Raw genomic sequence first — 112556 nt, 5'->3', positions numbered from 1 at the left:
GTTGCCGACACGGTTCCGCAAGATGGCGACCTGTGTGCCGACATCGACATCAGCCGCAATTATCTGCAGGCCCTGCAGGACCTGCATTACGGTCGTCTGCTGCAATCGCATTTCGAACCGTTGTGGCATTCCGACGATACGCCCCGCGACCGTCAGGCGGAGTTGCTCGCCATCGCCGTGCCGGGCATGCATGACGTTGCCGCTGCCTTTGATCTGGCCCGCCCGCGCCTGGCGCAATACCAGAACCTGCGCCATCTCTACGCCGCGCAACGCCTGCAGGCCTTGCCGCACTGGCAGTCGGTGGGCAACGGGCCGCTGCTGCGCCCGGATATGGAAGACAAACGTGTGCCGGAGCTGGCGCGGCGGCTGTACAGCGAAGGTTATTTGAGCAGTGTGGTCGGCACGCCGGACAACGCTTATCACGGTGTTTTGGTCGAAGCCGTGAAAAGCTTCCAGGCCAACCATTCGTTGCAGGCTGACGGTGTGGTCGGGCCGGGGACGATTGCCGAAATGAACATCAGCCCGCTGACCCGTCGTGAACAGCTGCGGGTCAACCTTGAGCGTTTCCGCTGGCTGGCCCAGGACATGGAGCCCGATGGTTTGCTGGTCAACGTCGCCGCCGCCGAACTGACCCTGTACCAGGGCGGTCAGCCGGTGTGGCAGACCCGTACTCAGGTCGGTCGCGCCGAGCGTCAGACACCGCTGCTCAAATCCCGGGTCACGCGCCTGACGCTGAACCCGACCTGGACCGTGCCGCCGACCATCTGGAAAGAAGACAAGCTGCCGGAAATCCGCAAGGACCAGACTTTCCTCAGCCGTCAGAACCTGCAAGTACTCGACGCCAACGGCCAGCCGCTGGCCGCTGCCGATATCGACTGGGACAACCCTGGCAATATCCTCCTGCGCCAGGACGCCGGGCCGCGCAATCCGCTGGGGCAGATGGTCATCCGCTTCCCCAACCCGTTCTCGGTGTACCTGCATGACACACCGAGCAAGGCGCTGTTCGACAAGGGACCACGAGCGTTCAGTTCCGGTTGTGTACGGGTCGAGCACCCGATGAAACTGCGCGACTTCCTGCTCAGCCCGGCGGAAAGAGCCCGCACCGATACCTTGCTTGCCACCGGCACCACCCATGAGTTTCGCCTGAGCAATCCGGTGCCGATCCTCATGACGTACTGGACGGCACAGGTCGACGGGCAGGGCCGCGTGCTCTACGCGCCGGACATCTACAGCCGCGACAGCGCGTTGCTCGCGGGACTTGATCGGGCGCATTGATCCTCAACGGCTGGCGCGTTTCCAGAAAAACCGCGCCAGCCACGCATCCACGCTCAACTTGCCGGCCCCGGCGAACACCAGCGGCACCAGCGCGGCCAGGTAGATCGCCGGCAGCTTGAAGTTGCCGAAGCCCTTGTTGGTGATCGCATAACCCTGGGCCAGTTCGCTCAACGACGACCAGTCTGCCGGCCAGTGCACCGCGGCGGTGGCGACCACTGTCACCACGATCAGCGAAATCGCCGAGATCCGCGTGCCAAATCCGATCAGGATCGCCAGGGCGCAGATCAGCTCGGCCCACATCGACAGCTCCCAGTTCAGCGTCGCCGGCAAGTGATCGAAGGGAAACGGGAAGCGGTCCTGAATGTCTTCGAACCAGTTCTGGCCGTTGAATTTTTCCAGGCCCGATTCGAAGAACTCCCAGGCGATGAACAGGCGCAGGGTCAGCGGCGCCAGCCATTGGCCGGCGCGGTCGAGGTTCAGGTGCAGGCCTTTGACGGCGGTCGAAAGAGCAGTGGTCATGGTACGACTCCATTCAATTCAGTGGAAAACGGGGCACCGGCGTGCCCCGTGCAGAGGGTTATTCGCCGGCACCGCACTTGCCTTCGCCGCATTTGCCTTCCGAGGTTTTTTCCGGGGTGTCGGCCTGCGCTTGAGTCTGGCTGTAGCCGTGATCCAGTTGCTTGACGCTGAACGCCTCGGAAGCCGAAGCGGCGTTGGACAGGGCCAGGCCACCGGCCAGCAGCAGGCCGAGGGTCAGGGAGGTTTTCGCGAGCTTGGTCATGGTGAATCTCCGATAAGAAATGTGAGTTCAAAGGCTTGATCGGGGTTGCCGATCGACAGGTTCATTTGAACGTCGGGCTGTATCGGGGATGTGTCGTCAGCGGGGGGATTTGTGCTCGTGGTGTGTCCGGGCCTGCGCCGTATACAGTGCGATACACGAACGCGGTGTGATTCGGCCGGCGGGCGCAGCGTCTAGCCACCGTGTCCCCGCAATCCCATGGGGCGAGACTTCGAGACCCGGCATGCAAGCGCTGTTGAACGAGATCCTTGACGCTGTCCGGCCCCTGATCGGGCAGGGCAAGGTGGCTGACTACATTCCCGCCCTCGGCACCGTGCCGCCCGATCAACTGGGCATCGCCGTGTACGGCAACGACGGCGAAATGTATTGCGCCGGCGATGCCGAGACGCTGTTCTCGGTGCAGAGTATTTCCAAGGTGTTCAGCCTGGTGCAGGCCATCGAACACTCCGGCGAGGCGATCTGGGAACGCCTGGGCCACGAGCCGTCCGGCCAGCCGTTCAACTCGCTGGTGCAACTGGAATTCGAACGCGGCCGCCCACGCAATCCGTTCATCAACGCCGGGGCACTGGTGATCTGCGACATCAACCAGTCGCGCTTCGCGGCGCCGGCCTTGTCGATGCGCGACTTCGTACGACGGTTGTCGGGCAATCCCCAGGTGATGGTCGACGGCAAGGTCGCCGATTCCGAATACCAGCACCGCGCACGCAACGCGGCGATGGCCTACCTGATGCAATCCTTCGGCAATTTCCACAACGACGTCGAAGCGGTGCTGCGCAGCTATTTCAGCCACTGCGCGTTGCGCATGAGCTGCATCGACCTGGCCCGGGCGTTCTGCTTCCTGGCCAACGACGGTTATTGCAAACACAGCGGCGAACAGATCCTCACCCGCCGCCAGACCCAGCAAGTCAACTCGATCATGGCCACCAGCGGTCTGTACGACGAAGCCGGCAACTTTGCCTACCGCGTCGGTCTGCCGGGCAAGAGCGGTGTCGGTGGCGGCATCGTCGCGGTGGTGCCGGGGCAATTCACGGTGTGCGTGTGGTCGCCGGAACTCAACGCGGCGGGCAACTCGCTGGCGGGCATGGCGGCGCTGGAAATGCTCAGCTCGCGGATCGGCTGGTCGGTGTTCTGAGCCTGTGTTGCTTTGAGGGTGGGCAAGCTATACATTTTCCGGCCGCCCTCTATATGGTGAATCCGCTCCATGTCTCTCGCGCTCGAACGTCTCGTCGCTGGCACGCCCATCCCTTTCGCCGGTAACCGCGTCACCGTGGTCAGCCCCGAACTGGCCGAGCGTTTCCGACCCGGCGACCACCTGTTGGTAGAGCAGGTGAGCGGTGAGCTGTTGCTGATTCCGGTGGTGGATCAGCAGGCAGCTTCGGTGGCGATCGAGCGTGCAGCGTCGGCGTTTACCGCGATGTCTGCCGTGTCGGATGAAGCGATCAGCCGCTTCTTCGATCTGTTCGCTCAACGGCTGGAAAACCCGGACGCCTGGGCACTCATTGAAACCGCCAACCTCGCCGACATCGAACGGGCCAAGGCACGCGGTCGTTCGACCACCCGTTTGCTCGCTGACGAGCGCATGCGCCGCGACATGATCGCCGGCCTGCGCGCCTGGCGTGATGCGCCGGCCACTCGCGGCAAGGTGATCAGCAGCGTCGAACACGACGGCTGGAAGGTCGAGCAGGTGGTGTCGCCGCTGGGCATCGTCGCGTTCGTGTTCGAAGGCCGGCCGAACGTTTTCGCCGATGCCGCTGGCGTACTGCGCACCGGCAACACTGCCGTGCTACGCATAGGCAGCGATGCATTGGGCACCGCGCAAGCCATTGTCACCCACGCCCTGAACCCGGCGCTGGCCGATGCCGGTCTGCCGGCCGGTGCGGTGTCGCTGGTGGAGAGCGTCAACCACGCCGCCGGTTGGGCGATGTTCGCCGACCGGCGTCTGTCGCTGGCGGTGGCCCGTGGTTCGGGCCGTGCGGTCAGCCAGTTGGGCAGCATCGCCCAGCAGGCCGGCACCGCCGTCAGCCTGCACGGCACTGGTGGCGCGTGGTTGATCGCTGATCGTGATGCCGACGCCAAACGCTTTGCCGCCGTGGTGCGTAATTCGCTGGATCGCAAGGTCTGCAACACCTTGAACGTCTGCCTGATCCAGCGCGACCGTGCCGCCGAACTGATGCCGTTGTTCCTCGATGCCTTGCAGCAGGCCGGCACCGCGCGCGGTCAGGGCTGCAAGTTGCACATCGTCGAAGGCAGCGAAAGCTACCTGCCGGGCGACTGGCAGAACGCGACGGTCGAGGTCTATCGCGCCGAGGGTTATCAGACCGAAGCCCTGGCCGAGCCGCTGCCCGAAGCCCAACTGGGCCACGAGTGGGAGTGGGAAGAAACCCCGGAAACCAGCCTGATGATCGTCGACGATCTGGATCAGGCCATTGCGCTGTTCAACCGCTACAGCCCGCAGTTCACCGTGTCGCTGATCAGCGAGGACGCTGCCGTTCAGGAGCGTTTCTACAGCGCGGTCAACGCGCCGTTCGTGGGCAACGGGATTACCCGTTGGGTCGATGGCCAGTACGCGCTGAACAAGCCGGAACTGGGGCTTTCGAACTGGGAAAGCGGTCGCCTGTTTGCCCGTAGCGCGATTCTTTCGGGTGACGGTGTGTTCACCGTCCGCAGCCGCATGACCCAGGTCGATCTGGGCGTAAAACGCTAAAACCAGAACGCCGCGCCTGTCGCAATGACAGGCGCGGCGTTTTTGTATCACTTGGCGGTGGCGGCGGCCTCGATCAGGCTGGCCACGGCTTTCGGATTCGACACCATCACCACATGGGACGCGCCTTTGACCACCACGGTCTTTTTGGCGTGCGCCCGTTCGGCCATGAACGCCATGGCTTGCGGCGGAATGTTCTTGTCCTTGTCGCCGTACACGAACCACGACGGAATCGATTTCCACGCCGGCTCGCTGGCCGCTTCGTTCAGCGCGGCCTCGGTGACCGGGCGCTGGGTGGCGGCCATCAGTTTCGCGTCGGCGTTCGGTACATCGGCGGCGAACTGGTCGTGGAACTTGTCCTGCTGGATATACAGATCCTTGCCACCGTCCTTCAGGGCAACGGGCGGCGCGAGGGTCGGGCCGAGGGTGCTTCCGGGGAATTTGCCGGCCAGCCCGGCCACGGTTTCACCCGCTTCGGGCGCCAGCGCCGCCACATACACCAGCGCCTTGACGTTGGTATTGCCATAAGCGGCTTCACTGATCACCGGCCCGCCATAGGAATGACCGACCAGCACCACCGGCGATTTGATCCCGGCCAACACGTCGGCGACCGATTGCGCATCACCCTTGAGCGTGCGTAGCGGGTTGGCCGCCGCGATCACCGGATAACCGTCCTTTTCCAGAATCTTCACCACGCCGTTCCAACTGCTGGAATCAGCAAAGGCACCGTGCACCAGCACCACGGTGGGTTTCTCGGCAGCCATCGCCGAAGTGGCGCCGGCCATGGCGGTGGCGAGGGCCAAGCCTGCAAACAACTTGTTCATCGGGTGTTCCTTGTGTCGGGAGGAAGGATGCGGCGTTCGGGCTTATTCAAGGCGTTCGCTGTATCAGGGATGTGTCTGCCTCCCGGCGCGGGTGCATGGAACTGTGTCTGGCAGGGCGCTGGCTACACGCTGATACAAAGCAAACGCCCCGGCAGGTGCGGGGCGTTCGGTTCAGGCGGCATTGACCGTTTGGCCATGCACTGCGCAGGTCGACGGTTGCTCGGCCAGCGAGACGAAGGTGCGACGGTCGGCGGTGAGGGCATCGATGGAGCCGGTCTCGATGTCGTAGACCCAGCCGTGCAAGTTCAGCAAGCCTTTTTCCTGGGCCAGACGCACGCTCGGATGAGTCTGAATGTTCGCCAGTTGCGCGATCACGTTCTCGCGCACCATCGAACTCAACTTGGCGGCGTCATTGGCGTGTGGCCGTGATTCGTTGACCACTTTCGCCGACTCGGCATGTTGCAGCCAGCCGCTGACGGCGGGCAGGTGATCCATGCATTTGCACTGGGCGATGGCGGTCATGGCGCCGCAATCGGAGTGGCCGCAGATCACGATGTCGGTGACGCCGAGCACGGCGACCGCGTATTCCACCGTCGCCGAAACCCCGCCCGGGTGCGGACTGTAGGACGGCACGATGTTGCCGGCATTGCGGATCACGAACAGTTCGCCGGGTTCTTGTTGGGTCAACAGTTCGGGCACTACACGGCTGTCGGAGCAAGTGATGAACAAGGTGCCCGGGGTCTGGGTCGTGGCGAGGTATTTGAACAGTTCGGTGCGTTGCGGAAACGCTTCGCTCTGGAACTTCAGGAAGCCTTCGATCAGGTTTTTCATGGTGTTGTCCTCTCAGTTCGAACAGCCGGTACCGAATTCGCTGTATTGAAGAATGTGTTTTGCGCCGTGGCTGTCGAGGTAGGTCATCTCGACCGGCACTACGCCGCAGATGTCGGCCACCGGGGTGATGCTCACGACTTGCGCGATGTCCAGTTGCATGCCGTAGCGATAGGCGACGGCCTCTTCATCAGCCTGGGCCTGGACGGCGAGGCCGGCGAGCAGGGCCAGGGATAGCAGGATTTTTTGCATGGGGCAGCCTCCAGACAGATGGGGTGACGACTTGGCAATTCAGGTTTGGATGGGCCCGCACGCGGGGTGCGGGCCCGGAGGGATCAGAACGGACGCAGCGGGAGGAACTTGCCGTCGAGGGTGACCACGGCGCGGGAACCGCCTTCAGGGTCTTCGACTTTCTTGATGTCGAGCTTGAAGTTGATCGCGCTGATGATGCCGTCGCCGAACTGCTCGTGAACCAGTGCCTTCAGGGTGGTGCCGTAGATCTGGATCATCTCGTGGAAGCGGTAGATGGTCGGGTCGGTCGGCACACCGTCGAGGCTGCCGCGCAGCGGGATGATTTGCAGGGCGGCGACGTCTTCGGTGCTCAGCTCAAGCTTGTCGCCGACCACTTCGGCAGCGGCTTTTGGCAGCGGGTGCTGGCCGAGGAGGGCGGCGGTGACGTAGGCCAGGCTCAGGCCGGTGCCGTCGGCCAGGTCCTGCCACGACAGGTTTTTCTGTGCCTTGGCATCCAGGGCACGAGTGGTCAGGGCGATGCGGCTGTCGTTGTAGGCTTGGGATTGCATGGTGCTTCTCCTTTCGGGGTTGGCTTGCTGTGTGGGGTTCATCTTCTGCCGATTGATCCATAGCGTCCAAGACCGATATACAATGCAAGGCATAAGCACTGCCTATAGATGGAGAGCCCCATGCTGCTGCGACATTTGCGATACCTGCTGGCCGTTGCCGATCACGGCGGCTTCACCCGGGCGGCCGAGGCGCTGCACGTGTCGCAGCCGACCCTGTCGCAACAGATCCGGCAACTGGAGGAAAGCCTGGGTGTGGATCTGTTCGATCGCACCTCACGCTCGGTCAAACCCACCGATGCCGGGCAGGCGTACATCGAATGTGCGCGGCGGGTGCTGGTGGAGCTGGAGGCGGGCAAGCGCGCGCTGCATGACGTGAAGGATCTGTCCCGAGGCTCGCTGCGCCTGGCCATGACCCCGACGTTCATGGCGTATCTGGTGGGGCCGTTGGTGCGTGACTTCGTGGCGCGGTATCCGGGGATTCATCTGGAGATTTTCGAGCTGTCGATGGATGACATCGAGGCGGGGCTGGCGGATGACTCGCTGGATATCGCGATTGCCTTCACCCCGGTGCGCAATCCGGACATTGAATGCATTCCGGCGTTTGTCGAGACGCTGGGGGTGATGGTCGGGCGGGAGCATCCGTTGTATGACAGCTCATGGGTTTTGAGCCCGAATGACATCGCGCAGCTTGATTTCGCACTGTTGGCGCCGGGTTACATCACCCGGGTGTCCGTCGATGAATACTTTCGCCAACACGGCATCACGCCCAAGGTGCAGATCGAGGTGAATTCGGTGAGTACCTTGCTCGAAGTGATCCGGCATGCGCCGTTAGCGACCATGTTGCCGGAGGCGATCGCCACCGAGGATCGGGCATTGCGCCGGTTGCGTGTGGAGAGTGAGGCGCCGCAGCGGGGGGCAGCGTTGTTGCGGCGCAAGAATAACTATCACAGTGCGGCGGCGGTGGCGTTCATGAATCTCGCGCTAGGCCTGGGAAGCCCCTCACCCTAACCCTCTCCCAGGGGAGAGGGGACTGACCGAGGTGAATGTTCGAGATTCATCGACCTGAAATATTGAGTCGGACACAAAAAAGGGCCTGCTCCTTATCGGAAGCAGGCCCTTTTGTTTATTGAAGTTTCAACTTAGCAGAACCGATCAATCACCCGGACTTCGTTCTTGTTCTGCATCGAGTCCCACGCCTGTTTCAGCGTTTGCAGAACATTACCGATGAAGTCCTTGTCGGCCGCGGCTTTCTTGCCGACATAGCCGTGGCCGCGGCGGTACATCTTCAGGCGGGCCAGCAGGTTCTGGTTGTTCCGGTCGAACTCTTCTTCACCAGCATGGGGCGACAGGCAGTCGATATGGACCTGACCCGACTTGCTGATCCACAGAATATGGCTGTCGTGGCTGTCTTTTTGCGCAGCGAACATACGAGCCAGTTCTTCGATAGTAGGTTGATTGTTCAGATTCATGATATTGCCCCTTGACCAGTCTGGTGATCTTTCAAAGTTGATTCGCTAATACAGGTAGCCCATCGGTTAGTTGATCCCTGGCACCGAAACCAGGACGTCAGCGGTCGCCCGTGTGAAGTACGGGGTCATGCGTCTGTTGCATGTAGTCGTGTTGAATAACTGCTACGCAATAGCGTCACAACGAGGAGAAGCAGCGAAAACCGGGAGGCTCCTTGACGACGTTTTCAGGGTCGACCACAAGCGTCTTGAGAATTTTCGCCAGCGCTTCTCGTCCTTGTACTGGACGTTCAGGCCAGGTCAGCTTCTTCAATCTGCCTTGTGGGCAGCGTGTATCCGGAAAAAACAGCTCGGCGGTCAGACGAGCTTGCTCAAGCGTGTTGCCAGTGCTCCCGATCGGGGAGACGTCTGCATCATGCAAAAGCCAAACGACGCCGTCAACGGTTTTGTAGTGATTATTTTTGGTCACTACATATTGTCGGACAAAGTCATTCTGGAATGAGAAAAGGGCTGTTCAGGCAGCGTGAGAAGGGCTGCGCAGGCTGTAGAAGGTGCAGGGGTAACCGTCTACGTTTTTCTGCTGGCGAGTGAAGTCGCCGCCGCTCACCTCGGGGATCACCCTGGCCCAGAACCGCTGCGCAGGCAGGTTGGCGTCGACATGGAAAATCTGCCATTGACCGGGCAAATGGCTCAAGAGGGCAGAGGCGACAAACTGCGCGACGCCTTGGCCACGCCAGCGTCGGCTGACGAAGAAATAGCCGATGTTGTAGTCGGCGCCTTCGATGAGGAGGTGGTCATCCACGGTCACGAACCCCGCCAGCTCGCCGTCGACGTGAATCAGGAACGGCCGCGTTGCCGGTTGGCGCCAGTAATCGTCCTTCAACTGGATCGGGAAGAAACCATGACCGCCCAGCTTCAGCGGTAGCCACTCACTGAAGTCATAGGTGTAGAACTGCATCAGGTTTTCGATGGTGTCCAGTTCGTCGCGCCGGGCGACGCGCAGTTCGATGACAGACATGCCGCAGGCTCCTGACAATCACTGCAGAAACAGTAGCGCGCAGCGGGCTATTTGGCAGCCGGTTTTGCCGAACGTTTGCTGGTACCCGTGGTTTTGCGCCGGGTGGTCTTGCGCTTGTTCTTCCACGGTGCTGCGGCTTTGCCGGCGGGTGGCGAGCCGCTGATGGTCAGGCTCAGCCCGGCACAACGGGTCACTTGCTTGCTCATCCACGCGGCCTGCTTGGTGACGAATTCTTCCAGACTCATCTCGCCGCTCTGCACCATGTCCAGCGCCTGTTCCCAGATCGCGGTGGTTCCGGGGTCGGCAATCGCCCTGGGTACCGCGTCGATCAGGCTGAACGCGGCGGGCGTGGCGGACAATGCCTTACCGTTCTTCACCAGATAACCGCGATCCAGCAGGCCCTGGATGATCGAGGCGCGGGTGGCCTCGGTGCCGATGCCGGTGGTGTCCTTGAGTTTCTGCTTGAGCAGCGGATCCTCCACCAGTTTGGCGACGTTTTTCATCGCCTTGATCAGATCGCCTTCGGTGTAGGGCTTGGGTGGTTGCGTCCACAGGTCCTTGAGCTTTACGTCTGCGATAGCACATTCGGCGCCCTGGCTCAGCGTCGGCAGGGTTTGTGGCGCGGGAGCTTCACGGCCCTTGGCCGGGGTCAGTGCTTCCGGCAGCGCGCGTTTCCAGCCCGGTTCGATGATCTGCTTGCCAACGGCGCGCAGGGCTTCACCGGCGCAGTCGAAATCGGCCTGGGTGCGGTCGTATTCATGATTGGGCAGGAACTGCGCCAGATACCGGGCGCGAATCAGCGTGTAGACCGCGCGGTGTTTGCCGGTCAGGCGTTCGAGACTCTTCGCGGCGGCGGTGGGAATGATGCCGTGGTGGGCGCTGACCTTGGCGTCGTTCCAGGCGCGGGAGCGGCGCTGCGGCTCCAGATGATCGCGCAACGCTTCGAGGCCCGGATCGGCCTGACGCAACGCCGCAAGAATCCCCGGCGCCTCGCTGTGCTGGCTAAGGGGCAGGTAACCGCAATCGCTGCGTGGGTAGGTGATGACTTTGTAGGTTTCGTAGAGGGCCTGGGCGATGTCGAGGGTTTCCTGGGCACCGAGGCCGAGCTTCTTCGAGCAGACTTCCTGCAAGGTGCCGAGATCGAAGGGCAGGGGCGCCACTTCGCGCATGCGCTCGGTGCGCAGCTTGACCACCCGGGCGCTGGCAGCGCTGTTGAGCGCCGCAGCCGCTTGTTGGGTGAGAACCTGATTGAGGCAACGATCCTGATCGTCACAGGCATCGTTCGGCGCACGCCATTGCGCCGTAAAGGCCGTGCCGTCATGCAAAAGTTGCACATCGATCGCCCAGTACGCGACGGGTATGAAATCGGCAATGCTGCGATCGCGATCCACTACCAGCCTCAACGTCGGCGTCTGCACCCGGCCCACCGGCAACACGCCTTGATAGCCCGATTGCCGGCCGAGCAGGGTGAACAGGCGACTCATGTTCATCCCGATCAGCCAGTCCGCCCGGGAGCGCCCCAGTGCCGAGTGATACAGGCTGAAGGTTTCGGCGCCCGGCTTGAGCGCCGCCAATGCCTTGCGGATCGATGCTTCGTCCAGCGCCGACAGCCACAAGCGGCGGATCGGCCCGCGATAGCGGCAATGTTCCACCAGTTCCCGGGCGATCATCTCGCCTTCACGGTCGGCGTCGGTGGCGATGATCAGCTCGCTGGCCTCGCCGAGCAGGCGCTTGACCGCTTTGTACTGGCTGGCGGTGCGCGGCTTGACGGTCATTTTCCATTTGTCGGGGATGATCGGCAGATCCGCCAGCACCCAGCGCTTGTATTTGGCGTCGTAGGCGTCCGGGGGAGCGGTTTCCAGCAGGTGGCCGATGCACCAGGTCACCGTGACGTCCGTTCCCAGCCAGCAGCCGTCGCCGCGACGCTTTGCGCCGAGCACGGCCGCAATATCCTTGGCCTGGGAAGGTTTTTCACAGAGGTACAGCCGCATAACCACCGTCGTCGATCATTGCCCGAAGAGGCGCACAGAATGGCCTGACTTGGGCGTCGGGGCAACTTTTATCTGTATGGATATACAGATAAAAGGATTGCCGGTCATGACAGCCCGCGTCGGGGCAATCGGGGACGCTATCGAGAAATTGAATGGCGCTCACGACCGGCACTGTGTCAGGTTCGAATCGCCTCAACAGGGCGAGTGACAGGACGATCTCGCCAGAAGATCGCCGTTTTACTGTCTGACACTGACTCTTCAGCAACAAGGACGTACACCATGTCTCAACCTTCCTCCCAGGCCAGCAGCGCCTTCACCGCGGTCGACACCTTCAGCCACCTGTATGACCGTGGTACCGGGACCGTCAACGGCAAACCGTCGTTCACCGCCGACCAGGCCGCCGACGAAATCCTGCGCAAGGGCATGTCGTGGCAGGACAAGAATGCCGACGGCAAGATTGATCTGACTTACACCTTCCTGACTGACAAACCTTCGAACTACAACCCGAAACTCGGCAACTTCAGCGAGTTCAGCGCCCAGCAGAAAGCCCAGGCCGTGCTGTCGATGCAATCGTGGTCGGACGTGGCCAAAGTCACTTTCACCGAAGGCAAGGGCGGCGACGGTCACATGACCTTCGGCAACTACGACGTCAGCACCGGCGGCGCGGCGTTTGCCTACCTGCCACAGGGCAGCAGTTATGACGGCCAGTCGTGGTACCTGATCAACGATCAATACCAGGTCAACAAGACCCCGGACACCAACAACTACGGACGTCAGACCCTGACCCACGAAATCGGTCACACCCTCGGCCTGTCGCACCCGGGCGCCTACAACGCCGGCAACGGCAACCCGACCTACAACGACGCCAAGTACGCCGAAGACACCCGTGGCTACAGCCTGATGAGCTACTGGAGCGAAGCCAACACCGACCAGAACTTCAGCAAGGGCGGCAGCGGCGCCTACGCTTCGGCTCCATTGCTGGACGATATCGTCGCCGTGCAGAAACTCTACGGTGCCAACCTCGAAACCCGCGCCGATGACACCGTGTACGGCTTCAACTCCAACGCTGACCGCGACTACTACAGCGCTACTTCGAACACCTCCAAAGTGGTGTTCTCGGTATGGGACGGCGGCGGCAACGACACCCTGGATTTCTCCGGTTTCAGCCAGAACCAGAAGATCAACCTCAATGAGGGTTCGTTCTCCGACGTCGGTGGTCTGGTGGGCAACGTTTCCATCGCTTATGGCGTGACCTTGGAAAACGCCATTGGCGGCTCGGGCAATGACCTGTTGATCGGCAACAGTGCAGCCAACGAACTCATCGGCGGTGCCGGTAACGACATCATCTACGGCGGTGGCGGCGGTGACACGCTGTGGGGCGGTGAAGGCGCGGACACCTTCGTGTTCGGCGCCGCCAGCGACTCGACCATGACCGCACCGGACTGGATCATGGATTTCACCAGCGGCCTGGACAAGATCGACCTGTCGGGCATCGCCGGGTTCGCCACCGGCGCGGCCACGCTGAACTTCGTCAGCGGCTTCACCGGCCACGCGGGCGACGCGATCCTCACTTACTTCGCAGAGACCAACCAGACCAGCCTGATGATCGACCTGACCGGCCAGGGTTCGGTGGACTTCGCCGTGGGCGTGGTGGGGCAGGCTGTGGCGGCCGATATCGTCGCCTGATCTGATAACTGAAAGTCTGAAACCGGAAACCGCAGCCTTCGCCGGCTGCGGTTTTTTTTATGAACGGAAAAAACCGTTCGGCTGTGAACCCGGCGTGATCCGGCCGCATGGGTTATACCTGAAGCGCTCTCTTCGCCGCAGTCAGGAGAATCCGATGAAAACCTCCGGTCCCAGCCCCGTCATCACCATTGCCGAGCAGCCAGGTTGTGTGTTGGTGAAGTTCCATGGCATCCAGGTCGCCGCCTCGGCCCGAGCACTGGTACTGCTCGAAGCCAATTACCCGCCGGTCTACTACATCCCCCGCGAAGACATCGACGAAAAATACTTCGCCCGCACCGACCACACGAGTTATTGCCCGTACAAGGGCGACGCCAATTACTTCAGTCTGCAAGTGCCCGGACATGAAGGGGCGAACGCGGTGTGGACGTACGAACATCCGAAGATTTCGGTCAGCCAGATCAAGGATTACGTTGCGTTCTATCCCGATCAGGTGAAGTTTGAATTGCTGGGTCCGGAGCTCTGACAGGCCGGTTGTGGCGAGGGCCTGAAACCCCCGCCACAGGCTTCAGGATCAGTTCTTGTCGAGGTCGATATTCTTCGTCTCACGCAGACAGATCATCCCCACCACCAGACTCACCCCGGTAATCAGCACCGGGTACCACAGGCCATAGAAAATATCCCCGGTGTACACCACCAGCGCAAACGACACGGTCGGCAGGAAACCGCCGAACCAGCCGTTGCCGATGTGGTACGGCAGGGACATCGAGGTGTAGCGGATGCGGGTCGGGAACAGTTCGACCATCAGTGCCGCAAGCGGGCCGTAGCACATGGCGGAGATGATGATCAACGCGACGATCAGGGCCACGATCATCGGCTTGTTGATCTGCTGCATGTCCGCCTGTTGCGGGTAGCCGGCGAGGGTGATTGCGCCGCGCAGGGCGGCCTCGTCGAAGCCGTCGAGTTTCACATCGCCGACGCTCACCTGTACCGCGCTGCCGGCCGGCGCTGCGACGCTGGAGTAGGGCAGGCCCTGCTTGACCAGGAAGGTCTTGACCTTGTCGCACGGGCTGTCGAATTTGGCCTTGCCCACCGGATCGAACTGGAAGGTGCAGGTGGCCGGGTCGGCCACTACGGTGATCGGCGCCTGTTGGCTGGCGTGGTCGATGGTCGGGTTGGCGTAATGGGCCAGGGATTTGAAGATCGGGAAGTACAGCGCAGTAGCAAGCAGCAGGCCGAGCATCAGCACCGGTTTGCGCCCGACCTTGTCCGACAGCCAGCCGAAAATGATGAAGAACGGCGCGCCGATCACTACGCTGATGATCAGCAGACTGTTGGCCACCGCCGGGTCCATTTTCAGGAATTGGGTGAGGAAGAACAGCACGTAGAACTGCGCAGCGTAGAAGGTCACCGCTTGCCCGGCGTTGATGCTGAACAGGGCGATCAGCACGACTTTCAGGTTTTCCCATTTGCCGAAGGATTCGCGGATCGGCGCCGTGCTGGCCTTGCCTTCCTCTTTCATCTTCAGGTACGCGGGCGATTCGTGCAGGCTCAGGCGAATCCAGGTGGAAATGCCCAGCAGCACGATCGACAGCAGGAACGGAATGCGCCAGCCCCAGACTTCGAACTGATCGCCGGTGAAATAACGGCAACCGAGCACCACCAGCAGCGACAGCAGCAGACCAAGGGTGGCGGTGGATTGAATCCAGCTCGTATGGAAACCCCGTTTGCCGATCGGCGCGTGCTCCGCCACGTAAGTCGCGGCGCCGCCGTACTCGCCGCCGAGGGCCAGGCCCTGAAGCATGCGCAGCACCACCAGAATGATCGGCGCTGCGATGCCGATGCTGGCGTAGGTCGGCAGCAGGCCCACGGCGAACGTCGCCACGCCCATCAGGATGATGGTTGCAAGGAATGTGTATTTGCGCCCGATCATGTCCCCCAACCGACCGAACACCAGCGCCCCGAACGGCCGCACGATGAAGCCCGCGGCAAATGCCATCAGCGCGAAGATGAACGCCGTGGTGTCGTTGACCCCGGCGAAGAACTGCTTGCTGATCACCGCCGCCAGGGCGCCGTAGAGAAAGAAGTCATACCACTCGAACACCGTCCCCAGGGACGAGGCGAAGATGACCTTTCGGGTATCGGGGCTGGCGTCCGTGCTGCGCACGGCATCCAGCGGCTGAGCGTGTTCTGACATATCGGTATCCCTCACAGTGATTGTTTTTGTTGTTTCCACTGGTGTTGCGTGTCCGGGTGATGCGCGATGTCTACAGGGTGTGGGCCATTTCCGTTTTCGGTGTGATGTTCCTGGTCTCGGGGTTGAGCATCAGCTGTGCCGCTTTTTCAGCAATCATCAGCGTAGGCGAACACGTGTTGCCGGAGGTAATGCGCGGCATGATCGAGGCATCGGCAATCCGCAGACCGGGTACGCCATGCACGCGCAGCTGCGCATCGACCACCGCGTCCGCGTCGTTGCCCATGCGACAGGTGCCGACCGGGTGGAAAATCGTCGTGCCGATCTTCGCCGCCGCCTCGTGCAGTTGCTCCTCGGTTTGCAGGCTGGCGCCGGGCAGGTATTCCACCGGGTTGAAGGCTTGCAGGGCCGGGGCGCTGACGATGCGCCGGGTCAAACGAATCGCGTTGGCGGCCACGCGCAGGTCTTCGGGGTGACTGAGGTAATTGGGCTGAATCAACGGCGCTGCTTGCGGATCGGCGGAGCGAATCTCGATCCGGCCACGGCTCTGCGGCCGCAGATCACACACCGACGCGGTGAATGCGGGGAAGCTGTGCAACGGCTCGCCAAAACGCTCCAGCGACAGCGGCTGCACGTGGTATTCGAGATTGGCCGAAGTCTGTTCCGGCCCCGAACGGGCAAACGCGCCCAGTTGACTTGGCGCCATCGACAACGGCCCGCTGCGGTCGTACAGATAGCGCAGGCCCATGCCCATCTTGCCCCACACGCTGCCGGCGATCTGGTTGAGGGTGCGAGCGTTTTCCAGTTTGTAGATCAGCCGCAGTTGCAGGTGATCCTGCAGGTTGCCACCGACGCCCGGCAGTTCATGCACGACGCCGATGCCGAGTTTTTCAAGCAGCGGACGAGGGCCGATTCCGGAGCGTTGCAGAATGCTCGGCGAGCCCACGGAGCCGGCGCACAACACGATCTCCTTGCGCGCCTTGAAGCTTTTCACCTGACCCTGCCAACGGGCGCTGACTTTCGAGGCGCGACCGTCCTCGAACAGCACGCGATCCACTTCGACGTCGGTCAACACCGTGAGATTGGCCCGGTCGCGGATCGGCTTCAGAAACGCCTTCGCCGCATTCCAGCGTACCCCGGCCTTCTGGTTCACCTGGAAGTAACCGCAACCCTCGTTGTCGCCCTGGTTGAAGTCATCGATGCTGGCGATGCCGCTCTGTTCGGCAGCACTGCGGAACGCATCGAGAATCGGCCACGACAGGCGCTGGCGTTCGACGCGCCATTCACCTTTGTCACCATGAAAATCCGCCGCGCCGGCGAAGTGGTTTTCGCTCTGTTTGAACAGCGGCAGCACGTCGTTCCAGGCCCAGCCCGGATTGCCCTCGGCGGCCCAGCGGTCGTAGTCGTTGGCCTGGCCGCGCATGTAGATCATGCCGTTGATCGACGAACAACCGCCCAGCACCTTGCCGCGCGGATAACTCAGCGCGCGGCCATTGAGGCCCGGTTGTTCTTCGGTCTTGAAGCACCAGTCGGTGCGCGGGTTGCCGATGCAGAACAGGTAACCCACGGGGATGTGGATCCACGGGTAGTTGTCGCGCCCGCCGGCCTCCAGCAACAGCACGCGCCGTTGCGGATCCGCCGACAGCCGATTGGCCAGCAAACACCCGGCCGGCCCGGCGCCGACCACGATGTAATCGAATTCATCGAGGGAAGTCTGCATTCCCTGACCTCGCTTATTGTTTTTGTTGTCAGTCATCCTAGTTGTTAGCTTTCGTCAAAAGAATGTTAGTTTTTGCGCAGCCGCTGTGCGTTTTCAAACAGCGCTTTCTGACGATAGCCGACAAGGACAAGCCATGTTCGACTGGAACGACCTGCGGTTCTTTCTCGAATTGCAACGCAGCGGCCGACTGCTTACCGCCGCCCGCCGCCTGAACACCACGCACGCCACCGTCGCCCGGCATATCGAAGCCATCGAAAAAAGCCTCGGCACCGCGCTGTTCGTCCAGCACGCCCAAGGCTACGAAATGACCCCGGCGGGGGAAGCGCTGCTCAAGCATGCCGAGGCCATGGAAAACGTCGCGCTGCTGGCCCAGGAAGAAATCACCCAGTCCACGGCGCCGCTGGGCAAGATCCGCGTCGGCGTGACGGAGGGGCTGGGCATCATGTTTCTCGCCAGCCGCATGATCGGGCTGTTCGAGCGCTATCCGGGGCTGGAAGTGGAACTGGTGGCGGTGCCGCGCTTCGTCAGCATCCTCAACCGAGAGGCGGAAATCAGCATTCACCTGGAACGGCCGGCGGCGGACATGCTGGTCACCCGCAAACTCACCGATTACCGGCTTGCGCTCTATGCCAGCCGAGCTTATCTCGACGATGCGCCACCACTGCGTACCCGCGAGGATCTTGGCCGGCATGCGTGGATCGGCTACGTCGATGATCTGCTGTTCAGCCAGGAACTGATGTTCCTCAACAGTTTCTGCCGCAATCCGCGCGTGGTGTTTCACAGCACCAGCGTGATCGCCCAGCAGCAGGCGGCACGTTCGGGGCTGGGGATTGCGGTGCTGCCTTGTTATATGGCGGCGTCGGATCCGGACCTGGTGGCGCTGTTGCCGGATGAGAGCATCGAGCGCAGTTACTGGATCAGTACACGGCGGGAGTTGCACAAGTCGGTGCGGTTGCGGGTGGTTTGGGATTATGTGGTAGGGCTGTGTGAAGGCGAGCGCGAACTGTTGATGGGCCCGTAAAGGGCGGCTGTTCCATGCAACTAAAATCCCCCGCAAAAGGTCATTCGATTTGCAGAGGTTGAGTCATCTCGCAGAACCTCCACAACGAAGATGCTTGCCGTGGCTACTCACCTCGATCGCCGCAATAACCTGTCCCTCGACAGCCTGAATTTCTTCCTCGCCGACGTACGCGACGGGCTCGGTCCTTATCTGGCGATTTATCTGTTGGCAGTTCACCACTGGGAGCCGGCGAGTATCGGGCTGGTCATGACGATGGCCGGGATCGCCGCGCTCATCACCCAGACCCCGGCGGGCGCGCTGGTTGACAGCACACGCTTCAAACGGGCGCTGATTGCGATTGCCGCGCTGGTGGTCACCGGAAGTTGTCTGCTGCTGCCGTTCGTGGCCTCATTCAGCCTCGTGGCCCTGACGCAAGCCATCAGTGCCGCTGCCGCTTCGATCTTCGCCCCGGCCATCTGCGCGATCACCCTCGGCATTACCGGGCCTCGCGCCTTCACGCGAAGGACCGGACGCAACGAAACCTTCAACCACGCCGGCAACGCCTGCGCCGCACTGTTGGCCGGTTTGTCCGCGTATCTGTTCGGCCCGGTCGCGGTGTTTTATTTGATGGCGGTCATGGCGCTGGCCAGTGTGATTGCCGTCTCGTTCGTATCGGCCGATGCCATTGACCACGATCTCGCCCGAGGTCTTTCCCCCAGCGAAGCGGGGCAGGGCAAGCAGCCTTCGGGGTTTTCCGTGTTGCTTACCAACCGGCCGCTGCTGATGTTCGCGATTTGCTGTGCGCTGTTTCATCTGGCGAACGCGGCGATGCTGCCGCTGGTGAGTCAGAAACTGGCGCAAGCCAATCTGCAGATGGCTACGCCGCTCACGTCCGCCTGTATCGTCGCGGCGCAGATGGTGATGGTGCCGGTCGCGTTGCTGGTGGGCGCGAAGGCCGATCTGTGGGGGCGCAAACCGTTGCTGCTGGCGGGGTTCCTGATTCTGCCGCTGCGTGGCGTGTTGTATGTGCTGTCCAACGACCCGTGGTGGCTGGTTTCGGTGCAACTGCTCGATGGTATCGGCGCGGGGATTTTCGGCGCGCTGTTTCCGGTGGTGGTGAAAGACCTGACGCAGGGGACCGGGCACTTCAACGTCAGCCTCGGGGCGATTTCGACGGTGTTTGGTTTGGGCGCGGCGTTGAGCAACAGCCTGGCGGGGGTTGTGGTTCAGGAGGCGGGGTACAGTGCTGCGTTTTTGACATTGGCAGGTGTGGCGATTGCGGCGCTGGTGCTGCTTTGGCTGGCGGTGCCGGAGACGGTGTCACGTTCTAGTGCTGAAGCCAACGGGTTGCAAGGCCCTGCGCCGCCGACCGTTGCGCCCTGACGCATTCTCGCACTGGACTGCACGGCCAACCTGACCTTCAATCTGTGGGTTCATAAAACGCCGTCGCAAACAGGGAGATTGCAACATGACCGACGACACCAAAATAAAAGGCCCGGCATCCTACTTTCCTTCAATTGAAAAGAAGTACGGCCAGCCCATCGATCACTGGCTGAAGCTTCTCGCCAGTATCACCGACAAAAAACACATGGAACAGGTCGCCTGGCTCAAGACCGAGCACGGCATGGGTCACGGGCATGCGAACGCACTGGTTGCCCATCATCTGGCCAGCGTTAAAAAGTGAGGGCAGGGCAGCCATGAACTTGAAACACAGGCCAGTGAAGGCCGATGACGTCAAAACCATCTGCGGTTTTCCGCAAGGCGTTCAGGAGTTGTATTTCATGTTCCCGAAGGCGGAGTTTCCGTTGACGGAGGCGCAGATGAGCGCCGCGATCAGTCAGCGTTTCGACTCCACGGTGGTCGAGGCCGATGGCAAGATTGTCGGCTTCGCCAACTTCTATCGCGCCGAGCGCCAGGGCATTTGCTGCATTGGCAATGTGATCGTGGCGCCGAGTGCCCGGGGCAAAGGTGTGGCGCGATTTATTGTCGAGACCATGACTGAGCTGGCCTTCGAACGTTGGGAGGCGAAGGAAGTGCAGTTGTCCTGTTTCAATGAAAACACGGCCGGGTTGCTGCTGTATCCGACGCTCGGATTTGTACCGTTTGATATCGAGGAGCGTGCTTCGCCGGGAGGTGGGAGAACCGCGTTGATTCACATGAGACGTTGCAGAAATAAGGCCTGATAGCCCGATCGGTTTGACCGTCAGGGTTGTGCTTACTACGCTGCTGTTCATGGAAGTGTCATCTCGCACGACAAGGAGTGTCGGTTATGCGTGCAGCCGTTCGTTCGCCTTTTATCCTGAGCCTGTTTCTGCCCCTGGCATTCAGCGCCGTGGCGGCCCAGCCGCCGCTTGATCCGCTGGAAACCCTCAACCGCATCAACCGCAACTACAACACCCTCAAAGACTCCTGCCAGGAGCCCGACACCGGCGCCGCTCGCGGGCATTACTACTGCAGCGGTGTGACCCTGCGCATGGTCAACGACGGGCCGTTCAACCCGTGGGACTACAGCCCTTACGCGATCAAGATCGGCGCGACGTCCTACTCGTGGATTCGCAAGGATCTGAGCACGCGGATCCTCATTCACCCGGCCGGGTTGATCCTTCGCACACCTACCGATGCGGCGGCGTTGAAGCTGCCGGTCAAGGAGCAGGGCTTCACTTGCATCTACGCTTTCGATGGCGGCACCGGGCCCGAGCGCAAGTGGTATGGCTGCGGTTTTTTCGACAGCCGCGAACCGCCGCGCGCCGCCCAGCCACCGATGAACAACAGGAACGCCGCACTGGCCTACGGCACCTGCGCAGAAGCGGGCGTGAACACCGCCGAACAGTGGACCAGCAAATACACCGGGCTGATGAAAGGGCCGATCCAGTACAGCCAGTGCTCCTGGAACGCGGAGAAACCCAGCGACTGGAACGCGATGATCCGCGTCCACGAATCGCGGGTGAACACCACCAACAAAGACCCGTTCGCCTTCAGTGCGCAGGTCAACGAATTCATGTTGAAGAATGCCTCGGCCACCAACGATGGCAGCGAAAACATGAAGTACATCGATGCCTTCATTTACAACGTCAACAGCACGCAGAACTTCGCCACCCGTGGCGATCAGGCGCCGCCCAAACCGGAAAACGGCCTGAACAGTGCGCGCAATTTCCAGAAAAAACTCCAGGCCCAGGGCTACAGCGTGCCGATCCTGCGGCTGGACTTCACCAAGCCGCCGGAGCAGCGTTTCAGCTATGTCGCGGCGGATCAGGCGATCGATCTATCGGTTGCCGGCAATGGCCAGCCTGCTCCTGTGACCTCTCGCTACATTGCGTCGGCCAATTGGGTGGAGCGACACGATCCCGGCACCGGCAAGAACGAATGGACGCTCAATGTCACGCCCACCGCCGAGGGCAAGGCGATTCAGGCCAGCGATCAGGAAGCGTTGTACAAGGAACTGTTCGCCCTGCGCGGCGCCGACAGCCAGTGGCGCGAAAACGAAAAATCTCCCGGCAGCATGCGTCAGCAACTCAGTTGTCTGGTGCAGAGCTATCCGGGCAAGACCGAGTGGAACCTGGAGCCGTTCCGCCCCGTCGTCAGCCCACAGGAAGCCGCCAAGGCCGGTTGCAACCCGCTGCCGGCCAAGGTGCCGCAGTACATCGCTTCTGCCGACTGGGTCAAACGCTACGACCCGGGCACCCGTCAGGACGAGTGGACCTTGAGCGTCGTGCCTACCGCTGCCGGGCGCGCTTTGCCCAACGAGCAGATCGATGCCTTGTACCAGCAGCTGTTCGCCCTCAGAGGTGCCGATGACAACTGGCGCAGCAACGAGAAATCCGCCGGCAGCATGCGCCAGCAATTGAACTGCGTACTGGTGAATTACCGCGCCAAGACGCCATGGAATCTTGAACCCTTCCGGCCTGCGCTTTCGGACGCCGAGACCCGGGCGGCGGGGTGCAATCCGGTGGTGCGTTAATGCCGTCGGACATCGTTATCAAACAGGGAAGTCGAGCAGAACAATCAGGGAGAAACACGTCATGAAAGAACGCTGGAACAGGATCGTCCCGCTGCTTGCGTTGCCGTTGTTCCTGCAAGCGACTTCGGCCAGTGCCGAATCGTGCGCAGACACGCTCAAACGCGTTGAAACCTTGTACAACAACACCACCGCCAGTTGCGGCAAAGACCCGGCATCGGACTGTTCGGGTTTGCTGATTCGTGGCACTCATCGCGCCGATCCGGCAAAAGGGCAGAAGTGGGATGTCTGGAACCCCAGCCCCAAAGCGGTAGAACTGGGCACGTTCGCCGCGTCCTACATGCGGGCCGATGGCATCAGCTACGAAGACCCCGGCATGAGCACCCAGAACGGCTACATCATCACCCCGGTCGACATGGTGCGCGACCCGGAAACCCCGGTTCACGTCTACTGCGCGTTTCCCAACGATGCCTGGACCGACTTCCGTGACGACCGTGGCTGCGGCAACAACAAGAACACCAGCCAGACCGAAGCGGTCTGCCAGTCCATGGCCTCGCCGATCACCAACGTCAATGCCTGGGTCGCGCACTTCACCAAGTTCAACAACAACCGCCAGCAAGACCAGTTGCAATGCGGTTTCAACATGCGCAACCCGATGAGCAGCCAGGATCGGGTCAACGCCTTCCAGAACTTCATGGGCGCCCGGCGCGTCATCAACACCCGTGAATTCCAGACTCAGACCGAACTGCGCCTGGGCAATCCGAAGACCGACGAACTGCCGATCCTGGCCTTTTTCTACAGCGACCAACGAGGTTTGAACGACGCCCTGGCCAACCAGCGCGACTACAAAGCCAGGACCGGCAAGGACCGCAACGTCGTCAAGATCGACTTCCCGAAAACCCCCAACGGCAAAGCCACGTTCTCCTGTATCCAGACCGCAGCGCCACCGGCGCAACAGTTCTGCGACAAGTACATCGAGTCCAGCACCTGGGCCCAGCGCGACGACCCGAAACTCGGGCCGAAAACCTGGTCGCTACAAGTCGTGCCGACCGCTTGCGGACGCGCGATCAAGGATGACCAGACCGACCGGATGTTTGCCGAGCTGTACAACAAACACAAAGACGATGAGCAATGGCGGATGTACAGCGTCAATGGCGGCTCGATGCGCCGGCAGATGGTTTGTCACCTGGCGGCGACGTTTGATGGCAAGCCTGTGAGAAACAAGCCGGAGTGGAACCTTGAGCCTGCGCGGCCGTATGTGGATCAGGCGACGGCGGTGGCTCAGCGGTGTAATCCTTTCTGAGGTTATTGAAGGGCAGGGATCCTGCCTGCCGAGCCTTTGGTGTTGGCCGGCAGGATTTTCAAGACTCAAATATGCAACCAGGCCAGCGAGCCCAGCATGACCCCCAAACCCGCCGCGCCAAACGAGACGCGTCTGAGCCATTCCTTGCGCGTCAGCAGAGTGATGGCCGCCAGTGAAATGGCGATTTGAATAGCGGTCATGGCCTGGGCCCAGCGGTGATGCTGATGCAGGACCTGCTCTGACTTCTCGTCCCACTCTTTCGCCTGCTGCTCAAGTGTTTCCGCCTTTTTTCGGGCTTCCTCTTTTTGCTCCGCATAGCGCCGCGCCTCGGCAACATAATGAGCGGAATCCAGCCCCGGAAGATGGCTGGCCAGCTCCGACAGATTCTGCCGACTGGACTTGGCCTGGTAGTAGTTCCACTCGTTGGCGGCTTCGGTCTTCTGAATGGCCGCGTTGTTTTTGTCCATGGCCGCTTCACTCTCCGTCGAGCCGGCCTGATAACTCATCAGTGCGCCGACCGTCGCCATGATCGCCGTCATGACCGCAATCTTGCTGGCAAAGCGATCGCCTTTTGCGTGGGCGTGATGGGTGGTGTGTTCAACGTGTTGCTCGTGAGGACTGGGGACTTCGAACTCTTCAGGCATGACGGTCGGACTTGGATTGATGGAGGAATTTGCGCGGATTATGCAGGGTGGCCGGTTTTTTAGACACAGGGGACTGGTGGTGTCTGGATGAAAGCGGACGAACTGATTTACGTATTCCCGTCGGACTGCGAAACAGTCTTTTTTGTCAGACATTAAACACGGAATACGTGGCCTGTTTATGCGAGGCCTCTCGTCACATCCCGATGCCCACAACGCCTTGCGCCACGCCCTACACCTAAGACAGAATCCGCCGGCTTGTGCGTCTGGGGCTCCCTCCGTAACTTGATTCCCGTCACTGCTTATCAGTGATCGGGTCTGCAAGCCCGCCGGAAAAACCAGTCGCACAGCCCTGCCAAAAGGACGCTCGTTTGTGTCCGCTCAATGGCGGCTTTGTGCGGGAGACCCTCGGGTCTGCCGGGTGCCTGGTTTCCCGGTCTTGCAGACCCGCACTTGGCTGCCACCCATCATCTGCAAGTGATGCTGGTAGCTCCTAATCAAAATCAGGAGTTTCACCATGATCAAACCAACACCGAATCCGCCAGAAACCGATCCGGTCTCCCCATACAAATTCCCCGATTCCCGAACCCTCAACGAAGCCGCCGAACGCGCCCTCGACCATTACCTCACTCCGCAACAACGCATCATGGGCAGCCACACCACACACGATCCCATGTTCCTGGCCAACCCCGCCTACAACAGCGAATCCCTGTTGGCCAACGCCAGCGAATCCCTCGGTTCGGCCAGCGAAATGCTTAGCAACTTCGCCGCCATCCTCGAACCCGCCCACCGCAAAACCGCACTGGGCATCGCACAAGTGGTCATGGTCGCGGGGCTGGCCGTGAATCAGGCGCTGGATAAGGTAGAGCTGAAAGCGTAGAGGCTGTCCTCAAGTAAAAGGGAGCAGATCCATTACCTGAATCTGCTCCCGTTGTTGTTCCTGAGTTCAGCCGTTGGCGTCTGCTCGCTTTTGCGCCGTCACGATGCAGGCCTTGTAGAAATTGGAATGGAAATCGCTGATCGCTTTCTGCTGCAAGCTCTCGCTTGAGTACTGAGGAATCGCGTACGCCTCGCGAATCAGCGTCTTGAACAATTCACCCACATACTCGCTCTGCTTGCCTGCCGCTTCGGCCAGTTCCCACACCGAATCCATGGGCGCGCCTTGCTGCCGGCTTTTCATGACCTGTTTGGCCGAGTTTTCTATTCGCTGACACTCTTCGAGTTCTTCCTGCGGAACAGGAGAGGCAAGAGCGGAAAGACTGATGGAGAAGGTTATCGCTGCTGCAGCAAGAGATTGTTTGTGCACGAGGTGTCGTCCGTGATTTTGAGGGTGAACCTTATCATTCATGGCGTGGCGCCACCATTGCAGGAAGCCAAGCGCTGGCACAGGGCCACGCTTTGCGCCACCTCGCTTCGACTGTCACCCTCCGGTCCGTTCTCAAAGGATCAGAACAAGGAATCAAGGATTGAGTGGCTACATTCCCAACCCGCCAAAAAATTTCCGCAACACAGGCACCAAACCCGTCGATATTCATGCCCAGCGTTGGGCGGAGTATGAGAAACACGGGAAAGAGCCTGCGCGTGAGCCTGAAAAAATCGGCATAGCCCTGCGGATCGGAGTGTTCTTCGATGGTACGGGGAACAATGCCAACAACGCTGCGGCCGGACTTCTGTGCGGCGCTCATCATCCGATTGCGGCTAAAGATATTGATGCCAGTTGCAAGCCGTTCATGAAAGATCCGGACAGCAGCTACGGTAACGACACCAGCAATGTGCAGAAACTGAGTGACTTGTACTACGCACCTCAGAAAGCGGAAGGCGAGGGTTCGCAGAAGCAAGCCTTCCGCATGGTGTATGTCGAGGGGATCGGCACTCGCTCAGGCATGGAGGACAGCACGTTTGGGGCTGGCACTGGTCGAGGTGAGACTGGGGTTGCAGGTCGTGTTCAGCTTTCGTTTTCAGAGATCAAACTGCGTATTGAAGGGATACTGGCTAGTCATCCTGACAGCGAAATTACTTCTCTGACATTCGATACGTTCGGTTTCAGCCGTGGTGCTGCTGCCGCTCGGCATTTTGCTAACGAAATTGCACGCGGAAAGCAGGGCCCCCTTGGGGATGTGATGCGCAGTAGTGCAAGGGGATTTAGTTCTACTTTCAATGACCAATACAAAAGCAGCATCAATATGGGCTTCATTGGTCTGTTCGACACCGTACCCTCGATTGCCGGATGGTCGAATCTGGGCAATATCAAAAGCCCTGTTGCCACTGGCATCAGGTTGTACCTGGATCGTCGCTATTTCACTGATGTCGTCCAGCTGACTGCCCGCGATGAATGCCGGGCGAATTTCGCTTTGAGTCGCGTCAAACCTGATCACCTGGAAATCGTTTTACCGGGAGTTCATTCCGACCTCGGTGGTGGTTACCTCGAAGAAGCACAAGAGAATGTGCTTGTCAGTCCAATGCAAAGCCTGGACGTGTCGCAGAATACTGATGTTGTGACAACTTCGATTTACCGTGATGCAGAGATAGTAAAGGATCAGTTGCTCGCCAAAGGCTGGCCTGCGGAAATGCTGGAGATTGTCACTCCCGCCGCGCTGCCCTTGACGAATGCATTAGACGATCGGCTCAGTCCACGCCTGAAGCGCGTGTACGCCGCCGTTCAGCTAAAACGTCCAGTGAGTGGGATGCTCTCCCGGGTGTATCTGCGCTTGATGCACCAGCTGGCGAAAGAGAAGGGCGTTCGCTTTAAAGACATTCCGGATACACCTGAGCTGGCTGTTCCTTCAGAGCTTCAAGCATTGTGTGATCGGTTCTTAGCGGGCGACTACAGCGTTGCTCCTCAAGAAGAAAAGCTGTTGAAACTGAAGTACATTCACACGTCCGCAAACTGGAATCATCCCCTTGGCCGCAGAGACGGTAGTGGAATGCGAGCGGTCTACATCAATGCTCCTACCGCAGACTCGATTCGCGTACAACATCCTCACGTACCTGACTGGACGCTCTGGTAATGAAATTACTCGTCACCCTGTTTTGCGCTTTGTTCGTGGCTGGCTGCCAGTCCGCTGCCCCTCTATCAGGAAAAAACGACCCCAAATCCGAATGGTGGGAACTGGCATTCATTGAGCCTGATTACATGCAGGTTTGGGTGGAAGACAGTTCTGTGCAGGACGTTACCGGCAAGGTCTACTTCAAGGCCAATGGCGGCTCCGCAGCTGGTGGCGAGCCTGAGGACGGCACCGATTCGGCCCGCGGCTGGTCAGTCGTGGACGGCAGCGGAAAACGAGTGGTGGGTGCCGATCTTCCCGTTCGGATATATGTTCGATGGCAGTCAATCGTTGAAAAGAAAACTTGGCAAGCCTGGGTGGATATTCCAGAACACGCCAGGCATTTGATGGTGGAATCCACCAGCAAACGTTGCCCGCAAACACCTGAACGAGAGGCGCGGTTTATGGCGTCGGTCTACTTGGGGCTGGCACCCGGCGGGGTAGTGCAGGCTTGGGTTAAAGACTCGTGTCATAAGGCGATCAAGGTCGCTCGGGCGCAAGCAGAGATCGAACCGTTAGGGCCTAGTCAGGGGAAGAGCGAAGGACGTTACGCGTATCCAGTCAATGACAAGGCTAAGCGCTACATCGAGAAATTCGGTATCCCGTATGGGAGCTGGTAGCGGTCAGTCGATGGAGCGACTCATAGCCTTGTTTTGTGCTTTATTCATGACTGGATGCCAGCCGGCGACCGCGTTGTCTGCCAAAAACGACCCTAAGTCCGAGTCGTGGGAGCTCGCGTTTACTGAGCCTTACTACATGAAAGTGTGGGTGGAGGACAGCGCCGTCGAAGATATAAACGGCAAGCTGTTCAAGCGTACGGGGGGAGGTACGGCCGCTGGCGGGGAGCCTGAGGACGGTAAAGAGTCTGCACGAGGTTGGCACGCGGTGGGTGCTGCTGCAAAGCCAGTGATTGGTGCCGATCTCCCCAAGCGCATTTACGTAAGGTGGCAATCGATAGTCGAACCTCAGACCTATCGTGTCTGGTTGGACGTACCCGAGGAGGCCAGACAACTAATGCAGACTTCGGTCAATCAGCGTTGCCCGGAAACTCCAAAGGAGCAAGCGAGTTACTCCGCTTCTATCTATCTGGGGCTGGCACCAGGTGGGGTTGTACAAGTCTGGGTTAGAGACTCGTGTCACCATCCGGTGAAAGTAGCACGGGCCCAAGCCGAGATCGAGACGCTAGGTCCGAGTCAGGGTAAGAACCAAGGTCGTTACGCATATCCGGTGAGTGAGAAGTCGCAACGCTACATCGAGAAATTTGGCATTCCATACGGCAGTTGGTAGCTGTCAGCAAATGAGGCCATTCATAAGTTTGCTATGCCTGCTGTTGATTGCTGGTTGTCATTTGACTGATCCGTTGTCAGGCGAAAATGATCCTAAGTCCGAATGGTGGGAGATGGCTTTTATTGAGCCGGACTACATGAAGGTCTGGGTGGAAGATAGCTCTGTCCAAGATATCACCGGCAAAGTCTTCTCCAGGACTGGCGGCGGCACAGCCGCTGGCGGTGAGCCTGAAGACGGCACAGAGTCTGCCAAGGGTTGGAAGGGCGTTGGCGGCAGTGGAAGGAAAGTGGTGGGTGCCGACCTTCCCATTCGTATTTACGTCCGCTGGCAATCCATCGTAGAGCAGAAGACATGGCAGGCTTGGGTGGACATTCCTGAGGAGGCCAGGCAAGTGATGGTGTCATCTACCAATCAGCGTTGCCCGCAGACGCCTGATCAAAAAGCAAGATATTTGGCGTCGATCTATCTGGGGCTGGCGCCTGGTGGTGTCGTGCAGGTTTGGGTCAGAGACTCGTGCCACCATCCGGTGAAAGTGGCCCGAGCCCAAGCCGAGATCGAGCCGTTGGGACCTAGTCAGGGCAAGAATGAAGGGCGTTACGCATATCCGGTCAGTGAAAAGTCCAAGCGCTATATCGATAAATTCGGTATTCCGTACGAAAGTTGGTAATTCTTGAAGGTCAGGAGTAGGGAAAAATCCATCCCCACTTTTTGAGGACTAAACAGATATATACCAAGGAGCTGCAGAGTCGGTATGAACGTGCTTCTGCTTTTCAGGCAGGAATGGCGTATCGAGCGTGCCCAGTGCTATCGAAACCCAGTCGGCAAACTCACCTTGTGATCGTGACCAGAACAAAGTCGAACCGCATTCCGAGCAGAACTCGCGTAATACCGTCTCCGAAGAAACATAGGATTTAATGCTGGCGGAGCCACGGAGTATGCGAAGTGTGCTTTGCGGAACACTGCCGTACGAAGCGAATGCGGCCCCGTGACCTTTACGACATTGACTGCAATGGCAATGGCTAACTGCTTTTGGTGAGGTGATTAATTCGTAACCGACGGCTCCGCACAAACAGCTTCCCTGGTACACCTCTGACATACGCATTCCGTTCAGGTGAAAAACGTCAGCGTAACCGTCTCAGTCTGATCAGTCGACCGATCACTTGATGCCTGAAGTTGAGATTCGGGAAATTAAAATTTCCGCCAGGAGCATTCCGGACAACAGGCTGTTACTGATCAGGCGTGCTCCCCGATACACCACCACTGAACGTCGACTTCATCATCGTCCTGGGTTACATCATGCCCATGCTCAATGAATTGCTCGGGCACATTCAGCGCGAGCCTATCGCTCAAGTGTATCGGGGCAAGCGAGTTATGCTGCCCCAGAAAACTAAAGTAGTACTCACGGTCATAGAACACTGTCACTTCGCTTTGGTGTAACCAGGGCCATACCACCAGGCAGGCAATGCGGTAGTAACCTTGGCTGCGATCCGCTGCGCGGGAAAGATGAGCCGCTGCTTCGAGCAATTGCTGAACACAGAAGGCCTGCACTTCGATACGTGCTTGCGGACCTTGAACGAGGTTGTTGAGTACCGGGATTTTCCAGTGTGTGTAACGCTCTTGCTCATCGCTGCGAGGATGGAACTCGCCGCTAAAACTCGCGGCCCAGTGCTCCAAGGAGCGGAGGTGACGGGGGATGTTTCGGACTTTTTTGTTACTGAGGAACAATCTTCGCAAGGGGATATCCTTATGTGGCTTGATGACCAAACTATTTTTTATATTTATGAAACGAGGATGTTAACGGCAGCAGTCCCCAACCGCTCCCCATTAATCGTTACATGCACCGCATGCTCCCCCGCATAGTGCTTGCGCGTAGTGAAATCCTTGATCACCTGCCGCCGCGCCACAACCTCACTCCCAAACCCCGCCAACACCAACGTCTTCAACTTGAAAACCTTGGCCGAAGTCCCGCCATTCGCCTTCACATAGTCAATCGCATAATCAATCACCAACCGTTGCTCAACCGGAACCAACGACCGCACGGTGAATGACAAAGTGATCGTCTCCCCAAGCCGCACAACCGCCGGTTCAACCTTCACATCCAGCAATTCAACTTCAGCCTTGGCCCCAGCACCAATAACAGTGAGTGCCCGCATATCGCCCTGTTTGATCAGACTCCGCAACGCATGTTTGGCAATCCAGGCCGTGTGCCTGTTCTCCAGCGACCAACCCTCAACCGTATCCAGCACCCACTCCGGGTGCTCTTTGGTCACGTCATTCAAATGATTCGCCACTGACTTGCGCACGTACAAACTCTCATCCGCCTTCAGCCGATCAAGAATCCTGGCGGCCAGGCGCGGATCAGCCTGCACCGGCTCCAGACGAAACGACCATGGCAGGCGAGGGCGGCTGCCTTCGCTGGCGAGGCGGCGGACGTGGTGGTTTTCGTCTCGGGTCCAGTCGTGCATCAATTCCAGCGAGCGTTCCAGGTCGCTGCGCAGGAAGTGGCGGATGGCGAATTCGGAGGAGCCGAAAGTGGTGAAGTACTTCAAGGCTTCCATAGAGGTGTCGAACGCGTGCGCGCCGTAGCTCGCGACGTAGTGCGGCAGGCTCATGCTGACGAAGCCGCTGTTCAGGCGTGGAGCGAGTTCGCGTAGTACGGCGAGGGAATCTGTGTAGTCCAGTGGTAGCACGGCGTGCAGGCTTTCGCTGACGCGGGCCATGCGCTGCATGACCGAAAGGTCGGCGAGGCCGTCGTTGGCGTGCTTGAGAAAGGCCTTGGCCTTGAACGCCGGGTACACGGCGCTCATTTCGCTGGCGATGTGTTGCAGACGCTCGGCGTTGAAGATTTCTTTCAGGGCCGGGGCGGCGGTTTCGGTTGTGCTCATGATCAGTTCATCGGGGTGCTGATGAACGCTTCGAGGCCTTCGGCGTACGCGGTGTACTGGGCGATGCGCGGGAAGCGTTGGGCGTCGATCTGGTCGGGGACGACGAGTCCGGTGAAGCTCCAGGCGACGGCGAGGGTGATGCCGTCCTGCTGGAGGGTGCCATCGGTGGGCAGTGGATGTTTTTGCAGTTCATGTTCGAGGGCGGTGAAAGCGGCGGCGAGTTGGCCTTCGACGCGTTCGACCCATGGCTGATATTGAATGTCGGCCGGGCGCAGGTTGCGTTCGTAGTAGAGCTGCACGGCTTTTTCGCAGGCGGCGAGGCCGAGGCCGATCAGGCGCAGGGCTTTTACCCGTTGGGTGAGGTCGGTAGGCAGCAGGGTTTTGCCGGACCGGGCTTCGAGGTAGTCGAGGATCAGCGTCGAGTCGATCAGCACTTCACCGTCGTCGAGGACCAGGGTCGGCGCCTTGACCACCGGGTTGATCTGCTGGAAACGCTCGAAGTGGCGAAACACCGACACCGGGTCGTGTTCCAGTTCGATCCCCAGACACCTGGCGGAGATCGCCACGCGGCGCACATATGGGGAGTCCAGCATGCCGATCAGTTTCATGACGCGTTCCTTCAAGTCAAACCGGGGGAGGGCATAACGTAGCCGAGGTTGGGGAGATTGTCAGTCCTGAAAGCGGGTTGTTTCTGCCGTCGGCGATTGTAAAGAAATGCGACAAAGCGCCGCTCATCCGCCGTTTGTCTTCTATATACAGCCGCTCGACTGAATTTCTTGCTATAAACGCACTCCGATGAGCGCCGTGAAGCCTGCGTCAGAGCCGTTTCCGGGCTTTGTCGGACAAATTCCCGCTATTTAGAGTTGCTGAGGCCTCAAACGGGCCTTAGACTGCCGCCCCTTCGTAAATTGAGTGCCGGGTGGCGTTTGCAATAAACGATGCCTTTCCGATGACCGCAGGCGGTTCGCCGGAACGCTCCCTAATTCGCCTTAATGCACGTTTTTTTATAGAGATATCAATGACAAAGGACAAGTTGCTGGCCATGCCGGCAGATGACTACATGAATGCCGAGCAACACGCTTTCTTCAGCGAGCTGTTGCAGAACATGAAAGTCGAAACCCACGAGCGCATTGAGCAAAACCGTATTGCCATCGAGAGCCTGGACACCCCGGCCGACCCGGCGGACGCCGCCTCGGTGGAAGAAGAGCGCACCTGGCTGGTAAACGCGATCGATCGCGACCAGCGCATGCTGCCTCAACTGGAACAAGCCCTTGAGCGTATCAAGGAAGACAGCTTTGGCTGGTGCGACGACAGCGGCGAGCCTATCGGCCTGAAACGCCTGCTGATCAGCCCGACCACCAAGTACTGCATCGAAGCTCAAGAGCGTCACGAGCAGATCGACAAGCACCAGCGTCAGGCCTGATTCCTGAGGCGACCCCTTCAATGCGGGTCGTCGCGAAAAGATCGCAGCCTTCTGCAGCTTTTTTTAAAGCGGCAGAAGGCTGCGATCTTTGCTTTTTTTCGTCTGCTGGAAATCCCCGTGCCGTTCCATTGACCTGCCACAGACCCACGACTAACGGACCATGGATAATGGCCTTGTAGTGGCGTTTAATGCAGTCACAACAATGAGAACAAGCGTGGGGTAACAAAATGACGAGAGATGGATCTCTGGTTGCGGCTCTGCCCGCACCAGTTGTTTTGCCGAAGAATCGCTGGCTGTCGCCGACCCTGCAAAGCATCGCCCTGATGCTGTTGCTGGCCGGGATGACCTTCGGCGAATGGCCGTTATACGTGGGCATGCCGCTGGCGGTGCTGATTGTCTGGCTGCCGCGCCTGCGCTCCCGTGCTGTCCCCGATGAGCAGCCGGTCGATAGCAGCAACGCGATGTCCGAGCTGACTCGCGATCTTTCCTACACCACCAGTCATAACGCGCTGTCAGCCGCCGGCGTGGCGTTTTCCGTCAAGGAGCTGGCCGGCAAGCTGCAATCGCAACTCGATGCTGCCGCACAGATCGTCAATAACGCCGAAGTGATGATCGCCACGGAACAAGCCACTTCCCAACTCAGCCGCGAAGCTTTGGGCGCCGCGAGCGAAGCCCATCACAGCAGTGCAGCGGGGCGCACCGAGCTGGTCGACTCCATTTCGCGCATGCATCAACTCAGTCAACGCGCCAATGCCAGTCGTGAACTGATCGAAGCCTTGAGCGAGCGTAGCGACGACATTCAGCGCGTGACCCTGGTGATTCAGTCCATCGCCAGCCAGACCAATCTTCTGGCACTGAACGCTGCCATCGAAGCGGCCCGGGCCGGAGAGCATGGTCGCGGTTTTGCGGTGGTGGCAGATGAGGTGCGTGGTCTCGCCGCTCGGACGGCGACGGCCACCGGTGAAGTGGGCGAAATGGTCGCCGACATTCAGCAGCGTACGGCGCAGGTGGTGGAGCAGATCCGCCAGCTCTCCGACGATTTGCACACCGGTGTCGAGCAGGTCGAACACACCGGTCAGCACCTGGAAAACATCGCGCGACTGGCGGCCGGGGTTGAAACCCAGGTCGGCGAAATCGCCCGGGGCGCCGAAACCAATCGCGAACAGCTTGACAGCCTGTTCACCGCCATCGAGCAAATGCGCAGCGATCTGGCAATCAGCGACCAACAGACCCGGCGCCTGGCCGAAGCCGCGGTGCAGATGGAAGGGCAGGCGGAAACCATCAGCGAGCGTCTGGCCGAAGTCGGGCTGGATGATTATCACCAGCGCATCTACGACCTGGCCCGTGAAGGTGCGGGACAGATAGCCGCGCGTTTCGAGGCCGATGTCGAGCAAGGGCGGATCAGTCTCGAGGACTTGTTCGACCGCCAGTATCAGCCGATCCCGAACACTCAGCCTGCCAAGTTCCAGACCCGTTTTGACCGCTACACCGATCAAGTGCTGCCGGCGATTCAGGAGCCCCTGCTGCCGCGCCACGAAGGTCTGGTGTTCGCCATCGCCTGCACTCAGCAGGGTTATGTGCCGACCCACAATCAGGCATTCAGCCAGCCGCTGACCGGTGATGTGCAGGCCGATACCGTGCACAACCGCACCAAGCGCAAGTTCGCCGACCGCACCGGCATTCGCTGTGGCAGTCATCAGCAACCGGTGCTGTTGCAGACCTACACCCGCGATACCGGCGAGCTGATGCACGACTTGTCGGTACCGATCATGGTCAAGGGGCGGCACTGGGGCGGGCTGCGCCTTGGGTACAAACCCGAGAATCCGCGCTGAAGCATTGTTGCCGGAATTGCAATGAAGCTGTGCACGCGCGTTGCTGTTTCCCCTTGATCCAAATCATTAACATGCCTGTATAGTTAGGTAGCTAATGAAGTTGGGAGGTCAGCATGCAATGCAGAGTCGATGTCGCGGTGATGATCGGCAGCGGTGTTCCGGCTGGGCTGCGTGCGATGGGGCAAAGTGTCTGCTGGGTGGTGTTGCTCAACGGTGAGCGGCGGGGCACGGCGTTCGCCAGTCGTGACGAGGCTGAAGAATGCAGGGCTGCGTGGCTCGCGCAGTTGAAAGACGAGCCCGGTAGCAGCCTGCACTGATTGCGTTTAATGATCGTGGGCCACCCGTAATTCCAGCGAGCGGGCGAGGGCACAGGCAGCGTTGTGATCCTCACGGAAACCTCTTACACGGCCGGTCGACTTTTCCCTGATATGGAAGAAGGCGTTACCGGCCGGAATCACTTGAAACCGCGGTTCCCGGCCACATGACTCTGGTGCGGCGTCAGTGCCAAGGCCTGGGGTACTCAAGACAAAGGGTTGTTCGTAAGCCGCGGCAAAATGCGTCAAAGTGCACATATGAAGTCCTTTTCATGGATTGACCCGCATTTACAGACGGTTGCGGGTAGTCGCGAGCAGCGTCGCTGCTCTAGAATCGCCAACACCTGTTGACGGCATGGCGTTATCTAAAGCAATTTTTTGCGTGCGATATGTCGGAAAAGTGCTTTTCTTGGTGAGTATTTTCCCTAAAGTTTGTAGTCAGTTTTCTCTGGCAAACCGTGAAGCTTTTTCCTTCAACATTTGGAGAACGTCTTTGCAGGTTTCGCGAGCGCCATTCCAGTAGTCTTGTGAACCTCGCGCTGAACAAGCACTTTGCCCGTTCAGGCTTTTATTCGAGTCATTGCGCAACACCATCGGCCTGGCCGTTTTCAACGTCGTGCGCGTTTTTCGCGCGTGGCACTCTTTCAAGTGTGGGGATGTTTCTTTGGCAGTCAGTAACCTCGATATGCATGCTTTGTTCGTGCTGGGTGATTTGCGGGCAAAGCTGGTCAAGCAGTTTCAATCGCGTTTTGTTTACATCACCGAGCAAAACGCCGAAGGCATTTACGTTGCCGAAATCGACACCGAAAGCGCATTGGTGGTCGATGACAAGCCCGGCCTCAAGCTCAAGGTCGGCGATCACTTCAGCGCTTCGGTACTGCCCAGCCGTGAAGGCGGCAAGATGGACATCCGTTTTCGCGAGATCAAGATGACTGTGTACGGTCTTGGCGACTATGCCTTCGTCAGCACGGCCGACGGCCATGCCATCGTGTTCAAGGAAGGCCACAGCGCAGTCACTGTGTTCGCCGCCAATGAGCAATTGCAGGAAGGCCTGACCAAGACTCTGAAAGCCGTTACCGCCAAGGCCGCCAAGTGGCGCAAGGGCGAATTGGTGACCTTCAAGGCCAGCGAGTGACGGCTGTGAGTCGCGCCGATTTCCATTTGCAGAACCTCGACAGCGCCCGCGATGAAGCCCGGCGCCTGTTCGATGCGAAAGCCGAATTGAAGGGTGCCTGGCTCGGTTGGGTCGCCTCGCAGGTCTACGCTTTGCAGCCTGCGGAATACGCCAGCATGGTCAGACGCGAGCTTCAACGCTTGCAGGAAATGTCTGAAAAGTAGCCTCGCCCGTGGCATGCCCCTGAAAAAGCAGGAACCTCGTCTACAGTCAGTTGACTGAGTATTCAGAGGCTTGTGGTCTTCTGTCAGGCCATCCTGCTATTGCTGTGAACAGCACGAGGTGCAAAGCATGAACGGATTTCGACGGTTGCTGGCCGCAGGGCTGGCCACAATGGGCTTGATGGCTGCGGTGCCGGCGGCCAATGCGGCACAGACCCCGATTCACTTCGCGGACCTGAACTGGGAAAGCGGCAGCCTGATCACCGATGTCCTGCGGATCATCGTCGAGAAGGGCTATGGTCTGCCGACGGATACGCTGCCGGGCACCACCATTACCCTGGAAACCGCGCTCGCCAACAATGACATCCAGGTGATCGGCGAGGAATGGGCCGGGCGCAGTCCGGTGTGGGTCAAGGCCGAGGCTGAAGGCAAGGTCGCCAGCCTGGGTGATACGGTCAAGGGTGCCACCGAAGGCTGGTGGGTGCCGGAATACGTGATCAAGGGCGATGCCGCCAAAGGCATCAAGCCACTGGCGCCGGACCTGCGCAGTGTCAGTGACCTGAAGAAGTACAAGGACGTGTTCAAGGATCCGGAAACTCCGAGCAAGGGGCGGTTCCTTAACAGCCCGATCGGCTGGACCTCGGAAGTGGTGAACAAACAGAAGCTCACGGCTTATGGGTTGCAGGGTGACTTCACCAATTTCCGCAGCGGTTCCGGTGCGGCGCTGGATGCCGAAATCAGTTCGTCGATCCGCCGGGGCAAACCGGTGCTGTTCTATTACTGGTCGCCGACGCCGTTGCTCGGCAAGTTCAAACTGGTGCAGCTGGAAGAGCCGCCGTTCGACGCCGAGGCCTGGAAGACTTTGACGGACGCCGACAACCCCAACCCGAAACCGACCCGTTCACTGGCCTCGAAGCTGTCGATCGGGGTGTCTGCGCCATTCCAGAAGCAATACCCGCAGATCGCGGCGTTCTTCAGCAAAGTCGATTTTCCGATCGAGGAACTGAACAAGGCGCTGGCTGATATGAGCGAGAAACACACCCCACCACGGGAAGCGGCGGAAGCGTTCATGAAGGCTCATCCGGATGTGTGGCAGGCGTGGTTGCCGAAGGACGTGGCGGACAAGGTTCAGGCAGGTTTATAGCAGTGCGGCGAGGGAGTTTCTCCCTCGCCGCTGTGTTTCAGAACCGGGTCTGCACGGCCAGCTCAAAGGTGCGCGGTGTGCCCAGGTAGTACGCAGGCGACACATGGGCGAATTCGGCATACACCTCGTTGGTCAGGTTGCGCACCCGGCCGGTGACGGTGGTGTGCGAATCGACCTTGTAGCTGAGGAAACTCCCGAACAAGGTGTACGACGGCACGGTCATGGTGTTGGCATTGTCCGCATACACCGAGGCCACATACCGCGCATCAACCCCGCCTTGCCACTGTGGGGAAAAGTCATAGGTCAGCCACAGATTGCCGACCCGGTCCGGCACATTGGTCGGCGTGTTGCCCTTGCGTGAAACCACCACGCCGGCGGCGTTTTTCTCGTTGAACTCATCGTATTGCGCATCGACCCAGGCGAAATTGCCCTCGGCCAGCAGCTTGTCGGTGATCCGCAGAGAACTGGCGATCTCGATGCCTTTTGACGTCTGCTGGCCGACTGGAATGCTGTTGGTCGGGTCCAGTGGGTCCGTCACTGCGAAGTCCTTGCGCTCGATGGTGTAGGCGGCCACTGTCGCCGACCCACGTCCGTTCAGGTAGTCGAACTTGCTGCCGATTTCCCATTGCTTGCCCGTTGAAACGTCGAAGTCCTGAGTGCCGTTGGGTTGTTCGGCGGCGGTGCTGTATTGCACGTAGACATTGGCTGACGGAATGAACTGATACGTCAGCCCAACGCGCCCGGTGACAGGCTCCCAGCTGCGCTTGAGATGGCGCGGGTTGCTCGCCGTCACCGTGCGATGGTTGGTTACGTCCAGGTCGATGTCGTCGTAGCGCAGGCCGGTGAGCAACGAAAGCTTGTCGGTCAGCGCGAGACGGTTCTCGGCGAACAAGGCTTTGGTGGTGACCTCGTTGGTCTTGTCGCTGACAAAACCAGGCTTCGTGCCCGGAATGTCATAGAAATGCCCCGGACGATAATTGTTCGGGTCCACGGTGCTCGCGCCTTTGACGTTCAGCGGCGAGTTGGTGGTCTGGTTGACCTTGTATTCGAAGCCGCCGGACCAAGTGGTGGCGAGGCCGAACAGGGTGTTGTCATGGCGCAGTTCGAACTGGTTGCCGTCCTGCTCACCCTGATGCCGGACCTGATAGGCCGTGGAGCGGTTCACTGCGCTGTTGTCGGCGTTGTACTGGTAGGTTTCCAGGTTGCGGTAATCGCGCTGGCTGTCGAGGTGATAGAGCGTGTTGCGCAGGGTCGTGCTGTCGTTGATCCGGTAGTCGATGATCGAGCGCACCCAGATCGTCCGCTGCTCGTAGCGGCCGTCTTCGACGTTGTAGTTGTTGAAGCGGTTGTGCCGGTCGATTTTCAACTCGCCAGCCTTGGGGTTGAGCACCGGGGTGCCCCAGTACGGGCTGTCTTCGTGTTCGTCCTGATATTCCAGGGCCAGGGTGTGCGACAGGTTCGGCGTCAGGTCGCTGAGCAGCGAGAACGCCATGCTCCAGGCATCGCGTTCCTGACGGTCGATGTAGCCGTTGCTGGTATTGTGGCTGACGTCGAGGCGCGCGTAATGCTGCACGTCGGCGCCGGGCTGACTCAGAGCGTGGTTGAGGCCGAACGCAGTTTCGGTGGTGTCGTAGGTGCCGTAGCTGACCCGGCCTTCGGCGACTTGCTCGTCGCGAGTGGCCAGTTTGGTCACGTAGTTCAGCGAGCCGCCGACCGAGCCGGCGCCGTTGATCAGCGACGACGGACCGCCAACCAGTTCCACCCGGTCATAGATCCACGAGTCCACCGGCCGTGCCAGTCCGCCAGAGACATTGATGCCATTGAACATCTGGGTGATCTGGCTGCTGGTAAAGCCTCGATAAGAGACGAAACCGCCGAAGCCCGGCGGTGCACTGGCGTTCACGCCCGGCAGAGTGTTGGCCGCGTCCTGAAAGTTTTGCGAGCCATGACGCTCGATGTCATTGCGATTGGCGATGGCCACCGAGGCCGGGGTGTCGCGCACGCTCAAGCCGAGGCGTGAAGCCATGCCGCTGGACTGGTCGAGGCTCAGGCCCGGTTCGGCGGCGGACTCGCCGTCAATGGTGATCGGTGCCAGATCCACGGTGGATTGGGCCCAGGCGTTGACGGACAGGCAGCCGCACAGGCTCGCCAGCAAGGTAAGTTGTTTCATCGATTGAATCCTGAATGCTTGTCTAGGAGTCAGCGCACAGGCGAACGCCACGCGTTGGCGCAGTGGGCTGACAAATCAAAAAGGCAAAGACACTCAGGCGAGCGGCGGGGCGCGGGGGTTGGCCGAAGGCCAGGTGAAGCGGGCAGGGAGGTCGGCGCTGACGATGACTGGCAGCGGCGGACTGTGTTGTTCCGGCAGGATCGCCAGGGTCAGGCTGGAGTTGAACGCCGGGCCCATGCCGCCAGTGGAGCACAGCGGACAACCGAAAGCCTTGGCCAGGGTTGGCAGTTTTTCTTCGGAAGGATTGGACGCGAGTGGCGCCTGGGTACTCGGGTCGACGGCGCAGAACTGGCCACCGATTCCGTTGAGCTGCATCCCGACCATTTGCCCGTGACCGATGCTGCAGGCGAACACGTTGAACAGGACGCAGCAATAGAGCATCCAGGCCAGCAGTGAGCGATCGGAACGGGTGAATTTCATGGGGCGGCACTTTACCGCACCGCCGACCGGTCGTGCACATGGAAAAATGCCGGCTAGGATGTTTTGTTCAAGCCTCTTGAAAGGATTCTCGACCATGACCTTTGTGTTGGCTCAATGGCTGGTGACGATATTTGCGGCGATCAGCCTGATGCATGTGTATTGGGCGATGGGTGGACAGTGGGCGGCCGTGGCGGTGATACCGCAGGTTCCGGCGGATAACAGTGGGCAGACGCTCAGACCGGCGTTCAAACCGTCAGGCTGGATCACGCTGGTGGTAGCGGCGGCCCTGCTACTGATTGCCGCACTGGTGTGCATGAGAGTAGGTTGGTGGTTTTCGCCGGTGCATCACTGGGCGTTGCAATGGGTGATCAGTGCTATTGCGCTGCTGATGTTTGCGCGGGCGATCGGCGATTCGGAACTGGTGGGTTTCTTCAAGGAAGTGAAGGGATCAAGCTTTGCCCGGCTCGACACTTGGGTCTACTCGCCGCTGTGTCTGATATTGGGAGCCGGGCTGTTGGCCGTTGCCTGGATCTAGCTGCCGCTTTCGGTGCGTCGGCTGCTCACTTCAGCCGGCACATCGTCGCCGGCCATGCGCTTGCGGAACAACGCCGCCCGCGCCAGCAGCAGGGTGGTTACCGGCACGGTGATCGCCAGCAGGATCGGGATCAGCCACGCGTGCAGCACCGGCCCGGACTTGAGCGCGGAAAAGCAGATGATCGACGCCAGCGCCACGCACCACGCGCCCAGGGTCGAGGCCAGCGCCGGCGGGTGCATGCGCTGGAAATAGTCCTTCATCCGCAACAGGCCGGTCGCGCCGATCAGGGCAAACACGCCGCTGAGCACCAGCAGGATCGCCACCGGGATTTCCACCCACAGAGACAATTCAGCGTTCATTCGATCACCTCGCCACGCAGCAGGAATTTCGCCAGGGCAAACGAGCCGACGAAACCGAACAGCGCGATCAGCAGCGCCGCTTCGAAATAGGTGTCGCTGGAGTAACGAATCCCCAGGGTCAGCATCATCAGCATGGCGACGATGTACAGGTAGTCCAGCGCCAGTACCCGGTCCTGTGCCGACGGCCCTTTGAACAGGCGAATCAGCGTCAGCACCATCGCCAGCGAGAACAGGAACAGCGTCAGCAGAATCGCATTCGACAGCAGCGGGCTCATTCGAAAATCTCCATCAATGGCTGCTCGTAAGTGACCTTGAAGTGCTCGATGAATTGCGCTTCGTCATCCAGATCCCAGACGTGCAGCAACAAAATGCTGCGGTCCAGCGCCAGTTCCGACCACACCGTGCCGGGCACTACCGTACAGATCATCGACAGCGCTGCCAGACCGTTGGCATCGCGCAGGTCCAGCGGCACCTTGACGAATCGTGAGCGGGGCGGCCGGCGGCCGGCGTTGAGAACGCCCCAGGCCACCTGCAGGTTGGAGACGATCACGTCACGCCCGACCAGCAGAAACAATCGCAGGATTGTGCCGGGGCGGCGGATATGGATCTGTTGCGGGCGCAGTTTGCGCATCATCAGCGGCGCGCAGAAACCCAGCGTCGCCCCCAGCAGCAGGTTGCCGGGGCTGATCGACAGGTTCAGCACCAGCCACAGCAACCACAATGCAAGTGACAGCCACGGAGCAGGAAACAGGCGCTTCATGGTTGCACCTCCAGCAGCGCTGCCTTGGCTTCCGGGCTCGGTACGGCGCGGGTGCCGAGCACCGCCATCACGTATTGCTGCGGGTTGTTCAACGCGTCTGCGGCGGCATGGGTGTAACGCAGCAGCGGTTCAGCCTTGAAGGTCAGGGCGATGCTCAGACCGAGCAGCAGGAAAATCGGCGTGCATTCCAGTTTGCGCAACACGGGTGACGGGCGCTCCTCCGGCGACCAGAAGCGCTGGATGCCCAGGCGCGAGAACGCCATCAGCGAGCCGAGGCCGGTGAGGATCAGCAGTGCCAGCAACGCCCAGGCAGCATTCGAGATCGGTTCGCCAGTGCCGAGCTCCAACGGATTGAGCAGGGCGCCGATCAGGCTCAGCTTGCCAATGAACCCCGACAGCGGCGGCATGCCAATGATCAGCAGCGCACAGGCAATGAAGCTCAGACCGAGGAAGGCCATGGTCCACGGAATCACCTGGCCGACCACGGCTTTCTGGTCATCGTCGAGGTTGATGCCCTTGACCGGCGGCTGCCATTGCTGCGGACGCGGCAGCAGCTCGTTTTCGTCTTCCAGCGGCACTTCGACGGCGGTGCGCGAACGTTCGATCAGTTCCGCCAGCAGGAACAGCGCGCTCAGGGCCAGGGTCGAGCTGACCAGATAGAACAGCGCCGCGCCGATCAGGTTCGGCTGGGCGAAACCCACGGCCGACAGCAGAATCCCCGCCGACACCAGAATGCTCAGGCTGGCCATGCGCTCCAGGCGTTGTGCGGCGATGATCGCCACGCCGGCGCAGAGCATGGTCGCCATGCCGCCATAGATCAGCCATTCACCGCCGAAGTAGGCCGAAGCGCCGGCCTGCCCGGAGAACAGCAGCGTCCACAGGCGCAGCAAGGTATAGACGCCGACCTTGGTCATGATTGCGAACATCGCCGCCACTGGCGCGCTGGCCGAGGAATAGGCCGGCACCAGCCAGAAGTTCAGCGGCCACATCCCGGCCTTGGCCAGAAACGCGACCGCCAGAATCGCCGCGCCGGCATGCAGCAAGCCACGGTCGGCTTCCGGCACCAGCGGAATCTTCATCGCGAGGTCAGCCATGTTCAACGTGCCGGTGACGCCATAGATCAGCGCCGCGCCAATCAGGAACAGCGACGAGGCCAGCAGGTTGATCGAAATATAATGCAGCCCCGACGACACCCGCGCCCGGCCCGAGCCGTGGAGCAGCAAACCGTAGGACGCCGCGAGCAGCACTTCGAAGAACACGAACAGGTTGAACAGGTCCGCCGTCAGGAACGCGCCGTACAGGCCCATCAACTGAATCTGGAACAACGCGTGGAAGCTCGAGCCTGCACCATCCCAGCGGGCCATGGCGAACAGCAGGGCGCTGACGCCGATGATGCCGGTCAGTACCAGCATCAAGGCCGACAGCCGATCGACCACCAGCACGATGCCGAATGGCACCTGCCAGTTGCCCGGCAGGTAGACGCCGATCGAACCGGGTACGCCGGTGGTCTGGGTCCATTGCAGCAACAGCAGGGAAACCACAAGGCCCAGCATGGTGGAGAACAGGTTGATCTTCGCCTTCAGCGGCCGGTGCTTTTCGCCGAGCATCAGCATGATGGCGGCGGTCAGCAGCGGCAGCAGGATCGGTGCGGCGATCAGGTGTGTCATCGCCGTCATTCCTTGGGCTCCCTACCGTCAACGTGGTCGGTGCCGGTCAGGCCCCGCGATGCGAGCAGCACCACGAGGAACAGCGCGGTCATGGCGAAGCTGATGACAATGGCCGTCAGTACCAATGCCTGGGGCAGCGGGTCGGTGTAATTGAGCAGGTCCTGAGGTACGCCGTCCTTGATGATCGGTTCCTTGCCGATGAACAGGCTGCCCATGCTGAAGATGAACAGGTTGACGCCGTAGGACAGCAGGCACAGGCCCATGACCACCTGGAACGTCCGCGGACGCAGGATCAGCCAGACGCCGGAGGCAGCGAGCACTCCGATGGCGATTGCGATGACTTCTTCCATCAGACGGCTCCTTTGATGGCAGCGGTTTTGTGACCCCGGACCGACTGGTGGGCGAGGGCGGTGAGGATCAACAAGGTCGATCCGACCACCACCGCGTACACGCCGATGTCGAAGAACAATGCACTGGCGATATGGATATCGCCCAGCACCGGCAAACTGAAGTGCCAGGTATGCGTGGTGAGGAACGGATAACCCACCAGCATCGCGCCGAGTCCGGTGACCGTGGCGAACAACAGTCCGGTGCCCATCCAGCGCAGCGGCCGCAGACTCATTTGAGCCTCGACCCACTGGGTGCCGGCGACCATGTATTGCAGGATGAACGCCACCGACATCACCAGGCCGGCAACGAAACCGCCACCCGGCTGGTTGTGTCCACGCATGAACAGATAGAACGAAACCACCAGTGCAATCGGCAGCAGCAGGCGCACCAGCACCGCCGGCACCATCATGAAGCCGAGCGCGGTGTCGCTGGCCGAACGCGGGTTGACCAGATCGGTGACCACGTCCGGCGCCAGCAGGCGTTGCTGGGCTGGCAATTGCAGGCTTTCTTTCGGCGGGCGGAAGCGGCGTAGCAGGGCGAATACGGTCAGCGCCACGGCCACCAGCACGGTGATTTCGCCGAGGGTGTCGAAACCACGGAAGTCCACCAGCATCACGTTGACCACGTTGCTGCCGCCACCTTCCGGCAGGGCGCGGCTCAGGTAGAACGAGGAAATGTCGTTGGGGGTCTGTCGGGTCAGCATCGCGTAGGACAGCAGCGCCATGCCACCGCCGACGGCAATCGACAACAGCAAGTCGCGTAGACGACGCACACGGGCCTTTCGCAGACTGCTTGGCAATGGCGAAACCTCTTCGATCCGCCGTGGCAGCCAACGCAGGCCGAGCAGGATCAGCACCGTGGTCACCACTTCGACCACCAGTTGCGTCAGGGCCAGGTCCGGCGCCGAGAACCAGACGAAGGTCACGCAGGTCATCAGGCCACAGACGCTGACCATGGTCAGGGCGGCGAGACGGTGATACTTGGCCTGCCACGCGGCGCCGAGGGCGCAGGCGATTGCCAGCAGCCACAGGGTCACGAACACGATGGAGCCGGGAATCTTCGGCCGGTCGCCCCAGCTCAGGCTGCTGTGCAGCATCGGGATCAGGCCGGCGAGCACCGCCGCCAGCACCATCAGGAACAGCTGGGTTTGCAGGCGTTTGGTGCCGATCCGCCGCTCCAGTCGCCGAGCCAGGCGCATCATCGCCACCAGACTGCGCTCGAACAGGCGCTTGCCGTTGAAGCGGCCCACCAGCGGCGGGAATTTGAAGCGGCCGCGCTTGAGCTGATTGCGCAACAGCAGATAGACCACGATGCCGCCGGACATGGCAATCAGGCTCATGATCATCGGCGCGTTGAGACCGTGCCAGATCGCCAGGCTGTATTCCGGAAGTACGCCGCCGACTACCGGCAGTGCAGCGGCCGCCAGCAACGGGCCGACGATCTGGGCCGGGAAAATCCCTACCAGCAGGCAGGTGAACACCAGCAGCTCAACCGGTGCGCGCATCCAGCGTGGTGGCTCGTGCGGGGTGTGGGGCAGGTCGGTGGCGGTGGGGCCGAAGAACACGTCGACGGTGAAACGCAGCGAGTAGGCAACGCTGAACGTGCCGGCGATGGTCGCCACGATTGGCAAAGTCGCTTCAACCCACGCGGTGGCATTGATGAACACGGTTTCGGCGAAGAACATTTCTTTCGACAGGAAACCATTGAGCAGCGGTACGCCGGCCATGGAGGCACTGGCGACCATCGCCAGCGTGGCGGTGAACGGGATCAGTTTGAACAGACCGTTGAGCTTGCGGATGTCGCGGGTGCCACTTTCGTGGTCGATGATCCCGGCGGCCATGAACAGCGAAGCCTTGAAGGTCGCATGGTTGAGAATGTGGAACACCGCTGCGACGGCCGCCAGCGGACTGTTCAGGCCCAGCAGCAACGTGATCAGGCCGAGGTGACTGATCGTTGAGTAGGCCAGCAGACCCTTGAGGTCGTTCTGGAACATCGCGCAGTACGCGCCGAGCAACAGAGTGGCGGCACCGGCGCCGCTGACGATGTAGAACCATTCTTCGCTGCCGGACAGCGACGGCCACAACCGCGCGAGCAGGAAAACCCCGGCCTTGACCATGGTCGCCGAGTGCAGATAGGCCGAAACCGGTGTCGGCGCCGCCATCGCGTGGGGCAGCCAGAAGTGGAAGGGGAACTGGGCGCTTTTGCTGAGGGCGCCGATGAGAATGAGGGGAAGCAGGATGGGGTAGAGGGCATGTGCACGAATCAGATCGCCGGCGGCCAGGACCTTGTCCAGGTCATAGCTGCCGACCACATGGCCGAGGATCATGACCCCCGCCAGCAGGCATAGTCCTCCCGCACCGGTGACCATCAACGCCATATATGCACCACGGCGCGCATCGTGGCGGTGGTGCCAGTAGCCGATCAACAGGAACGAGAAGAGGCTGGTCAGCTCCCAGAAGAACACGATCTGGATCAGGTTGCCGGAAATCACCAGCCCGAGCATGGCGCCCATGAACGCCAGGAAGAACGCGAAGAAACGCGGCACCGGGTCATCCGGCGACATGTAATAACGGGCATATAAGGAAACGAGGGTGCCGATGCCCAGCACCAGCATGGAGAACAGCCACGCAAAGCCGTCCATGCGCAGGACAAAGTTCAGCCCCAGGCTGGGCAACCACGTGAATTCTTCGCGGATCACGCCGCCATGGGCGATTTGCGGGTACAGCAGGGCGACCGAGACAGTACCGATCAAAGCGACCAGGCCTGCCAGCAGGGATTCGGCGTTACGTGCGTTGTGCGGCAGCACGGCTGCCAGACAGCTGCCCACAAAAGGCAGAAGCAGTAGAACTATCAGGGACATAGGCTTCTAATCTGCGGAAGTTTGTGAAGCATCATACGTGCCAGCTCCCGGATCACCAAACGCGAGGATGTCTCTGAATCCTACAAGGTAGTCGCAAAAACCTCGCTTAGCCTTCTGTCTCGCGCTCGAACTCTTCTGTGACCGCTTGTGTCGCCTTGCCCTTGGTCTTCAACTCACTGACAATCACCGCCGCCACAATCAGTCCCGCACCCACCAATGCAATCGCCGGCAGACGCTCACCGGCAATCCGTCCGGCGATCCCGGCCCACACCGGCTCACCCGCGTAGATCAGGGTCGCACGGGTAGGCGAAACACTTTTTTGCGCCCAGTTCATGGCCACCTGAATCGCCGCACTCATCGCGCCCAGGCCCAGGGCAGTGCTCAGCAACAGCCACGAGAAGTCCGGAATCGCCTCACCGGTCGGCACGACCATCAGAAACGACAATGCCGAAGTCGTCGCCAGTTGCACCACCGTCACCCGGCGCACATCGACCTGGCCCGCATAGGTGCTGATCAGGATGATCTCGGCCGCTATGGCGATGGCACTGATCAGCGTGGCGATTTCGCCGGGACTGAAATTCAATGAAGCCCCGGACGGCCCCGACAACAGCATCAACCCGGTAAACGCCAGCATGATGCCGATGCTCGGCATCAAACCCGGACGCCGGCCCAGCACCAGCCATTGCAGCAAAGGCACAAACGGCACGTACAGCGCAGTGATGAACGCCGACTGGCTGCTCGGAATGCTCTGTAAGCCAACGGTCTGCAAACCATAACCGAGCAGGATCGCCACGCCGATGAAGGCGCCGGCCTTGAGTTCGAACAGGGTCAGCTCACGCAAGTGCTTCCACGAAAACAGCGCCACGATGCTCGCCGCTGCGGCAAAGCGCAGGCCAACGAAAAACATCGGGCCGCTGACGGTCATCGCGTGCTGCACCAGCAGAAAAGTGCCGCCCCACAGCATGGTGATCAGCACGAGCACGCACTCGGCTTTGCTGAAACGGGAAAACCGCAGGGAAGTTTGGGGGGAGTTGGCTGACGTCATGACCTTGCGCACTTTTGAGGAGGAGACGCACAATGCGCCAAATGTTGCGCAGTATACTGCCCAACCCCAGCCAGTGAGCAATATAGTGCACAAAGATTCTGTTCAGCGGGCCTCGGTCCTGCAACACGTCAGTCAGAACGTCCGGCGCCTGCGCCACGCCGCCGACATGAGCCAGACGACTCTCGCGGAAAAGTCCGGGGTCAGTCGGCGCATGTTGGTGGCGATCGAAGCCGGTGAGAAAAACGTCAGCCTGACCACTCTCGACCGCGTCGCAGAAGCCCTCGAAGTGGCCTTCAGCGATCTGATCCAGGCCCCGGACAATCGTGACCCGAGCCGGATCAACGAACTGGCCTGGGCCGGCAGCATTCCCGGCAGCAAAGCGGTGCTGTTGTCCAAGGCCGCGGCCACCCGGGAAGTGGAACAGTGGGAATGGTGCCTGCAGCCGGGGGAGGTCTATCCCTCGCAAGCGGATGCCGAAGGCTGGAGCGAGCAGATTTTCGTGTTCGAGGGCTGCCTGACCCTGATGCTCGGCGACCAGCCGCAGCACATCGCCGCCGGGGAATTTTTCATGTTCGCCAGCAACCAGCCGCACACCTATCGCAACGATGGGGACGTCGCGGCGCGCTTCGTGCGCAATGTAGTGATCTGACTGTTGCAGGGCCGACAGCAGATGAACAGTTTGCTCTTTTATTCGTGCAGATTGCTTTAGGTTGATTCCTCAATCTATTGATAAATAACGAAAATATATTCAGGCATGACTCCTGCTAAGGGTTCTGGATCCTCATCCGGAAACCACGGAGTCGCCTCACATGACCGCTTCAAATCAAACCGCTAAACGCCTCCTGAACATCGGGAGTGCCGCTTGATGCCCCGCGAAATCCGCCTCAACGCCTTCGACATGAACTGCGTCGGCCACCAGTCGCCGGGCCTGTGGGCTCACCCTCGGGATCGCTCCTGGCAGTACAAGGATCTGGAGTACTGGACCGATCTGGCGAAAATCCTCGAGCGCGGCAAGTTCGACGGATTGTTCATTGCCGACGTCTTGGGCATCTACGACGTGTACAACGGCAACGGCGAAGCTGCCATCCGACAGGCAGCGCAGGTGCCGGTCAACGATCCTTTGCAACTGATCCCGCCAATGGCGCTAGTCACCGAGCACTTGGGGTTCGGTCTGACCGCTTCGTTGTCCTTCGAACATCCGTATCCGTTCGCCCGACGCCTGTCGACCCTCGATCACCTGACTAAGGGCCGTGCCGGCTGGAACATCGTCACCTCTTATCTGGAGAGCGGCGCGAAGAACATCGGTCAGCAAGCCCAGACCGAACATGACGCACGCTACGACTTCGCCGAGGAATATCTGGAGGTCTGCTACAAACTCTGGGAAGGCAGTTGGGAAGAGGGCGCGATTCTGCGGGATCGCGAGCGGCGAATCTTCAGTGATCCGAGCAAGATCCACGAGATCCGCCACCACGGTAAACACTTCCAGGTGCCGGGCATTCACCTTTGTGAACCGTCGCCGCAGCGCACGCCGGTTCTCTATCAGGCCGGCGCTTCCAGCCGGGGCAAGCAGTTTGCCGCCGAACATGCCGAGTGTGTATTTGTCGCGGCACCGTCGAAAGTGCTTCTGAAGAAAACCGTGGCCGACATCCGCCGCCGCGCCGCCGAGGCCGGACGCGATCCGTCGAAGATCCTGATCTTCAACCTGCAAACCGTGATCCTCGGCGAGACCGATGCCAAGGCCAAAGCCAAGTTCGAAGAGTACAAATCCTGGGTGAGTTACGAGGGCGCGATGGCGCTGATTTCGGGCTGGACCGGCATCGACTTCAGCCGCTTCAAACCGGACGAACCGCTCAAGCACGCGCACACCAACGCCATTCAATCGGCGGTCGAGGCGTTTTCCACGGCGGATCCGAACAAGGTCTGGACGCCAAATGAACTCGCAGACTGGGTCGGCATCGGCGGTTTCGGCCCGTTGTTCGTCGGCAGCCCGGAAACGGTGGCGGACCTGTTGCAGGAATGGGTCGACGAAACCGATGTCGACGGCTTCAACCTGGCCTACGCATTGACCCACGAAACCTTCATTGACGCCGTGGAGTTGCTGGTGCCTGAGTTGCAGAAGCGTGGCGTCTACAAGACCGATTACGCACCTGGGACGTTGCGCGAAAAGCTGTTTGGCGAAGGAGCGAGGTTGCCGGGGATTCATCCGGGCAGCGGGTATCGAAATCTGGGCGAGCTGCATCGGCAGGAGAAAAAGGTCGCGTCTGTCTAGACTCGCTCGCAGCGTCTGCACGACACTGACTTGAGCAAACCCTTGGCAGCGAGAACGGCATGACTCAAACCGATACGACCGCGATCCGTCACGCCGACATCCTGATTGTCGGCGGCGGCCTCAGTGGAGCAATGCTGGCGGTGCAACTGCTGCGCCTGCCGGGCCGGCGGCAGATTCTGGTGATCGAACCTCGGGCCGAACTGGGCCGGGGTGAAGCGTACAGCGCAGTAGAGCTGGACCACACGCTTAACGGTAACGCGGCGCGAATGAGCGTCGATCCGGACAATGCCGACGATCTGACTCAATGGCTGACCGCTCACATTGCCGCTGGCGGCTGGCCGGAGTCGGATGAGCAACATGTGCCGGTCAGTGAACTGTTTCCGCCACGGGGGCTGTTCGGTGTCTATGTGCAGCAGCGACTGGCCGAAGCGCAGCAGGTGGGCGCGCAGCATGGCTCGACGGTCGAACATGTTCGCGCCGAAGTGGTTGATGTGCAGACTTCGGCGGATTCGGTGCAGCTCACCTTGGGTGACGGCCAGCGACTGCAAGGCGCTTTTGCGGTGCTCGCCACCGGGATGTTCCCGGCTGCCCGCACGCCACAAAAGCAATCCAGCGGTCTCAACGCCGCGGGGCTCGATCCGTGGGATGTGTGCGCCATGCGCGAGCTCGATCCGCAATCGACGGTACTGATCATCGGCTCCGGCCTGACCATGGTCGATGCCGTGGTTTCGCTGGAGCAGGCCGGACATCGCGGGCCGATCGAGGTGTTTTCCCGGCATGGGCTGCTGCCCCATGTGCGTCGGCAACCGCCGGCGTGGGTGGACTTCCTCGCCGAGGATCAAGGTATCCGCACGCCACGTCAGTTACTGCGTGAATTGCGCCGGCATTGTCGGGAAGCAATCGAGCAAGGCATCGACTGGCAGGCGCCGCTGGATACGGTGCGCGCGCATATTGGTCGGCTATGGAGCCAGGCGAGCGACGTACAGCGACGGCAATTCGTGCGGCATGTGCGGCCGTGGTGGGAAAGCCATCACCATCGCTCGCCGCCGCTGAGTGCAGAGCTGGTCGAACGTCTGCACCGTGAAGGGCGTCTGCATATTCATGCCGCGTCCTATAAAGGCCTTGAGCCGGTGTCGGGCGGTGGTGTCGGCATTCGCGTCCGCCGTCGGGGCGAAAGCGAAACTCACGTGGTGAAGGGCGCGGCGCTGATCAATTCCAGCGGTATCGAATACGATTGGCGCCGGGTCGACCGGCCCTTGCCGCAGCAGTTGCTGGCCCGTGGGCTGGTGCAACCGGGGCCGTTGGCGCTGGGGATTGCGGCGGCGGTAGACGGTGCGGTGCTGGATGCGCAGGGAAAGGTGTCACAACGACTGTTCGCGATGGGCCCGCCACTGAGAGGGATGTGGTGGGAAAGTACGGCGGTGACCGATGTCGCGTCGCAGGCCAAGACGCTGGCCGTGCGGCTGGTGGCTCAATAGTCGTAGCCGAACCCGGAGTCGTTTTGCGCGACGTAAAGATTCTGCTCCACACTGCCCCTGGCCTCACGGTCAATGCCAACGGTGTCGACATTCAGGGTGCCGGTCATGGCGACCGCCGGCCCGTGGCCATGTGCGCTGGCGATTGCGGCGGAAGTGGCACCGATCAGGGCGACGATAAACCCAAGGGCAATGAAGTCTTTCATGGGTCTGTACCAGAAAGTGGGAGGAAGATGACTGCCACTTTAGGGCTACAGACGCCAGAAGAAAAAACACCTTTTCAGATAGTTGTTATCAAAGACGTTGATGCTTGATCAGCGCGGCAGGGTATTGCTCAGCCAGCGCTGGCGCATTTTCTCCAGACGGCCGTCGGCGCGCAGGGTATCCAGCGCCTGCTGCCAGCGTGCAACCTGTTTGGGATCGGTCTGGCGGGAGAACGCGATATAGGTGTCGCGCTTCATCAGCGGTATCTGATACTGCAAACGCCCCGGCTCCATGCCTTGCTCGCGGGCGAGGGACGCGCTGGACAGCGTGTCGGACACCACGAAGTCGGTTCGCCCGAGACTGAACAGACGCATCATCTGCTCCGGGGTTTCCACACCATAGAGGTTGCTCAGGTCCTGTTCCTGCAGATAGCTGTAGACCAGCCATTTGCGCGGCACGGTGATCCGCCCCAGGTGATCGGCCTCGCGCAGGCTGCGGACCGGTGGCTGGAAGTTGTCGTGGGCATACAGCGCGGTTTCCACTTCGATCAGTGGCCCGACCCATTGGTAGCGGTCATCCCGTGCGTCGGTGCGCAGCACGGTAAATACCCCGGTGTCCGGCGTCTCGCTGGCCATGCGCAGGGCACGCAGCAATGGCACTTGCTGGAGGTGAATGCGATCGCCGGTCTGCGCTGCCAGGGCCTGCACCACGTCCACGCCGAAGCCCACCAGTTGGTCGCCCTGAAGGAAATGCAGCGGAGGATGGTTGTCGGTGAGCAGTTGCAGATCTGCCGCATTGGCTGTCAGGGCCAGAAGAGACAACAGGCAGGCGGCAAAACGTTTCATGGATCGTCCCTGAAAATTCAATCGCCCAGCTTAGTACGCGCGCGCGGTGGCTGTCGTGGGGAATCAGCGGGGCTTTTGTGTCAGAGAGCAGGGCGGTTTGGTAGTGGCGATGCGCCTTGTGGGAGCGCGTTTGCTCCCACAAGGCTGCATCCATCACGCAGGGTCAGGACACCACGCGATAGCACGGCACATACGCCGCGCCACCCGGCAGTTTCATCCGGTGCTGGGCGACAAAGGCTTTGAGCAGCAGATCGAGCGGTTGCATGATCGCGGCGTCGCCACGGATCTGGTACGGGCCGTGTTCTTCGATCAGGCGAATGCCCTTGTCCTTGACGTTGCCGGCAACGATCCCGGAGAAGGCACGGCGCAGGTTGGCCGCCAGTTCATGGGCCGGCTGATCGCGGTGCAGCTTCAGGTTGGCCATGTTTTCGTGGGTCGGGTCGAACGGGCGCTGGAAGCCTTCGTCGATCTTCAGCAGCCAGTTGAAGTGGAACGCGTCGTTGCGCTCGCGGCGGAACTGTTTCACGGCCTTGAGGCCCGCCGTCATCTGCCGCGCCACTTCGGCCGGGTCGTCGATGATGATTTCGTAATGCTGCTTGGCTGCCTCGCCGAGGGTGGCGGTGACGAAGGCGTCGAGCTGTTCCAGGTACGGCGCGGCATGTTTCGGTCCGGTGAGAATTACCGGGAACGGCAGGCCGGCGTTGTCCGGGTGCATCAGGATGCCCAGCAGATACAGGAATTCTTCGGCAGTACCGGCGCCGCCCGGGAAAATGATGATGCCGTGGCCGACGCGGACGAAGGCTTCCAGGCGTTTTTCGATGTCCGGCAGGATCACCAGCTCATTGACGATCGGGTTCGGCGCTTCGGCAGCGATGATGCCCGGCTCGGTCAGGCCCAGGTAGCGGCCGCCGTGGATGCGTTGCTTGGCGTGGGCGATGGTCGCGCCTTTCATCGGGCCTTTCATCACGCCCGGGCCGCAGCCGGTGCAGATGTCGAGGCTGCGCAGGCCCAGTTCGTGGCCGACTTTCTTGGTGTATTTGTATTCTTCGGTATTGATCGAGTGGCCGCCCCAGCACACGACGATTTTCGGCTCGACGCCCGGGCGCAGGGTGCGTGCGTTGCGCAACAGGTGGAAGACGTAGTCGCTGATGCCCTGGGAGGTGCTGAGGTCGATGCTCAGAGCGTCGAGTTCGTTCTCGGTGTAGACGATGTCGCGCAGGGCGCTGAACAGCATTTCCCGGGTGCTGGCGATCATTTCGCCGTCGACGAAGGCGTCGGCCGGGGCGTTCAGCAATTCCAGACGCACGCCGCGATCCTGCTGGTGGATGCGGATTTCGAAGTCTTTGTAGGCTTCCAGAATGGTTTTCGCGTTGTCGACATGGGCGCCGGTATTGAGGATTGCCAGGGCGCACTGGCGAAAGAGGGTGTAGGTACTGCCGGTTCCGGCCTGGCTCAGTTGCTGAACTTCACGTTGGGAAAGGGTTTCCAGGCTGCCTTTTGGGCTGACCGAGGCATTGATTACGTGTCGTTGGGTCATGCAGTGATCCTTAAAACGATGTCATTGCCGGCCTGGCCAATGGCATCCGAATAGAGTGTATCCATGAATGAAGATGGCACGATCTGCGTGGTATCGCCATGTCCCCCGCTGGACGATGAAAAGATGAAAAGGAGCTCCAGCATAGCTAAATCCGCCTCAGAGGCGATAATGCGCCAGCCTCTTTTTATTTCAAGCCATGGAAGCCTGTCGCGATGTTCGAGATTCAACCGATCGATGCCATCACCTATCGCCAGCAGACCCGGCGCAGCACGCTGATTATCGCGGTGCTGTTCCTGGTGCTGGCGATGGCGTTTTCGACCGTGGCGGTGGCGCTGTTCGGCGAGCCGGGCGGGGATAACCTGCGGTTCAATGTCGGCGGTGTCTTCGGCGCATTTCTGTTGACGGCAGCGTTGTTGCGCGGGCGTTTCTGGAACCAGACCTGGATGGCCCCGGCGGTGTACGGCTGGCGGCTCAAGCGCAGCCTGATGAGCGTCACCAATGTCATGCATCAGGTGACGGCGGCGGTCGAGAAGGGCGATCCGACGGCGATGAAAGTACTGCGTTTCTATCACCTTGGCCTGACGCAAATGCATGAACTGGATGGCAACTCCAGCGATCATGGGCAATTGCATCGGGAAGTCGAAGCACACAAGGCTCGGATGGAAGCGCTCGGTCTGGACACCGATCAGCCGCGCCTCGATCCGGTCTGGCTGGAAACCTTGAAGTCGCGTTAAAACGGGATGCGTGCAGCGCGGCGCAGTTGCCACTGGCGGATCAGACGCCCGTACACCAGCAGGTTGATCACCAGCACCACGCTGCCCAGTGCCAGCTGGATCTGCGGGGTCAGCCCTGCGGGGTAGATGATCGGCCAGACATAATGCTCGATGAAACCGCCGGCATACTCGGTTTGCCCGGCGGCGTGGCGCATCAGGTTTTCCCAGTAGGTCAGCGGGCAGGTCAGGTGCAACACCTCGACCATCACGCCCCAGGTGGCGGCCGGCAAATGCAGCCAGGCCACTCGGTGCCACTTGAGCACCAATAGCCCGCCGAACAGCACGAACAGAATGAACGAAAGGTGAAACAGCACCAGCCCGTCGGCGGCAATTCGATACAGCATGTCGTCTCCCTGACGCAGATGTGAATGGCTGTCATGGTACGCCGCTAATCGGTTTGCAGCTGGGCGATTTCCGGCAACTGCGCAAGATTGTTCAAGCCAGCAAAAGGTATTTGCTGGCAGAGTCCGGGGTCTTGTCTCACGGTTGAAGAGCGTTATGTCTGACTCATTAATGCCGCGCAGTGCCTTTCTTCGCGGAGCCGCGGCGATCATGCCGTTATCCTTGGCGACCGCGCCGTGGGGGCTGCTGGCCGGCTCCATGGCGATCGAAGCCAACCTCACGCCACTGCAGGGGCAGGGTTTGTCCACCATTGTGTTTGCCGGTGCTGCGCAATTGGTGGCGATCGGCATGCTCAAGGGCGGTGCCGGGATCTTCTCGATTCTGCTGACCACGCTGCTGCTGACGTCGCAGCATTTGCTCTACGGCATGAGCATGCGCCACGTGATTTCGCCGTTGCCGGGGCGCTGGCGCATCGGCCTGGGCTTTTTGCTCACGGACGAATTGTTCGCCCTGACCAGTCAGCACGATCGTCAGCAGTTCAATCGCTGGTATGCCTTGGGCGTCGGCCTGACGTTCTACATCGCCTGGAACCTCTTCACCCTGGCCGGCATCGTGCTCGGCAGCAGCATTCCGGGGCTTGAGCACCTGGGGCTGGACTTTTCGATTGCCGCGACCTTCATCGCCCTGATCACCCCGGTGGTGCGCAATGTGCCGACGGTGGTTTGCGTGGCGGTGTCGTTGTTCTGCTCGGTGCTGTTCAGTTACTGGCAGTGGGGTTCGGCGCTGGTGCTGTCGGGGCTGGCGGGAATGATGGCCGGGTTTATCTGCAACAAGCTGTATCGGGAGCGCACATGATGATCTGGGCAGTGATTTTCGGCATGGGAATTCTGGTGTTCCTCAACCGCTACGTGTTTCTCGAACCGCGCCTGCCGGTGCGTTTGAGCAGCAATGCGCGGCAGTTTCTGGGTTTCGCCGTACCGGGCATGTTGACCGCGATTTGCGGGCCGATTGTGTTCATGCCGGACAAACAGCTGAATTTGCAGTGGGACAATCCCTATTTGCTGAGTTCATTAGTCGCCATCGCACTTGTGATCTACACGCGTAATACGTTGCTTAGCATGCTCTTGAGCATGGCGTTCTTCTTTCTGTTGCGCTGGTGGTTGTAAGTTGCCTGTCTGAATCTGTTCTACGCTGTAAGGATGACTGATGACTTATGACGGCGAGGTGAACATGGCAACGGAGCAGCAACGTCCTGAAGAAGATGAAGAACCGAGCGAAGAAGAGATCGAGCGGGAGAAACACAAGGAGCAGACCTGGAAACACGACGACAGCCGCGAGTTGTCCGATCGCGACCAGGAACGCCCGCTGAAACCCTGAATGCCACAACGAAAAAGCCCCGCGATGGCGGGGCTTTTTCGTTTCATCAAAGATCGTCCAGCTGTGTGAAATCGGGGTGTGAGGCCCGATAACCCAAGGTCTTGTCGATCCAGGCATTCAGCTCGTTGACCATCACCGGCGGGTGGCAGGGATAGTTTTGGAGAGTGGTGCGCAGGAGGCGGTCGATCTCGGGTACGTCACGCAGGTTTCGAGTCTTTATGTAGTGGGCGATAAAACAGTCGAGTTGAAAGCGTTCTGTCATGGACAGATAAATACACTCCAGGCCGTTGGCCTGTTTGATTGCAAAATCGTCGCGCAACTTAGTTCTCTGCAAGGCTTGTAAGTTTGTAGGGTATTCCCGGTTTGTTGACTCTTTGGTCAACTGGTATGCCAATAGGAAATGCGGCGCGCATGCTATCTGTAGTGTTACTAAATGTATGTATGACGATTGAAATGTCAGACAGGCGGTTGGTTTTAATCAAACGACTGATTCAATGATTGTTTCGAGTTTGAAACACTGACTGTAACGAACGGTTCTCACTTGCTGCGTGATATCAATTTGACTCACGTCTTCCGACTATTCGATAGACGTCCCGGCCCACAAAATATTTAAGCCACTACTTCAATCAACTCCGCACCCTGATTGCGTGAGTTGCCGACAGCTTTGCCGACTTTGTGCCATTTGAACGCTTCGCTGCCCAAGCCTTCGAACAGCAACATTTGCTCGGCACGCTCCACGGGCGTGGCCGGGTCGAGCCATTCCCGAGCGCCCTCGGCGGACAATACGATGGGCCGGCGATCATGCAGATCGAGCAGTCCGCCTGCGCTGTCAGCGGTGATGATCACAAAGCCGTCGTCTTCCCGTGGTTCTGATCCGGGTGTCGGAAACTGGCCGATGGCGGCGCAGAAAACCGGCTGATGATCGAGTCGATGGATCAGCCAGGGTTGGCGGCTCTTGTCCGGCCCGTCGACCCACTCGAACCAGTTGTCGACCGGCACGATCAGGCGATGACGCCAGATCGCCCGAAAGAACGGGCCGTGAACGACCTTTTCGACCCGAGCATTGATCGGTGCCGCGCGATCCCTGGCCCAGTGCGGGCGCCAGCCCCAGCGCAGGTTGTCGGCGTACAGGCGTTGATCGTGTTGATGAAGAATGGCCAGCGCGGTGGTGGGCGCCGCGTTGTAGCGTGCCAGCGGTGCATCGCCGACGTGATTGATCAGCGCATCGGGAATGCTCAGCACCGCGACGAAATCGTGGATGCCCCGGTACTGCGAGAGTCTTCCGCACATTGGCCGAACCTCCGGCGAACACTGCCTGAAGGTTCAGCTTAGTTGTGCGAGTCAGTCCTTGCTGCCCTGGCCGGTGAAGGTGTCGCGCCAGGCCAGCCAGCGACGTTCGAGTGTGGCGAGCAGGCCGTCGCTGAGTTTGCCCAGCAGCGCCAGAACGATGATCGCCGCCAGCACGATGTCCGGACGCGAGGTTTCGCGCCCGTCACTCAGCAGATAGCCCAGGCCTTTGGTCGCCGCGATCAGTTCGGCCGCCACCAGAAACATCCACGCCAGACTCATGCCGCTGCGCAGCCCGGTGAACAGGCCGGGCAGGGCGGCGGGCAGCAGAATCCGCCGTACCAGTTGCAGACGGCTGAAGCCATAGATATGGCCGACTTCCACCAGTTTGCGGTCGATGTTGCGAATCGCCGCGACCACGTTGACGTACACCGGGAAGAACGCGCCGATGGCAATCAGGACGATTTTCGAGGTCTCGTCGATGCCCAGCCACAGCAGCAACAGCGGCACCCAGGCCAGACTGGGAATCGAGCGCAGCGCGGCAAACGTCGGCTCCAGGTACGCTTCAGCCTCGCGGCTCAGGCCGACCCACGCGGCAAACACCAAGGCCAGACTCGCGCCGATGGCAAACCCGATCAGCACGCGAATCAGGCTGGCACCGATGTGTTTCCACAGTGCGCCTTCGGCCAGGTCGGTGAGGGTCAGGGCGACCTCGCTCGGCGCGGGCATCTGATAGGACGGCAGCCAGCCGACGCGCACGATGATCTCCAGGGCGATCACGATCAGCAGCGGCAGGGCCAGCCCTTTAAGGCGCCGCCGCCAAAGCGGATTCACAGGCCGGTTTCGTTGGCGCGCCACCGGCACGGTGAGGCGGGCAGGCAGGTCATTGCTCATGGGCGGTTCTCCGCTCACGACAAATCCGCGACGGGCGCGGATCCGTTGTGAGCCTGATCGGTTACTGGGCGGCGGCGACTTGCTGGAAACCGGTGTCGATCAATTGATCGATCACCTGATCGACATTCACCCCACGGCGCACCAGTTCTTCGGAGACCAGAATCGGCGCGGCGGCTTTCGAGGCGAGCACATCCTTGGCGGTGAGTTGCGGGCTGCTCAGGTCGGTGCGCGACAGTTGCAGTTTGGCCACGTCCAGTGGCAGGCCGGATTCGCTGGCGAGCAATTTGGCCAGTTCATCGGGATTTTTCACCGACCACTCACGGGCCTGTTCGTAGGCCTTGATCACGGTGTCGATGGTTTGCGGATGTTCCTTGGCGTATTGCTCGGTGACGCTGACCACGCCGTAGCTGTTGAAGTCGCGGTTGCGGTACAGCAGGCGCGAACCGGCCTGCACCTGGCTGGCGGCCATGTGCGGATCGAGGCCGGCCCAGGCGTCGACGTCGCCTTTCTCCAGCGCGGTGCGGCCGTCCGGGTGTTGCAGGTGCACCAGTTCCACGTCGTCCTTTTTCAGCCCGGCCTGTTGCAGGCTGCGCAGGGTGAACAGGTACGGGTCGGTGCCTTTGGTGGCGGCGATTTTCTTGCCCTTGAGGTCGGCGACGGTCTGAAGCGTCGAGTCCTTGCGCACCACCAGTGCGGTCCACTCGGCGCGGCTGTAAACATACACCGATTTGATCGGGCTGCCGTTGGCGCGGCTCAGCACCGCAGCGAGGCTGGCCGACGAGGCGAAATCCACGCCGCCGCTGTTGAGGTATTCCAGCGAACGGTTGCTGCCCTGGCTCAGTACCCAACTGACCTTGCTCTGGGGCAGGGCCTTTTCCAGATAACCCAAATGTTTCAGCGCCAGGCTGACGGGGGAGTAATAGGCATAGTCCAGATGCACTTCAGCGGGCGGCGTTTCCGCCGCGTGGGCGAGCGGTTGCAGGCTCAGGGCCACAGCGCAGGCCGCGAGCAGCGTTTTGATGCGGGAAAACGGTAAGCGGGATTTCATGGGCACGCTCCGGCAAGGCAACAGTTTCTTATGTCCAGAAAGATATTTTTATCGAATGCTTCCTGCATGAATGGAATATTGCAGGCTCTGTGCCATATGCCTTGAGCCCCGTGTTTACGGGATTTTGATGCGATTTACGCGCTTTGAACTGTTGCCGGGAAAACACTGTGCCGCGCCACTGTTGCCAGGCCAACAGCGGTTGTCGGCGGTGCTGAGCTTATTCATTAATCGAATTTCAAATTCGATTTGTAAGAGCGTTATGGTCTATATAAAACCCCTTTGCAGGACTCGCAATGAAGCTCTCCCGTTTCCTACGCGCTGCGTTGACCAGCGCCTTGATTGCCTCGCCTCTGACTTACGCTGTCGAACCTGTGGTCCTGCACGTCGGTGACCAGAATTACTACAACATCCGCGCCTCGGTAGAAGCCTCCGGGGTATTGAAGGGCGCGTCTTACACGGTCGACTGGAAACATTTCCAGGCCGCCGCGCCGTTGGCCGAAGCGTTACAGACCGGCTCGCTGGATCTGGGCTTTCTCGGCGATTCGGGTTTTCTGTTTCTCGCCGCGAAACAGGCGCCGGTGAAACTGATCGGCGTGTCGCGGCAAAACCCGGACACCATCGCTTTGTTGGTGCCCAAGGATTCGCCGGTGAAAACCATCGAGGATCTGAAGGGCAAGAAAGTCGCTTATTGGCCGGGCGCCTGGAGCCAGCAGTTGACCTTGCGCGCTCTGGAGCAGAATGGGTTGCCGGAGAATTACGTCGACTTCGTCAAACTGATGCCGATTGACGCGGCAGCGGCATTACCTCAAGGCAGCATCGATGCCTTCCCGGTGTGGGAACCGTACATTTCCCAGCAGATCGTGTTCTCCGGTGCACGACCGATTCTGACCGCAAAAAATTTGATGCCGGGCTTGAGCGCTATCGCCGCTTCCGCGCCATCCATCGACAGCAAGCGTGAGGCGATTGCCGATTTTCTCGGGCGCCTGAAGCAGGCCCGGGCCTGGGTCGACAGTCACACCGACGAATACGCGGATCTGTGGGCGAAGAAAGCCAATCTCGATCAAGAGGTCTCACGGCACTGGTTGCGCCAGGCGCACATGACGGTCGGCCCGGTGGATCAACAAGCCGCTGCCGACCTGCAAGGCACCGCGGACTTCCTGTTCAAGGTCAAGGCGTTGCCGGCGCCGCTGACCACTGCGGGGATTATCGACACCTCGTTCCAGCAGGCATTGGCACACTGAGTGAGCACCGGAACAAAACCCTGTTATCTTTATCCAACCTCGGCCCATTTCGGTGGGTCGCAGGGAGGCAGCAGCGGCGAGGGAGTTTTGCCAATCGACAACGTGACCGCAACGGTCGGGCTCAAGGCAAAACATGAAACTCTGGTTCAAGCTTTTCTGCGCTGCGTCCATCATCACCGGGCTGGCCGGTTGCATTGCCGCTCCCATCGAACTGACCGCGCAAACCCGCTCGCGCCTGGATGCGCGGGCGCCGGTGAAATTTCTGCTGACCTTCGATGACGGCCCCAGCGCTTCGAGTTTCTACAACCCCACCGAAACCGTGCTCGACAGCCTGAAAGACAACCCGCTGCAACCGAATATCAAAGCGGTGTTTTTCGTCCAGACCCGCGCGCCGAGGGCCGGCAACAGCGAGATCGGCCGGCGGATCATGCATCGCGAGCACGATGAAGGGCACATTCTCGGATTCCACACCGCCACGCACTGGCACACCAACCACCGATCGCTCGACCCGCAGGAGCTCGAAACCTCACTGACCAACGGCACGGCGGACATCGCAGCGATCACCGGCGCGCAACCGATTTTGCTGCGCCCACCTTTCTGGAACTACGACAAACGTACGTTCGCGGCCTATCAGCGACATGGCCTGCATGTATTGCTCACGGACCTGAGCGCCAACGACGGCAAGATCTGGGGCTTCAACGGCAGCCCCAGACGCCGAGCGAACATGCTGCGTCAGCTGTCGGAGGTGCGAGAGCGGATCGCCCTCGGTGAATTGCCGACGGTGGACGGGGTGATTCCGGTGGTGGTGACGTTCCATGACCTCAACCGTTATACCGCGCGACATGCCCGCGAGTATCTGCAAATTCTGCTCGACAGCGCTGCTGCCACTGGCGTGCGCCTGGCCGATAAACCGTTCTACGACGATCACGCATTGCTGGAAAAAGCGGCACTGGCGCGTACGGTGCAGAAAAGCTCGGATCCGGTGCAATTGCCGGGGATCTGGAACTGGATCTGGGGGCGCGACGCCAACTGATCGGTGTTGCGCAAGGATGTGAAGCGGTTGGCATTTTCTGTGATCGAGCGCTCGCGCAAGGTCGAAAAAGCTCATCTATGCTCAATCGATCGACCGATCCTTCGCCCGTGAGGCGTCCGCCCATGCTTGCCATTGCCGACATTTGCCGCATCGTCGAGTCCGGCTTTTCGCCCCTTTACTGTGACTGCACGGAAACGGGGCAGGGGCTGTTGCAGATCAAGGTTTACGAACCGGACAGCGGGCGGGTCGATCTGCTGCTCAACGGCGTGTCACCGGAGCATCTGGTCACCATTCGTGACATCTCCAACTTCATCGGTGAGTTGCGCACTGAAATGAGTGCCGGGCGTCGGGCGTTCGCCGGTTGACTCAGAGCCTGCGCTGAAAGGCTCGGACGATTTGCAGGGTTGCTTCACTGACACTCAGGTTCTGCACCGCATTCAACGGATGCCAGATGCAATCAATGATCTCGTTTTGTGGTCGTACTTCATCAATATTCAGTACCGATGCCTCGTAGACATGGTGGCGCGTGCCGCCAGCCTCCAGCTCCATCAGATACAGCATGCCATCGGCGAGCAGTCCGGTTTCTTCCTCAAGTTCACGCGTCGCGGCGTCGGCCCTGGTCTCGCCGGGCTCGACCTTGCCGCCCGGCAAGTTCCAGCGGCATCGGGGTTTGCGCACCAGGAGAATGTGTCGATCCTGTTCGCAGATGATGGTTGCACGTACTTTCATTTGTTACCCGATTGCCGGTTGTCATGAATCGGTCATGAAAATGCAATATTCAAGCCGTGCCTTGGTTTAGAGGTGCTTGTGATGTCAGAGTGGTCGAAAAGCGCAAAAGTGCCAGACGCTTGACGCCGCTGTGGGGCGACGTCTGGTCGGCACACCCTGTCGAACCCGGTGTAAGGTGCAAAAGTGCAGTTGATCGATAGTCGACAGGAGGTGCCTATGAGCATGGCGATGCTGAACAAAATGCACATGAATGGCTACGACGTACTCAGCGTGAATAACGGCCCGTGGCGGGTCTGCACGCAGGGTGATCGACTGGCGTCTTTCGCCAGCCGGGAGGAAGCACTGGCGTATGCCGCTGCGCTTCCGGGTTACAAAAGCCGGCCCCATGGCCGCAAGATAGGCTGAAGGCCTGCAATGAAAAAGCCCCGGATTGTCCGGGGCTTTTTGTTTGGGGGATGGCGTCAGTGGATTTTGGTTCGGCTGATGGCGCGGGCTTTCACTTCCCTGGCATAAAGTTGCAGACGTTCTTCATCGCTTTGCAGCACCTCGCAGGACCTGAGCACGCTTTGCGCATCCGCCTCGTTGCCGGATTTGCGTAACTGCTCGGCAATACGCTTGAGGTCGACTGCCGACCATCTAAGGTCCGATGCAACGCTTTGCAGGTCACGTTGAAGTTCGTGTTCGTATTCATTGAGCCGCATGATCACCTCCGGAACATTCTCGGTAGAAAATAGTAGCCGCATTTTCCGGGAGCGGGGCAAGAGGTTCTGGTCAATGAGCTGAACGGCCGTGAACAAACTGCCGTTGGTCGGAGCAATGGTTTGCCGTGACGCCAGAGAGCCCGGTTTTCGGAGGCAAAGCATTGCGCCACGATGGATGTTCAACCAGTAACAGGGTAGATTCGCGCTTTTTCAGATGAAGGATTCAATATGCGGATGTTGATCGGGGGCCTGCTGATGGCCGCGTTGGCCGGGTGTTCACTGCCGGCATCGCTGGTCCCGGGCGAGCCGAATCTCAGCAAGGTCAGTGGCAAGGCTCCCAAGGACTACGCCGCATGCGTGTTGCCGTTGTGGCAGCAGGATATTCCCAAGACTTCGCAGGTCGCGATTTCCAACGGTTACCGGATCACGGCGCCAAGCATCGTCACGGCCGATGAGATACTCGATATCGTCAAGTACAAGGATGGCAGCCGCGTGTCGCTGTACCAGGGGCCGCCGTGGGCCAAGTCCGGCTCGCTGCGCAAATCTGTACGCGATTGCCTCTGAGGCAGAACGGCCGAAATGAAAAAGCAGAAACCGCGTGATCGGTTTCTGCTTTTTTTTGCCTGTCAGTCGGTGATGTCGGTGAGCGGGATGCCCGAGCCGGCGGTCTTCTTGTCGCGACGATCCTGAATCCAGTTTTCCACCTGGCTGTTGAACTCCGCCGGCGCTTTGCGTCCGACCTTTCTGGCGATGTCGAGAATGGTCTGCTGGGCGAGGGCTTCTTCCATGCGCTTCTGCGCAACCATCATCGCCCCGTGAATCGAACAGGTTCCGTCCACGGCCCACTCCGGCGGCGAGCCGTCAAACAGCGCGCAGCGCCCACGGATGTCGCGGCATTCGAAAATGTTCTTCGGGCCGTCGATGGCATTGACGATATCGAGCAGGGTGATCTCGTCCGCCGGGCGCGCCAACGTAAAACCGCCGCGCACGCCGCCGGTGGCAACCACCAGTTTGCCCTTGGCCAGTTTGGTGAAGATCTTCGCCAGGTAATCCAGCGGTACTCCCTGCAAGTCCGCCAGGTCGCGCACGCTCGCTTCGCGACTGTCACCGCCGCTGCCCACCAGAAACGCCAGGCAATGGATGCCGTACTCGACGCCTGCACTGTAAAGCGACATAGCTATCTCCGACTGTAGTTGTCGCAGATGTTAGCAGGGTAATTCGTGGCGGACAAATCTGATAAGCGCCTGAAACTTTGCCTTGAAGCCCGTTTGTTCTCGGTTTTCAGCGATTTATAGGGTTTTAGCATCCTCAGGCGGGGCCGTGTCAGCTATCGAATATTTCGATCCGAATGATCGGATAATCTGACTTGTTGGATATAACGGCGACCAATACAGTCGCCTTTATCAGGTGGGCAGTGTTCAACGCTTTCAGAAACCCCAAGCGTGCCGACTCCCGATAAACGTGAATTCTTGAACCTCTTTCTACGACTTGGCTTCGGGCCTGGAGACAACAATGAAACAGCACATTCTGGTAATCGGCGCAGGTTTCGGTGGCATGTGGACGGCGCTGAGTGCGACCCGTCTGGTCGACATTCACAACCGCGACAACATCGATGTGACCGTGCTGGCGCCGCAGGCTGAGCTGCGTGTACGTCCGCGTTTCTACGAGCCGAATGCCCACACGCTGGCTGCGCCGCTGGGCGACCTGTTCGACGCGGTGGGTGTCAACTTCATCAAGGGCGCCGCGAACACTATCGACGTGAACGCCAAAACCGTGGGCTACACCGACGCCAACGGCGCCGCTCAGGTTTTCCATTACGACAAACTGGTGCTGGCTTCCGGCAGTGGCCTGGCGCTGCCGGATACCCCGGGTGTCGCACAACACGCCTTTGACGTTGACCAGATCGAAGCCGCGATTCGCCTGGAAAACCACCTGAAATCACTGGCCGATCAGCCTGCGAGCCAGGCGCGCAACACTGTAGTGGTCGCCGGCGGCGGCTTCACCGGCATCGAAACCGCCACCGAAATGCCGGCGCGTCTGCGGGAAGTGCTGGGCGATCAGGCGGACGTTCAAGTGATCATCGTCGACCGTGGGCAGAAAGTCGGCGCCGCCATGGGTGAAGCCATCAGCGTGTCGATTGCCGAAGCGAGCGAAGCACTGGGCGTCGAATGGCGACTGGGTGTGTCGGTGCTGTCGGTCGATGAAAACGGCGTGACCCTGTCGGACGGCCAGCGCATCGAGGCAAAAACCGTGGTCTGGACCACCGGCGTGCGCGCCAGCTCCCTGACCGAGCAGATTCCAGCCGAACGTGATCGCCAGGGCCGTCTGCATGTCGATGCGCACCTGAAAGTCATTGGCCAGGACGATATCTTCGCCACCGGCGACGTGGCTTATGCGGCCAGCGACGACATCGGCAACTTCGCCTTGATGACCTGCCAGCACGCGATTTCCCTCGGCCGGCATGCCGGCAACAACGTCGCGGCGCAGATTCTCGGTGTCGATCCGACCCCGTACAGCCAGCCGAAATACGTGACCTGCCTCGACCTCGGCGCCTGGGGCGCGGTGTACACCGAGGGATGGGATCGTCAGGTGAAACTGGTCAAGGAGGAGGGCAAGTCGCTCAAGACCCAGATCAACACCCAGTGGATCTACCCGCCGGCGGCTGACCGTGCCATTGCGCTGGCAGCTGCGGATCCGATGATTCCTGTCGTCGCGTAACCAGGCGCAGTCCGAAAAGTCCCGCTTTCGAGCGGGATTTTTTTCGCCTGCCCTTTTTTACCTGCATCAAGGCTATGACTAAAAGTCATTGCCCCATGATTTTTAATGGTTACGGCCGGCCCGATCCCCGGTGTTAAAAAATCGCAAACACAGCTCATCAATAACAACCAGAGAGCGTTTGCAGCCATGTCCCGATTCTCCCTTCGCGTCTCCCCACGTCCGTTATTGATCCCGTCGGCCTCCCGGTCCGAGTGAGCTGTCGATCACCCCAAAAAATCCCTCTGCATCGCAAAGAGTAATGACTGATGAAAGAACTCGACCTGTACATCGGTGAAGGTTTCGAAGGCCCGGGCGTGAACGCCGCGCACATCAATATCCTGATCGGCCCGCGCAATGGCCCGGCGGGGCAGGCGTTTGCCAACAGTCTGGCGTCGCCGAGCCAGGGCCATTGCCCGTTCATGGTGATCGCCCAGCCGAACATTCCGGTCAAGCCGATGACCCTTTACGTCAACAAGGCTGCGATCAACAGCGACCTGCACGGCAACGCAACCTGGGGCGCTTCCCAGGCCGGCATCGCCAAGGCTGTGCTCGAGGCGCTGCTCGACGGCACGCTGCCACCGGAAGCCGAAGACGAGTGGGCGATCGTCACCGCCAACTGGGTCAACCCGGCCTGCGATGACCTCGATGCGGTCTACCTGAACAACTACAACGCCTGCCGCACCGCGATCCGCGCCGCCCTGACCGGCAAGCCGGAAACCGCGCAACTCAAGGATGTGGTCAACCACATCAGCAACCCTTTCTACACGCCAAAAGCCTGAGGTCCGCGCCATGCAATACATCCGTTTGGGCAACTCCGGCCTGCAAGTCTCCCGCCTGTGCCTGGGCACCATGAACATGGGCACCCCGGACTGGAAACCGTGGATCTTCAATGAAAAACAAAGCGAGCCGATCGTCGCTCACGCGCTGAACAACGGCGTGAACTTCATCGACCTGGCGGACTTCTATTCCGCCGGTGTCGGCGAAGAAGTGGTAGGGCGCATCGTCAAACGTCTGGCCCGTCGTGAAGACCTGGTGATCACCACCAAGGTCGGCTACGGCACCCGCAACGCGATCAACGCCAGCGGCCATTCGCGCAAGCACATCATGGACAGCATCGATGCCTCGCTGAAGCGCCTGGACATGGATTACGTCGACGTGTTCATGCTGCATTACTTCGATGTGAATACCCCGGTGGAGGAAACCATGGGCGCATTGAACGACATCGTGCGCTCCGGCAAGGCGCGTTACATCGGCGTGTCGACCATGCTCACCGGCCAACTGGCGAAAATCCTCATGGCGTGCGAGCGCAACGGTTGGGTCAAGCCGATCAACATGCAGCTGCAACTGAACTGCGCCTACCGCGAAGAAGAGCGCGAGATGATTCCGTTCTGCCGCGATCAGGGCATCGGTGTGTCGGTGTTCAGCCCGCTGGCCCGGGGCCTGTTGACTGGTGACGTGCAATCGACCCGCAACCAGACCGATTTCTTCACCCAGCAGATGTACAGCGACGAAGCTTCGTTCGAGATCGCTCATTCGGTGCAGCGCGTGGCCCGTGCCCGTGGCGTGTCGAACGCGCAGATCGCCCAGGCCTGGGTCGCCAATCATCCGGGCGTGGATTGCATGCTGGTCGGCGCCGACACCACCGCACAATTCGATAGCGCACTGGCGGCATTGGAAACCAAACTCGACGCCGAAGAACTGCACGAGCTGGAGCGCAATTACACCCCGTGCGACGTGATCAATGACTACACCGCCGGCAAACGCATCCTGCGCACGGCCCGTCCGGGGCAGGAACGCTTCACGTTGCAGGGAGCGGTGGCATGAGCGGGTTGATTCGTCACGGCAACTTCATCGACGGCCAGTGGGGCAGCGGCGGCGCGACTTATCCAGTGCGCAACCCGGCCAATGGCGAATTGATCACCGACGTGCAAAAGGCCGGCGCCGAGGAAACCAACCTCGCCATCGAGGCAGCCAATCGTGCTTTGCCGGCCTGGCGCAAACTCACCGCCAAGGAGCGGAGTCAGCGCCTGAAACGCTGGAGCGATCTGATGCTCGCCAACCAGCAGGAGCTGGCGACCTTGCTCAGTCGCGAACAAGGTAAACCACTGGCCGAAGCGAAGGGCGAAGTGGTCTACGCCGCCAGTTTTCTCGAGTGGTTCGGTGAAGAGGCCAAGCGTGCCTACGGCGATGTGATCCCGAGCCATAAGGCGGATGCGAGGATCATCGTGACCAAGGAAGCCATCGGCGTGGTCGCGGCGATCACCCCGTGGAACTTCCCGCTGGCGATGGTCACCCGCAAGGTCGGCCCGGCGCTGGCGGCGGGTTGCACGATGATTCTCAAGCCTTCGGAAGAGACGCCGTTGTCGGCGTTCGCTTTGGCGGTGCTGGCCGAGCAGGCCGGGATTCCGGCCGGCGTGTTTAACATCGTCTCCGGCGATGCGGTGGCCATCGGCGGTGCGCTGCAAGCCTCCAGCGTGGTACGCAAGCTGTCGTTCACCGGCTCGACTCGCACCGGCAAACTGCTGATGCGCCAGGCCGCCGACACCCTGAAAAAGGTCTCGCTGGAACTGGGCGGCAACGCGCCGTTCATTGTCTTCGACGATGCCGACATCGACGCGGCCGTGAAAGGCGCGATGGCCTCGAAATTCCGCAACACCGGGCAGACCTGCGTGTGCGTCAACCGCTTCTTCATTCAGGACGGCGTTTACGAAGCCTTCACCGGCAAACTCGCCGAAGCCGTGGCGGCGATGCGCGTGGGCAATGCACTGGACGGTGAGACCGAGCAAGGTCCGCTGATCAACGCCGCCGCGCTGGCCAAGGTCGAAGCCCACGTCAGCGATGCGCTGGGGAAGGGCGCCACGTTGTTGTGCGGCGGTCGTCGGCATGCGCTGGGCGGTACGTTCTACGAACCGACCATCCTCACCGAAGCCACCGGCGACATGCTGATTGCCCAGGACGAAACTTTCGGCCCGGTGGCCGCGTGCTTCCGCTTCAAGGACGAAGCCGAAGTGCTGGCGCGGGCCAACGACACGCCGTTCGGTCTGTCGGCGTACTTCTACAGCCGCGACATCGGCCGGGTCTGGCGCATGGCCGAAGGGCTGGAAGCCGGGATGGTCGGCATCAACGAAGGGATCATCTCCACGGAGGTGGCGCCGTTCGGTGGCATCAAGGAATCGGGCCTTGGGCGTGAAGGTTCGAAGTACGGTCTGGATGACTATCTGGAGATCAAATACCTGTTGATGGGCGGCCTCTAGGCCTCCCCGAAACCTGTGGGGGTTCGCTCCCGCAGGTTTCTCCCAGAGCTTTCCGTTTCTCCGTCAATAACAACAATTGGAGACGAACATGTCCGCTCAACCCGTAAAGATCGATGACCTGCCCATCGGGCGCTTCCATATCAAGATCGCCGGCCTGACCTTCGGCGCGCACTTTACCGACGGCTACATCCTTGGCCTGATCGGCATCGCATTCACTTTGCTCAGCCCGCAGATGCAGCTCGATGCGTTCTGGCAGGGCCTGATCGGCGCATCGGCGTTGATCGGCCTGTTTCTCGGCAGTCTGTTTTTCGGCTGGATCTCGGACAAGGTCGGCCGGCAGAAAATCTTCCTGGTCAGTTTTGTGCTGATCACGCTCGCTTCGGTGATGCAGTTCTACGTCGAAACCGCCATGAGTCTGTTCCTTTGTCGGGTGCTGATCGGCATCGGTCTGGGCGGGGATTTCAGCGTCGGTCACGCGATGCTTGCCGAGTTCGCACCGAAGAAACATCGCGGCGTGTTGCTGGGTTCGTTCAGCGTGATCTGGACCTTCGGCTACGTGGCGGCGACCTTCGTTGGCACCGCCATGCTCAGCCTTGGTGATGATGCCTGGCGCTGGATGCTGGCGTCGTCGGCGATCCCGGCGGCGTTGATTCTGATCGCCCGAATCGGCACGCCGGAATCGCCACGCTGGCTGGTCAATCAGGGCCGGGTGGCCGAAGCCCGTGCCATCGTCAAAAAGCATCTGGGTGACAACGTCGAGCTGGATGAAACCCGCTCCAGCGAAACCCGCTCAGGCTATGCGGTGCTGTTCAGCCGCGAATACCGCAAGCGCACGGCGTTCAACTGCCTGTTCTTCGTGTGCATCGTCATGCCGTACTTCGCCATCTACACCTTCCTGCCGTCGATCCTGCAGAAGATGGGCCTGGCCGAAGGCTTCGGCACCGAGCTGATGCTCAATATGCTGCTGATCCTCGGCGCGTTGATCGGCATCTGGTGCACGATCAAATTCACCCGACGCGGGTTCCTGATCAACTCGTTCATCATTCTGGCGGTGGCATTGTTTCTTCTGGCGGTGTTGCCGGGCAGCGCGGCGTGGCTGATGGTGCTGGTGTTCGGTGTGTTCACGCTGGTGCTGTCGGCGGTGAGCAACCTGGTGGGTGTGTTCCCGGCGGAGAGCTTCCCGACGGAAGTACGGGCCAGCGGGATCGGTCTGGCGACGGCGGTCAGTCGTCTGGGTTCGGCGGTCAGTACGTTCCTGTTGCCGGTGAGCGTGGCGGGGATCGGCTTGAGCCCGACCATGGGCATTCTTGCGGCGATCCTGGGGATTGGCGCGTTGTTGTCCTGGGCCTGGGCGCCGGAGACCAAGTCGTTGACGTTGAGTCAGGCGTGCAAGGCGCAGAGTCCGGTGGAGGTCGGTGTTACGTCGGTCGGGAAAGTCGCCACCCCCGTCTGACGAATACAGGTCAGGGGTTGCTGACAACCCCTAGCCACTCGGTAAACAGCTTCACCTTCGACAGCCCTTGCTTGTCATTCGCAACATCCAGCCAATAGCCATAAGGGCCGATCACCTCAATCGGGGTGATCGGCAGCAGGCTGCCGTTGGCCAGTTCCTTTTCGATCATCTGCCGGTCGATCACTGCCAGGCCGCCACCTGCCAGTGCGGTGTGGATCACCTGATCCAGGGTGCTGAATTCCAGCCCTTGCCCGGCATCGATGTCATCCCGGCCCATGGCCGCCAGCCAGTTCTCCCAGACTCTCAAGCGCTTGCCGTCGTGCAGGATGTGCAGCAATGGAAATTGCCGCAGGTCCGGCGGCTGATCGCCGTTGAACAGTTCCGGGCTGGCCACCGCGATGTGGCGCTCCATCACCAGCAACTGACTGACGCAGTGAGGCGCTGCCGCGAGGCCGAAGCGGATGTGGCAGTCGACTTCCGTGAGGCTGTCGTGGCCGATCTGGTTGGTGACGCTGAGGTTGATGTCCGGGTAGCGCTGACAGAACGCGCGCAGGTGTGGCGACAGCCAGCGCGTGGCCCAGGTCGGCGGTGCGAGTACTTTCAAACGCTGGCGCAGATTCGGCACGCGCACCGCTTGCAGGGCACGTTCGATGTGGTCGAAGGCCTCGGCCAGATGCGGGGAAAGATTGCTGCCGGCTTCGGTCAGCGACAGCCCTTGAGGCGTGCGCACGAACAGCGCCACGCCGAGGTAGTCTTCAAGCTGTTTGATCTGGCGACTGACCGCGCCCTGGGTGACGTTCAACCCGATGGCGGCCTGACTGAAACTGCGATGGCGGGCGACTTCTTCGAACACGCGCAGGGTGTTGAGCGAGGGCAGTTGACGCATGGAGGCGGGACTCCGGATCGGGCGGTTTATTGTTGTTTTGGGGTGAGGGCTATCTGACTATCGGGACGGTGCGGATGCAAGGTGAATTCGCAACGGGCAGGCAAAAAAAATCGCAGCTCTGGCTGCGATTTTTTCGAGCGTCAGAAGTAATACCCGACGTTCACATATAACTGGTTTTCCCACTGATCCAGCCCGCCCGCGCCAAGGCTCTGGGTGTAGCTGCTGCCACCGATGTACGGATCGTTTTTGCCGAACAGCCATTCCGTGGCGACCCACAATTTACTCACGGAAAACGAGGTGCCGAGGATCATCCGTTCAGACGTCTTGAACCCGCTGGCGGACTTGTCGAACGCGCTGTAGTTGGCGTACAGCTTGATCCCGCTGATCTGGTCGAACAGGTATTTGCCGCCGACGTCATAACTCAGGTCAGCCACATACAGATTGCCGCGACTGGCCACGTTGTAAGTGCCGTCGTATCCGCCGAGGGTCACCAGCTCATCGGTGCCGGCATTGCGTGGCGACATCTGCTGCCGCGCCGCCTGCAACTGCACGCCCCACGGGCCGTTCTTGCCCATGTAGTGCACGGCCACGGCGTTGCGTCGGCCGTCATTGTCGGTGTCCTTGTTTTCGAGGGTCGAGGTCAGGCCGGAGATCCCGACTTCGGATTTCCACGACCCCAGATCCAGCGACCTGGCCACGCGCAGCACCACGGTGTTGCGTTCCTGGTTGTCACTGCCGTCGGCCACGTAGCTGTCGGCGCCCGATACGACGCTGGAATAGGTCACGCCTTTGCTGGTGCCTTTGCCTTGCCAGGCCGGGCGCAGGTAATAGCCGGCCTGAAGGTTCCAGTCGCCGCTTTGCTGGATGTACTTGGCGCCGACCTGTTGCACATCTTCCAGGCCGATGACGTTGCCCAGGGTTTCGTAGAACGTGCTGCCGAAGTACGGCTGCAAGCCGAACGGCACAGTGTTCAGGCCCACTTGTACTTGCTGGTCGGGATTGAACTTGTAGCCGACCCACGCGAACTTGGCGAAGCGGATGTCGCCGTAGTTCTTGGTGTACTGGTACGGGTAGGAGCGACCGTAGAAGCGGTATTGCGCTTCACCGATCCACGAGTCGGAATTGTACTTGGCGCTGAGGAACACCGTGTCGAGGCCGATCTTCTGGATGTCGCGATCTGGGTCCACGTCCCAACGGGCACGAATGGCGCCGCCAAGGTCGAGATTGTCGGTCACCTGGACCGCCATGGCCGGGGCGGCAATGCTGCAGAACAGAGCGATGGAGGTGGTGCGCAGGCGCAAGGATGCAGGGAAGGGCATGGAGCGGCTCTCGATTGTTTTTATTAGAGATGCCGCGCAGTTTTGCCATCCGCCCGCTGCAGAACAAACGATAAAAACGTCAGGGAAACCTGCATCGAATGCATGTTACTCGGAAAATCCTGTAGGACAATTCGCCAGTGTCGTGGGATGCTTTGCGTCTTGTCAGTGGTTTTCGAGTGCCTTGTATGAAACGCAAAATGCCCGGCCTGAATGCGCTCAAAGCATTCGAAGTGGCCGGCAGCACCGGCAGCTTCACCCGCGCCGCCGAGTTGCTCAACGTCACCCAGAGCGCGGTCAGCCGTCAGGTGCGGCAGCTGGAAGAGCAGCTTGGCGAAAGTCTGCTGGAGCGCCGCCATCACCATCTCGAACTGACCGGTGCCGGCAAGATTCTGCTGCGGGCGCTGCATCAGTCGTTCGACAAGATCGAGCTGACCGTGCGCAGCATCCAGCAGAAAACCCACGCCAATCGCCTGCACATAAACGCGCCGCCGACCTTTACCAGCCGCTGGTTGATGCCGCGCCTCGGGCGCTTGCGCGAGCAGCATCCGGAGCTGGAACTGAGCATCACCACCCGCTTGCAGGACAGTCTGGCGGAAACCAGCACTCTCGATTGCGCGATCCGTTTTGGCGACGGCGAGTGGGACGGGCTCGACAGTTCGCTGCTGATTCAGGAGCGGCACATCGCCGTGTGCGCGCCGACCCTGTATGCGCGGGAGGGCGGCGATCAGGGCATCGACCTCAATCGCCTGACCCTGTTGCATGTGCTGGCCCGGGAGGATCAGCGCTACCTGACCTGGAAGCACTGGCTCGACGCGGCGCGCATCACGGGTGTCGATACTCAGGGCGGCTATGAATTCGACCTGCTGGATCTGGCGATTCAGGCGGCCGTCGATGGTCTGGGGATCACCATTGCCGACTGGCACATGGTCGCCTCGGAACTGGCCAGCGGGCAGTTGACCCAGGTGCATAACGTGCATGTGGAAGGGCACCAGTCCTACTGGCTGGTGACCCGCCCGGAACAGACGCAGATGCCGCAATTGCAGGCCTTCAGTCAGTGGTTGCAGGAAGAGATCTGGCTGGCGCAGCGCCAACTTGAGCCTTCGAAGGCGATTTTCTGAGTAACGTGCATTTTTCGAATGTTTGATCGCCGGATAAATCGTTTGTTGAACCCGCTGTCGATGACAAGACTGGCGGCATCGATAAAAACAAACGATGGGCGATGCACATGCGAGTCGAGCGAAATTTTGTTAACGGCCACTTCATCGAGCCGGCCAGCGCGGCGCTGATCGCGGTCTACAACCCGGCCACCGAAGCGTTGATCGGCCAGGTGTCGGCCGCCACTGCCGAAGAGGCCACGGCGGCCGTCGATGCCGCCGCAGCGGCGCAGAAAGTCTGGGGCAAACTCACCAGCATCGAGCGCGCCGAACACCTGCGAGCGTTTGCGGTGGCGCTTGAGGATCGCGCCGAAGCCATCGGCGCCGCCCTGGCCGCCGAGTCCGGCAAGAGCCTGAGCGACGCCAGCAACGAAGCCCGTTATGCCGCGCAGATCACCCGTTACCACGCCGAATGGGCACGCCGTATCGAAGGCGAGATCATTCCCAGCGACAGCCCCGACGAAAACCTGTTCCTGCACCGTGAGCCGATTGGCGTCGTCGCGTGCCTGATTCCGTTCAATTACCCGGTCTACACCCTGTTGCGCAAAATCGCTCCGGCGCTGATTGCTGGCAATACCGTGGTGGTGCGCCCAAGCAACAACACCCCGACGTCGGCGTTCGAAATCGCCAAAGCCGTGGAGCAATCGGGCATGCCGGCCGGCGTAATCAATATCCTGACCATGGATCACGCCACCGCCGCAGCGTTTTGCACCCATAAAGCCGTGGGCCTGATCACCCTGACCGGCAGCGTCAACGCCGGGCGCATCGTCCTTGACTATTGCAAGGCCAACATCGCCAAGCCGTCGCTGGAACTGGGCGGCAAGACCCCGGCAATCATCGAGGCCGACGCCGATCTTGAAGCGGCCGCGAGCGCAATCATCGCCTCCAAGACCACTCACTGCGGCCAGTTGTGCACGGCGGTGGAACGGGTCTACGTGCAGGAAAGCGTTCACGACCGTTTCCTCGCGCTGCTCAAAGCGAAAATCGCCGCCGTGAAGTTCGGCGACCGCGCCACAGACGCGAGCCTGATGGGCCCGCTGGTCAACGCCAGTTCGCAGAAGAACATCCACGCCATGGTCGAGCGCGCGATTGCCGATGGCGCCGTCCTCGAAAGCGGCGGTGTGCTGCCCGAAGGTCCGGGGCATTTCTACCCGCCAACGCTGCTCAGCGGCTGCCGCCAGGACATGGAAATCGTCCAGGAAGAAATCTTTGGCCCGGTGTTGCCGGTGCTCAAGTACCGCGACATCGACGAAGCGCTGGCCATGGCCAACGACCACCAGTTCGGCCTGTCGTCGGTGCTGTACACCGAGAACTATCGCACCGCGCAGAAGGTCGCCAACGCCATCGAGGCCGGCGAGTTGTACGTCAATCGCACGCCTGCCGATCCGTACCAGGGCTACCACGCCGGCTGGAAACGCTCGGGGCTGGGCGGCGATGACGGCAAGCACGGCATGCTCGAGTTCACCCAGACCCGTCTCGTGGTCATGAAGTACTGATTCACCGCATCACGCCTCACGCTACACCTATAAAAACAATTATCAGGGGCGCCCGGAGCACGGGTCGCCCGAGGTCACTTCAATGTCCAAGCATGCATCCTCTGCTGCCGCTGTTCAGGGTTCCAACTCGGCTTCGAAAAGCCAGAGCGACAAGGGAAGTCGCTATTTCCAACTGATGTTGCTGGTGCTCGCCGCCGGTGCGATCTACCCGATTCTGTACCTGCGCCAGGTCTACCAGACCACCATGCTCGAGGTGTTCCAGATCAACCACAGCGAGCTGGGTTATCTGTACTCGATGCTTGGGACGATTTTCCTGCTCAGCTATCTGCCGAGCGGCTGGCTGGCCGACCGTATCGCGCCGCGTTTCCTGATCTTCTTCTCGCTGGTGGCAACCGGTGCGCTGGGGTTGTGGTATTCGACCGCGCCGTCGATGACCGGGCTGATGATCATTTTCGGTTGCTGGGGTCTGACCACCGGCCTGACGTTCTGGGCCTCGGTGCTCAAGCGCGTGAAGATGATTGCTCATCACAGCGAGCAGGGCCGGTTCTTCGGCATCCTCGATGGCGGTCGCGGGCTGGTCGAAGCGCTGCTGGCGACGGTCGCGCTGGCGTTGTTCGCTTTTGCTACCGAAACCCGTGGCGAGTCCACCGCCGAAGGTTTCAGGCACGTGGTTTACCTCTACGCCTTCACCTGTATCGCCATCGGCTGCGTGCTGGTGCTGATCAAGGACCCGAAGTCGATGGAAGACACGCCGCCGGTGGAGAAGGGCAAGTTCAACCTGCTCACTGATCTGGCGACCCTGGTGAAGATCCCTGAACTGTGGCTGGTCACCGCGATCGTGTTCTGCGGCTACCACATCTTCTGGGCCACCTACAGCTTCTCGGACTACCTGCAAGGCAGTGGCCTGACCGCCGTCATGGCCGGCACCATCACCACCATCAAGCTGTGGATGCGCCCGATCGGCGGCATCGGTGGCGGCTGGCTGGGGGACAAGTTTTCGAACATCTCGGTGCTGATCGTCGCGCTGTTGCTGGCGAGTCTGGCGATTGTCGGCCTGATTGTGTTCCCGGCACTCAACAGCATGGGGCTGCTGATCGCGACAGTGATTTTCATCGGCCTGATGACCTACGCGATTCGCGGTCTGTACTGGGCGATCCTCGACAGCTGCAACATTCCGCTGCGTATCACCGGACTGGCCATCGGCATCGTCTCCGTGGTCGGTTACATGCCGGATGCGTTTATCCCGTTGATCAACGGCTACCTCACTGAACATTTCCCCGGCGCCCTCGGCTACAAGCTCTATTTCGGCTACATCGCCACTATCGGTCTGATCGGCACTCTGGCTGCCGTGACCCTGCGTGCCCGGATCAACAGAAAATCTTCGAACAAAACTTCTTTGAATAAGACAGGTGCCTGACATGAAAATCGTCGCCCTTGAAACCCATATCGTCGCCGTACCGCCACCACACATCGGCGGCATGTACTGGCTGTTCGTCAAACTCAAGACCGACTGCGGCATCGAAGGCGTCGGCGAGATCTACGCCGCCACCTTCGGCCCCAAAGCCATGCTGCCGATCATCGAAGACGTGTTCGAACGCTACCTGTTGAATCAGGACCCGCACCACATCGAACGCTTCTTCCGTCAGGCCTATTCGAGTGGCTTCACCCAGCGTCCCGACCTGACCATGATGGGCGTGGTCAGTGGCCTGGAAATGGCCTGCTGGGACATCATCGGCAAGGCCGCGAACAAGCCGGTCTACGAATTGCTCGGCGGCAAGGTTCACGAACGCCTGCGTTCCTACACCTACCTGTACCCGGTCAACAGCCGTGGCGAGTACGACTACGACGACCCGGACCTGGCCGCCGAGTGCGCCATCGAGAACATGAACAAGGGCTTCACCGCCGTTAAGTTCGACCCGGCCGGGCCGTACACCGCGTACTCCGGGCACCAGATCTCGCTGGAAGTGCTGGAGCGCTGCGAAACCTTCTGCCGCAAGATTCGCGAAGCGGTGGGCAACAAGTGCGACCTGCTGTTCGGCACTCATGGGCAAATGGTGCCGTCCTCGGCGATTCGCCTGGCCAAACGCCTGGAAAAATACGACCCGCTGTGGTTCGAAGAACCGGTGCCGCCGGGCCAGGAAGAGGCCATGGCGCAAGTCGCGGCCAAGACCAGCATTCCGATTGCCACTGGTGAGCGTCTGACCACCAAGTACGAATTCTTCAAGCTGTTGCAGGCCGGCGGTGCGTCGATTCTGCAAATGAACGTGGCGCGCTGCGGCGGCCTGCTCGAAGGCAAGAAGATCGCCAGCATGGCCGAAGCCTATTACGCGCAAATCGCCCCGCATCTGTACAACGGGCCGATTGGCGCAGCGGCGAGTTTCCAGCTCGCGGCCTGCACGCCGAACTTCCTGATTCAGGAAAGCATCGAGACCTGGGGCGGCTTCCACGCCGAGGTCCTGAAAAAGCCGTTGCAGTGGGAGGACGGCTACATCATCCCGTCCACCGAGCCGGGCCTGGGCGTGGAGCTGAACATGGATGTGGTGCGCAAACATTCGCCGTACACCGGTGAGCGCCTGCACCTGCAAATGGCCCCGACCCCGGCCGACGTCAAAGACACATCGCCGGCCAAGGGCTGACGGGATTTCCCCGCCCGGTAACGGGCGGGTTCGATAAAAAGACTTACGCGGTAACCGTGCATGACATACGACTACATCATCGCTGGCGCAGGCGCCGCTGGCTGCGTCCTGGCCAACCGGCTTTCGGCCTCGGGCCAATACACGGTGCTGCTGCTGGAAGCGGGCGGCAAGGACAGTTCCCTGTGGTTCAAGATCCCGGTCGGCTTCGCCAAAATGTATTACAACCCGACCTTCAACTGGATGTACTACAGCCAGCCGCAGAAGCAGTTGGGCAATCGCGAAATCTACGCTCCGCGCGGCAAGGTCCAGGGCGGTTCGGGCTCGATCAACGCGATGATCTACGTGCGTGGTCAGGCCCATGATTTCAACGACTGGGCGGCCAACGGCAACGACGGCTGGAGCTTCAAGGACGTGCTGCCGTATTTCCGCAAACTGGAAAACCATCCGCTGGGCGACAGCGAATACCATGGCGGTAGCGGCCCGATCAGCATCACCCCGATGGCCGGCCAGACCCACCCGATCTGCGACGTGTTCCTCAAGGGCTGCGACGAGCTCGGTTACCCGCGCAGCGACGATTTCAACGGTCCGAAATTCGAAGGCGCGGGCATCTACGACGTCAACACCCGCAATGGCCAGCGCAGCTCCAGCAGCTTCGCCCATTTGCACCCGGCGCTGAGCCGGCCGAACCTGACGGTCGAGCATTACGCGTTGGTCGACCGGGTCCTGTTCGATGAAAGCCAGCAGCGCGCCACCGGCATTTCCATCACCCAGCATGGCGTGGTGCGTACTTTCACAGCGCGCAAGGAAGTGATCCTGTGCGCTGGCGCCGTCGACACGCCGAAGATCCTGCAACTGTCCGGCGTGGCGGATCGCGCCTTGCTGGCCAAACATCAGATTCCGCTGGTCAAACACCTGCCGGCAGTGGGGCAGAACCTGCAGGATCACCTGTGCGTCAGCTACTACTACAAGGCCAATATTCCGACGTTGAACGATGAGCTCAGCTCGCTGTTCGGCCAGTTCAAACTCGGCGTGAAATATCTGCTGACCCGCAAGGGCGCGCTGGCGATGAGCGTCAATCAGGCTGGTGGATTCTTCCGGGGCAACTCGGAGCAAAGCCATCCGAACCTGCAGTTGTACTTCAACCCGCTGTCATATCAGATTCCGAAAAACAACAAGGCCAGCCTCAAGCCGGAGCCATATTCAGGCTTTCTGCTGTGCTTCAACCCGTGCCGCCCGACCAGTCGCGGGCACATCACGATTGCCTCGAAGAATCCGCGCGATGCGGCGTTGATCGACCCGAACTACCTGAGCACGCAAAAGGACATCGATGAGGTCATCCAGGGCAGTCGCCTGATGCGCAAGATCATGGGCGCTCCGGCGCTCAAGGGCATCACGGTCGATGAAGTCTTGCCGGGGCCGGCGGTGGAAACCGACGAGCAGATGCTGCAGTACTTCCGTGACAACTGCGGCTCGATCTATCACCTGTGCGGTTCCTGCGCGATGGGGGCGGATGAGCAGACTTCGGTGGTCGACAAGCGCCTCAAGGTGCATGGCCTCGAGGGGTTGCGGATCGTCGATGCGTCGATCTTCCCCAACGTGACCTCGGGCAACACCCATGCCGCGGTGCTGATGGTGGCGGAGAAGGGCGCGGATCTGATTCTGCAGGATGCGTAATGCGCGGTGACACTTGATCGCAGACGGATCTCCAGCCTGCGCTAGCCTTTGAATGCCGGCCCATTACGGGCCGGCATTGCTGTTTCTGGAGGATTGGTTTTTTGATTCAAGGAGCGACCGATCATGGATGATCTGGTGAAAGAGGTGATTCCGCTGTTGCAGTATCTGATCCCGGGTTTTGTCTCGACCTGGACTTTCTACACCCTGACGGCGTTCAAGCGGCCGGATACGTTCGGGCAGATTGTGCAGGCGTTGATTTTTACGTTTGTGATTCACGGGATGGTGCTGGGGATCGGGGCGGTTTGTGTGTGGGTGGGGGAGAAGGGATTTTCCGTAGGAAAGTGGGATGCCAAGGCTGAAGCGTGCTGGGCATTTTCTGCTTCGTTGCTGCTGGGGTTGATCGCTTGTTGTCTGGCCACCAATGGAAAATTGCATAGGTGGTTGCGCAGCAGAAACGTAACGAAACAATCTTCCTATCCCAGTGAATGGTTCTGCGCTTTCGCTCAGTATGATCGATTCATCACCCTTCACCTGGATGATGAAAGGCGCGTTCTAGGCTGGCCAGTCGAGTGGCCACCGGAGTCGAACACCGGGCAGTTTTTAATGAAGTTTCCACGCTGGCTCAACGACGATGGCAAGTTGGATCCTATTGGTGCCGAGTTTTTGCTGATAGATTCCGCGAAGGTTAAATGGGTCGAGTTCAGCCCAGCATCAGAGGAATCATCATGACTGCCAGAGCACCGCAACCAATGCCGAAACATTTGGAGCGCCTATTCGTCGGCCCCGACGGGAAGTTGCTGGACCAACCATTGATCAAGGGCCCAAAGGCACCGCCACCGCTGAAGCGTTAGCCGATACAAGGGGCGATTATTCGCCCCGGTTGTCAACGTCTCAGTTCAGGCTATCAACTCAAAGCGTTTGTACCAGCCAATCCCGAAATGCCTTCAGCGACGCCAACGACTCGTTGCGCGCCGGGTACACCAGGTAATAACTGCGCCGACTGCTGATCGGTTCCCCCAGTTGCACCAGCTCACCGCTGTGCAACTCATCTTCCACCAGAATCCTCGGCACCAGTCCGATACCGATATTGGCGCGCACGGCCTGGATCAGGTGCGACGTCATCTCGAAACTCGGGCCGATGCGCATGCTGCGATGGGGCAGGGCGTGGTGGCTGAACCACTCGGACCAGGCCTGGGCATTGCTGCTGACGTTGAGCAGCAGTTGCCCGGCGATATCTTCGTCGGCCGCACGACGTTCGGTATCGGACAACTGCACACTGGCGATCACTACCAGTTCTTCGGTGTGCAAGCGGTGGGCAGTCAGCCCCGGCCAGTCACCGCCGCCAACACAAATCGCCGCGTCGATTTCACTGGTGTCGAAGTCGATGGCTTCGATGCGCGAATGCAGGTGCACGGTCATGCCAGGGTGCGCGGTGTAGAAATCCTTCAGGCGTGGCAACAGCCATTTCGAGCCGAAGGTCGGCAGAGTCGCCAGGCGCAAGCTGTGAATGCCCGAGCCAAACGCCATGGCCTGCAGCGTTGCGCTGCGGATCTGCCCAAGGGCTTCTGACAGCTCGCGTTGGTACATGCGTCCGACGTCGGTAAGGATCACCCGCCGGCCTTCGCGGCTGAACAGGCGCATGCCGAGCATCTTTTCCAGAATCTGCACCTGACGGCTGACCGCACTCTGGGTCAGCGACAGTTCGTGGGCGGCGCGGGTATAGCTTTCATGGCGTGCGGCGGCTTCAAACGCCAGCAGCAACGACATCGAGGGAGTAAGAGTTCGCGGATTCATTCGTTTTAGTCATGGATTGCGGGTCGATTTTACGGTTGTCCCGGCATCGCTCTGCAATGAACATAAGGCCTATGAGATGGCGGGAGCGTGACGCAATCATTCATTGCGCACAACTGTTCACCGCCACACGGCCCGTTTTTGACCGAGATTGCATGTCCGATGATTGCCCAGCTGTCGCCTTCCACCGCGTTGAACACCGATTACCAACAGTTTCTCAAAGCCCTTGAAACCAGTGGCTTTCGCGGCGAAATCAGCGCCGACTACGCCAGCCGCGTGGTGCTGGCCACTGACAACTCGATCTATCAGCGCTTGCCGCAAGCGGCGGTATTCCCGCGCGACGCCGACGACGTGGCGCTGCTGGCACGCCTGATCGCCGAACCGGCTTACCAGAAAGTCGTGATTACGCCTCGCGGAGGTGGCACCGGTACCAACGGTCAGTCGTTGACCGACGGCATCGTCGTCGACCTGTCGCGGCACATGAATCGCATTCTCGAAATCAACGTTGAGCAGCGTTGGGTGCGGGTGCAGGCCGGCGTGGTGAAGGATCAGCTGAACGCGGCACTGAAATCCGCCGGGCTGTTTTTCGCTCCGGAGCTGTCCACGTCGAACCGCGCCACCGTCGGCGGCATGATCAACACCGATGCCAGCGGCCAGGGCAGTTGCACCTATGGCAAGACCCGCGACCACGTGCTGGAACTGCACATGGTCCTGCGCGGTGGCGAGCGCTTGCAAGGTCGTCCACTGGAAGAAAGCGAGCTGGCAGCGGAATGCGCCCGCGAGGGCCGGGCCGGCGAAGTGTATCGCTGCGCACGGCAGATCATCGATGAGCAGGGCGAGTTGATCCGGGAAACCTTCCCCGACCTCAACCGTTGCCTGACCGGCTACGACCTGGCGCACCTGCGCGAGGCCGACAACCGTTTCAACCTCAACAGCGTGCTGTGCGGCGCCGAAGGTTCGCTGGGGTTTGTGGTCGAGGCCAAGCTCAACGTGTTGCCGATCCCCAAGCACACGATGCTGGTGAATATTCGCTACGCCGGCTTCATGGACGCGTTGCGCGATGCCCGGGCGTTGATGGCGCTCAAGCCGCTGTCGATTGAAACCGTCGACTCCAAAGTGTTGTTGCTGGCGATGCAGGACATCGTCTGGCACGGCGTCGCCGAGTATTTCCCGGAAAGCGCCGGACGGCCGACGCTGGGGATCAATCTGGTGGAGTTCTGCGGCGACGATCCCGAGGAGCTGCAAGGCCGGGTCGAGGCTTTCATCCAGCACTTGGGCACCGATGCCACGGTCGAGCGGCTGGGCCATACGCTTGCTGTCGGTCATGCGGCGGTGAACCGCGTTTATGGCATGCGCAAGCGTGCGGTGGGTTTGCTCGGTAACGTCGCCGGTGAAGCGCGGCCGCAGCCTTTTGTCGAAGACACCGCCGTGCCGCCGCAACACCTGGCCGAATACATCGCCGAGCTGCGCGACCTGCTCGACAGCCACAATCTGCAATACGGCATGTTCGGCCATGTCGATGCCGGTGTGCTGCACGTACGGCCGATTCTCGACATGAAAGACCCGCAACAAGCCGCACTGGTGCGACCGGTGTCCGACGGCGTCGCCGCGCTGACCCAGCGTTACGGGGGCCTGCTGTGGGGCGAGCACGGCAAAGGCCTGCGCTCGGAATACGCGCCGGCCTTCTTCGGCGCGTTGTACCCGGCACTGCAAGCGTTGAAGGCGGCGTTCGATCCGTTCAACCAGTTCAATCCGGGCAAGATCGCCACGCCGGATATTCCTGGCGCTGCACTACTGAAGATCGACGAAGTGACCCTGCGCGGCGAACTCGATCGGCAGATCGACGAGAAAGTCTGGCAGGACTACGGCGCGGCCATGCACTGCAACGGCAACGGCGCCTGCTACAACTTCGATCCCGACGATGCGATGTGCCCGTCGTGGAAAGCCACTCGCCAGCGTGCGCAATCGCCCAAGGGCCGCGCCTCGCTGATACGTGAATGGCTGCGCTTGCAGGGCGAGGCGGGTGTCGATGTGTTGTCCGATGCCAGTCGCCGTCCGCCGTTTTTCAGCACGTTGCTGCAGCGCTGGCGCAACAGCCGCGCCCAGGAAAAGGATTTCTCCCATGAGGTGTACGACGCCATGGCCGGCTGCTTGGCGTGCAAGTCCTGTGCGGGGCAGTGCCCGGTGAAGGTCAACGTGCCGGACTTCCGTTCGCGGTTCCTCGAGCTGTACCACACCCGTTACCTGCGGCCGGCGCGGGATTACCTGATTGCCTCGCTGGAGTACACGATTCCGTACATGGCGCGGATACCGTTTCTCTACAACGGTTTGATGGGGGCTTCGTTCAGCCGTCGTTTGATCGAGCGTCTCGGCGGTATGGTCGATGTGCCGTTGCTCAGCCGCTTCGATTTCCATGCGGCGATGCGCCGCTGGCAGGTCCAGCCGGCGTCAGTCGATGCGCTTTCGGCGCTGACTCAGGCACAACGTGAGCGCAGTGTGGTGCTGGTGCAGGATGCGTTCACCCGGTATTTCGAGGCGACATTGCTGGCGGATCTGATCGAGCTGATTTCGCGACTGGGGTATCAGGTTTATCTGGCACCGTTCAGCGCCAACGGCAAGCCGCTGCATGTGCAGGGCTTCCTGTCGGCGTTCAATCGCGCAGCGTTGCGCAATGCCGGGCAACTGCGCGCACTGGCCGGGATCGGGGTGCCGCTGGTGGGGCTCGATCCGGCGATGACGCTGGTTTATCGCCAGGAATATCTGAAAGTGCCAGGGATGGAGAAATGCCCGGAGGTGGCACTGGTGCAGGAATGGCTGCTCAAGGTCATGCCGGAGCAACTCGATCAGCGCCGTGAGGAAACCTTCCGCCTGCTCGCGCACTGCACCGAGAAAACCAACGCGCCTGCCGCGACCCGGCAATGGGAGCAGGTGTTCGAACGTGTCGGTTTGAAGCTGACGACCCAGGCCACCGGTTGCTGCGGGATGTCCGGCACCTACGGCCACGAAGCCCGCAATCGCGAAACCTCGGCGGTGATTTACGAGCAGTCCTGGGCGAAGCAGATTGAGGCGCCGGTAGAGCGGGGTGAAGCGCTGGCCACCGGGTATTCCTGCCGCAGCCAGGTCAAGCGCCAGGCCGACCGGACGGTGCGTCATCCGTTGCAGGTGCTGCTTGAAAGGCTGCGTTCTGCTTGAGAACCGTTGGCAATTGAAGCGACTTTTCATGTTATAAGGTAACGCAAATATTCGGGCCGATTGCACCCTGCCCGATCGAACTCTTCACTCGATTGCGAACCCTTCATGACCCTTGCTGTTCCCCGAAACGTCCCGCCGGCGACTGGCCGGTTGTTGTCCATTGATGCGCTGCGTGGTCTGGTCATTCTGTTCATGTTGCTGGATCACGTGCGCGAAACCTTTCTGCTGCATCGTCAGGTGTCCGACCCGATGGACATCGCCGGCACCGAACCGGCACTGTTTTTCAGCCGCACTCTGGCGCATCTGTGTGCGCCGGTGTTCGTGCTGTTGACCGGCTTGTCGGCGTGGCTGTTCGGGGAGAAGTACGACGGCAAGGCTGACGTCAGTGCCTTTCTGTTCAAACGTGGTCTGTTCCTGGTGGTTCTCGAATTCACCCTGGTGAATTTCGCCTGGACGTTCCAGCTGCCTCCGACCGTGATCTACCTGCAAGTGATCTGGGCCATCGGCCTGAGCATGATCGCGCTGTCGCTGCTGGTCTGGTTGCCGCGCTGGCTGTTGCTGACGTTGAGCGTGACGATCATCGCCGGGCACAACCTGCTGGATGGTGTGCATTTTGGAACGGAATCGGCGCTGCATGTGCCGTGGGCGATCCTGCATGACCGCGGCTGGATCGAAGTCAGCGAGACTTTGCGCTTGCGTACGTCGTACCCGTTGCTGCCGTGGATCGGTGTGATCGGTCTGGGTTACGCGCTGGGGCCGTGGTTCGCTCGCGCTGCCGATTCAGGTCTGCGCCAGCGCCGCTTGTTGGTCGGTGGTATCGCCGGGCTGCTGGGTTTCGTGGCGCTGCGGCTGGTCAACGGTTACGGCGAAAAACCGTGGTCGATCAATGACAGCAGCCTGCAAACCCTGATGAGCTTTTTCAACATCACCAAATACCCGCCGTCGCTGCTGTTCATCACCCTGACGGTGAGCGTCGGTCTGCTGCTGTTGCTGGTGTTCGAGCGTGCACAGGAGCGACGCTGGATTCGCTGGCTGACGGTGTTCGGTTCGGCGCCGATGTTTTTCTATCTGCTGCACCTGTATGCGCTGAAGGTGCTGTACCTGATCGGCGTGGCGTTGGTCGGGCTCAATCAGGGCAGTCATTTCGGCTTCTCATCGGTGGCGGCGGTGTGGCTGGCGGCGATGGTGCTGGCGGTCGGGTTGTTCCCGGCTGTGCGTTGGTTCTCGGCATTGAAGGCTCGGCGACGGGACATCGCCTGGTTGAAGTACCTGTAACTACCCGGTTTTGCCGTCGCGAACATTGCGGGCAAAGTCGATGAAAGCCTTGAGCGGCGCCGGTACATGGCGTCGGCTCGGGTAATACAGATGCAGGCCGGGATAGTACGGGCACCAGTCCGCCAACACCTGCACCAGACGCCCGGCCGCGAGGTGTTCGCTGACCATGTCTTCAAACACATAGGCCAGTCCCAGACCTTGCAACGCCGGGCCGACCATCAGGCTGACATCGCCCAGCGTCAGCGGACCGTTGACTTCGATTTCCTGTTCAATGCCACCACGTTCGAATTCCCAGCGGTACATCGAGCCACTCGGGAACCGATGACGGATGCAGGGCAGGGCATGCAGGTCTTCGGGTTTCTGTGGCGCTGGATGTTGCTGGAAAAACGCCGGCGAACCGACCACCACTGAACGCAGGTTCGGCCCGACGGGCAGCGACACCATGTCCGCCTCCAGCCGATTGCCGAAGCGCACACCGGCATCGAATCCGGCAGCGACGATATCCAGCAGCGCATCGCTTTCGACCACTTCCAGACGAATGTCCGGGTAGGCCTGCAGAAACTCGCTGGCAATCGGCAGCAGCACCAGTTCGCACGCCTGGCGCCCGGAGGTGATGCGCAGGTTGCCGGAGGGTTTGTCGCGGAAATGGTTGAGGTCTTCAAGTGCATCTTCGATATCGCGAAACGCCGGTTTCAGCCGGGCGTAAAGCCGTTCGCCGGCCTCGGTCAGCGCCACGCTGCGGGTGGTGCGATTGAACAGCCTAACGCCGAGGCGGTTTTCCAGAGCCCGCAACGAGTGACTCAGTGCCGAAGGTGTCAGGCCCAGATCCACCGCCGCACGACTGAAATTCAGATGCTGGGCGATGCTTAGAAAGATCGACAGATCCGCCGTGGACGGGTTTTTCATTGATGAGCGCCTTTCACAAAGCCATGTAATTTTGTTGGGATTATCGCATCAGTAACACGGCTTTAAAGTCGCATCAACTCATCGAAAAGACCCGGCACTAACGCCAGGGTCACTAACAGGAGGAGTTGCTATGCGTACCTGGATGATTACCGGAGCTTCCCGTGGTTTTGGCACCCTCATTGCGGAACGCGCCCTGCGTGCCGGCGACGCGGTAATTGCCACCGCGCGCAAACCGCAGGACATCACGGATCGTCTCGGCGAGCACCCGAACCTGCTGGCGCTGCGTCTGGACGTCACCCGTGAAGACGAGGCCCACCAGGCGGTGGCAGAGGGGATCAAGCGTTTCGGCCGCATCGATGTGCTGATCAACAATGCCGGCTTCGGCGTGTTGGGCGCGGTGGAAGAAACCAGCGCCAGCGAAACCGAGCGTCTGTTCGCTACCAACGTCTTCGGCCTGCTCAACGTCACTCGCGCCGTACTGCCGCACATGCGCGCCCGGCGCAGCGGACGGGTGATCAACATCTCGTCCATTGGCGGTTATCAGGCCTACATGGGTTGGGGTGTCTACGGCTCGACCAAGTTCGCGGTGGAAGGCATCAGCGAAGCGCTGCATCAGGAACTGGCGCCGCTGGGCATACAGGTCACGGTGGTCGAACCGGGTTTCTTTCGCACGGATTTCCTCGACGAACAATCGCTGGTCAAGACCGCGCTGGTGCTGCCGGACTACGACGAAACCGTGGGCAAGATGCGTACCTTCGCCGAAGCCGCCAACCACGCGCAGCCGGGCGATCCGGTGAAGTTTGCCGAGGCCATGCTGGCGCTGGTCAATGCGCCGAACCCGCCGCAGCGGCTGGCGCTGGGCAGTGACACCATTGCGCGAATTGAAGCGAAGAACCGCTTGGTGGCGCAGGAGTTGGCGCAGTGGAATGAGCTGGCACTGTCCACGGATTTCAAGGACTGACACAACCCCCATTGAAGCCATCGCAGGCTGCGCTCTGTTGATCGCAGCCTTATTTTTTTCATTGGATGAAATCATGAAAACCGTCTCCCAATACCATGACGCCCGCGACAAACTGCTGATCCTCGCAGCCATTTGCCTGTCGGCACTGGTCCTTCCGTTAAGTTTTACCGGTGGCGCAGTGGCGACGCCGGCCATTGGCCGTGACCTGGGCGGTAGCCCGGTGGCGCTGACCTGGATCACCAATGCGTTCATGTTGTCTTTCGGCAGTCTGCTGATGGCGGCGGGGGCGTTGGCCGATGTCTATGGACGCAAACGCCTGTTCACCTGCGGCATGCTGCTGTTCACCGGGGCGTCGATTGCCCAGAGTCTGGCGCCTTCGGTGTTCTGGCTGGATGTGCTTCGGGCGATTCAGGGCGTGGCCGGGGCGGCGGCGCTGGCCAGTGGTTCGGCAGCGCTGGCGCAGGAATTCGAAGGCCATGTGCGCACCCGTGCCTACAGCATGCTCGGTACGACGTTTGGCATCGGCCTGGCGTTCGGGCCGTTGGTGGCCGGGGCGCTGATCGAAGCGTTCAACTGGCGTGCGATCTTTGTCTTCACCGCGCTGATCGGTGTGATCGCGATGGTGTTCGGCCTGCCGCGCATGCGTGAAACCCGCGACCCCGACGCCAGCGGTCTCGACTGGCCAGGCACCGTGACCTTCAGTTCGATGCTCGCGCTGTTCACGTTCGGAGTGATTCAGGCTCCCGAATGCGGTTGGGGCAGTCCGTTGGTGGTGGGGCTGTTGGGCGCCTCGGCGTTGTTGCTGGCGCTGTTCGTCATCATCGAAATGCGCGTCGAACGCCCGATGCTCGATTTGACCCTGTTCCGTTTTCCGCGCTTCATCGGGGTGCAGATGCTGCCGATTGGCACCTGCTTTTGCTACATCGTGCTGGTGGTGATGCTGCCGCTGCGGTTTATCGGTGTCGAAGGCTTGAGTGAAATCGACGCCGGCCTGCTGTTGCTGGCGCTGTCGGCGCCGATGCTGGTGGTGCCGATGCTCGCGGCTTCGATGACGCGTTTTGTTTCGGCCGGTATTTTGTCAGGCTTGGGCTTTTTGATTGCCGCCGTGGGCCTGCACTGGCTGAGTCGGTACAACGTCGACGAATCGAAATTCGCATTGGTGATACCGATGGTGTTGATCGGGATCGGCGCAGGTTTGCCGTGGGGCTTGATGGATGGACTGTCGGTCAGCGTGGTGCCGAAAGAGCGCGCCGGCATGGCCGCCGGGATCTTCAACACGGTGCGGGTGGCGGGTGAGGGGATTGCACTGGCCAGCGTGGCGGCGATGCTTGCCTCGCTGCTGCATACCGATCTGCAAACGGTAGCGGCTGGTGCCGATGCAGCGCTGATTGCCGAGACCGCGCATCGGGTGACGACCGGCGACATGGCTCACGCGATCAACACGGTTCCGGGGTTGGCTAACGAACGGCTGGTGCAGGGTTACGCCTCGGCGTTCCAGTATCTGCTGCACATCCTGACGCTCATCACCCTGGCGTCGGCAGCCGTGGTGTTGGGGCTGTTGAGCAAGGAGCGGACGGTATCGGAGCCTCAACAGGCCGCGGCATAAATGAAAAAGCCCGGAAGCGCAAAACGCTTCCGGGCTTTGTTCATTGGATCAACGGCGATCCAGCCACACGGTCTGCGCATTGCAGAACTCGCGTACACCGAAGTGCGACAGCTCACGACCAAAACCGCTTTTCTTCACGCCGCCGAAGGTCACACGCGGATCGCTGGCGGAGTAGCCGTTGATGAACACGCCACCGGTTTCCAGTTCGCTGGTCAGTTGCTGGGCCAGGGCGACGTTGGCAGTGTAGATCGTCGCGGTCAGACCGAACTCGCTGTCGTTGGCCAGGGCCACGGCGTGAGCACAGTCGCGAGCGGTGATGATCGAAGCCACCGGGCCGAACAGTTCCTGCCTGAACGAAGTCATGCGGTCGGTGACGTCGGCCAGCACGGTCGGCTCGTAGTAGTTGCCTGCGCCCTCGACCTTGCCGCCGCCGAGCAGCAGGGTGGCACCTTCTTCGAGGGTGTCGCGCACTTGTTGATCCAGTTCGTCACGCAGATCGAAACGAGCCATCGGGCCGATGTAGTTGTCGGCGGACAACGGATCGCCCATCTTCAACTGGCGGGTGGCTTCGACGAATTTGCGGGTGAACTCTTCGACCACGCCTTCTTCGATGATCAGGCGTTTGGCGGCGGCGCAGACCTGGCCGGAGTTCTGGTAACGACCAATCACTGCCGCTTGCACGGCTTCATCGATGTCGGCGTCGTTGAGCACGATGAATGGATCTGAACCGCCCAGCTCCAGTACGCATTTCTTCAACGCAGCACCCGCCTGTGCGCCGATGGCCATGCCGGCGCGGACGCTGCCGGTCAAGGTCACGGCGGCGATGCGCGGGTCAGCGATGGCGGTGGACACGCCTTCCGGGGTGACGTTGATCACTTCGAACACGCCATCGGCAAAACCGGCGCGGGTGAAGGCGTCGCGCAGCAGGTAGGCGCTGCCCATCACGTTCGGCGCATGCTTGAGCACGTAGGTGTTGCCGGCGATCAGCGCCGGAACTGCACCGCGCAGCACCTGCCAGATCGGGAAGTTCCACGGCATCACGGCGAGGATCGGCCCCAGTGGGCGGTATTCGATGCGCGCCTTGCCACCTTCGACCGGGGTCGACTCGGCGTTGAGCATGGCCGGGCCGTGTTCGGCGTACCACTCGCAGAGCTTGGCGCATTTCTCGATTTCGCCACGGGCCTGAGCGATCGGCTTGCCCATTTCCCGGGTGATCATGGTCGCCATGGCTTCGCTGCTGTCACGCAGAGCGCCGGCCAGCGCGGTCAGGGCACGGGAGCGGTCCTGCAGCGGCTTGCGTTTCCACTTGCCGAAACCGAACGCGGCGCGGGTCAAGGCAGCATCCAGCGCTTCGGCGGATTCAAAGGCGTAGTGACCGATCTGCTCGCCGGTGGCGGGGTTGATCGAGATGGCGTGGGTCTGGCTGGAAATCGGGCTCATGGCATCGTCCTGCGAGGTCAGTGGATGCGCTCAGAGTAGGGTGGCGTTTGATTTCTGGAAACTGAATAATAAAGAGCGTTTCTTTCACGATTGGAGAATGACTGTGGATCTGGTGCAACTGGAAATTTTCAAGGCAGTGGCCGAGCACGGCAGCATCAGCGCGGCGGCGGCGCAGATCCATCGCGTGCCGTCGAACCTGACGACCCGCATCAAGCAGTTGGAAGAGGATCTGGGCGTCGATCTGTTCATCCGCGAGAAAAGCCGATTGCGTCTGTCACCCGCTGGCTGGAGTTTTCTGGAGTACGCGCGGCGGATTCTCGACCTGGTGCATGAGGCGCGCGCCACAGTGGCCGGCGAGGAACCGCAAGGTGCATTCCCGCTGGGCTCGCTGGAAAGTACGGCGGCAGTACGGATTCCGGGTTTGTTGGCGACCTATAACCAGCAGCATCCGAAGGTCGATCTGGATCTCTCGACCGGGCCCTCCGGGACGATGATCGACGGCGTACTTTCAGGACGCCTGGCGGCCGCGTTCGTCGATGGCCCGGTGTTGCACCCGGCGCTGGAGGGCATCCCGGCATTCGAAGAGGAAATGGTCATCATCTCGCCGCTGCATCACGGGCCGATCCAGCGCGCTGCGGACGTGAATGGCGAGAATATTTACGCGTTCCGCTCGAACTGTTCCTATCGCCATCACTTCGAAAAATGGTTCAGCACCGACGCGGCCGTGCCCGGCAAGATCTTCGAAATGGAGTCCTACCACGGCATGCTCGCCTGCGTCAGCGCGGGTGCCGGCCTGGCGCTGATGCCGCGCAGCATGCTGCAGAGCATGCCCGGTTGCGCGACGGTGAGTGTCTGGCCGCTGGCGGCGGACTTTCGCTACTTGACCACGTGGCTGGTGTGGCGGCGGGGTACGGTGTCGCGCAGTCTCAGCATGTTCGTCCGGTTGCTGGAGGAGCGCGGCGTGGTGCGTGCAGAAGAGAATTGACACTTTGTGTCATGGTTGTATCTTAGGCGTCCTGTTTCGCAATATAAAAAACTATACAGCGCAAGCGATTAGCCAGAAGGAATCAGCGATGACCACAGCCCTGAGCGGTAAAGAAGCAGTAGGTGAGCGTTTTGTGCTGGAGACTATGCGCCACGCCCAGCAGTTGACCTGGAAGGCCGTGGACGAGATCGCCAAGGTAATCAACCCCGGCATGCGCGAATCCGAAGCCCATGCGCGAGGCAAAGAGATTCTCGTCGAGCTGGGCATGGACCGGATCTGGCATCCGCTGCTGATCCGCTTCGGCGCCAATACCCTCAAGACTTTCAAGGAACGCTCCGAAGGTGATCCGGTCCTGGGTGAAGAAGACATTTTCTTCATTGACATGGGCGTGGTCTGGGAAGGCCACGAAGGCGATGCCGGGGCGACGTTCGTCACCGGGTCTGATCCGCAAATGATTGCCTGTGCAGCAGCCTCCAAGGAACTCTTCGACAAGGTCGAAGCCTTCTGGCGCAAGGGCGTAACCGGTGTCGAACTGTACCGCTACGCCACCGATCAGGCCGAGGCCCTGGGCTGGAAGTTGAACCTGGACATCAAGGGCCACCGGGTCAGTGACTTTCCTCACGCGATTTATCGCGGCGGCAATCTCGGTGATTTCGATCAGGCGCCGAATGCCGGTGTGTGGATTCTGGAAATCCAGATCGAACACCCTGAGCTTCCCTACGGCGCCTTCTATGAAGACCTGTTGATCTGACACTTTTTGCTCAAGGAAACCTCATGATGACGTCAACAGAACCGACGGTGCTGCTGTTCTCCTACGGCACGTTGCAGGACCGCGCGGTTCAGCTCTCCAGCTTCGGTCGCGTGTTGCATGGGCGTGCCGACAGTTTGCCGGGCTATCGACAGGAAATGGTTGAAATCACCGATCCCGCGGTGCTCGCCACCAGTGGCAAGACACATCACCCCATCGTCCAGGCGAGCGGCAACCCGGCAGACGAGATCGCCGGCACGGTGTTCGAGATCACGGCTCAGGAACTGGCAGCGGCGGACGAATACGAAGTGGCGGACTACAAGCGCGTCAGCGTGCTGCTAAAGTCAGGAGTCGATGCTTGGGTCTATGTGCAAGCGTGACCCCGAAAGTGCAGCGCTGTAGTTGTTTTTACATAGCGCTAACTTCGATGATGCAGGCCGTTTCCTAACTCCAAAGTCAACAAAAGGACGTCCATCATGAAAGTCAGTGCCCGCAACGTATTCAAAGGTCAGGTCAGCCAGGTTCTGGAAGGCTCGGTCAACGCCGAAGTTGTCCTGACCCTGCCAGGTGGCGAGAAGCTGGTTGCAGTCGTGACCCTGGCCAGCCTCAAGAGCTTGGGCATTGCGGTGGGCAAAGAAGCCGTCGCCCTGGTCAAGGCGCCTTGGGTGATGCTGATGACCGAGTCCAGTGACATTCGCCTGTCGGCCCGTAACTGCCTGCAAGGCAAGGTGCTGAGCGTGACCGATGGCGCCGTCAACGCCGAAGTGGTGATCGAGCTGGCCGGCGGTTCGAAGGTCTACTCGATCGTGACCCGCGACGCGGTGAACGAACTGGGCCTGGCGGCTGGCGTCAGTGCCACGGCGGTGATCAAGGCTTCGCACATTATTCTGGGTGTGCCGGCCTGATCAAACGCGTGACTCTATAAAAAATGCCCGGTTCGGTGGTTTGCCGAACCGGGCATTTTTTTATCTATCTCAGAGACTGCCCGCCAGTTTCCCGGTCATCAGCCGCCGGCGATAAGCACTGTCACGACTGGCCAGCCAGAAATACAGCGGCGACGTCACCAGCAGCCCCACCAGCCACGACAGGTCCGCGCCGTTGATGTGCGCCGATACCGGGCCGACGTACAGCGGCGTGTTCATGAACGGAATCTGCACCACGATGCCGATCGCATACGCCAGCAAGGCCTGCGGGTTGTAGCGGCCGTAGATGCCGCCGTCGACCTGGAAGATCGAGGCGATGTCGTATTTGCCTTTGTGGATGGCGTAGAAGTCGATCAGGTTGATCGCCGTCCACGGCACCAGCACGACCAGCAACACCAACACCATGTCGACGAAGTGGCCGATGAAGTCCGACGACGCACCCACCGCAGCGAAGCAGCAGGCCAGCAGCACGATCAGCGAAATCACTGCACGGCTCTTGGCGGTCGGAATCCAGCGGTAGGCGAAGGTCTGCACCAGGGTGATCAGCGACAGCACCGCGCCGTACAGGTTGAGCGCGTTGTGGCTGATCACGCTGAGCAGGAACAGCACCAGCATCAGTGGGCCGATCGAGCCGGTGGCGAGTTTCACCGCGTCCATGGTGTCCATGCCCACCGGGGTTGCCAGCACGGCGACCGCACCGAAGATGAACGACAGGCTGGAGCCCAGCGCAGAGCCGAGGTAAGTGGTCCAGAATGTCGCGGCCACCGGCACATTGGCCGGCAGGTAACGCGAGTAGTCCGAGACGTAAGGCGCAAAGGCAATCTGCCACAACGCCGCCAGCGACACGGTCGCGAGCCAGCCCGAAAGATTGAAACTGCCACGGGTAAGGAAGTCAGCCGTTTGCACGTGCGTCAGGATGTAGCCGAAACCGACCACGATGCCGATCCCCAGTACCCAGGTGCCGATGCGGTTGAGCACATGGATGAAGCGGTAACCGATGATCCCGATGATCCCCGAACCCAGCGCGCCGATGACGATGCCGACCGGCACCGGAACACTGTCGACCACGCCATGCAGCGACTTGCCGGCCAGTACGATGTTGGAGGCGAAGAAGCCGATGTACATGACGCCGGCAATCAACACCACCAGCAGTGCGCCGAGGGAGCCGAATTGCGCGCGGCTCTGGATCATCTGCGGGATGCCCATCTGCGGGCCTTGCGCCGAGTGCAGCGCCATCAGTACACCGCCGACCAGATGGCCGACCAGAATGGCGACGATGCCCCACAGCAGATTCAGGTGAAACAGTTGCACGCCGAGGGCGCCGGTGACGATGGGCAGCGGCGCGATATTGCCGCCGAACCAGAGGGTGAACAGATCCCGAACCTTTCCGTGGCGATCTTCGGGCGGTACGTAGCCGATCGTGTGTTTCTCAATGAGCGGTGCGGACGTTGTTGCAGAGGTGGCCATGACGAACTCCAAGGCAAGGACGAGTACGTGGACGTACTTCAGTGAGCGCCGGCACGGACGGCGCATTTCTTGTTGGGGTTGATCATGGGCAAGGAAAGGGGAGAGATAAATTAGTAGTTTTGTTGCTTCAGACGTTAAAAAAACTAGGCTCTCCGGTCAGCTGAAAGCGCTCTGTTTCGGGCGTTTCAGCGACATGAACGACAACGCAGCTGACCTCCATTGGAGCAGCTGTCTGTCGGTGATATTGCGGCTCGGCTGCGGATTTGAATCCAGCAGCCAGACCGGTTTTTTCAAAGGCGAATCGACGTCAGCATCCGTTGCAGCATCTCATCGCAGGCCTTGAGTTGACCGAGGCTGACAAACTCGTCCGGCTTGTGGCCCTGATCCATACTGCCAGGCCCGCACACCACCGTGGGAATCCCCACGGCGTCGAACAATCCGCCTTCAGTGCCGAATGCCACCGTACCGAAATCGTCCGAGCCACAGAACGTGGCGATCAATTGCGCCGCCTCGCTCCGGGCATCAGTCGCCAGCCCCGGATACGCCGACAACTCGCTGAATCGGACATCGCTCTGCTCGCTGATGGCCCGCATACGCGGCAGCACTTGCTGTTCGGCGTAGGTCTTGAGTTGCTGCGCGACAATCGCCGGATCCTGTGAGGGCAGGGCGCGGATTTCGAAATCAAAACGGCAATCGGCGGGGACGATGTTCAACGCCTTGCCGCCGCTGATCACGCCGGTTTGCACCGTTGAATACGGCGGGTCAAAGCGCGGGTCGAGGTGCTCATCCTTGAGTTGCCGACCGATACGCCCCAGCTCACCGATCAATTCGGCGGCGCATTCGATGGCATTGACCCCGAGCGGCGCATAGGCCGAGTGACAAGCGTGACCCTGAACATCGCAGCGCATCGCCAGTTTGCCTTTGTGGCCGAGCACCGGTTTGAGTTCGGTCGGTTCGCCGATGATGCACAGCAGCGGTTTGACCGGACGCTGCTCCAGCACTTTAAGCAGCGAGCGCACACCGAGGCAGCCGACCTCTTCGTCATAGGACAAAGCAATGTGCACCGGCAGGCGCAACGGTGCTTTGACCAACGAAGGCACCAACGCCAGCACGCAGGCGATGTAGCCCTTCATGTCCGCCGTGCCACGACCGTAAAGCTTGCCGTCGCGCTCGCTGAGCTCGAAGGGTGGCACGGTCCATGGCTGACCATCGGCTGGCACCACATCGGTGTGCCCCGACAACACGATGCCCGGCAAATCCGCCGGGCCAATCGTGGCGAACAGATTGGCTTTGCTGCGCTCATCGTTGTAAATCAGCTCGCACGGCACATCGAACCGTTCGAGGTAGTCGCGCACGAAGTCGATCAATTGCAGGTTGGACTCGCGGCTGGTGGTGTCGAACCCCACCAGCGTCTTGAGCAACGCGACGCTGTCGCTCATCGGTCATCTCCGGCAACTCCGTAACCCGGCGCCTTGGCCGGATCGAGAGCGCGGTCGATGTAGTCCTGCAGTTGCGGACGATAGGCGTCCCAGAGTTTCTGCAACTGGCCGATCGGGTCTTCATCGGCCCAGTCCACCCGCAGGTTGACGATGGGCCAGGTCAGCTCGCCGACCACGACCACGGCTGCCGAATGCACCGGACCCGCTTCACCGCCCAGGGCCTGGGCGGCGTGCAAGGCCTTGAGCAGGCGATCGGCCAATTGACCTTCGCCCTCTTCGAACGCGCTGACCATGGCCTCGATCACAGAGCGCCCGGCGAGCATGTTGCCCGCCGCCACGCATTGTTCGCCCGACACCGCGTTGTGTACGCCAAGGGTTTGCGCGCCGCTGAAATGCGCGGTCTGCCCGAGGTGGTTGATCGCGGTGATTTGCCGGTACTGACTGTAGCCGTTGCGGGTGAGCACCTTGTCCAACGCCGCCTCCGGCGCCAGGCCTTGCTCCATCAAGGCGAGCACTTCCGGGCCGAGCGACGGCAGAGTGATGTTCTGGCTGGACACCGCGCCGACGCCGGGCAGCAGCCACGGGCAGCGGGCACCGACGGCGATGCTGGAGGAACTGATGGCGATGCCGAACTGACCGGTTTCGGGGCAGCGGGCGGCGATGGAAAATGTCATGTGTGGCCTCTTTTCGCTAAGGTCGAATTACTCGGGAATCACCGCAACCACATCAATCTCCATCAGCCACTGCGGCTGACCCAGCGCCGACACCACCAGCCCGGTGGAGATCGGGAAAACCCCCTTCAGCCACTTGCCGACTTCCTGATACACCGGTTCGCGGTAGCGCGGGTCGATCAGGTAAGTGGTGGTCTTGACGATGTGGCTCAGGTCGCTGCCGGCCTCTTCGAGCAGTTGCTTGACGTTGCGCATCGCCTGTTCGGTCTGGGCGCGCGGGTCGCCGAGGCCGACCAGTTCACCATCGAAATTGGTGCCGACCTGACCACGGACATACACGGTGTTGCCGGCACGCACGGCCTGGCACAGATCGTTATCCAGGGTCTGGTTCGGGTAGGTGTCCTTGGTGTTGAACATGCGGATGCGGGTGTGGGTTGGCTGACTCATGTGAGGCTCCTGACGAAATCGAACCCGGCGCGACAGGCGCCGGTATGGAAGAGGGAAATCAAGCGTCGACGGTGTCGGCGGCTTTGTTGTGCAGTACGGCTTCGCGTTGTTCGGCATCGCGATAGGCCAGGTATTTGCGCTGGGTGGCGATGTGGTCGGCCACGTGCTTGGCGTCGTGCCACACGCCCCAGATGAACGAAGAGCCGCGTCGCGACTGCCACGGCAAGCCGAGGAAATACACACCCGATTCGCTGGACACACCGCGCTGGTGCTGCGGCTTGCCGTTGTCGTCGAATGCCGCGACTTTCAGCCAGGAATAGTCCACGGCAAACCCGGTGGCCCAGATGATCGAGGTGATACCGGCGGCGGCCAGATCGAGGTCGGCCAGCGGGTTTTTCACGCATTCAGGGTCCGGATACGTCTCCCGGGCTTCTGGTTCCAGCGGCAGATCGAGGCCGTTGCGTTCGATATAGGCATCGGCTGCATCCAGCAGCGCGAGGTAGTTCTCGTCGCCACGCTTGAGGTTGTCGCGCAGGTCCTGCTTGAAGGTCACCACGCCGTCGCTGAACGATTCGGTGACGCCGACCAGGGTCATGCCGCGATGGGCCAGGCCACGGAAGTCGATGGTGCGGCCACCGTGGGCACCGCTGACGGCGATGGTCACGTGCTCGCGGCCGGGTTTCATTGCGGCCTGATCCCACTCGCCGAGCACGCCGAGCCACCAGCAGAAATCACGGTTGCGATAAGCGCGAGGCGGGCGGTCATGGGCACCGACCGAGAGGAACACTTGCTTGCCCGAACGCTGCAATTCGTCGGCGATCTGCACTCCCGAGGAACCGGCACCGACCACCAGCACCGCGCCGGCCGGCAGTTGTTGCGGGTTGCGATAGTCGGCCGAGTGAATCTGTAGAAGGCGTTCATCTTTCGGCGCAATGGCCGGGATCACCGGACGCTGGAACGGGCCAGTCGCAGCGACGACGCGGGCGGCTTCGATCACGCCTTCGGAAGTCTCGACGGTGAAGCCCGGACGACCGACATTGCGCACTACGCTCTTTACGTCCACGCCGGTGCGGATCGGCGCGTTGAATTTCTTCGCATAGGCTTCGAAGTAATCGGCGACACGTTCCTTGTGGGCAAAACCGTCCGGATCGACATCGTCGAATTCCATCCCCGGAAACCGGTCGTGCCACGCCGGACCGTTGGCCACCAGCGAGTCCCAGCGCCCGGTGCGCCAGCGTTCGGCGATGCGGCTGCGCTCCAGCACCAGGTGCGGCACCCCGAGTTTGCTCAGGTGTTCACTCATGGCCACACCCGCTTGACCGGCGCCGACAACAAGCGTGTCTGTTTTTATTATTTCAGTGGTCATCTCTGATCCCTTCTCACGAGGCCGTTGGATTCAGGCCGCTGTCGACCTGTTCTCTGTGCTTGGGATCAGACTAGGGAGGGGGTGGTTATCGGTAAAATATTATTAAGCTGGCATGTGAAGATAAAAACGTGATGCAGAGGCTTGAAAGCCCCGTAAATGCTGGGCTTCGCCATGACACCGGAATCCGGGACAACGAAAAAAAAGGGCCGCCGACAGGGTTGTCGGCGGCCCTTCGCAAGGCGTGATCAGATCACACGGACTCAGCGATCGAGAAACGCCAACAGGTCTTCATTCAATTGCTGCGCATGGGTGACCGCAAAGCCGTGCGGCGCCCCTGCGTAGACTTTCAGCTCGGCACCCTTGATCTGCGCGGCGGCGCGTTTGCCGGTGGTTTCGAACGGCACGATCTGGTCGCCATCGCCATGAATCACCAACGTCGGCACATCGATTTTCGCCATGTCCGGGCGGAAGTCGGTTTCCGAGAACGCAGTGACGCAATCCACGGTGCCCTTCAGCGAGGCGAGCAGCGCGATATTCAGGGTTTGCGTCAGCACGCCGTCGGAGACTTTCTGGCCCTGGTTGGTGCCGTAGAACGGCGCGGCGAAATCGGCGATGAACTGCGCACGGTCCTTCAGCAGGCCGGCCTTGATCCCGTCGAACACCGACTTGTCGACGCCTTCGGCAAAGTCCGGTTTCTTGCCGAACAGCGGCGTCACCGCGCCCAGCAACACCAGCCCGGCAACGCGCTCGCTACCGTGGCGTGCGATGTAGCGGCTGACATCGCCGCCGCCCATGGAGAAACCGACCAGAGTCACGTCACGCAGGTCGAGATGCTCGATCAGCTGTGCGATGTCATCGGCGAAGGTGTCGTAGTCGTAGCCGGTCCACGGTTGCCCGGAGCGGCCGAAACCGCGCCGGTCGAAGGCGATGGTGCGGTAGCCGCGGCTGCTCAGGTATTCCATCTGGTATTCCCACATGTCGGCGTCCAGTGGCCAGCCGTGGCTGAACAGCACGGGCTTGCCGCTGCCCCAGTCCTTGAAATAGATCTCGGTGCCGTCTTGGGTGGTGAACGTGCTCATGGAAACTCCTTGGAGGTTGGCTCTATGTGGTTGCCGTGGTGGCAGCAATCACTATCGCGGCAAAGCAGCTCTGCCACTTGTACGCAGGTGCTAAGTTCGCGGTGGCCGGTGTTATCGCTTCTGCTACATGAGTTGTAAGATGCAACCGCATCCCATCTTTCATTTGCCGGAGATATTCGAAATGAAGCGCAAAAGCCTTGCCGGCAATGCCTGCCCGGTCGCCCGGACGCTGGACCTGATCGGCGACTGGTGGTCGTTGCTGATCGTCCGTGATGCGCTGGAAGGCATCCGCCGTTTCGGCGACTTCGAGAGAAGTCTGGAAATCGCCAAGAACATCTTGAGCGTTCGCCTCAAAGGCCTGGTGGAGCGCGACATCCTGCGCCTGGTGCCGGCTTCCGATGGCAGTGCTTACAAGGAGTACGTACTGACGGAAAAGGGGCGGGCGCTGCAAACCGTGATCGTCGCGCTGTCGCAGTGGGGCGGGGAGTTCATGTTCGAGCCCGGTGAGTCGGGATCGGTGATGGTCGACGCGCAGAAGGGGAAGCCGATCAGGAAGCTGGAGTTGCTGTCAGCCGATGGCCGGGTACTTGCGCCGGAGGATGTGGCGACGAAACGGGCCGTTGAGCATTGAGGTGAAGTGAGCCGGATCTGTCGGATGTTTCGCTTCTCGGAACGTTCTCTGATGCTGTGGCCGGTTTTCTTCAAGTGATCTGAGAAACATCCTGCATCTCTGTCGGAGTCGGACGATTTCACCGATGCCGTTGGTCGGTAACACTATGACGGTGTATTCATAAATTGACGCCGGAATAGTGGCACATTACCATCGCGCCATTATTCTGATATCAGTTTCCGTCTCGAGGGATCGAACATGTCCTCACCCGCCCTCGTGGCGAGGTTGTGCCTGGCTTTGCTGTGCCTTTCTCCGCTTGATGCTGTATTCGCTGCACCCACCCCGGGTGATACCGACCTGATCCGCGACCGCCAGAATCGCCTGCTCGAAGAGCAGCAGCGGCGTCTCGAAGAACTCAAGGATCTGCCCGGCAAGGAAGCCAAGCCGGTTCAACCGACGGCGCCAGTCGACACCCGTTGCTTCCCGATCAAGGACATCGAACTCAAAGGCGCCGACAGCCTCTCAGAGAGCGACAAGACGCGCCTGCTCAAGCCCTACATCGGCCAGTGCCTTGGCGTACCTCAGCTCAATGAACTGCTCAAAGTCATCACCGACCACTACATCGAGAAGGGGCTGGTGACCAGTCGCGCTTACCTGCCGCAACAGGATCTGTCTGCCGGGCACCTGAAAGTGCTGGTGGTCGAGGGCAAGCTCGAAAGCCTGAAAGGCGCCGACAACAGCAAACTTTCCGAGCGTGAGCTGTCGATGGCGTTTCCCGGCAAGGCCGGCGAACTGGTCAACCTGCGCGAGATCGAGCAGATGGTCGATCAGCTCAACCGCCTGCCATCCAATCAGGCCAAGATGGAGCTTTCGCCGGGCAAGAACGTCGGTGGCAGTGATGTACTGGTCAACAACACCCCGCAAAAGCCCTGGCGTGTCGGGTTGTCGCGCAGCAACGACGGCCAGCGCAGCACCGGCGAGCAGCAGTGGGGCACCACGTTTGACTGGGACAGCCCGCTGGGCCTGGCCGATCAGTTGAGCCTGCGCGGCGGTCACGATGCGATGACAGACCATCAGCACACTTCCAACAACGCCATGCTCAATTACAACCTGCCGTGGGGCTGGTGGAACTTCAGCTACACCTACAGCCAGAGCGAATACCGCTCGCAGATCGCCGCCAACGGCTACAACTTCAAGCAGACCGGCGACAGCGAAAACCACCAGTTTCGCGCCGAGCGTGTGATCCACCGCGACGCCGTCAGCAAGACCTCCCTGAGCACTGGTCTGTCGTACCTGCGCAGCAACAACTTCATTGAAGACAGCAAACTGCGCCTGAGCAGCAACCGCATCAGCGAAGCGCAGTTCGGCTTCAACCACGGACGCCGTGTCGGCAGTGCCTTCGTCAACTTCGATGCCGGCATGCAGCAGGGCATCGGCGCGTTCGATGCCCAGGGCAGCCACGATCCGGGCCCCGGCGAGCCGGACGCGCGCTACCGCAAATACACCGCGACCCTGAGTTATCTGCAGCCGTTCAAGCTGTGGGGGGAATCGCTCACCTTCAGCAGCCTGATGACCGGCCAGCGCAGTGAAGACGTGCTGTTCAGCCCGCAGCGCACCAGCCTTGGCGGGTTGTCATCGGTCCGTGGCTACAAGGACCAATCGCTGTCCGGCGACAGCGGCGGCTACTGGCGCAACGACCTGCGCTGGGCACGCCCGGTGACCGCCGAATGGCTGCGTCCGGTGTTCGCCGAATACGGCACCAGCCTGGGCTACGACCAGGGCGTGATTCGCAATGATCGATACAACGGTGACCAGCACGGACGCATGTCGAGCAACTCGCTGGAGTTGTTTGCTCGTGGCGAGCACGTTGCGGCAACCGTGACCTTCGCCCACTCCCTGGAACGACCCGACGCGCTGACCGAGCGTGAAGCGCCGATCTATTTCCGCATGGATTTCTTCCTCTAATTCCGCCTGCTCCGAGTTTCTGATATGAACATTCGCCACCTGGCCTTTCTGGCCAGGCAGCCTTCTGCTGCCCTGAAAAAACGCGATCACTTCTGGGGCATGCCCAAACGCGGCCTGGCGTTCCTGCTGGCCAACGTCATGTTCTGGCAGCCAATGTGGGCGCAAGCAGACGGAATCGTGGTCAGTGCCCCCGGCACCACGCTCGACCGGGCCGGCAACGGCGTGCCGATCATCAACATCGCCACGCCCAACGGCGCGGGGCTGTCGCACAACCAGTTCCACGATTACAACGTGGACGCTCAAGGCGTCATCCTCAACAACGCGACCAGTCGCACTCAACTGACGCAGATGGGCGGGATCATTCTCGGCAACCCGAATCTGCGTGGGGCTGCGGCGCAAACCATCCTCAACGAAGTCAACGGCGGCAGCCCGAGCCAGTTGCGCGGTTACACCGAAGTGGCAGGGCAGTCGGCGCGCGTGATCGTCGCCAACCCGTATGGCATCAGCTGTAACGGGTGCGGCTTCATCAATACGCCACGCGTAACCCTGACCACCGGTAAACCGATCCTGGATGGCGCGGGGCGTCTGGATCGCTTTCAGGTCGATCAGGGCAGCGTTTCCATCGACGGCAAAGGTCTGGACGCCAGCGCTGTCGACAGCTTTGAAATCATCACCCGCAGTGCGCAAATCAACGCGCAGATCCACGCCAAGCGCCTGAACATCACCACCGGTCGCAACGATGTAAATGCCGAAACGCTCAACGCCACTGCGCGGGCCGACGACGGCAGCACCAAACCGCAACTGGCGATCGACTCCTCGGCACTCGGCGGGATGTACGCCGGGGCGATCAAGCTGGTGGGCACCGAGGCGGGTGTCGGCGTGAAACTGGCGGGCGAACTGGCGGCCAGCGCCGGGGATATCCAGATCGACGCCAATGGCCAACTGACGATGGCCAAGGCCACGGCCAGCAATGCGATCGACATCAAGGCCAACAGTCTTGAAGCCCAACAGGCGGTTTACGCCGGTACGCAACTCGCGGTGCAGACCGCGCAGGATCTGGTGAACCAGCAAAGCCTCGCAGCGCGCGACGCCGTGCGCCTCACCAGCGGCGGTACGCTGACCAACGCCGGCGTGATCGAAGCCGGGGTGAACGCGAACAACAGCCGTAACGGCAATGGCGACGTTGCCATCAACAGCGGCGCGGTGAGCAACCGTGGCAGCCTGTTGGCCAGTCGCTCCCTGAACGCCAGTGCCGCAGGTTTGCTCGACAACCAGAACGGTATCGTCCAGGCCAAAACCGTTGCGCTGGGCGCCACTCGGCTGGTCAACCAAGGGGCTGACGCACGGATTTACGGCGAGACCAGTCTGGCCTTCAACGTCCCGGCAATCGTCAACCTCAGTGGTTTGATCCGCTTCGCCGACGGCCAGGCGGCAACGCTCTCCGTCGACAGTCTGGACAACCGCAAGGGCCGAATCGAAATCGCCGGCGGCCGTTTGAAGCTCAATGCACGGACGTTGCAAAACGACGACGGCAAAATCATCGCCGGACGACTGGATCTCGATACCCGACAACTCGACAACGCTGGCGGCCTGATTGCTGCCAGCCAGGGCGAAACCAAGGTCGTCGCCCATGAACGTCTGAACAATGGCAAAGGCAAGATCCAGGCAAAGACCGACCTCGTTGTGTCGGGTACCGAGTTGCTCAATCAGGGCGGCACATTGGCGGCCGATTCGATCCGGATCACCGGCACCCGGCTGGATAACAGCGGCAAGGGAGTCATCAGTGCCGAAAACGGCAAGGCTGACCTGACGCTGGATCAGGACCTCGCGAACCACGATGGCAAGGTTCAGGCCTCCGATCGATTGAGCGTCGCGGCCCAGAGCATCGACAACCGTAATGCCAGCCTGACCGGCAAAACCCTCGAGGTCACCAGTCGCGGCAAACTCGACAATACCCAGGGCACGATTTCATCCGATGACAGCCTGCTGGCTAGCGAGGACCTGGACAACACCCAGGGCCTGATTCAGGGCAACACGACCCTGAACCTGACCGCCCGCGATCTGGATAACACCAATGGCCAGCTGCTCGGCGGTGTCGTCGATGCAACGCTGGACAATCTCACCAGCAACGACAAAGGCGCAATCAGCGCCGAAACCGGCCAGCTCACGCTGGTGGTCAACAAGCACCTGAACAATGCCTTGGGCCGACTGCAAGCCAGCAAGGGTGACGTTGACGTACAGGCCGGCAGTATCGACAACCGCAAGGGCGTGGTAGCCGCGCAACAATTGCTGGTGGTCGCTCGCGATGGCCATATCGACAACCGTGGCGGGCGAGTGATTGGCGATCGCCTCAACCTGCAAGCCGCCAGCCTGGATAACGGCGAGGGCGGTCTGTTGGCGGCGGGTGTCGACGGTGCCCGGTTGATTCTCAAACATGCTGTTGCCGGCCAGTCGCAACTGCTCAATCAAAAGGGCCGGATCCAGAGCGACGCCGACCTCTACATCGAAAGCGACACGGTCGACAACAGCGCCGGTGTCCTGCTCGGCAAAACCATCGAAGTCACGGCAACACAGCTGAATAACAGCGACAAGGGCGGCATCGTCGGCACGGGCGGTGACATTGCGCTGAACATCGCCGGCGTGTTCAGAAACGTCACGGGTGTAGTGGACGCCGGTGAGCAACATTTGCTGCTCGAGCAACTGGTCGAACTCGACAACCGCGGCGGCACATTGCGCGGCAAACGTCTGGACATCGCCAGTACGTCCATCGACAACCGCAATGCGGGCCAGATCATTGCCGGCAGCGATGGCCTGAAAATCGTCGGCAACACCCTGCTGAACCAGCAGGGTGCGATCCTCGCCAATGGCAGCCACGCAGAACTGGCGCTGGGCACCGGCAGCCTGCAGAACCAGGGCGGTACGCTACAGGCCGACACCCTGAACATCACCAGCGCCGATCTCGACAACAGCGCAGTCGATGGCAAGGCCGGATTGATCTCAAGTCTGCTCGGCGACCTGAAACTGACGGTGACACGCCTGACCAACCATGCCGGCAAGCTCTTCGGCAAAGATCAGGTCATTTTTGATGGCTCCAGTCTGGATAACGTGGGCGGAGAGATCAGCGGCAATCGACTGGCATTCGAAGCGGTCAGCCAGGTGCTCAATCAGGGCGGCCTGATCGAATCGGCAACCGATCTGAAACTCATCAGCGGCCAATTGAACAACAGCGCCGGCGGGCAGATTCGCGCACTGGGTGGCGCCTCCAGCAAAATCAAACTGAACGGCAATCTGAACAACCAGAACGGCGTCATCGAGATCGGCAGTCAGGATCTGGAGCTTGGCGGTGCCCAGCTCAACAACCTCAGCGGCAGCGTTCGTCACGCCGCAAAAGGGCTGTTCGATCTGGACCTGACCAACCTGACTGGCTCTCAAGGTAGCGTCACCGGTCTGGGCAACGGCGTCTGGGATGTCGCGTCGGTCAATGGCGTGGGCACCTGGCAACTGAACGGTGGCCTGACCTATACCAGCGCGCAGGATTTGAACCTCAATGTCGGGGATCGCATCGCCAGTGCTTCGTCGCTCAAGCTCAACGTCGCCAGTCTGAACAACGCCGGTGAACTGGCCACTGACGGCGACCTGACGCTGAACCTCGGCGGCAACCTGATCAACAGCGGACGCGTGTCCGCCAAACAGAAACTCGTTATCGGCGCCAATGACCTGATTCAGCAGGACGGTCGCTTGGTCAGCGGTGGTGACACCGAGCTGACCCTGCGCGGCACTCTCGACAACCTCGGTCGACTGATTGCCAATCAGAACCTCACGGTCTCCGCTGCACGGATCGACAACAAAGGCACGTTAGGCGCTCAAGGCAATCTGCTGTTCAACGCCACCAATGGCATCAGCAACGGCCCCGACACGCTGTTGTTCAGCGGCGGCACCATGGAGTTGCACGGCAACAGCCTGAGCAACTTCTATGGCGATATTTACAGCCGCGGCAAACTCACTTTCGACGCGGTGGGCGGAGGTCGGGCGGCGTCGTTCAGTAACCTGTCGGGCACCCTCGAAGGCGAAGGTGATATCGACATCAACGCCGTTTCGTTTGAAAACGCCAAGGCCGAATTCGAAATCGCTTCGGGACCATCGTCCGGCAGCCTGAGCTGGGTCTGCGCCCAGCATTGCGGCGGCGGTGATGGCTGGAAGCGTGGCTACATCACGATTACCACCGAGTTCAGTGACAAAGTCCTGAAAGACTCGCGGGCGGCGCGGTTTGTCGCCGGCAAGAACCTCACTCTTCATGCCAATAACGTCGAAAACCGCTACAGCCTGCTGGCGGCGAACGGCGATCTGACCGTGACGGCCGACAGCCTGCTGAACCAGGGCGCAATGTCGCGCTCGGGCCAACGGATAGTGAAGATCGGTACACCGGGGCACATCGACAACAGCCTCTGGGACAAGATGGAGTTCACCGATATCCCGGCGTTCAACGCAGCGACTGCGGCGGGTCACTTTGATGAGGAACGTTTCAACGAGTTGGTCAGTCGTTCGAGTGATGAGCGATTTTTGCAGACAAGTGATGTCACCACGACGGGCGATACCCCCGAAAAAGTCTATTCGTCGGTGCTCCAGGCCGGAGGCAAGGTCAAACTGGACGTCGCTCACAGCATCCAGAACGGCACCCTCTACGACAACACTTACGACCAGCTGACCGGCAAGCTGTCCAGCGATCAGACAACCGCCGTCGGCGGCGTCACCATCAACCTGGGCAAACACAGCACCGACGCCAGCGCCCAGGCGCCGAAAGAAGTCACCCGAATCGAACGCATCGATGCCGATGGCGTGAAGCAGATCAGCTTCGTTCCGGTCGATTTCAAGGGCGTGCCGTTTGCCGCGGTCGATCCGACGGCCTCCTCGACGTTCCGTCTGCCGAAAGGCCCTTACGGCATGTTCGTGCAGAGCTCGAATCCGCAGAGCCATTACCTGATCGAAACCAACCCGGAGCTGACCCAGTCCGCGCCGTTCATGAGTTCCGATTACCTGCTGGGCAAACTCAGTTTCAGCGCCGATGAAACGGCTCGCCGCCTCGGCGATGGCCGCTACGAGACGCGACTGATCAGCGACGCAGTGATGGCCCAGACCGGCCAGCGCTTCCTCGCCGGTGGCCTGAACAACGACTACGAACAGTTCCGTTATCTGATGGATAACGCACTCGCAAGCAAGAACGAGCTGAACCTGTCCGTGGGCGTGAGCCTGACGTCCGAGCAAGTGGCGGCACTGACCCACGACATCGTGTGGATGGAAGAGCGCATCGTCGACGGCCAGAAAGTGCTGGTGCCGGTGCTCTATCTGGCCCAAGCCGAGTCACGCAACGTGCGTGGCGGCAGTCTGATTCAAGGGCGCGACCTGGAACTGATCGCGGGCAATGATCTGGTCAACGTCGGCACGTTGCAGGCGACCAAGGATCTGTCCGTCGACGTCAAAGGCAGCCTCTACCAGGGCGGCCTGGTCGAAGCCAACGAGCGCATCACGCTCATGGCCACCGACAGCATCCGCAACGCGCTGGCCGGTGAAATTCGCGGCAATCAGGTCAGCCTCACCAGCCTCAAGGGCGACATCGTCAACGATCGCACCGCCGTCGCCGTACGCGACGGTCACGGCATGCGCACCCTGGTGGACGACGGCGGCAACATCAGCGCTCGCGACACGCTGACCATCAAGTCGGGCAACGATCTCGTCAACTCCTCGTCCATCAGCAGCGGCGGCGACGCCACCCTGAGCGCCACACGCGACATCAACCTGTTGGCGACGCGCAACGAAAGCGAACTGCACGAATCGTTCGAGGGCGGCCATCGCTCGGTTATCACCACCACCGTGGAAAACCTCGGTTCCAGTGTGAAAAGCGGCGGCAACCTGAAGCTCGATGCTGGCCGGGATCTCAACGTCGTGGCCAGCACCGCCGAGGCCAAGGGCAACCTGACCGCCGACGCCAAGCGCGACATCTACCTGTCCTCGGCGGGTGACGAACACAACGTCGAAACCCATAGCAAGGACGGCAAGAAACGCGTCCACGAAGAAGACAACCACACCGTCCAGAAAGCCGCCGAGTTCATCGCCGGTGGCGACGTCAAGACCAACTCCGGTCGCGACACGACGCTGGTGGCGAGCAAGATCAGTGCGGGCAATGAAGCCTACGTCTACGCCGGCAACGACTTGAACCTGCTGGCCGCGCAGAACAAGGACTACACCCTCTACGACATGAAGGAGAAGGGCGGTTTCGGCAACCTGAAACTGCAGCGCGACGAAGTCACCCAGATCACCCACGTCGGCACCGAGATCAAGACCGGCGGCAATCTCACGCTGGTCAGCGAGGGTGACCAGCGCTACCAGGTGGCGAAGCTTGAAAGTGGCAAGAACATCACGCTGGACAGCGGTGGGGCGATTGTTTTTGAAGGGGTTAAAGACCTTCACGATGAAAGCCATACCAAGACCAGCAACAGCCTTGCCTGGAACACGATGAAAGGTCGGGGCAACACCGACGAAACCTTGCGTCAGACCCAGATGATCGCCAAAGGCAACATCGTGCTCAAGGCCGTCGAAGGGTTGAAGATCGATATCAATCAGATCGATCAGAAAACCGTGAGTCAGACCATCGACGCGATGGTGCAGGCCGATCCGCAATTGGCCTGGCTCAAGGACGCCGAGCAGCGGGGTGATGTGGACTGGCGCCTGATCAAGGAGACTCACGAGTCGTTCAAGTACAACAACTCGAGCCTGGGTCAGGCGGCGGTGCTTGTCATTATCATCATTGTCACCGTCCTGACGGCAGGCGCCGCGAGTGCGGCGGTGGCTTCGGCCAGTACGGCAATGGGGGCCACTGCTGGCGGGACCATGGCCGCCGCGTCGGCAGCCACCGCGGCAACAGCGACGACAGCGGCCACCGCTGCCACTGCGGCGGGACTGGGTAACGTGATGGTGACGAGCGTAGTGACGGCCATGGCCAGCACCGCAGCGGTCAGTACGATCAACAACAAGGGGAATCTGGGCGCAGTCCTCAAGGATGTCACCTCGAAAGACAACCTTAAAAATTATGCGATCGGTGCTGCTACTGCGGGCTTTACGAAGGGGGTGATCGATCCGCAGTTAGGTGGCCACACTACGCCATTCAATAACATCACAAAGGGTTTCGATCTCAATACGCTTGAGGGCTTTGGCGGTTTCGCCGTTCATGCGGGTGCTCAGGGGTTGGCGGGAGGAGCGATAAAGACTGCCATTGGAGGGGGCAGTCTGGGTGAGAACTTGACACAAGGTCTGGTCTCTCAAGCAGGCAATGTGGCCGCAGCCACCGCTTTCAATTTTGTTGGGGGCTATGCCCAGAGTCATTGGCAAGACGCCAAACAAGCGGGCGACTCGGTCGGCATGGCGATGTGGAAAGAGGGTGGTATTGCTCGCACCGCCATGCATGCGTTGTTTGGCGGCGCCGTCTCCAGTGCCACTGGGGGCGACTTCAAGACCGGCGCAGTTGCCGCAGGTGCGAGCCAGGCGATGGCGGGCGCGCTCAACTCGGCGTTCGACGATCAACCCCAGTTGCGCCAGGCGTTCTCGCAGATCGTCGGTCTGACGGCTTCAGGACTGGCCGGTGGGGATGTTGAAAAGGCGTCGTGGGTTGCCTTGATGGCAGACCAGTACAACCGGCAGCTCCATCTGAAAGAGGCTGTGGCACTCGAGAAACTGCAGAAGGAGTCGCCGGATAAAGCATATGAGCTCAAAGCGGCTGCATGTGCGTTGGTTCATTGCAGTGAGTCAATACCAACGGGTGATCCGAAATATCAGGAGTTCAAGGATCTCGAAGCTGCAGGCAAAGGCTTCAAGGGGGCGCAAGACGCTCTGTTCGCATCAGGGGCGTTTGACGAGTACTCAAAGTGGGACCAGGCCAATGATGCACTCGGGCGTAATGAAGAAAGCGCTCAGCGCTCAATTGCTGCGCGACAAGCGATCTTTGGCGCTGTGGGTGCAGTAACCGGTTACGGGGGCGCAGTAGCCTTAAGCCCGGCGTGTGTGAGTGTGGTTGGTTGCACGCTGCCAGCAATGTCCGCATTGGGGGGGGCCGTTTCCTTCAGGGATGGCTGGGAAGCCACTGGCCGACTGTTTGCACCTTACGAATACACGCAGGGCGACAGAGTAAGTGCGTCCTTCAGCAGCGATACATATCCCGGTGATGTGAACCCGCTTCGCGATTACGGGACTGAGGCCGCGAAAGCAGCGCTGGAAATTGCGTTGCTGAAGGGGGCCGGGAAGTACCTTGAGAGAACGGGGTCCTCGGTACTGGTTTCGGGGGCTAACAAGGAGGCGGCGCTTGTTACGGATGGCGCGAAGGGCGCCGCAAACTCGGACAAGACGAATCTTCCAGCGTGGTATCACGAAGACAGCTCCGCAGGGGCGATGGTCAACCAAACCGATGAACTGTTTGATGGTTATCGTCGAGTACTCAATACCAGAACAGGGAATTTCGAGCTATTGGCGCCAGATGGCCAGCTCTTTTTTCAGACGGGAAATGGACTGAAGCCGAAGGTGGGGGGTAATCTGGCTGAGTTGGCGGAGGCTGAGCGGCGAATTGCTAATACAAAGGGCGGAACTACAGAAATTCCGGCCTTTTCACCATTAGCCAAAGAAGGATTAAAAAAAGACCTATTTGTGGCGCAAGCAGTAGATTCACGGATCGGTACAGTACTTCCAGGCGCGAAAGCACCAGTTACTGTGACAGCTGAAAGTGACATTGGGGGGAGGGTATTAATGGACACTAATCAAACCGCTAGGCCACTGATAACGGCCGATCCGAAGAAGCTAACGTTGATTGCCGATCTGATAGCTCCAGGTAAACCGAATTCTACAATGGCAAACGCTCATGCGGAGATTGGACTAATACAACAAGCTTTCGATGCAGGTCTTACACGTGGACAAGGAATGACGATCGTTGTGAGAGGTGAAGAAGTTTGTTCTTTCTGCAAAGCCAATTTAACAGCTGCGGCTGATCGAGCTGGATTAAATAATCTTAAAGTAGTCGATACCGTTCGTGGTCATGTATATGAATGGGTGCGTGGGGAAGGGTGGAAAGAATGAAAGAGCGCGAAAGTATGAAAAGTTTTACTCTGATATTGTGCGCATTGGATGGCTCAATGAGTCCTCCTGCTCAGACTACGGAGAGCCCAGTGTGGTCCACGGTTTCTGACGCTATTGAAAATGCGTTTCAAAATGATGGGTTTGTTGATCTTAGAGTAATAGGTTCTTCGTTTGTTAAAGAACTATGTATGAAATCATTATCTGGCAAATATAGAATGGTTGCTTCAACAAGGTCCGACGATCCCAAACTCGAGCTGATGGAGTGGTGGGAGTTAGGTGACTCGCCGTTTAGGGGGGTTGAATATTTTGGTGATGATGCACTGGATTTGCGCACCGTATGCTCAGACGTATCAGTTGCACGGGGATTATTTAAAGAGATTTATGACTCTGGTGAGCTGAAAACGGGCTTGTTACAAATGCGATCTCAATGGGATCCAAAGCAGTAGAGTGTGAAGTATA

General features: G+C 60.5%; 110 protein-coding genes (1 of these 110 cut by a window edge). 60 read left to right on the top strand and 50 right to left on the bottom strand.

Going from position 1 to position 112556, the window contains the following annotated elements; all coding sequences use genetic code 11:
* Positions 1 to 1275 carry the 3' portion of a L,D-transpeptidase family protein gene (locus M5B98_RS04890; RefSeq protein WP_248742020.1) on the top strand. It extends 330 nt beyond the left edge of the window, so only the last 1275 of its 1605 coding nucleotides appear in the window; the start codon falls outside the window, past its left edge; its stop codon occupies positions 1273 to 1275.
* 3 nt (positions 1276 to 1278) lie between these two features.
* Here the strand turns inward: M5B98_RS04890 and M5B98_RS04885 are convergent, their stop codons facing one another.
* Together M5B98_RS04885 and M5B98_RS04880 are read right to left on the bottom strand one after the other, a co-directional pair.
* A complete protein-coding gene (locus M5B98_RS04885) occupies positions 1279 to 1794 on the bottom strand; it encodes a DoxX family protein (protein ID WP_248742019.1) in 516 nt (171 codons plus the stop codon).
* Between the two features lie 58 nt (positions 1795 to 1852).
* Positions 1853 to 2056, bottom strand: coding sequence for a hypothetical protein (locus M5B98_RS04880; protein ID WP_248742018.1), 204 nt, complete (start codon positions 2054 to 2056; stop codon positions 1853 to 1855).
* A 241-nt stretch (positions 2057 to 2297) separates the two neighbouring features.
* Here M5B98_RS04880 and glsB point away from each other — a divergent pair, with 241 nt between their 5' ends.
* Positions 2298 to 3206 carry a glutaminase B gene (gene glsB / locus M5B98_RS04875; RefSeq protein WP_085711458.1) on the top strand — a complete coding sequence of 303 codons (909 nt, stop codon included), beginning with the start codon at positions 2298 to 2300 and terminating at the stop codon, positions 3204 to 3206.
* A gap of 69 nt (positions 3207 to 3275) precedes the next feature.
* Positions 3276 to 4778: an aldehyde dehydrogenase family protein gene (locus tag M5B98_RS04870; protein ID WP_248742017.1), complete on the top strand. Its 1503-nt coding sequence runs from the start codon at positions 3276 to 3278 to the stop codon at positions 4776 to 4778.
* Between the two features lie 47 nt (positions 4779 to 4825).
* Here M5B98_RS04870 and M5B98_RS04865 read toward each other — a convergent pair whose 3' ends face one another.
* The 4 genes from M5B98_RS04865 to cynS all read right to left on the bottom strand — a co-directional run bounded on the left by M5B98_RS04865 (position 4826) and on the right by cynS (position 7227).
* Positions 4826 to 5599: an alpha/beta fold hydrolase gene (locus tag M5B98_RS04865; protein WP_248742016.1), complete on the bottom strand. Its 774-nt coding sequence runs from the start codon at positions 5597 to 5599 to the stop codon at positions 4826 to 4828.
* 171 nt (positions 5600 to 5770) lie between these two features.
* Positions 5771 to 6430: a carbonic anhydrase gene (locus M5B98_RS04860; RefSeq protein WP_119427328.1), complete on the bottom strand. Its 660-nt coding sequence runs from the start codon at positions 6428 to 6430 to the stop codon at positions 5771 to 5773.
* 12 nt (positions 6431 to 6442) lie between these two features.
* Entirely contained in the window at positions 6443 to 6679 is a 237-nt protein-coding gene (locus M5B98_RS04855; protein ID WP_248742015.1) for a DUF2790 domain-containing protein, read from the bottom strand.
* Between the two features lie 83 nt (positions 6680 to 6762).
* A complete protein-coding gene (cynS, locus tag M5B98_RS04850; protein ID WP_248740851.1) occupies positions 6763 to 7227 on the bottom strand; it encodes a cyanase in 465 nt (154 codons plus the stop codon).
* Between the two features lie 120 nt (positions 7228 to 7347).
* Here cynS and cynR point away from each other — a divergent pair, with 120 nt between their 5' ends.
* Positions 7348 to 8235, top strand: a complete 888-nt coding sequence (gene cynR / locus M5B98_RS04845) for a transcriptional regulator CynR (protein ID WP_248742014.1) — start codon at positions 7348 to 7350, stop codon at positions 8233 to 8235.
* Between the two features lie 131 nt (positions 8236 to 8366).
* Here the strand turns inward: cynR and M5B98_RS04840 are convergent, their stop codons facing one another.
* Positions 8367 to 8696 (bottom strand): hypothetical protein, encoded by a 330-nt coding sequence (locus tag M5B98_RS04840; RefSeq protein WP_047293552.1) that lies wholly within the window; start codon positions 8694 to 8696, stop codon positions 8367 to 8369.
* A gap of 127 nt (positions 8697 to 8823) precedes the next feature.
* On the opposite strand from M5B98_RS04840, the gene M5B98_RS04835 reads away from it, so the two are divergent.
* Complete coding sequence (locus M5B98_RS04835) at positions 8824 to 9195, top strand: hypothetical protein (RefSeq protein ID WP_248742013.1); 372 nt, start codon at positions 8824 to 8826, stop codon at positions 9193 to 9195.
* Between the two features lie 12 nt (positions 9196 to 9207).
* Here M5B98_RS04835 and M5B98_RS04830 read toward each other — a convergent pair whose 3' ends face one another.
* Both M5B98_RS04830 and M5B98_RS04825 read right to left on the bottom strand, forming a co-directional pair.
* Positions 9208 to 9711: a GNAT family N-acetyltransferase gene (locus M5B98_RS04830; protein ID WP_248742012.1), complete on the bottom strand. Its 504-nt coding sequence runs from the start codon at positions 9709 to 9711 to the stop codon at positions 9208 to 9210.
* 47 nt (positions 9712 to 9758) lie between these two features.
* Entirely contained in the window at positions 9759 to 11702 is a 1944-nt protein-coding gene (locus M5B98_RS04825) for a DNA topoisomerase III (protein WP_248742011.1), read from the bottom strand.
* Between the two features lie 279 nt (positions 11703 to 11981).
* On the opposite strand from M5B98_RS04825, the gene M5B98_RS04820 reads away from it, so the two are divergent.
* Together M5B98_RS04820 and M5B98_RS04815 are read left to right on the top strand one after the other, a co-directional pair.
* The gene (locus M5B98_RS04820; RefSeq protein ID WP_248742010.1) at positions 11982 to 13388 is read left to right on the top strand and encodes a serralysin family metalloprotease; all 1407 of its coding nucleotides are present in this window, start codon (positions 11982 to 11984) and stop codon (positions 13386 to 13388) included.
* Between the two features lie 154 nt (positions 13389 to 13542).
* Positions 13543 to 13911 carry a DUF427 domain-containing protein gene (locus M5B98_RS04815; RefSeq protein ID WP_114883767.1) on the top strand — a complete coding sequence of 123 codons (369 nt, stop codon included), beginning with the start codon at positions 13543 to 13545 and terminating at the stop codon, positions 13909 to 13911.
* A gap of 48 nt (positions 13912 to 13959) precedes the next feature.
* Here the strand turns inward: M5B98_RS04815 and M5B98_RS04810 are convergent, their stop codons facing one another.
* Together M5B98_RS04810 and M5B98_RS04805 are read right to left on the bottom strand one after the other, a co-directional pair.
* A complete protein-coding gene (locus M5B98_RS04810) occupies positions 13960 to 15582 on the bottom strand; it encodes an MFS transporter (RefSeq protein WP_248742009.1) in 1623 nt (540 codons plus the stop codon).
* Between the two features lie 70 nt (positions 15583 to 15652).
* Positions 15653 to 17299 (bottom strand): GMC family oxidoreductase, encoded by a 1647-nt coding sequence (locus M5B98_RS04805; RefSeq protein ID WP_248742008.1) that lies wholly within the window; start codon positions 17297 to 17299, stop codon positions 15653 to 15655.
* A 133-nt stretch (positions 17300 to 17432) separates the two neighbouring features.
* On the opposite strand from M5B98_RS04805, the gene M5B98_RS04800 reads away from it, so the two are divergent.
* The 6 genes from M5B98_RS04800 to M5B98_RS04775 all read left to right on the top strand — a co-directional run bounded on the left by M5B98_RS04800 (position 17433) and on the right by M5B98_RS04775 (position 23557).
* On the top strand, positions 17433 to 18320 hold the full coding sequence (locus M5B98_RS04800; RefSeq protein ID WP_248742007.1) for a LysR family transcriptional regulator: 888 nt from the start codon (positions 17433 to 17435) through the stop codon (positions 18318 to 18320).
* A gap of 99 nt (positions 18321 to 18419) precedes the next feature.
* Complete coding sequence (locus M5B98_RS04795) at positions 18420 to 19682, top strand: MFS transporter (protein WP_248742006.1); 1263 nt, start codon at positions 18420 to 18422, stop codon at positions 19680 to 19682.
* 85 nt (positions 19683 to 19767) lie between these two features.
* Positions 19768 to 19983 carry a DUF4287 domain-containing protein gene (locus M5B98_RS04790; protein ID WP_248742005.1) on the top strand — a complete coding sequence of 72 codons (216 nt, stop codon included), beginning with the start codon at positions 19768 to 19770 and terminating at the stop codon, positions 19981 to 19983.
* A gap of 13 nt (positions 19984 to 19996) precedes the next feature.
* Positions 19997 to 20482 carry a GNAT family N-acetyltransferase gene (locus tag M5B98_RS04785; RefSeq protein ID WP_248742173.1) on the top strand — a complete coding sequence of 162 codons (486 nt, stop codon included), beginning with the start codon at positions 19997 to 19999 and terminating at the stop codon, positions 20480 to 20482.
* Between the two features lie 86 nt (positions 20483 to 20568).
* Positions 20569 to 22257 carry a DUF2599 domain-containing protein gene (locus tag M5B98_RS04780; protein WP_248742004.1) on the top strand — a complete coding sequence of 563 codons (1689 nt, stop codon included), beginning with the start codon at positions 20569 to 20571 and terminating at the stop codon, positions 22255 to 22257.
* Between the two features lie 61 nt (positions 22258 to 22318).
* On the top strand, positions 22319 to 23557 hold the full coding sequence (locus tag M5B98_RS04775) for a DUF2599 domain-containing protein (protein ID WP_248742003.1): 1239 nt from the start codon (positions 22319 to 22321) through the stop codon (positions 23555 to 23557).
* Between the two features lie 65 nt (positions 23558 to 23622).
* On the opposite strand, the gene M5B98_RS04770 is transcribed toward M5B98_RS04775, so the two are convergent.
* Complete coding sequence (locus M5B98_RS04770; protein ID WP_248742002.1) at positions 23623 to 24201, bottom strand: DUF4337 domain-containing protein; 579 nt, start codon at positions 24199 to 24201, stop codon at positions 23623 to 23625.
* A 514-nt stretch (positions 24202 to 24715) separates the two neighbouring features.
* Between M5B98_RS04770 and M5B98_RS04765 the strand changes: the two genes are divergently transcribed.
* Positions 24716 to 25078, top strand: a complete 363-nt coding sequence (locus tag M5B98_RS04765; protein ID WP_248742001.1) for a DUF6124 family protein — start codon at positions 24716 to 24718, stop codon at positions 25076 to 25078.
* Positions 25079 to 25144: 66 nt separating this feature from the next.
* Here M5B98_RS04765 and M5B98_RS04760 read toward each other — a convergent pair whose 3' ends face one another.
* On the bottom strand, positions 25145 to 25546 hold the full coding sequence (locus M5B98_RS04760; protein ID WP_248742000.1) for a hypothetical protein: 402 nt from the start codon (positions 25544 to 25546) through the stop codon (positions 25145 to 25147).
* Between the two features lie 118 nt (positions 25547 to 25664).
* Here M5B98_RS04760 and M5B98_RS04755 point away from each other — a divergent pair, with 118 nt between their 5' ends.
* The 4 genes from M5B98_RS04755 to M5B98_RS04740 are packed head-to-tail and all read left to right on the top strand — an operon-like array spanning position 25665 to position 29196.
* Positions 25665 to 27206, top strand: a complete 1542-nt coding sequence (locus M5B98_RS04755) for a phospholipase effector Tle1 domain-containing protein (protein ID WP_248741999.1) — start codon at positions 25665 to 25667, stop codon at positions 27204 to 27206.
* Positions 27206 to 27862 carry a DUF2931 family protein gene (locus tag M5B98_RS04750; RefSeq protein ID WP_248741998.1) on the top strand — a complete coding sequence of 219 codons (657 nt, stop codon included), beginning with the start codon at positions 27206 to 27208 and terminating at the stop codon, positions 27860 to 27862. Before M5B98_RS04755 ends, M5B98_RS04750 begins: the two co-directional genes overlap by 1 nt.
* 10 nt (positions 27863 to 27872) lie before the next feature.
* Positions 27873 to 28529 (top strand): DUF2931 family protein, encoded by a 657-nt coding sequence (locus M5B98_RS04745; protein ID WP_248741997.1) that lies wholly within the window; start codon positions 27873 to 27875, stop codon positions 28527 to 28529.
* 10 nt (positions 28530 to 28539) lie between these two features.
* Positions 28540 to 29196, top strand: a complete 657-nt coding sequence (locus M5B98_RS04740; protein WP_248741996.1) for a DUF2931 family protein — start codon at positions 28540 to 28542, stop codon at positions 29194 to 29196.
* Positions 29197 to 29244: 48 nt separating this feature from the next.
* Here the strand turns inward: M5B98_RS04740 and M5B98_RS04735 are convergent, their stop codons facing one another.
* The 4 genes from M5B98_RS04735 to M5B98_RS04720 form a co-directional block, all read right to left on the bottom strand.
* Positions 29245 to 29625 (bottom strand): GFA family protein, encoded by a 381-nt coding sequence (locus tag M5B98_RS04735; protein WP_248741995.1) that lies wholly within the window; start codon positions 29623 to 29625, stop codon positions 29245 to 29247.
* A 137-nt stretch (positions 29626 to 29762) separates the two neighbouring features.
* Positions 29763 to 30263 (bottom strand): DUF3916 domain-containing protein, encoded by a 501-nt coding sequence (locus tag M5B98_RS04730; RefSeq protein ID WP_248741994.1) that lies wholly within the window; start codon positions 30261 to 30263, stop codon positions 29763 to 29765.
* A 44-nt stretch (positions 30264 to 30307) separates the two neighbouring features.
* Complete coding sequence (locus M5B98_RS04725; protein ID WP_248741993.1) at positions 30308 to 31414, bottom strand: DNA alkylation repair protein; 1107 nt, start codon at positions 31412 to 31414, stop codon at positions 30308 to 30310.
* Positions 31415 to 31416: 2 nt separating this feature from the next.
* Positions 31417 to 32022: a glutathione S-transferase gene (locus M5B98_RS04720; protein ID WP_248741992.1), complete on the bottom strand. Its 606-nt coding sequence runs from the start codon at positions 32020 to 32022 to the stop codon at positions 31417 to 31419.
* Positions 32023 to 32432: 410 nt separating this feature from the next.
* Between M5B98_RS04720 and M5B98_RS04715 the strand changes: the two genes are divergently transcribed.
* From M5B98_RS04715 to M5B98_RS04705, 3 genes are all read left to right on the top strand, one after another.
* Positions 32433 to 32837 carry a TraR/DksA family transcriptional regulator gene (locus tag M5B98_RS04715; RefSeq protein ID WP_007935965.1) on the top strand — a complete coding sequence of 135 codons (405 nt, stop codon included), beginning with the start codon at positions 32433 to 32435 and terminating at the stop codon, positions 32835 to 32837.
* Between the two features lie 227 nt (positions 32838 to 33064).
* The gene (locus tag M5B98_RS04710; RefSeq protein ID WP_248741991.1) at positions 33065 to 34669 is read left to right on the top strand and encodes a methyl-accepting chemotaxis protein; all 1605 of its coding nucleotides are present in this window, start codon (positions 33065 to 33067) and stop codon (positions 34667 to 34669) included.
* 113 nt (positions 34670 to 34782) lie between these two features.
* A complete protein-coding gene (locus M5B98_RS04705; protein ID WP_085711424.1) occupies positions 34783 to 34986 on the top strand; it encodes a hypothetical protein in 204 nt (67 codons plus the stop codon).
* 6 nt (positions 34987 to 34992) lie between these two features.
* On the opposite strand, the gene M5B98_RS04700 is transcribed toward M5B98_RS04705, so the two are convergent.
* Positions 34993 to 35241, bottom strand: a complete 249-nt coding sequence (locus tag M5B98_RS04700) for a hypothetical protein (RefSeq protein ID WP_248741990.1) — start codon at positions 35239 to 35241, stop codon at positions 34993 to 34995.
* A 406-nt stretch (positions 35242 to 35647) separates the two neighbouring features.
* Between M5B98_RS04700 and M5B98_RS04695 the strand changes: the two genes are divergently transcribed.
* The 3 genes from M5B98_RS04695 (at position 35648) to M5B98_RS04685 (ending at position 37462) form a co-directional block, all read left to right on the top strand.
* The gene (locus M5B98_RS04695) at positions 35648 to 36118 is read left to right on the top strand and encodes a hypothetical protein (RefSeq protein ID WP_085711422.1); all 471 of its coding nucleotides are present in this window, start codon (positions 35648 to 35650) and stop codon (positions 36116 to 36118) included.
* Between the two features lie 5 nt (positions 36119 to 36123).
* Entirely contained in the window at positions 36124 to 36321 is a 198-nt protein-coding gene (locus M5B98_RS04690) for a hypothetical protein (RefSeq protein WP_248741989.1), read from the top strand.
* Between the two features lie 127 nt (positions 36322 to 36448).
* The gene (locus M5B98_RS04685; RefSeq protein WP_248741988.1) at positions 36449 to 37462 is read left to right on the top strand and encodes an ABC transporter substrate-binding protein; all 1014 of its coding nucleotides are present in this window, start codon (positions 36449 to 36451) and stop codon (positions 37460 to 37462) included.
* A gap of 37 nt (positions 37463 to 37499) precedes the next feature.
* Here M5B98_RS04685 and M5B98_RS04680 read toward each other — a convergent pair whose 3' ends face one another.
* Together M5B98_RS04680 and M5B98_RS04675 are read right to left on the bottom strand one after the other, a co-directional pair.
* Complete coding sequence (locus tag M5B98_RS04680; protein WP_248741987.1) at positions 37500 to 39632, bottom strand: TonB-dependent receptor; 2133 nt, start codon at positions 39630 to 39632, stop codon at positions 37500 to 37502.
* A 93-nt stretch (positions 39633 to 39725) separates the two neighbouring features.
* Entirely contained in the window at positions 39726 to 40112 is a 387-nt protein-coding gene (locus M5B98_RS04675) for a DUF2946 domain-containing protein (protein WP_096820149.1), read from the bottom strand.
* A 94-nt stretch (positions 40113 to 40206) separates the two neighbouring features.
* On the opposite strand from M5B98_RS04675, the gene M5B98_RS04670 reads away from it, so the two are divergent.
* Positions 40207 to 40647, top strand: a complete 441-nt coding sequence (locus tag M5B98_RS04670) for a DUF3995 domain-containing protein (RefSeq protein WP_248741986.1) — start codon at positions 40207 to 40209, stop codon at positions 40645 to 40647.
* On the opposite strand, the gene M5B98_RS04665 is transcribed toward M5B98_RS04670, so the two are convergent.
* The 7 genes from M5B98_RS04665 to M5B98_RS04635 all read right to left on the bottom strand — a co-directional run bounded on the left by M5B98_RS04665 (position 40644) and on the right by M5B98_RS04635 (position 47728).
* A complete protein-coding gene (locus M5B98_RS04665) occupies positions 40644 to 41006 on the bottom strand; it encodes a Na+/H+ antiporter subunit G (RefSeq protein ID WP_085711416.1) in 363 nt (120 codons plus the stop codon). The genes M5B98_RS04670 and M5B98_RS04665 overlap by 4 nt on opposite strands.
* The gene (locus M5B98_RS04660; RefSeq protein WP_003225959.1) at positions 41003 to 41281 is read right to left on the bottom strand and encodes a K+/H+ antiporter subunit F; all 279 of its coding nucleotides are present in this window, start codon (positions 41279 to 41281) and stop codon (positions 41003 to 41005) included. Before M5B98_RS04660 ends, M5B98_RS04665 begins: the two co-directional genes overlap by 4 nt.
* Positions 41278 to 41766, bottom strand: coding sequence for a Na+/H+ antiporter subunit E (locus M5B98_RS04655; RefSeq protein WP_248741985.1), 489 nt, complete (start codon positions 41764 to 41766; stop codon positions 41278 to 41280). The genes M5B98_RS04660 and M5B98_RS04655 overlap by 4 nt, the downstream gene beginning before the upstream one ends.
* Positions 41763 to 43442, bottom strand: coding sequence for a monovalent cation/H+ antiporter subunit D (locus M5B98_RS04650; RefSeq protein ID WP_248741984.1), 1680 nt, complete (start codon positions 43440 to 43442; stop codon positions 41763 to 41765). The genes M5B98_RS04655 and M5B98_RS04650 overlap by 4 nt, the downstream gene beginning before the upstream one ends.
* The gene (locus M5B98_RS04645) at positions 43439 to 43783 is read right to left on the bottom strand and encodes a Na+/H+ antiporter subunit C (protein WP_003192163.1); all 345 of its coding nucleotides are present in this window, start codon (positions 43781 to 43783) and stop codon (positions 43439 to 43441) included. The genes M5B98_RS04650 and M5B98_RS04645 overlap by 4 nt, the downstream gene beginning before the upstream one ends.
* Positions 43783 to 46683: a monovalent cation/H+ antiporter subunit A gene (locus M5B98_RS04640; RefSeq protein ID WP_248740875.1), complete on the bottom strand. Its 2901-nt coding sequence runs from the start codon at positions 46681 to 46683 to the stop codon at positions 43783 to 43785. The genes M5B98_RS04645 and M5B98_RS04640 overlap by 1 nt, the downstream gene beginning before the upstream one ends.
* Before the next feature lie 106 nt (positions 46684 to 46789).
* Positions 46790 to 47728 carry a DMT family transporter gene (locus tag M5B98_RS04635; RefSeq protein WP_248741983.1) on the bottom strand — a complete coding sequence of 313 codons (939 nt, stop codon included), beginning with the start codon at positions 47726 to 47728 and terminating at the stop codon, positions 46790 to 46792.
* Between the two features lie 85 nt (positions 47729 to 47813).
* Between M5B98_RS04635 and M5B98_RS04630 the strand changes: the two genes are divergently transcribed.
* The 3 genes from M5B98_RS04630 (at position 47814) to M5B98_RS04620 (ending at position 51475) form a co-directional block, all read left to right on the top strand.
* Positions 47814 to 48377 (top strand): helix-turn-helix domain-containing protein, encoded by a 564-nt coding sequence (locus M5B98_RS04630; RefSeq protein ID WP_134826383.1) that lies wholly within the window; start codon positions 47814 to 47816, stop codon positions 48375 to 48377.
* A gap of 216 nt (positions 48378 to 48593) precedes the next feature.
* Positions 48594 to 49997, top strand: a complete 1404-nt coding sequence (locus tag M5B98_RS04625; protein WP_248741982.1) for an LLM class flavin-dependent oxidoreductase — start codon at positions 48594 to 48596, stop codon at positions 49995 to 49997.
* Between the two features lie 59 nt (positions 49998 to 50056).
* Positions 50057 to 51475 (top strand): FAD/NAD(P)-binding protein, encoded by a 1419-nt coding sequence (locus tag M5B98_RS04620; RefSeq protein ID WP_248741981.1) that lies wholly within the window; start codon positions 50057 to 50059, stop codon positions 51473 to 51475.
* On the opposite strand, the gene M5B98_RS04615 is transcribed toward M5B98_RS04620, so the two are convergent.
* The 4 genes from M5B98_RS04615 to M5B98_RS04600 form a co-directional block, all read right to left on the bottom strand.
* Positions 51469 to 51678, bottom strand: a complete 210-nt coding sequence (locus M5B98_RS04615; RefSeq protein ID WP_248741980.1) for a hypothetical protein — start codon at positions 51676 to 51678, stop codon at positions 51469 to 51471. The genes M5B98_RS04620 and M5B98_RS04615 overlap by 7 nt on opposite strands.
* Positions 51679 to 51786: 108 nt before the next feature.
* On the bottom strand, positions 51787 to 52521 hold the full coding sequence (locus M5B98_RS04610) for a substrate-binding periplasmic protein (RefSeq protein ID WP_248741979.1): 735 nt from the start codon (positions 52519 to 52521) through the stop codon (positions 51787 to 51789).
* Positions 52522 to 52684: 163 nt separating this feature from the next.
* A complete protein-coding gene (gene ppnN, locus M5B98_RS04605) occupies positions 52685 to 54058 on the bottom strand; it encodes a nucleotide 5'-monophosphate nucleosidase PpnN (RefSeq protein ID WP_085711405.1) in 1374 nt (457 codons plus the stop codon).
* Positions 54055 to 54285, bottom strand: a complete 231-nt coding sequence (locus M5B98_RS04600; RefSeq protein WP_248741978.1) for a hypothetical protein — start codon at positions 54283 to 54285, stop codon at positions 54055 to 54057. The genes ppnN and M5B98_RS04600 overlap by 4 nt, the downstream gene beginning before the upstream one ends.
* Between M5B98_RS04600 and M5B98_RS04595 the strand changes: the two genes are divergently transcribed.
* Positions 54271 to 54792, top strand: a complete 522-nt coding sequence (locus M5B98_RS04595) for a DUF3087 domain-containing protein (RefSeq protein WP_248741977.1) — start codon at positions 54271 to 54273, stop codon at positions 54790 to 54792. The genes M5B98_RS04600 and M5B98_RS04595 overlap by 15 nt on opposite strands.
* Here the strand turns inward: M5B98_RS04595 and M5B98_RS04590 are convergent.
* Positions 54789 to 55175, bottom strand: coding sequence for a DUF2784 domain-containing protein (locus M5B98_RS04590; protein ID WP_114883708.1), 387 nt, complete (start codon positions 55173 to 55175; stop codon positions 54789 to 54791). The genes M5B98_RS04595 and M5B98_RS04590 overlap by 4 nt on opposite strands.
* Before the next feature lie 154 nt (positions 55176 to 55329).
* Here M5B98_RS04590 and M5B98_RS04585 point away from each other — a divergent pair, with 154 nt between their 5' ends.
* The 3 genes from M5B98_RS04585 to M5B98_RS04575 are packed head-to-tail and all read left to right on the top strand — an operon-like array spanning position 55330 to position 56550.
* Positions 55330 to 56028: an AzlC family ABC transporter permease gene (locus M5B98_RS04585; RefSeq protein WP_085711402.1), complete on the top strand. Its 699-nt coding sequence runs from the start codon at positions 55330 to 55332 to the stop codon at positions 56026 to 56028.
* Positions 56028 to 56339, top strand: a complete 312-nt coding sequence (locus tag M5B98_RS04580) for an AzlD domain-containing protein (RefSeq protein WP_139831893.1) — start codon at positions 56028 to 56030, stop codon at positions 56337 to 56339. The genes M5B98_RS04585 and M5B98_RS04580 overlap by 1 nt, the downstream gene beginning before the upstream one ends.
* Before the next feature lie 40 nt (positions 56340 to 56379).
* Complete coding sequence (locus M5B98_RS04575) at positions 56380 to 56550, top strand: hypothetical protein (RefSeq protein WP_167748741.1); 171 nt, start codon at positions 56380 to 56382, stop codon at positions 56548 to 56550.
* A 46-nt stretch (positions 56551 to 56596) separates the two neighbouring features.
* On the opposite strand, the gene M5B98_RS04570 is transcribed toward M5B98_RS04575, so the two are convergent.
* The 4 genes from M5B98_RS04570 to M5B98_RS04555 all read right to left on the bottom strand — a co-directional run bounded on the left by M5B98_RS04570 (position 56597) and on the right by M5B98_RS04555 (position 59779).
* A complete protein-coding gene (locus M5B98_RS04570) occupies positions 56597 to 56869 on the bottom strand; it encodes a hypothetical protein (protein WP_085711400.1) in 273 nt (90 codons plus the stop codon).
* Between the two features lie 290 nt (positions 56870 to 57159).
* A complete protein-coding gene (locus M5B98_RS04565; protein WP_248741976.1) occupies positions 57160 to 57840 on the bottom strand; it encodes an SOS response-associated peptidase family protein in 681 nt (226 codons plus the stop codon).
* A 51-nt stretch (positions 57841 to 57891) separates the two neighbouring features.
* Positions 57892 to 58731: an ABC transporter permease gene (locus tag M5B98_RS04560; RefSeq protein WP_248741975.1), complete on the bottom strand. Its 840-nt coding sequence runs from the start codon at positions 58729 to 58731 to the stop codon at positions 57892 to 57894.
* A 61-nt stretch (positions 58732 to 58792) separates the two neighbouring features.
* Positions 58793 to 59779: an aliphatic sulfonate ABC transporter substrate-binding protein gene (locus M5B98_RS04555; protein ID WP_248741974.1), complete on the bottom strand. Its 987-nt coding sequence runs from the start codon at positions 59777 to 59779 to the stop codon at positions 58793 to 58795.
* Between the two features lie 293 nt (positions 59780 to 60072).
* On the opposite strand from M5B98_RS04555, the gene M5B98_RS04550 reads away from it, so the two are divergent.
* The 3 genes from M5B98_RS04550 (at position 60073) to M5B98_RS04540 (ending at position 62418) form a co-directional block, all read left to right on the top strand.
* Positions 60073 to 61020 carry an ABC transporter substrate-binding protein gene (locus M5B98_RS04550; RefSeq protein WP_248741973.1) on the top strand — a complete coding sequence of 316 codons (948 nt, stop codon included), beginning with the start codon at positions 60073 to 60075 and terminating at the stop codon, positions 61018 to 61020.
* A gap of 133 nt (positions 61021 to 61153) precedes the next feature.
* Positions 61154 to 62053, top strand: coding sequence for a polysaccharide deacetylase family protein (locus M5B98_RS04545; protein ID WP_248741972.1), 900 nt, complete (start codon positions 61154 to 61156; stop codon positions 62051 to 62053).
* A 122-nt stretch (positions 62054 to 62175) separates the two neighbouring features.
* Positions 62176 to 62418 (top strand): DUF1652 domain-containing protein, encoded by a 243-nt coding sequence (locus M5B98_RS04540; protein ID WP_096820123.1) that lies wholly within the window; start codon positions 62176 to 62178, stop codon positions 62416 to 62418.
* A 1-nt stretch (position 62419) separates the two neighbouring features.
* Here the strand turns inward: M5B98_RS04540 and M5B98_RS04535 are convergent, their stop codons facing one another.
* The gene (locus tag M5B98_RS04535; protein ID WP_085711393.1) at positions 62420 to 62782 is read right to left on the bottom strand and encodes an NUDIX hydrolase; all 363 of its coding nucleotides are present in this window, start codon (positions 62780 to 62782) and stop codon (positions 62420 to 62422) included.
* A gap of 216 nt (positions 62783 to 62998) precedes the next feature.
* Between M5B98_RS04535 and M5B98_RS04530 the strand changes: the two genes are divergently transcribed.
* Positions 62999 to 63187, top strand: a complete 189-nt coding sequence (locus M5B98_RS04530; RefSeq protein WP_248741971.1) for a DUF2188 domain-containing protein — start codon at positions 62999 to 63001, stop codon at positions 63185 to 63187.
* A 56-nt stretch (positions 63188 to 63243) separates the two neighbouring features.
* Here the strand turns inward: M5B98_RS04530 and M5B98_RS04525 are convergent, their stop codons facing one another.
* Complete coding sequence (locus M5B98_RS04525; protein WP_085711391.1) at positions 63244 to 63483, bottom strand: hypothetical protein; 240 nt, start codon at positions 63481 to 63483, stop codon at positions 63244 to 63246.
* A 228-nt stretch (positions 63484 to 63711) separates the two neighbouring features.
* On the opposite strand from M5B98_RS04525, the gene M5B98_RS04520 reads away from it, so the two are divergent.
* Positions 63712 to 64047, top strand: a complete 336-nt coding sequence (locus M5B98_RS04520) for a hypothetical protein (RefSeq protein ID WP_065259781.1) — start codon at positions 63712 to 63714, stop codon at positions 64045 to 64047.
* 62 nt (positions 64048 to 64109) lie between these two features.
* Here the strand turns inward: M5B98_RS04520 and M5B98_RS04515 are convergent, their stop codons facing one another.
* On the bottom strand, positions 64110 to 64658 hold the full coding sequence (locus tag M5B98_RS04515; RefSeq protein WP_248741970.1) for an RrF2 family transcriptional regulator: 549 nt from the start codon (positions 64656 to 64658) through the stop codon (positions 64110 to 64112).
* 337 nt (positions 64659 to 64995) lie between these two features.
* Between M5B98_RS04515 and M5B98_RS04510 the strand changes: the two genes are divergently transcribed.
* From M5B98_RS04510 to M5B98_RS04490, 5 genes are all read left to right on the top strand, one after another.
* Entirely contained in the window at positions 64996 to 66201 is a 1206-nt protein-coding gene (locus M5B98_RS04510; protein ID WP_248741969.1) for an NAD(P)/FAD-dependent oxidoreductase, read from the top strand.
* Between the two features lie 305 nt (positions 66202 to 66506).
* On the top strand, positions 66507 to 67019 hold the full coding sequence (gene fae, locus M5B98_RS04505; protein WP_248741968.1) for a formaldehyde-activating enzyme: 513 nt from the start codon (positions 66507 to 66509) through the stop codon (positions 67017 to 67019).
* 10 nt (positions 67020 to 67029) lie between these two features.
* Positions 67030 to 68064, top strand: coding sequence for an aldo/keto reductase (locus tag M5B98_RS04500; RefSeq protein ID WP_085602959.1), 1035 nt, complete (start codon positions 67030 to 67032; stop codon positions 68062 to 68064).
* On the top strand, positions 68061 to 69494 hold the full coding sequence (locus tag M5B98_RS04495; RefSeq protein WP_248741967.1) for an NAD-dependent succinate-semialdehyde dehydrogenase: 1434 nt from the start codon (positions 68061 to 68063) through the stop codon (positions 69492 to 69494). Before M5B98_RS04500 ends, M5B98_RS04495 begins: the two co-directional genes overlap by 4 nt.
* A gap of 88 nt (positions 69495 to 69582) precedes the next feature.
* The gene (locus M5B98_RS04490; RefSeq protein WP_248741966.1) at positions 69583 to 70947 is read left to right on the top strand and encodes an MFS transporter; all 1365 of its coding nucleotides are present in this window, start codon (positions 69583 to 69585) and stop codon (positions 70945 to 70947) included.
* A 10-nt stretch (positions 70948 to 70957) separates the two neighbouring features.
* Here the strand turns inward: M5B98_RS04490 and M5B98_RS04485 are convergent, their stop codons facing one another.
* Together M5B98_RS04485 and M5B98_RS04480 are read right to left on the bottom strand one after the other, a co-directional pair.
* The gene (locus M5B98_RS04485; protein WP_248741965.1) at positions 70958 to 71833 is read right to left on the bottom strand and encodes a LysR substrate-binding domain-containing protein; all 876 of its coding nucleotides are present in this window, start codon (positions 71831 to 71833) and stop codon (positions 70958 to 70960) included.
* 140 nt (positions 71834 to 71973) lie between these two features.
* Positions 71974 to 73152 carry a hypothetical protein gene (locus M5B98_RS04480; RefSeq protein WP_248741964.1) on the bottom strand — a complete coding sequence of 393 codons (1179 nt, stop codon included), beginning with the start codon at positions 73150 to 73152 and terminating at the stop codon, positions 71974 to 71976.
* Positions 73153 to 73337: 185 nt separating this feature from the next.
* Between M5B98_RS04480 and M5B98_RS04475 the strand changes: the two genes are divergently transcribed.
* From M5B98_RS04475 to M5B98_RS04450, 6 genes are all read left to right on the top strand, one after another.
* Positions 73338 to 74270 carry a LysR substrate-binding domain-containing protein gene (locus M5B98_RS04475; protein WP_096820112.1) on the top strand — a complete coding sequence of 311 codons (933 nt, stop codon included), beginning with the start codon at positions 73338 to 73340 and terminating at the stop codon, positions 74268 to 74270.
* Between the two features lie 107 nt (positions 74271 to 74377).
* Complete coding sequence (gene aldA / locus M5B98_RS04470) at positions 74378 to 75802, top strand: aldehyde dehydrogenase (RefSeq protein ID WP_248742172.1); 1425 nt, start codon at positions 74378 to 74380, stop codon at positions 75800 to 75802.
* Positions 75803 to 75884: 82 nt separating this feature from the next.
* Positions 75885 to 77219 carry an MFS transporter gene (locus tag M5B98_RS04465; protein WP_248741963.1) on the top strand — a complete coding sequence of 445 codons (1335 nt, stop codon included), beginning with the start codon at positions 75885 to 75887 and terminating at the stop codon, positions 77217 to 77219.
* 1 nt (position 77220) lies between these two features.
* Positions 77221 to 78438 (top strand): mandelate racemase/muconate lactonizing enzyme family protein, encoded by a 1218-nt coding sequence (locus M5B98_RS04460; protein ID WP_007950483.1) that lies wholly within the window; start codon positions 77221 to 77223, stop codon positions 78436 to 78438.
* Between the two features lie 60 nt (positions 78439 to 78498).
* Positions 78499 to 80112 (top strand): GMC family oxidoreductase, encoded by a 1614-nt coding sequence (locus tag M5B98_RS04455; protein ID WP_248741962.1) that lies wholly within the window; start codon positions 78499 to 78501, stop codon positions 80110 to 80112.
* 123 nt (positions 80113 to 80235) lie between these two features.
* Positions 80236 to 80841: a DUF6338 family protein gene (locus M5B98_RS04450; RefSeq protein WP_248741961.1), complete on the top strand. Its 606-nt coding sequence runs from the start codon at positions 80236 to 80238 to the stop codon at positions 80839 to 80841.
* A 180-nt stretch (positions 80842 to 81021) separates the two neighbouring features.
* Here the strand turns inward: M5B98_RS04450 and M5B98_RS04445 are convergent, their stop codons facing one another.
* Entirely contained in the window at positions 81022 to 81906 is an 885-nt protein-coding gene (locus tag M5B98_RS04445; protein WP_248741960.1) for a LysR substrate-binding domain-containing protein, read from the bottom strand.
* A gap of 159 nt (positions 81907 to 82065) precedes the next feature.
* Here M5B98_RS04445 and M5B98_RS04440 point away from each other — a divergent pair, with 159 nt between their 5' ends.
* The gene (locus M5B98_RS04440) at positions 82066 to 85095 is read left to right on the top strand and encodes an FAD-binding and (Fe-S)-binding domain-containing protein (RefSeq protein WP_248741959.1); all 3030 of its coding nucleotides are present in this window, start codon (positions 82066 to 82068) and stop codon (positions 85093 to 85095) included.
* Positions 85096 to 85200: 105 nt separating this feature from the next.
* Entirely contained in the window at positions 85201 to 86370 is a 1170-nt protein-coding gene (locus M5B98_RS04435) for a DUF1624 domain-containing protein (RefSeq protein WP_248741958.1), read from the top strand.
* Here M5B98_RS04435 and M5B98_RS04430 read toward each other — a convergent pair whose 3' ends face one another.
* A complete protein-coding gene (locus tag M5B98_RS04430; RefSeq protein ID WP_248741957.1) occupies positions 86371 to 87276 on the bottom strand; it encodes a LysR family transcriptional regulator in 906 nt (301 codons plus the stop codon).
* A gap of 130 nt (positions 87277 to 87406) precedes the next feature.
* Here M5B98_RS04430 and M5B98_RS04425 point away from each other — a divergent pair, with 130 nt between their 5' ends.
* Together M5B98_RS04425 and M5B98_RS04420 are read left to right on the top strand one after the other, a co-directional pair.
* Complete coding sequence (locus M5B98_RS04425; protein ID WP_248741956.1) at positions 87407 to 88237, top strand: oxidoreductase; 831 nt, start codon at positions 87407 to 87409, stop codon at positions 88235 to 88237.
* A 73-nt stretch (positions 88238 to 88310) separates the two neighbouring features.
* Positions 88311 to 89843 (top strand): MFS transporter, encoded by a 1533-nt coding sequence (locus M5B98_RS04420; RefSeq protein ID WP_248741955.1) that lies wholly within the window; start codon positions 88311 to 88313, stop codon positions 89841 to 89843.
* A 48-nt stretch (positions 89844 to 89891) separates the two neighbouring features.
* On the opposite strand, the gene M5B98_RS04415 is transcribed toward M5B98_RS04420, so the two are convergent.
* On the bottom strand, positions 89892 to 91283 hold the full coding sequence (locus tag M5B98_RS04415; protein WP_248741954.1) for an aldehyde dehydrogenase family protein: 1392 nt from the start codon (positions 91281 to 91283) through the stop codon (positions 89892 to 89894).
* A gap of 103 nt (positions 91284 to 91386) precedes the next feature.
* On the opposite strand from M5B98_RS04415, the gene ptrR reads away from it, so the two are divergent.
* The 4 genes from ptrR to M5B98_RS04395 all read left to right on the top strand — a co-directional run bounded on the left by ptrR (position 91387) and on the right by M5B98_RS04395 (position 93921).
* Positions 91387 to 92268: a putrescine utilization regulator PtrR gene (gene ptrR / locus M5B98_RS04410; protein ID WP_248742171.1), complete on the top strand. Its 882-nt coding sequence runs from the start codon at positions 91387 to 91389 to the stop codon at positions 92266 to 92268.
* A gap of 88 nt (positions 92269 to 92356) precedes the next feature.
* Positions 92357 to 93019 (top strand): M24 family metallopeptidase, encoded by a 663-nt coding sequence (locus M5B98_RS04405; RefSeq protein ID WP_248741953.1) that lies wholly within the window; start codon positions 92357 to 92359, stop codon positions 93017 to 93019.
* A gap of 23 nt (positions 93020 to 93042) precedes the next feature.
* Entirely contained in the window at positions 93043 to 93396 is a 354-nt protein-coding gene (locus M5B98_RS04400; RefSeq protein WP_248741952.1) for a gamma-glutamylcyclotransferase family protein, read from the top strand.
* Between the two features lie 96 nt (positions 93397 to 93492).
* On the top strand, positions 93493 to 93921 hold the full coding sequence (locus tag M5B98_RS04395) for a TOBE domain-containing protein (RefSeq protein WP_248741951.1): 429 nt from the start codon (positions 93493 to 93495) through the stop codon (positions 93919 to 93921).
* A gap of 69 nt (positions 93922 to 93990) precedes the next feature.
* Here M5B98_RS04395 and M5B98_RS04390 read toward each other — a convergent pair whose 3' ends face one another.
* The 6 genes from M5B98_RS04390 to M5B98_RS04365 form a co-directional block, all read right to left on the bottom strand.
* Positions 93991 to 95406 (bottom strand): purine-cytosine permease family protein, encoded by a 1416-nt coding sequence (locus M5B98_RS04390; RefSeq protein ID WP_248741950.1) that lies wholly within the window; start codon positions 95404 to 95406, stop codon positions 93991 to 93993.
* A gap of 290 nt (positions 95407 to 95696) precedes the next feature.
* Positions 95697 to 96845, bottom strand: coding sequence for an acetylornithine deacetylase (gene argE / locus M5B98_RS04385; protein WP_248741949.1), 1149 nt, complete (start codon positions 96843 to 96845; stop codon positions 95697 to 95699).
* The gene (locus tag M5B98_RS04380) at positions 96842 to 97519 is read right to left on the bottom strand and encodes a DUF1028 domain-containing protein (RefSeq protein ID WP_248741948.1); all 678 of its coding nucleotides are present in this window, start codon (positions 97517 to 97519) and stop codon (positions 96842 to 96844) included. The genes argE and M5B98_RS04380 overlap by 4 nt, the downstream gene beginning before the upstream one ends.
* 27 nt (positions 97520 to 97546) lie before the next feature.
* Positions 97547 to 97963: a RidA family protein gene (locus M5B98_RS04375; protein WP_007950460.1), complete on the bottom strand. Its 417-nt coding sequence runs from the start codon at positions 97961 to 97963 to the stop codon at positions 97547 to 97549.
* Between the two features lie 58 nt (positions 97964 to 98021).
* On the bottom strand, positions 98022 to 99329 hold the full coding sequence (locus M5B98_RS04370; protein WP_248741947.1) for a flavin-containing monooxygenase: 1308 nt from the start codon (positions 99327 to 99329) through the stop codon (positions 98022 to 98024).
* Positions 99330 to 99589: 260 nt separating this feature from the next.
* Complete coding sequence (locus tag M5B98_RS04365; protein ID WP_134826416.1) at positions 99590 to 100408, bottom strand: alpha/beta fold hydrolase; 819 nt, start codon at positions 100406 to 100408, stop codon at positions 99590 to 99592.
* Between the two features lie 181 nt (positions 100409 to 100589).
* On the opposite strand from M5B98_RS04365, the gene M5B98_RS04360 reads away from it, so the two are divergent.
* From M5B98_RS04360 to M5B98_RS04345, 4 genes are all read left to right on the top strand, one after another.
* Entirely contained in the window at positions 100590 to 101039 is a 450-nt protein-coding gene (locus M5B98_RS04360) for a winged helix-turn-helix transcriptional regulator (protein ID WP_085711606.1), read from the top strand.
* 237 nt (positions 101040 to 101276) lie between these two features.
* A complete protein-coding gene (locus tag M5B98_RS04355) occupies positions 101277 to 102983 on the top strand; it encodes a ShlB/FhaC/HecB family hemolysin secretion/activation protein (protein WP_248741946.1) in 1707 nt (568 codons plus the stop codon).
* A 24-nt stretch (positions 102984 to 103007) separates the two neighbouring features.
* The gene (locus M5B98_RS04350) at positions 103008 to 112097 is read left to right on the top strand and encodes a DUF637 domain-containing protein (protein WP_248741945.1); all 9090 of its coding nucleotides are present in this window, start codon (positions 103008 to 103010) and stop codon (positions 112095 to 112097) included.
* Positions 112094 to 112543, top strand: coding sequence for a hypothetical protein (locus tag M5B98_RS04345; protein WP_248741944.1), 450 nt, complete (start codon positions 112094 to 112096; stop codon positions 112541 to 112543). Before M5B98_RS04350 ends, M5B98_RS04345 begins: the two co-directional genes overlap by 4 nt.
* Positions 112544 to 112556 lie beyond the last annotated feature (13 nt).

The organism is Pseudomonas sp. MWU12-3088, assembly GCF_023242405.1.
GTDB classification, from domain to species: domain Bacteria; phylum Pseudomonadota; class Gammaproteobacteria; order Pseudomonadales; family Pseudomonadaceae; genus Aquipseudomonas; species Aquipseudomonas kribbensis.
This window is presented reverse-complemented; position numbering and strand designations above follow the sequence as displayed.

Bases quoted from the DNA above. Each gene is read 5' to 3' on its own strand.
- M5B98_RS04405 (WP_248741953.1), top strand. From the start codon at position 92,357: ATGACCACAGCCCTGAGCGGTAAAGAAGCAGTAGGTGAGCGTTTTGTG.
- M5B98_RS04345 (WP_248741944.1), top strand. From the start codon at position 112,094: ATGAAAGAGCGCGAAAGTATGAAAAGTTTTACTCTGATATTGTGCGCA.
- M5B98_RS04870 (WP_248742017.1), top strand. From the start codon at position 3,276: ATGTCTCTCGCGCTCGAACGTCTCGTCGCTGGCACGCCCATCCCTTTC.
- M5B98_RS04715 (WP_007935965.1), top strand. From the start codon at position 32,433: ATGACAAAGGACAAGTTGCTGGCCATGCCGGCAGATGACTACATGAAT.
- M5B98_RS04750 (WP_248741998.1), top strand. From the start codon at position 27,206: ATGAAATTACTCGTCACCCTGTTTTGCGCTTTGTTCGTGGCTGGCTGC.
- M5B98_RS04840 (WP_047293552.1), bottom strand. From the start codon at position 8,696: ATGAATCTGAACAATCAACCTACTATCGAAGAACTGGCTCGTATGTTC.
- M5B98_RS04615 (WP_248741980.1), bottom strand. From the start codon at position 51,678: ATGAAAGACTTCATTGCCCTTGGGTTTATCGTCGCCCTGATCGGTGCC.
- M5B98_RS04455 (WP_248741962.1), top strand. From the start codon at position 78,499: ATGACATACGACTACATCATCGCTGGCGCAGGCGCCGCTGGCTGCGTC.
- M5B98_RS04830 (WP_248742012.1), bottom strand. From the start codon at position 9,711: ATGTCTGTCATCGAACTGCGCGTCGCCCGGCGCGACGAACTGGACACC.
- M5B98_RS04555 (WP_248741974.1), bottom strand. From the start codon at position 59,779: ATGAAATCCCGCTTACCGTTTTCCCGCATCAAAACGCTGCTCGCGGCC.
- M5B98_RS04480 (WP_248741964.1), bottom strand. From the start codon at position 73,152: ATGCCCTTCCCTGCATCCTTGCGCCTGCGCACCACCTCCATCGCTCTG.
- M5B98_RS04760 (WP_248742000.1), bottom strand. From the start codon at position 25,546: ATGAATGATAAGGTTCACCCTCAAAATCACGGACGACACCTCGTGCAC.
- M5B98_RS04740 (WP_248741996.1), top strand. From the start codon at position 28,540: ATGAGGCCATTCATAAGTTTGCTATGCCTGCTGTTGATTGCTGGTTGT.
- M5B98_RS04525 (WP_085711391.1), bottom strand. From the start codon at position 63,483: ATGCGGCTCAATGAATACGAACACGAACTTCAACGTGACCTGCAAAGC.
- M5B98_RS04705 (WP_085711424.1), top strand. From the start codon at position 34,783: ATGCAATGCAGAGTCGATGTCGCGGTGATGATCGGCAGCGGTGTTCCG.
- M5B98_RS04530 (WP_248741971.1), top strand. From the start codon at position 62,999: ATGAGCATGGCGATGCTGAACAAAATGCACATGAATGGCTACGACGTA.
- M5B98_RS04880 (WP_248742018.1), bottom strand. From the start codon at position 2,056: ATGACCAAGCTCGCGAAAACCTCCCTGACCCTCGGCCTGCTGCTGGCC.
- M5B98_RS04575 (WP_167748741.1), top strand. From the start codon at position 56,380: ATGACTTATGACGGCGAGGTGAACATGGCAACGGAGCAGCAACGTCCT.
- M5B98_RS04460 (WP_007950483.1), top strand. From the start codon at position 77,221: ATGAAAATCGTCGCCCTTGAAACCCATATCGTCGCCGTACCGCCACCA.
- cynR (WP_248742014.1), top strand. From the start codon at position 7,348: ATGCTGCTGCGACATTTGCGATACCTGCTGGCCGTTGCCGATCACGGC.
- M5B98_RS04350 (WP_248741945.1), top strand. From the start codon at position 103,008: ATGAACATTCGCCACCTGGCCTTTCTGGCCAGGCAGCCTTCTGCTGCC.
- M5B98_RS04380 (WP_248741948.1), bottom strand. From the start codon at position 97,519: ATGACATTTTCCATCGCCGCCCGCTGCCCCGAAACCGGTCAGTTCGGC.
- M5B98_RS04825 (WP_248742011.1), bottom strand. From the start codon at position 11,702: ATGCGGCTGTACCTCTGTGAAAAACCTTCCCAGGCCAAGGATATTGCG.
- M5B98_RS04580 (WP_139831893.1), top strand. From the start codon at position 56,028: ATGATCTGGGCAGTGATTTTCGGCATGGGAATTCTGGTGTTCCTCAAC.
- M5B98_RS04435 (WP_248741958.1), top strand. From the start codon at position 85,201: ATGACCCTTGCTGTTCCCCGAAACGTCCCGCCGGCGACTGGCCGGTTG.
- M5B98_RS04735 (WP_248741995.1), bottom strand. From the start codon at position 29,625: ATGTCAGAGGTGTACCAGGGAAGCTGTTTGTGCGGAGCCGTCGGTTAC.
- M5B98_RS04805 (WP_248742008.1), bottom strand. From the start codon at position 17,299: ATGCAGACTTCCCTCGATGAATTCGATTACATCGTGGTCGGCGCCGGG.
- M5B98_RS04635 (WP_248741983.1), bottom strand. From the start codon at position 47,728: ATGACGTCAGCCAACTCCCCCCAAACTTCCCTGCGGTTTTCCCGTTTC.
- M5B98_RS04660 (WP_003225959.1), bottom strand. From the start codon at position 41,281: ATGAGCCCGCTGCTGTCGAATGCGATTCTGCTGACGCTGTTCCTGTTC.
- M5B98_RS04765 (WP_248742001.1), top strand. From the start codon at position 24,716: ATGATCAAACCAACACCGAATCCGCCAGAAACCGATCCGGTCTCCCCA.
- M5B98_RS04565 (WP_248741976.1), bottom strand. From the start codon at position 57,840: ATGTGCGGAAGACTCTCGCAGTACCGGGGCATCCACGATTTCGTCGCG.
- M5B98_RS04440 (WP_248741959.1), top strand. From the start codon at position 82,066: ATGATTGCCCAGCTGTCGCCTTCCACCGCGTTGAACACCGATTACCAA.
- M5B98_RS04420 (WP_248741955.1), top strand. From the start codon at position 88,311: ATGAAAACCGTCTCCCAATACCATGACGCCCGCGACAAACTGCTGATC.
- M5B98_RS04445 (WP_248741960.1), bottom strand. From the start codon at position 81,906: ATGAATCCGCGAACTCTTACTCCCTCGATGTCGTTGCTGCTGGCGTTT.
- M5B98_RS04670 (WP_248741986.1), top strand. From the start codon at position 40,207: ATGACCTTTGTGTTGGCTCAATGGCTGGTGACGATATTTGCGGCGATC.
- M5B98_RS04770 (WP_248742002.1), bottom strand. From the start codon at position 24,201: ATGCCTGAAGAGTTCGAAGTCCCCAGTCCTCACGAGCAACACGTTGAA.
- M5B98_RS04780 (WP_248742004.1), top strand. From the start codon at position 20,569: ATGCGTGCAGCCGTTCGTTCGCCTTTTATCCTGAGCCTGTTTCTGCCC.
- M5B98_RS04675 (WP_096820149.1), bottom strand. From the start codon at position 40,112: ATGAAATTCACCCGTTCCGATCGCTCACTGCTGGCCTGGATGCTCTAT.
- M5B98_RS04785 (WP_248742173.1), top strand. From the start codon at position 19,997: ATGAACTTGAAACACAGGCCAGTGAAGGCCGATGACGTCAAAACCATC.
- M5B98_RS04550 (WP_248741973.1), top strand. From the start codon at position 60,073: ATGAAGCTCTCCCGTTTCCTACGCGCTGCGTTGACCAGCGCCTTGATT.
- M5B98_RS04365 (WP_134826416.1), bottom strand. From the start codon at position 100,408: ATGAGCACGTTCACCACCCAAGACGGCACCGAGATCTATTTCAAGGAC.
- cynS (WP_248740851.1), bottom strand. From the start codon at position 7,227: ATGCAATCCCAAGCCTACAACGACAGCCGCATCGCCCTGACCACTCGT.
- M5B98_RS04395 (WP_248741951.1), top strand. From the start codon at position 93,493: ATGAAAGTCAGTGCCCGCAACGTATTCAAAGGTCAGGTCAGCCAGGTT.
- M5B98_RS04475 (WP_096820112.1), top strand. From the start codon at position 73,338: ATGAAACGCAAAATGCCCGGCCTGAATGCGCTCAAAGCATTCGAAGTG.
- M5B98_RS04495 (WP_248741967.1), top strand. From the start codon at position 68,061: ATGAGCGGGTTGATTCGTCACGGCAACTTCATCGACGGCCAGTGGGGC.
- M5B98_RS04810 (WP_248742009.1), bottom strand. From the start codon at position 15,582: ATGTCAGAACACGCTCAGCCGCTGGATGCCGTGCGCAGCACGGACGCC.
- M5B98_RS04620 (WP_248741981.1), top strand. From the start codon at position 50,057: ATGACTCAAACCGATACGACCGCGATCCGTCACGCCGACATCCTGATT.
- M5B98_RS04655 (WP_248741985.1), bottom strand. From the start codon at position 41,766: ATGAAGCGCCTGTTTCCTGCTCCGTGGCTGTCACTTGCATTGTGGTTG.
- M5B98_RS04515 (WP_248741970.1), bottom strand. From the start codon at position 64,658: ATGTCGCTTTACAGTGCAGGCGTCGAGTACGGCATCCATTGCCTGGCG.
- M5B98_RS04465 (WP_248741963.1), top strand. From the start codon at position 75,885: ATGTCCAAGCATGCATCCTCTGCTGCCGCTGTTCAGGGTTCCAACTCG.
- M5B98_RS04835 (WP_248742013.1), top strand. From the start codon at position 8,824: ATGCGTCTGTTGCATGTAGTCGTGTTGAATAACTGCTACGCAATAGCG.
- aldA (WP_248742172.1), top strand. From the start codon at position 74,378: ATGCGAGTCGAGCGAAATTTTGTTAACGGCCACTTCATCGAGCCGGCC.
- M5B98_RS04665 (WP_085711416.1), bottom strand. From the start codon at position 41,006: ATGAACGCTGAATTGTCTCTGTGGGTGGAAATCCCGGTGGCGATCCTG.
- M5B98_RS04375 (WP_007950460.1), bottom strand. From the start codon at position 97,963: ATGAGTCAGCCAACCCACACCCGCATCCGCATGTTCAACACCAAGGAC.
- M5B98_RS04585 (WP_085711402.1), top strand. From the start codon at position 55,330: ATGTCTGACTCATTAATGCCGCGCAGTGCCTTTCTTCGCGGAGCCGCG.
- fae (WP_248741968.1), top strand. From the start codon at position 66,507: ATGAAAGAACTCGACCTGTACATCGGTGAAGGTTTCGAAGGCCCGGGC.
- M5B98_RS04520 (WP_065259781.1), top strand. From the start codon at position 63,712: ATGCGGATGTTGATCGGGGGCCTGCTGATGGCCGCGTTGGCCGGGTGT.
- M5B98_RS04685 (WP_248741988.1), top strand. From the start codon at position 36,449: ATGAACGGATTTCGACGGTTGCTGGCCGCAGGGCTGGCCACAATGGGC.
- M5B98_RS04885 (WP_248742019.1), bottom strand. From the start codon at position 1,794: ATGACCACTGCTCTTTCGACCGCCGTCAAAGGCCTGCACCTGAACCTC.
- M5B98_RS04390 (WP_248741950.1), bottom strand. From the start codon at position 95,406: ATGGCCACCTCTGCAACAACGTCCGCACCGCTCATTGAGAAACACACG.
- M5B98_RS04610 (WP_248741979.1), bottom strand. From the start codon at position 52,521: ATGAAACGTTTTGCCGCCTGCCTGTTGTCTCTTCTGGCCCTGACAGCC.
- M5B98_RS04415 (WP_248741954.1), bottom strand. From the start codon at position 91,283: ATGAGCCCGATTTCCAGCCAGACCCACGCCATCTCGATCAACCCCGCC.
- argE (WP_248741949.1), bottom strand. From the start codon at position 96,845: ATGAGCGACAGCGTCGCGTTGCTCAAGACGCTGGTGGGGTTCGACACC.
- M5B98_RS04710 (WP_248741991.1), top strand. From the start codon at position 33,065: ATGACGAGAGATGGATCTCTGGTTGCGGCTCTGCCCGCACCAGTTGTT.
- M5B98_RS04680 (WP_248741987.1), bottom strand. From the start codon at position 39,632: ATGAAACAACTTACCTTGCTGGCGAGCCTGTGCGGCTGCCTGTCCGTC.
- M5B98_RS04535 (WP_085711393.1), bottom strand. From the start codon at position 62,782: ATGAAAGTACGTGCAACCATCATCTGCGAACAGGATCGACACATTCTC.
- M5B98_RS04590 (WP_114883708.1), bottom strand. From the start codon at position 55,175: ATGCTGTATCGAATTGCCGCCGACGGGCTGGTGCTGTTTCACCTTTCG.
- M5B98_RS04815 (WP_114883767.1), top strand. From the start codon at position 13,543: ATGAAAACCTCCGGTCCCAGCCCCGTCATCACCATTGCCGAGCAGCCA.
- M5B98_RS04700 (WP_248741990.1), bottom strand. From the start codon at position 35,241: ATGTGCACTTTGACGCATTTTGCCGCGGCTTACGAACAACCCTTTGTC.
- M5B98_RS04545 (WP_248741972.1), top strand. From the start codon at position 61,154: ATGAAACTCTGGTTCAAGCTTTTCTGCGCTGCGTCCATCATCACCGGG.
- M5B98_RS04650 (WP_248741984.1), bottom strand. From the start codon at position 43,442: ATGACGGCGATGACACACCTGATCGCCGCACCGATCCTGCTGCCGCTG.
- M5B98_RS04800 (WP_248742007.1), top strand. From the start codon at position 17,433: ATGTTCGACTGGAACGACCTGCGGTTCTTTCTCGAATTGCAACGCAGC.
- M5B98_RS04360 (WP_085711606.1), top strand. From the start codon at position 100,590: ATGAAGCGCAAAAGCCTTGCCGGCAATGCCTGCCCGGTCGCCCGGACG.
- M5B98_RS04595 (WP_248741977.1), top strand. From the start codon at position 54,271: ATGTTCGAGATTCAACCGATCGATGCCATCACCTATCGCCAGCAGACC.
- glsB (WP_085711458.1), top strand. From the start codon at position 2,298: ATGCAAGCGCTGTTGAACGAGATCCTTGACGCTGTCCGGCCCCTGATC.
- M5B98_RS04725 (WP_248741993.1), bottom strand. From the start codon at position 31,414: ATGAGCACAACCGAAACCGCCGCCCCGGCCCTGAAAGAAATCTTCAAC.
- M5B98_RS04485 (WP_248741965.1), bottom strand. From the start codon at position 71,833: ATGCGTCAACTGCCCTCGCTCAACACCCTGCGCGTGTTCGAAGAAGTC.
- M5B98_RS04640 (WP_248740875.1), bottom strand. From the start codon at position 46,683: ATGTCCCTGATAGTTCTACTGCTTCTGCCTTTTGTGGGCAGCTGTCTG.
- M5B98_RS04720 (WP_248741992.1), bottom strand. From the start codon at position 32,022: ATGAAACTGATCGGCATGCTGGACTCCCCATATGTGCGCCGCGTGGCG.
- M5B98_RS04865 (WP_248742016.1), bottom strand. From the start codon at position 5,599: ATGAACAAGTTGTTTGCAGGCTTGGCCCTCGCCACCGCCATGGCCGGC.
- M5B98_RS04355 (WP_248741946.1), top strand. From the start codon at position 101,277: ATGTCCTCACCCGCCCTCGTGGCGAGGTTGTGCCTGGCTTTGCTGTGC.
- M5B98_RS04450 (WP_248741961.1), top strand. From the start codon at position 80,236: ATGGATGATCTGGTGAAAGAGGTGATTCCGCTGTTGCAGTATCTGATC.
- M5B98_RS04645 (WP_003192163.1), bottom strand. From the start codon at position 43,783: ATGGAAGAAGTCATCGCAATCGCCATCGGAGTGCTCGCTGCCTCCGGC.
- M5B98_RS04820 (WP_248742010.1), top strand. From the start codon at position 11,982: ATGTCTCAACCTTCCTCCCAGGCCAGCAGCGCCTTCACCGCGGTCGAC.
- M5B98_RS04500 (WP_085602959.1), top strand. From the start codon at position 67,030: ATGCAATACATCCGTTTGGGCAACTCCGGCCTGCAAGTCTCCCGCCTG.
- M5B98_RS04425 (WP_248741956.1), top strand. From the start codon at position 87,407: ATGCGTACCTGGATGATTACCGGAGCTTCCCGTGGTTTTGGCACCCTC.
- M5B98_RS04430 (WP_248741957.1), bottom strand. From the start codon at position 87,276: ATGAAAAACCCGTCCACGGCGGATCTGTCGATCTTTCTAAGCATCGCC.
- M5B98_RS04540 (WP_096820123.1), top strand. From the start codon at position 62,176: ATGCTTGCCATTGCCGACATTTGCCGCATCGTCGAGTCCGGCTTTTCG.
- M5B98_RS04860 (WP_119427328.1), bottom strand. From the start codon at position 6,430: ATGAAAAACCTGATCGAAGGCTTCCTGAAGTTCCAGAGCGAAGCGTTT.
- ppnN (WP_085711405.1), bottom strand. From the start codon at position 54,058: ATGACCCAACGACACGTAATCAATGCCTCGGTCAGCCCAAAAGGCAGC.
- M5B98_RS04510 (WP_248741969.1), top strand. From the start codon at position 64,996: ATGAAACAGCACATTCTGGTAATCGGCGCAGGTTTCGGTGGCATGTGG.
- M5B98_RS04490 (WP_248741966.1), top strand. From the start codon at position 69,583: ATGTCCGCTCAACCCGTAAAGATCGATGACCTGCCCATCGGGCGCTTC.
- M5B98_RS04560 (WP_248741975.1), bottom strand. From the start codon at position 58,731: ATGAGCAATGACCTGCCTGCCCGCCTCACCGTGCCGGTGGCGCGCCAA.
- M5B98_RS04370 (WP_248741947.1), bottom strand. From the start codon at position 99,329: ATGACCACTGAAATAATAAAAACAGACACGCTTGTTGTCGGCGCCGGT.
- M5B98_RS04775 (WP_248742003.1), top strand. From the start codon at position 22,319: ATGAAAGAACGCTGGAACAGGATCGTCCCGCTGCTTGCGTTGCCGTTG.
- M5B98_RS04855 (WP_248742015.1), bottom strand. From the start codon at position 6,679: ATGCAAAAAATCCTGCTATCCCTGGCCCTGCTCGCCGGCCTCGCCGTC.
- M5B98_RS04790 (WP_248742005.1), top strand. From the start codon at position 19,768: ATGACCGACGACACCAAAATAAAAGGCCCGGCATCCTACTTTCCTTCA.
- M5B98_RS04625 (WP_248741982.1), top strand. From the start codon at position 48,594: ATGCCCCGCGAAATCCGCCTCAACGCCTTCGACATGAACTGCGTCGGC.
- M5B98_RS04400 (WP_248741952.1), top strand. From the start codon at position 93,043: ATGATGACGTCAACAGAACCGACGGTGCTGCTGTTCTCCTACGGCACG.
- M5B98_RS04745 (WP_248741997.1), top strand. From the start codon at position 27,873: ATGGAGCGACTCATAGCCTTGTTTTGTGCTTTATTCATGACTGGATGC.